Source organism: Achromobacter sp. NFACC18-2, assembly GCF_900108985.1.
In the GTDB taxonomy this organism is placed as follows: Bacteria; Pseudomonadota; Gammaproteobacteria; order Burkholderiales; family Burkholderiaceae_B; genus Achromobacter.
The window spans coordinates 54053-167149 of record NZ_FNYM01000007.1 but is presented as its reverse complement, the minus strand read 5'-3'; the positions used below and the strand labels follow the sequence as shown (position 1 = coordinate 167149).

The following is a 113097-nucleotide window of genomic DNA, read 5'->3' as shown; positions in this document are numbered from 1 at the left end:
TCGCGTGCATCCAGGCGCGGGCAATCAGCGCCGCGCCGAACAGCGTGAACACGATTTCGAGAAGGAAGCGGAAGATTTCACCGAGCATGGACGCGTTCACCCCAAAAAAGAGGAATCAATTGTCGCACGGCCAGACGTAAAAATTGCGCGCGTCCCTAGTACGGGATGCCTGGTGCAGGACTCCGCCTTTTGGATGGGACGAAGCGGGGGAAGACAAAAAAGCCGCCCGGCAAATACCAGGCGGCTCTGAGGAAGCTAATGCTTCGGCGTGTCCGGATTAGGGACGACCGCCCGTCGGGAACGGCCACGACGCGGCGGGGTTCAGCGCGGTCTTCGCGCCCGGGGCGGCAGCCGTGGTGGGCGGCGTGGCGGGCTTCTTCGGAGCGGCCTTCTTTGCAGCAGGCTTCTTCGCGGCGGCAGGCTTCTTGGCGGCAACAGCCGGCTTGGCAGCGGGAGCCTTCTTGGCAGCCGGGGCCTTCTTGGCGACGGCCTTCTTGGCAACCGCCTTCTTGGCGGCCGGGGCCTTCTTGGCTACGGCTTTCTTGGCAACGGCCTTCTTGGCAGCCGGGGCCTTCTTGGCGACGGCCTTCTTGGCTACCGCTTTCTTGGCAACGGCCTTCTTGGCGACGGCCTTCTTGGCAACCGCTTTCTTGGCGACGGCCTTCTTGGCTACGGCCTTCTTGGCGACAGCTTTCTTGGCGACGACCTTCTTGGCGACTGCCTTCTTGGCAACGGCCTTCTTGGCGGCCGGGGCCTTCTTGGCGACGGCCTTCTTGGCTACCGCTTTCTTGGCGACGACCTTCTTGGCGGCCGGCTTCTTGGCGGCAACCTTCTTCACGGCCGGCTTCTTGGCGGCTGCGACTTTCTTCACGGCGACTTTCTTGACGGCAGCTTTCTTGGCCGGTGCGGCCTTCTTCGCTACTGCCTTCTTCGCGGCGGGTTTCTTGGCCGCTGCTTTCTTTACGGCTTTCTTGGCTGTTGCCATGGTCATGCTCCTTAGGTTCAGGGGTCCCAGAACTTAAACCCGTGCCCCGACCCGCCCGACAAGGCGGATCGTGCCCGGGCTATTCATCGGCGCATGCCGCTGTTCTGTGCGAGCAACAGCTACGACGGTTTGCGCTAATGAATTCGGCACAGCCATTTGATATGGCCCCCGCTCCTTTGGCGCGAGCCATTTCAAATGGCGCCGATCGGCGCCTGATCACAGGCAGCCGACCGCTTGTTCTACGTGTTCGAAGACACCCTGACCAAGGAGATTGCCATCAAGCCTGTCGCGAACGCGACGTCCATCCTGTGGGGATTGGACGTGCCCGCGCCGGGCTCGATGGCGAACTGCATTACTCCCAGCTCAGCGTGCCACCGGTTTGGTATTCGATCACGCGAGTTTCAAAAAAGTTGCGTTCCTTTTTAAGGTCGATCATTTCCGCCATCCACGGGAAGGGATTTTCTTCCTGCGGGTACAGCGGTTCGATACCGATTTGCTGGCAACGACGGTTCGCGATGAAGCGCAGGTAGGATTTGAACATGGGTGCGTTCAAGCCCAACACGCCGCGCGGCATCGTGTCTTCGGCGTAAGCGTATTCGAGTTCGACCGCTTTGCGGAAGAGTTCTCGAATTTCTTCGCGGAATTCCGGCGTCCACAGATGCGGATTTTCCAGTTTGACGGTGTTGATGAGATCGATGCCGAAGTTGCAGTGCATGGATTCATCGCGAAGGATGTACATGTACTGCTCGGCTGCGCCGGTCATCTTGTTCTGGCGGCCAAGCGCCAGGATCTGCGTGAAGCCAACGTAGAAGAACAGGCCTTCCATCAGGCAAGCGAAGACGATCAGGGACTTGAGCAGCGTCTGGTCGGCTTCGGGCGTGCCCGTCTTGAAGTTGGGATCCGCGATCGCGTCGATGAACGGGATCAGGAACTCGTCTTTGGCGCGGATGGACGGCACTTCGTTGTAAGCGTTGAAGATCTCGGCTTCGTCCAGGTCCAGGCTTTCGACGATGTATTGATAGGCGTGCGTGTGGATGGCTTCCTCGAAGGCCTGGCGCAGCAGGAACTGGCGGCATTCGGGAGCCGTGATGTGGCGGTAGGTGCCCAGCACGATGTTGTTGGCGGCCAGCGAGTCGGCGGTCACGAAGAAGCCGAGGTTGCGCTTGACGATGCGGCGCTCGTCCTCGGTGAGCCCGTTGGGGTTCTTCCAGAGGGCGATGTCGCGCGACATGTTGATCTCTTGCGGCATCCAGTGGTTGGCGCAAGTGGCCAGGTACTTTTCCCACGCCCACTTGTACTTGAAGGGCACAAGCTGGTTGACGTCGGTCTGGCCATTGATGATGCGCTTGTCGGCAACCTTGACGCGCTGCGAGGTTGCCGCGCCGCTGGCGGCCAGCCCGGCCGCGTGTTCAGGCGCGGCGGGTGTGGGCATGGCGGAGTCGCCGAACACACCCGTCGCCGCCCGGACTTCGGGCGCAGCCTGACCGCCCGCCGCGGGCGCGGCAGGTTGTGCAGGTTGCGTGGCGATGGTGTCGTCGTCCCAATTAATCATGATTCATTCTCCGGAGGCGGTTATTGGCAGGCTTCGCACTCTTCGAAGCCGGGGTCGCCCGGCCGCATGGTGCAAACCGCCCCGAGAACTTCGGGTTCCGGCAAAACAGGTGCTGCGGCAACGGCGGAGGCAGTGGACACGCCACCGGCGCTGACGGCGTTCAGTTCGCCGCCGCGTCCCGTGGACTTCTCGGCGCTGGTGGCGCCCAGGGTGCGCAGGTAGTACGTGGTCTTCAGGCCACGCGTCCATGCCAGCTTGTAGGTGTCGTCCAGTTTCTTGCCCGATGCGCCAGCCATGTAGATGTTCAACGACTGGGCTTGATCGATCCACTTCTGGCGGCGCGACGCGCATTCAACCAGCCAGCTCGGTTCGACTTCGAACGCGGTGGCGTAGAGTTCGCGGAGTTCGGAAGGTACGCGATCGATGCGGGACAGGCTGCCGTCGAAGTACTTGAGGTCGGCGACCATGACTTCGTCCCAGAGACCGAGTTTCTTCAGGTCACGCACGAGGTAATCGTTAACGACCGTGAACTCGCCGGAGAGATTCGATTTGACGTACAAGTTCTGGAAAGTGGGTTCGATGCACGCAGATACGCCAATGATATTGGAAATAGTGGCGGTTGGGGCGATTGCGATGCAATTGGAGTTGCGCATGCCATGTTCTTTGATGCGCGCGCGCAACGTATCCCAATCGAGCGTGCTCGATTCATCGACGTCGACGTGACCACCACGTTCATCACGCAGCATCTTCAACGTGTCTTGCGGCAAGATGCCGCGCGACCACAGCGAGCCTTCGTACGATTGATAGCGGCCGCGTTCTTCGGCGAGCAGGCTCGATGCGTAGTACGCGTGATAGCACACGGCTTCCATCGAACGATCGGCGAATTCGACGGCGGCTTGCGATGCGTAAGGCACGCGCATCATCTGCAGGCAGTCCTGGAAGCCCATGATGCCCATGCCCACCGGACGATGGCGCGCGTTGGAATTGCGGGCCTTGTCGACGGCGTAGTAGTTGATGTCGATCACGTTGTCGAGCATGCGCATGGCGATGCTCACGGTGCGCTTGATCTTGTCGTGGTCGAGTTCGAAACCGCCGCCGGCAGCCGGCTTCATGTGTGCGACCAGGTTCACGGAACCCAGATTGCAAACCGCGATTTCAGATTCGTTGGTGTTCAGCGTGATCTCGGTGCACAGGTTCGAGCTGTGGACGACGCCCACGTGCTGCTGCGGCGAACGGATGTTGCACGGATCCTTGAACGTGATCCACGGGTGGCCGGTTTCGAACAGCATCGACAGCATCTTGCGCCACAGCGTCAGCGCCGGCATCTTCTTGAAGAGCTTCAGTTCGCCGCTGGCGACGCGGGCTTCGTAGCCCACGTAGGCTTCTTCGAAGGCGCGGCCAACCTTGTCGTGCAGGTCGGGGCAGTCGGACGGCGAGAACAGCGTCCATTCACCGCCTTCCATGACGCGCTTCATGAACAGGTCGGGAATCCAGTTCGCCGTGTTCATGTCGTGCGTGCGGCGGCGTTCGTCGCCGGTGTTCTTGCGCAGTTCCAGGAATTCTTCGATGTCCAGGTGCCACGTTTCGAGGTACGTGCAGACCGCACCCTTGCGCTTGCCACCCTGGTTCACCGCGACGGCGGTGTCGTTGACGACCTTCAGGAACGGGACGACGCCCTGGCTTTCGCCGTTGGTGCCCTTGATGTGGCTGCGCAGCGCGCGGACCGGGGTCCAGTCGTTGCCCAGGCCGCCGGCGTACTTGGCCAGCAGCGCGTTTTCCTTGATGGCGTCGTAGATGCCTTCCAGGTCGTCGGAGACGGTGGTCAGGTAGCACGACGACAGCTGCGAGTGCAGCGTGCCCGAGTTGAACAGCGTGGGCGTGGAGCTCATGAAGTCGAACGAGGACAGGATCTCGTAGAACTCGATGGCGCGCGCTTCGCGGTCGGTCTCGCGCAGCGCCAGGCCCATGGCCACGCGCATGAAGAAGACCTGCGGCAGTTCGATGCGAGTGCCGCGGATGTGCAGGAAGTAGCGGTCGTACAGGGTCTGCAGGCCGAGGTAGCCGAATTGCAGGTCGCGCTTGGCGTTCAGCGCCTTGCCCAGCTTGGTCAGGTCATAGTTGGCCAGTTCGGGCGACAGCAGGCCGCCTTCGATGCCGCGGGCGATGAACGTGGGGAAGTATTCGGCATAGCGCGTGGCCATGCCGTCCTGCGAGACTTCTTCGCCCAGGACTTCCTTGCGGATCGTGTGCAGCAGCAGGCGAGCGGTGACCTGGCTGTAGGCCGGGTCCTTTTCCACCTGGGCGCGCGCCGACAGGATGGCCGACTTGTAGACTTCGTCGACGGGGATGCCGTCGTACAGGTTCTTGACCGTTTCCTTCAGGATGGCTTCGGCGTCGATGAATTCCGACAGGCCTTCGCCGGCCGCCACGATGGTGGCGCGCAGTTCGGCCACGTCCAGCGGGCGGCGCACGCCGCCATCGGTGACGTTCAACACGTGTTCCTGCGGCGCGGCGGTCTTCTGCTGGCCTTCGGCGGCCGCGGCGGCGGCGCGCTCCTGGGTGCGCTTTTCGCGGTACAGGACATAGGCGCGCGCGACGTCATGCTCGCCCGAGCGCATCAGCGCCAGTTCGACCTGGTCCTGGATGTCTTCGATGTGGAAGGTGCCGCCGTTCGGGCGGTTGCGCACCAGCGCGTTGACGGCCTGGGCGGTCAGCGTTTCGACCAGCTCACGCACGCGGGCGGAGGCAGCGCCTTGTCCGCCATTGACGGCCAGGAAGGCCTTGGTCATGGCGATGGCGATCTTGCTGGGCTCAAAGCCGACCACCGAGCCATTGCGGCGGATGATGTTGTAGCTGGCCCATTGCCCGCCATTGGCGTCGGCAGGGGAATCGGATTGAGAGGGCGGCACGGCCGAAGGCCGGGTCACAGAGGCGATCGTAGTCTGCATGGAAGCTCCTGTGCGAAAAAGCGCGTAGATAGCGACATGACGACGTCATGTCAGGTACGAAATGGGAATCTTGTAATGGGGGTCGCAACGTCCGGACAGGCTAGTCCGTAAGGCGTGGCCGGCGGGAATCAGCGCTTAGGCGACCACAATATGTAGTGTAGCACCCCTCGTTGGCCACTAATTCTAGTGATCGAGGTTTACAGGGACAAGAAGAAGATAAGACGGATCCCACAAAAGATTGTAACCAAATGCACTAGGCGCGCCCCGCAAGGCGCGCCCAGGTCAGTGACCACTCAGACCGGCTGTTTATGCGGTTTTCCGCAGGGGGATGGCGTGCGGGGCCGGTGCTGTATAGCTCTGCATGAGCCGGGCCAAATCGGTCCGGTACTTCTCGACGTTCGCGGCCTTGATGTGGCCGAAACCGCGAATGTTTTCTGCCAGGGCGGCGATTGTAGCCGCTTGCGCGAGCTTGTCCTGGGTCAGCCCCGCAAGCAGTTGTTCAATGGTCTGGCGGTACTCCCGCACCAGCGCGCGCTCCATCCTGCGTTCGGCGGTGTGGCCGAACGGATCGAACCAGGTGCCGCGCAAGCCCTTCAGCCGCGTCAGCACTTTCAATGCCGACATCGTGCGCGGGCCCAGCGTCATCTTGCGCGGCACGCCGGTGCGCGGGTCCTTGCGGGCGAAGATGGGCGGCGCCATGTGAAAGCGCAGGCTGTAGTCGCCCTCGAACTGGCCCTGAAGCTGGGCCTTGAACGCGTCGCCGGTATAGAGGCGCGCCACCTCGTATTCGTCCTTGTAGGCCATCAGCTTGTACAGGCCGCGCGCCACCGCCATCGCCAGCCTCGGCGTCTTGGCGTCGGGGGCGAGCTCCCGTTCGCGGGCGGCGACGGCCTCGACCACGTCCTGGTATGCGCGGGCGTAGGCCGCGTCCTGATAGGCCGTGAGGTCCTCGATGCGGCGGGCCACGGCGCGTTCGAAGGTTTCGGGGACGTGCAGCTGCACGACCTGCGCGCGCGGGCGCAACGCGCCTTCCAGCGCCTCGGGGCGATGTGCGGCGAGCCGGCCGCTGTCGAAGGCGGCGCGGTTGGCCGCGACCGCCACGCCGTTCAGCTCGATGGCGCGGTAGATGGCGGCCTGCGAGAGCGGCACGCCGCCGCGCTGCCAGGCGTAGCCGAGCATGAACATGTTGGACAGGATGCTGTCGCCGAACAGCGCGAGTGCAGCTTCATGCGCGTCGATCGCGGCCGTGTGCGCCTCGCCGGCCGCATGCCGGATCTTGGCCAGCAGCGCCTCGGGGCGCATCGCGGCGTCGGGGTTGCGGGTGAACTCCGACACCGGCGCGACGTAGGTGTTGACCGTGACCTTGGTGTGGCCGTGGCGCAGGGCGCCCAGCGAGTCGGGCGCCACGGCGGCCACCGGATCGCACAGGATGGCGGCGTCGGCCTGCTGCCAGTCCAGGCGTACGGGGCCGGGGGACGCGCCCGCAGGGGCGAGGCGGATGTGGCTGACGACCGTGCCGCCCTTCTGCGCCAGGCCGGTCAGGTCCAGTACCGCGGCCGACAGGCCTTCCAGGTGCGCGGCCATGGACACGATGGCGCCGATGGTGATGACGCCGGTGCCGCCCATGCCGGCGACCAGGAGGCGGTAGGAATGGTCGGGCGAGGGCGTGTCTGGCTGCGGCAGCTCGCCGATCAGTCGCTGCAGGCGTTCCTGGTCGGCCTTGGGCGCCGCGCTCTTTCTGGGCTTGCCGCCCATCACCGACACGAAGCTGGGGCAGAAGCCCTCCGCGCACGAGTAGTCCTTGTTGCAGCTGGATTGATCGATCGCGCGCTTGCGGCCGTAAGGCGTTTCCAGCGGCACGACGGACAGGCAGTTGGACTGCACGCCGCAATCGCCGCAGCCCTCGCAGACGGCGCTATTGATCAGCATGCGGCGCGCCGGGTCCGGAAACTGGTTCTTCTTGCGGCGGCGGCGCTTCTCGGCGGCGCAGGTCTGGTCGTGGATCAGCACCGTCACGCCGGGGATCTCGCGCAGTTCGCGCTGCAGCGCGTCCAGCTCGCGGCGGTGGTGGACCTTGATGCCGGGGCCCAGGTCCACGCCCTGGTATTTCTCGGGCTCGTCGGTCGTGACCACGATGCGCGCCACGTTCTCGCCGCGCAATTGCTGGCAGATCTGCGGCACGGAGATCGGGCCGTCGACCGGCTGGCCGCCCGTCATCGCGACCGCATCGTTGAAGAGGATCTTGTACGTGATGTTGGCACGCGCCGCGACAGCCTGGCGGATGGCGAGGTACCCGGAGTGGTAGTACGTGCCTTCGCCCATGTTCTGGAAGATGTGCGGCATTTTCGTGTAGCGGGACAGGCCGATCCAGTCGACGCCTTCGCCGCCCATCTGCGTGAGGCCGCCCGTGTCGCGGTCCATCCACGCCGCCATGTAGTGGCACCCCACGCCGGACAGCGCCTGGCTGCCTTCGGGCACCTTGGTCGACGTGCTGTGCGGACAGCCCGAACAGAAGTAGGGACGGCGGCGCATGCCGTCCGCGTCGTTGGATAGCGGGGCTTGGCATGCGAAGGCCGACAGGTCGCGCCCGACGGGCAGGCCGGCGGCGCGCGAGAGCCAGCCGGCCAGCGGCGCGGCCAGCAGCGACGGACGCAACTGGCCGGCCGACGGCACCATCGGCTCGCCGTCCAGTCCCTTCTTGCCCACGACCGTCGGCCGGTCCGGCAGGTTGAACAGCATGTCCTTGATCTGGCTTTCGACCACCGCGCCTTTTTCTTCGACGACCAGGATGTGCGACAGCCCGCGCGCGAATTCCAGCAGGCGGCCGGTGTCCATCGGCCAGGTCAGGCCCGGCTTGTAGATCCGGACCGGCGCATTCGCCGTGACGGTGTCCACGCCCAGGCGCGCCAGCGCTTCCATGGTGTCCAGGTGCGCCTTGCCCACCGTGACGATGCCCACCGTCGCCTTGGGCGCCGGACAGATCAGCTTGTCGATGCTGTGGCGGCGCGCGAAGGCGGCGACCGCCTGCAGGCGCAGGTTCATGCGCGTCTCGACGGCCAGCGACAGGAAGTCGCGCGCCGAATACTCCAGCGACTCGGGCGGCAGGTCCGGGTCCGCGGGCATGGTGTAGGACTGAATCGGGGCGGGTGTGAACGAGTGGCCGCTTTCGATGGTCTCGGATACGGCCTTGAACGCGACCCACGCGCCCGAATGGCGCGATAGCGCCCAGCCCCACAGGGCGAAGGTTTCGTATTCGTCGATGGAGGTCGGATGCACGATGGGCATCTGCCAGCCGATCAGCGAAGCTTCGCTGGCGTGCGGAATCGAGGAGGACACCGCGGTGTGGTCGTCGCCCACCACCACCAGCACCCCGCCGTTGCGCGAGGCGCCGGCGGCATTGCCGTGATGCAGCGCGTCGCCGGCGCGGTCCACGCCGGGGCCCTTGCCGTACCACATGGCGAATACGCCATCGACGTTGCGGTCGGCGCGCACGCCGGCCTGCTGCGTGCCCATGACGGCGGTGGCCGCCATGTCTTCATTGATGCCGGGCAGGAAGGTGATCTGGTTGGCGTCCAGCGCCTTCTGCGCCTTCCACATGGCCATGTCCACCCCGCCCAGCGGCGACCCGCGATAGCCCGACACGAAGCCGGCGGTGTTCAGGCCGCGTTCGCGGTCCACCCGGCGCTGCGTGAGCATGATGCGCACCAGGGCCTGGGTGCCGGTCAGGAAGATGCGGCCGGACTCCCGGGTGAGGTTGTCGGCAAGCTGGTACTCAAGGTCGAGCTGGGGGGCGGCGGCGGGGGTACCGTCCATGGCGAATCTCCTGGTGGTTGGCACCATGATAGGTTCGCGAGGGATCAGGTTTATTGCGTTATTGGATCGTGCTATCCCTATAATTCGCAATGAACATTTCGTTTTTCATAAAAATCAGGAGACAGACAGATGGACAAGACCGATATCGGCATCCTCAAGGCCCTGCAGGAGGACGGACGGGCCTCGGCGCAACAGCTTTCCGAGAAGGTCGGGCTGTCGGCCGCACCGGTGTGGCGGCGGGTGAAGGCCATGGAGGCGAGCGGCGTGATCCAGGGCTACAGCGCCCAGGTCGACCGCAGCAAGGTGGGGCTGGGCTGCATGTTTGCGCAGATCAGCCTGGAGCGGCATTCGGCCAACACCGTCGAGAACTTCGAGCGGTCGGTGCGCGACGCGCCCGAGATCCTGGAGTGCTATGCGGTGACCGGCGACTCGGATTTCCTGCTGAAGATCCTGGTGGAGAGCCCGGAAGCCTATGACCGCTTCCTGCACCGGTTCCTGTTCAACATGCCCGGCATCCGCCAGACGCGCACCATCGTGGCGCTGCGCGAGATCAAGCACGAGCAGCGGCTGCCGCTGTAAGGCGGGGCGCACGCGGCATCTATATATATAGACACCCCGCGCGCGCGGCACGGGCGGACGGTCCTGCTGCGCGCCTGGCTGTCGCTTGAAACCAACGCATTTTTGCGCTTTCCGCACCGATGCCGGGCGCGCTCGCGGGAACACTGTTGCGCAAATGCACACGGCGCGGATCCTCGTTGATTCTTCGCAGGCGGCTATTTAGAGTGCGTGAAGTTCGTTGCGCCTGGTACGCGCCGGTGTGATCGGCGCGGCGCGTCGGCGGACGTGTTGAGGAAGTCATGAGCAGTGTGTTTTTGCGTACGGCAGGCGTCGCCTGCGCCATTGTGATCCTGGCCGGCTGCGCTGCCCGCAAGCCAGCCGCCATCACCGAAGCCTCGCCCGAGGAACCGGCCAAGCCGGTGGCCTGTGTGCCCGCCAAGGCGGGCGATCCGATGATCGGCACCTGGTTGTCCAATTCGCGCCCGCGCGACGTGGCCGGTGACATGCAATCGCTGATCGTGCTGTCGGCCGACGGCACCATGTCCTACGAATCCCTGCTCAAGATCGGCCGCAAGACGCGTCCCGCGCTGCGCGAGACGGGCTGCTGGAGCGTAGCCGAGGGCATCACCACGATGCGCACCACCAAATCGGCCGGCGAACCGGTCGATCCCGATGATCCGATCTACGTGAATCGCTACCGCGTCGAGAAGGTCGAGCCGACCAAGCTGGCGCTGCGCGAAATCCGGAAGGGCGGCGCCTTGCTGACCGCCCGCCGCATGCCCGCGGGCTATCGACTCGCCTACTGACCGTTGCGCCGGGCGGACAATTCGCCCGGCGGTCGCGCCACGATGGCCGCGCTGCGGTAAGGTGCGGGCTTCGACATTCGCCCCGCCGCCGGTTACCCATGCCCGCCATGTCCTCCGAAGCACGCGCGATCGCGCTGCTTGCCCTGGCCGCCTTCGTCAGCGCCAGCGCTTTCCGTATCTGTGATCCCATGCTGCCGCAATTGGCGGCGGAATTCGGCACCACCACCGGACAGGCCGCCCGCGCGGTCACGGCGTTTGCCGTGGCCTATGGCGTGCTGCAGATGTTCTTCGGTCCGGTGGGGGACCGCTATGGCAAGTACCGCGTCGTCAGCGTCGCGACGGTGGCCTGCGCGCTGGGCAGCGCGGGCGCGGTCATGGCCGGGTCGCTCGATGTGCTGGTGTTCTGCCGCGCGCTGTCGGGCGCGGCGGGCGCGGGTATCGTGCCCCTGTCCATGGCCTGGATCGGCGACAACGTGCCTTACGAACGCCGGCAGGCGACGCTGGCGCGCTTTCTGACCGGGACCATTCTGGGCATGTCCGCCGGCCAGTTGGCGGGCGGCCTGTTCGCCGACACGGTGGGCTGGCGCTGGGCGTTCGCGGCGCTAGTGGCCGGCTACCTCATCGTGGGCGTGCTGCTGCACCTGGAAGTGCGGCGTCAGCGCGCGGCGGGCTTTGCCCAGGTCGATCCCGGCGCGGTGCGTCAGGGTTTCATCGCCCAGGCGCGGCTGGTGCTGGGCGCGCCGTGGGCGCGGGTCGTGCTGGCGACGGTGTTCGTCGAAGGGCTGCTGGTGTTTGGCGCGCTGGCTTTCGCGCCCTCGTACCTGCATGCGCGTTTCGACATCTCGCTGACCGCCGCCGGCGCGCTGGTCGCGGTCTACGCCGTGGGCGGGCTGATCTACACGGTCGTCGCCGGCCGCATCCTCAAGCGTCTCGGCGAGCGCGGCCTGGCCATCGCGGGCGGGCTGGTGCTGGGCGTGGCGTTCCTGTCGTACCTGCTGGGACCGGTCTGGATGTGGAGCCTGTTGGCCAGCGTGCTGGCCGGCTTTGGCTACTACCTGCTGCACGCCACGCTGCAGACGAACGCGACGCAGATGGTGCCGTCCGCGCGCGGCACGGCGGTGGCGTGGTTCGCGTCCTGCCTCTTCATGGGGCAGGCGGCCGGCGTGGCGCTGGCGGGGGCGGTGGTGGACGAGATCGGCGCCGGCGCGCTGTTCGGCGGCTCGGCCGTGCTGCTGCCGCTGCTGGGCGCGTTCTTTGCGCGGGCGCTGAAGGCGAAGGCGGCGCTGCAGCGATCCTGAGCGGTCCCGCCTACCTGAAAACAGAAAGGGCCTTGATCATCCGCGGATGATCAAGGCCCTTTGTCTTAGGCGTCAGAGGCCGGGGGGCAGGCTATTGCTGCAGGGGCCGTCGCTCGCAGGTGTCAGACACCTTGGGTTCAGATGGCGGCCAGGCGCTTGAGCACGGTTTCCTTGCCCAGCAGCGCCAGCACCGCGTCCACGGCCGGCGTCTGCGTCTGGCCGGTGACCGCCACGCGCAGCGGGATGGCCAGTTGCGGCATCTTCAGGCCACGGTCGGCCAGCACAGCCTTGATGAGCGCGGACAGGGCCTCGCGGGTCCAGTCGGCATCCTGGGCTCGCTGCGCGAAGTCGGCCAGGGCCTCGCGGGCGGGCGCGGTCAGGTGCTGCTCGGCCAGGTCGGCCGGCGCGCCCTTGAACTCACCGCAGAAAAGCATGGCGCCGTCGGCCAACTGCTCCAGGGTTTCGGCGCGGTCTTTCAGGAGGCCCATGACGCCCGGCAGGTCGATCTTCTCGGGGTAACCGCCGCGCGCCGCGATGCGCGTCGCCACGCGCTTGGCCAGCTCGGCGTTGTCCATCTGCTTGATGTAGTGGGCGTTGACCCAGTTCAGCTTCTTGGGATCCCACTGCGAGGCGGACTTGGACAGGTGCTTGGTGTCGAACCAGGACACCAGCTGTTCGCGCGAGAAGATCTCGTCGTCGCCGTGGCTCCAGCCCAGGCGGGCCAGGTAGTTGATCATGGCCTCGGGCAGGTAGCCCTCGTTGTCGTACTCCATGACGTTGACCGCGCCGTGGCGCTTGGACAGCTTTTCGCCGTCCGGGCCCAGGATCATGGGCACGTGGCCGTATTCGGGCAGGGTGGCGCCCAGCGCGCGCAGGATGTTGATCTGGCGGGGCGTGTTGTTGACGTGGTCGTCGCCGCGTAGGACGTGGGTGATGCCCATGTCCCAGTCGTCGACCACCACGCAGAAGTTGTAGGTGGGCGTGCCGTCGGGGCGCGCGATGATCAGGTCGTCCAGCTCGGTGTTGTCGAAGCTGATGGTGCCTTTGACCATGTCGTTCCAGGACGTGGCGCCTTCCTGCGGATTCTTGAAGCGCACGACGGGCTTTCTGCCTTCGGGGATGGCGGGCAGGGTCTTGCCGGGTTCCGGGCGCCAGGTGCCGTCATAGCGCGGCTTGTCGCCGCGGGCGCGGGCGGCCTCGCGCATGGCCTCGACTTCCTCGGGCGAGCTGTAGCAGTGGTAGGCGGTGCCGGCGGCCAGCATCTGGGCCACGACTTCGCGGTACCGGTCCATGCGCTGCATCTGGTAGAACGGGCCCTCGTCGGGCTGCATGCCCAGCCAGTCCATGCTGTCCAGGATGGCCTGCACCGCTTCCGGCGTGGAGCGCTCGACGTCCGTGTCCTCGATGCGCAGCACGAAGGTGCCCTTGTGATGGCGCGCGAAGGCCCAGGAGAACAGCGCGGTGCGCGCGCCGCCCAGGTGCAGGAAACCCGTGGGCGAAGGCGCGAAGCGGGTACGAATGGGAGTAGGGGCGTTGGAGGTCATAGGTGGCAATGTTAGCGGCTGCGGCGCCACAAAACGGCGTCGGGCAGTGTCCTCATCAAGCGGACAGCGGGCTTGTCTTGATACGATGAACGGTATTTTAGATTAGTGTGAACAGGCCGCCCTCCCTATGCTGAGACACGCTCTTGCGCCCATGTTCGAACCCGGCTCGCTGGTCATCGTGGCCGACAGGCCCCTGCCCGCGGCAAGTTCCCTGTCTCCCGCCCTGAAGGCGAAGACCACGGTCCTGGCCGTCGAGCCCGGCGCGGCGCCCGATCTGCCGGAGAGCCTGCAGGGGCTGGCCGCGGGTGAACGGCCCGACCTGGCCCTGGTTTGCGTATCGCCCGCCGTCCTGCCGGAAACACTGCGCCGCCTGTCGCCGCTTTCGCCCCGCGCGGTGATCCTGCTGCCCCACGAATTGCCCGACCCGTACCCGCGCGGCACGCTGGCGCTGTGCCGGGCCTGGGCCGAGGAAAACCGCTGCGAACTGCTGGGCCCGCGCTCCTTCGGCGCGCAGCGGCCGCACGCCGGCCTGAACTTCAGCCAGCACCCGGTGCTGGCGCGCGCCGGCCGCGTGGCGCTGGTGGCGCAGTCGCGCTCCATCATGGCTGCCGTCATGGACTGGGCCGAAGACGTGCACATCGGCTTTTCCACCGCCGTGTCGCTGGGCGACGAGGCCGTGGTGGGGCTGCCCAAGCTGCTGGACTACCTGGCGAGCGATCCGCGCACGGACAGCATCGTCCTCTACCTCGAAGACGTCGGGCCCGCCCGCGAGTTCATGAGCACGCTGCGGGCCGCGGCCAGCATCAAGCCCGTCATCGTGCTCAAGGCGGGCCGATCCGATGCCGACAGCAGCGACGCCATTTTCGACGCGGCGCTGCGCCGGGCCGGCGCGGTGCGCGTGCGCTACTTCGTGCAGCTCTTCTCGGCCGTGAAGGTGCTGGGCTACACGCGCCGTCCCAAGGGCCGCCGCGTGGCGCTGATCTCCAATGGCAGCGGACCTCCGCAGCTCGCCATGGACCTGATCGGCCCCGACGCCGCCGTGCTGCGCGCGGACCTGGCGCCCGCCACGCAGCGTGCGCTGGCCGGGATGCTGGAGCCCGACGCCGCCACCGCCAATCCCGTCATCACCTACCTGCCCATGACGCCCGAGCGCATCCGCGCCATGCTGGAGGCCGTGCTGGACGATGCCGGCGTGGACGGGGTGCTGGTGCTGCTGGCGCCCGATGCGCTGGCGGACATGCCCGCCGTGGCGCGCGAACTGGCGCAGATCGCCCCGTCGGCCAAGAAGCCCGTGGTGACCTGTTTCATGGGCGATGCCGGCATGCGTCCGCTGCGGCGCATGCTGGACGACGCGGGCACGTCCGCGTTCCGTACGCCGGAGTCGGCCGCCGACGCCTTTGGCGTGCTGGCGTCCCATCACTACAACCAGCAGTTGCTGCTGCAGACGCAGCCGCCCGAGCCCGCGGGCCACGTGCCGGACCTGGCGGCCGCGCGCGAGATCGTCGCGCGCGCGCGCGCCGACGGCCGGCGCGAACTGAACACCTCCGAAATCCGCACCCTGCTTGCCCTGTTCTATGTGCCGCTGAGCGATGCGCCGGCCAGCGTGGCGCCCATCGAACCCGAGTCCCGGCCCATGGCGATCCGCGTGCGGCGCGATCCGAAATTCGGCCCGGTGATCCGCTTCGGCGCGGGCGGGCCGGACGCCGTGCTGTCGCTGGCGGAGCGCGCCATGGACCTGCCGCCGCTCAACGGCTACCTGGCGCGCCAGCTCATCGAGCGCAGCCGGCTGTGGCGCCGCGTGCTGGCGCCGCGGGTCGGCCACATGGCCGCCGAGGCGCTGCAGCAGGCGCTGGTGCTGGTGTCCGAGCTGGTCTCGGAACTGCCCGACATCGAATCCCTGGACATCGATCCGCTCTACGCGGGCGAAACCCATCTGCGCGCCGGCGGCCTGCGCATGACGCTGACCGAGACCCCCGGCTGCGAATCGCCGCAGACCGCCGGTTATCCGCACATGGCGATCCACCCGTATCCGGCGCGGCTGGTGCAGGTGCGCCGCTTCGCCGACGGCATCCCCTGGGTGCTGCGGCCCATCCGCCCCGAAGATGGCGAAGCCCTGCAGGAGTTCATCCGGGGCCTGTCGGAGCGGTCGCGCTACATGCGCTTCGTGTCCATGATGCGCGAGCTCACGCCGCGCATGGTGTCGCGCTACACGCAGGTGGACTATCACCGGGAACTTGCCCTGGTGGCGGCCACCCAGGTGCCCAACCCGGCCAATCGCGGCCATCCGCGCGAGGTCCTGGTCGGGTTCGCCCACTACCTGCGCAATCCGGACGGCCGCGGCGCGGAATACGCGCTCGTGATCGGCGACGACTGGCAGCGGCGCGGCCTTGGCCGCCAGCTCATGACGGCGCTGATCGACGCCGCGCGCGAGCAGGGCCTGGAATACATCGACGGACTGGTGCTGTCGACCAACCGGCCGATGCTGGCGCTGATGACCCGCCTGGGCTTCACCAACGACCCGGACCCCGAGGATCCAACGATGCGCCGGGTCTGGCTGAACCTGGCCTGATCGCCGGTCAGGCCAGAAGATTCAGGCGGTCTTGCGCGACGGCTGCGCGGGCTTGAGCCGCGCGGCCGCCTCTTCCACCGTCAGCACGTCGCCAAAGAACAGCATCCAGCCGTGCAGGGCGTGTTCGTGCTCGGCCGGCGTCACCGCGGCCAGCGCGTCGTCGACCATGATGGTGCGGAAATCCCGCATCATCGCGTCGCGCGCCGTGGATTCGCAGCACACGTTGGTGACGGTCCCGGCGACGAGCAGCGTGTCCACGCCCAGGCCGCGCAAGACCGGCTCCAGTTCCGACGACCCCGGCGCCATTGCGCTGTAGAAACGCTTGACGACGCGCAGGTCGCCGGCCTGCGCCTGCAGGTCCGGATGCAGCGCAAAGCCCGGCGAGTCGCGGCGCAGCGTCTCCAGGCGGCGGGCGCTGCGCTCGGGCGTCAGCATCACGCCGTGATGGTGCGACCAGAACACGTCCGCGTTGTCGGAGGCCGTCTGCACCCACACCACGACCCCGCCCGCGTCGCGCACGGCGGCGCACAGCCGATTGATGGGGTCGATGATCTCGCGCGCCGGGGCGCATTCGCCCTGGTAGCCCGGAAACGTGAAGTACTGCTGCATGTCGATCACCACCACCGCGGTGCGGGCGCCGGGCAGTTCGTCGTAGGGATGCAGGCAGCCCTGGCGGGCCACGACGCGATCCTTCACCCACTGGGGAAATTCCATGCTGCCTCCTTAGCCGTAGCGCCGCGCCACGGCGGACTCGACGCGGTAGATGATCAGGTACATGACGCTGGAGATCAGCGCCAGCATCACGATGGCCGTCATGACGATGTTCAGCTTGAACACCTGGCTGCCGTTCATGATGAGAAAGCCCAGCCCCGAATCCGCCGACTGGAACTCGCCCACGATGACGCCCACCAGCGCCAGGCCGATGTTCATCTTGACGGCGGCGATCAGCGTGGGGACGCTGCCCGGCAGCACCACCTTGGTCAGCACCTGCCAGCGGCTCGCGCCAAAGGTGTGGGCGAGCTTCACCTTGTTCAGGTCGATGCCGCGAAAGCCCGCGTAAATCACCATGATGGTCACGAACACGGCAATCGCCACCGCCATGCCGTACACCGCGTAATCCGAGCCCAGCCAGAGGTAGAAGATGGGCACGAAGGCGATCTTGGGCATGGCGTTGGCCACCACCAGGAACGGGTCCAGCACCTTGTAGAGGAAGTCGGACCACCACAGCGCCGCCGCCACGACGATGCCGATCGCCATGCTGAGCGCAAAGCCCACCAGCGTGGCGGACAACGTCGTCATGATGTGCTTGCCCAGGCTGCCGTGGTTCCACAGTTCGATGAATGTGGGCCACAGCGCGCTCGGGTAGCTGGTCAGCAGCGGGTTCAGGACGTGCATGCGCGGCAGGATTTCCCAGGCGCACAGAAACACCGCCAGCAGCAATGCTTGGGCCACCCGGATATTGCGGCGGCGCGCGCGGTCGCGGCGCAGGTAGTCGAGGTATTTTTCGCTGGGGCCGGGCACGGCGCGCAGCGGGACGGTATTGGCAATCGGCGCGTTCATGGCTCAGCCCTCCACGTGGACGTCCAGCTCGTCCCAGAGCTGTTTGAAATAGGTGTTGAACTCCGGCCGCGAGCGCGCCTGGAAGGGCGTGGGCCGGACCTGGCCGTCGCCGTAGTGGATGCGGTACTGGCTCTTGAGCCGCCCGGGCCGGCGCGACAGCACGATCACGCGGTCCGTCATGGCGATGGCCTCGCCGATGTCGTGCGTGACCAGCACCACGGTCTTGCCTTCGCGGCGCAGGATGTCCACGACTTCGTCGGAGATCGCTAGCCGCGTCTGCGAATCCAGCGCCGAGAACGGTTCGTCCAGCAGGATCACGTCGGGCTCGGTCACGAGCGTGCGCGCCAGCGCCGCGCGCTGCCGCATCCCGCCGGAAAGCTGGCGCGGCGTGTGCGACAGGAACGCGCCCAGGCCGCACTTTTCAAGCAGATGCACGGCGCGGGCCTCGCTGCGCGCGTCGCGCCGTCCCTGGATCTCCGCGCCCAGCATCACGTTGTCCAGGATGGTGCGCCATTCGAAGAGGTAGTCCTGCTGCAGCATGTAGCCGATGCGCGCATTCGGCTTGGTCACCGCCTGCCCGTCGACCAGCACCGCGCCCGAGGTGGGCGGAATCAGGCCGGCGATCAGGGACAGCAGGGTGCTCTTGCCGCAGCCGCTTTGTCCGATCAGGCTGACGAATTCGCCCGGCGCCAGGCTGAAGGACACGTTCGACAGCGCCTCGGTCTCGCCGTCGGGCGTGAAGTACGACAGACAGACGTCGCGCAGTTCGATCTTGGCCGTGGCGGCCGCCGGCTTGAGGTTGTGGATGGCGGCTCCCATCATTGCGCCTTCTTGGCAAAGTCGGCGATCACCACGTCCTCGTACTTCACGCGGGCGCTGTCCTTCATGACCGCGCTGGCGATCAGCATGTCCTGCAACTGCGTCATCGCTTGCGCCGTCACCAGCGGCGTGGTCTTCCAGATCTGGTATTGCTTGTAGCGCTCGATGGCCTCGGTCACCGCGGCCTGGTCCATGCCGGGAAAGAAGGTCATGATCTGCGGCGCCAGCGTGGCGGCGGGCGTGTCCTTCACGTATTTTTCCGCGCGCGCCACCACGTCGGTCCAGGCCTGGATCACCTTGGGGTTGTCGCGGATGTACTTGTCCGTGGCGGTAAAGACCGTGTAGTCCACCTGGCCGACTTCATGGCCCACGGAGGCCACGATGTGCCCCTTGCCGTTGCGCACCAGTTCGCCGGCCTCGGGCTCAAGGAAGATGCCGTATTCGCCCTGGCCCGCCATCCAGGCGCCGGCGCGCGCCGGGATGCCGATGTTGTTCAGCAGCTTCACGTCCTTCTGGGGATCCAGTCCATGCTTGCGCAGCGCCGTCTCCAGGAACACGATCGGATTGGAGCCGGGACGAAAGCCGATGACTTCCTTGCCCTTGAGCATGGACCAGTCGAACTTGTCGACCGGCTTGCGCGACAGGAGGAAAAAGCCGTCGGTGGCGGTCAGCCCGGCAAAGATTTTGGGCTTGACCGGGGATTCGCTGTTCTGGACATAGATGGACGCTTCCGGCCCGATGAGCACGATGTCCGCGCTGCCCGACAGCAGGGCGGTCATGCCTTTGTCGGTGCCTTGCGAGGTCTTCATGGACACGTCCAGGCCGGCGTCCTTGAAGTAGCCCTGCGACAGCGCGACGTATTTGGGCACGTACAGGATGGAGCGCACCACCTCTTCGTAGCGCACCTTGACGGGGGGATTCAGGGCTTCGGCCTGGGCGGCCACGGGGGCAAGCAGCGCGAGCAGCGCCGCGCCTGCCAGGCGGGGCAAGGGCAAGGTCTTCACGGGACTTTCTCCTGCGTCTTGAATGCCACGCCGGACAATCGGCGCAACATGGCCAATGGGGGATCGACTGCAACTCGACTGCGATTCGACTGCAACGTGACAGCAAAAACAGGGGAAGCCCGAACGGGGAGGTCCCAGGCCGGTAAGGCTTGGATCGAATACTATATTCAAGACAAGCGGGCGACAAGCATTTTGCGATTGGCGTTTTTCTCTATGGACGCGCGTCGCCGATGCCTAGAAAATTCAAGGTTGGAATACCGTCTGGTATACAAAATAAGGTTTTGAGCGTTTCTGGGTGCGCCTCCCATCGTAGGCGCGGAAGGGCCCCGCGCCCATCGGCCAGGAACACGGGCCGCGCCTTGCGCGCCGCCCGCCATCGTCCCTAGGCCGTGTCCTGCATCCCGCGTGCCGCGTCAGGCCAGCACGTCATTCAGGAATGCCGAAATGTCCGCCACTTCCTCGGCGCAGACCGAGTGGGGCATCGGGTACGTGCGCCAGCGCACGTCGTAGCCCAGGCGCTTCAATTCGGCCAAGGACGCCTCGGCGCGCGCGGGCGACACCACCGGGTCGTACTGGCCGTGCGCCATGAAGATGGGCGTCGCATCGTTCGCGTGCTGGCGTTCGGCTTCGACGCTGTCCACCAGGGGCAGGTAGCCCGACAGCGCCATCATGCCCGCCAGCTTCTCGGTCAGGCGCAAGCCGGTGTGCAGCGTCATGGCGCTGCCTTGCGAAAAACCGGCCAGCACGATGTTCGACGTGGGGATGCCGCGGGCGTTTTCACGCGCGATCAGCTTGTGGATGGCGGCTTCCGAGGCGCGGATGCCTTGGGCGTCTTCGACGCGCACCAGATCCATCACCAGGATGTCGTACCACGAGCGCATCGCCATGCCGTTGTTGATGGTCACGCGCTGCACCGGGGCGTTCGGGAACACGAAGCGCACCCCCAGTCCGGCGGGCAGGCGCAGTTCCGGCACGATGGGCGCGAAATCGTTGCCGTCCGCACCCAGGCCGTGCAGCCAGATCACGGCGTGCGTGGGATTGGGGGCGGTTTCGATTTCGATGCAGTCGAGCAGGTCGGTCGGTGCGGTCATGGACGGGCGGCGGTGGATATCAGAGGGTGAGGGTCTTGAGCGCCTGGAACAGGGCGCGGTAGTGCTTTTTCTGCGGTTCCTGGCCTTGCAGCAGCGACGCGTTGGCGAGCTTTTCCTTGCGGGCGGCCCGGATCAGCGTGCGCAATTGCTGCACGTCGGCCTGCGGATTGTTGCTCAAGAGGCGGGTAAGGGCGTCGTCGTCATCCAGGAGGCGGTCGCGTAGCGCTTCCAGCCGGTGCATGGCGGCGGTTTCCTCGCGCGAACCGTTTTCCCAGATGTCGAGCTGCCGGCGGATGTCGTCGGCCGGCGCATCGCGCATCAGCTTGCCCACGAAGTGGACCTGGCGGCGCAGGCCTTCGCGGCCGGTGGTGCGCTGCGCCATGCGGATCGCTTCGTACAGGCGTTCTTCAAGGGGCAACTGTTTCAGACGTTCGGGCGACAGGGCGATCAATTGCTTGCCCAGGTCCAGCAGGGCGTGCATTTCACGCTTGACCTGGGACTTGCTGGGACGGTCGTAGCCGTTTTCGTCGTAGCCGTCGTCGACGGAATCTTCTTGGGGATGGGAATTCATGGAAAACTGCGCAATGACAGACTTGGCTATGATAACCGTCTCTGCAAATTGGACTGCAATGGTTAAAACCTCCTCATCCTTGCCGCTGGCGGCGAATCACGCGCGTTTTTCCGAACTCGTCGAGCAAACCCTGGCCTACGCGCGCCAGATCGGCGCCTCCGACGCCGCGGCGGAAGTATCCGAAAGCCTGGGACTGTCCGTCTCGGTACGCAAGAACGACATCGAAACCGTAGAGCAGACGCGCGACCGCTCGCTGGACCTGACGGTCTACGCGGGCCAGAGCCGCGGCTCCGCTTCGACCTCCGACTTCTCCGAGGCCGCGCTGCGCCAGACGGTCGAAGCCGCCTGGCACATCGCCCGCCATACCGCCGCCGATCCGGCCGCCGGCCTGCCCGACGCCGACCAGCTGGCCACCGAATTCCCCGACCTGGACCTGCACCGCGCCTGGACCGTCACCACCGAGGAAGCCGCCGAGCTGGCGCTGCGGGCCGAGCGCGCCGCACGCGAGGTCGATCCGCGCATCACCAATACCGACGGCGCCAGCGTCGGCACCTACGAAGGCCAGTTCGTGATGGGCAACACGCGCGGCTTCCTGGGCGGCTATCCGTATTCGCGCCACAGCCTGTCCGTGGCGCCCATCGCCGGGCGTGGCAACGGCATGCAGCGCGACTACTGGTATTCGTCGGAACGCGATCCCGCCAAGCTGGCCTCGCCCGAGGCCATCGGCCGCTATGCCGCCGAACGCACGCTGTCGCGCCTGTCGGCCCGCCGCGTGCGCACCGGCAAGTTCCCCGTCCTGTTCGAGGCGCCGCTGGCGCTGGGCCTGGTCGGCGCGCTGACGCAGGCCGTCAACGGCGGCGCCCTGTACCGCAAGGCGAGCTTCCTGGTTGATTCGCTGGGCAAGCCCATCTTCCCCAAGCACATCAACCTGGTCGAAGACCCGCACATCCGCGGCGCCATGGGCAGTTCGCCCTTCGACGACGAAGGCGTGCGCACGCGCCGCCGCAACGTGGTGTCGGCGGGCGTCCTGGAAGGCTATTTCCTGTCGTCCTACACGGCACGCAAGCTGGGCATGGCCACCACCGGCAACGCCGGCGGCTCGCACAACCTGGTCTTCAGCTCGACGCAGACGCGCCGCGGCGACGATTTCGAAGCCATGCTCAAGAAGCTGGGCACGGGTTTTCTCGTCACCGAGCTGATCGGGCAGGGCGTCAACTACGTCACGGGCGACTACTCGCGCGGCGCGTTCGGCTACTGGGTCGAAAACGGCCAGATCCAGCACGCGGTCCAGGAAGTCACCATCGCCGGCAACCTGGCCGACATGTTCCAGCAGATCGTCGCGGTGGGCGCGGACACCATCTCGCGCGGCACCAAGACCACCGGCTCCATCCTCATCGAGCAGATGGCCATCGCCGGGACCTGATCCCGTGCGTGGGCGGCGCGCAATGCGCCGCCCACGGGCTTTGCAGTCCGCCCGGCCATCCACTTTGCACTCCCCCTTGCAATCCCTTACCGGCTCGGGATTTCCTCTAGCCGTCCCGGCCATGGCCAGCGTGTAATATCCGGCGGGTATTGCTCGAAGTCCCAGTTGTCGGTGTAAAGGAGCAAAGTGATGCAACGACGTTCATTCTTGAAGCGCGCCGGCCTGGGCGCCGTCGCCGGCGCCGCCGTCAGCACGCCCGCGCTGGCGCAGGACATGCCGTCGGTGAGCTGGCGCCTTTCCTCCGGGTTTCCCGCTGCCCTCGATCTGCGCGTGGGGGCGGCCGAGAATTTCTGCAAGTTCGTCGCCGAAACCACGGGCGGCAGATTCAATATCCGCCATTTCCCCGACGGCGAGGTCGTCGCCGCGGCCGACCTGATGCAGGCCGTCTCCACCGGCAAGGTGGAATGCGGCCATGTGTCCTCGCGCCGCTATTACGCCAAGAATGCCGCCTTCTGCTTCGATGCGGCCGTACCCTTCGGGCTGAATGCGCGCCAGATGAACGCCTGGATGAGCGATGGCGAGGGCCTGCGGCTAACGCGCGAGCTCTTCAAACCCGAAAAAATCATCAATTTCCCCTTGGGCAACACCGGCGCGCAGATGGGCGGCTGGTACACCCGGGAAATCAAACGCACCGGCGACCTGAAAGACCTGAAGATGCAGGTCGACGGCCTGGCCGCCGACGTGCTGGCCCGCCTGGGCGTCGCGCCGCAGCAGGCGGATGCGGCCAAGCTGGCCGAGGCGTTTGAAAAAGACGGCCTGCAGGCCGTGGCGGGGGCGGGCGCTTACGACGACGCCAAACTCGGTTTGAATAAGGTAGCTAAGTATTACTACGCACCCGGCTGGTGGGCGGGCGGTGAACAGCTATCGCTCTATATCAATGAAACGGCCTGGAACGAGCTTCCCAAGCATTACCAGGCCGTGGTGCAGGCCGCGGCCCTGGCCGCGCACGCGGCAGCGACCGCCCGGTACGACGCGCTGAACCCGCCGGCGCTGGCCCAATTGACGGCAAGTGGCGCCCAGGTGCGCGCTTTTCCGCGTTCGATCATGGACGCGGCGTTCGAGGCCACGCAGCAGGTGTACAAGGATTTGGGCGCCAAAGACCCCGGATTCAAGGCAATGCACGATAGTTACATGGGCTTTCGCGACAGCGAGATGCCGTGGTTTCGCCTGACCGAGAACGCTTATGGCCAGTATCTGGGCGTGGCGCTGTCGGCCAGGAGTTAGGAGGAAGCCGGTGCCGAATGGCATTCGGTGAGCAATAGGGTTTTTGCTAGTAACCACACGTTTTTTACAAAAAAATGGGCGGTTTATAGGCTTTTGTTGAACGGCATTCGAGTTTCGGCCTGATACAAAGGAGTAATATCCCGGGTCTTGACGCGCAAACTTGCGGCCTTTAGGCGGCATAGACGTCAATCCGGCAGGATTACATCAGCCCGGATTACCAATATTCCGAGACAGACTTTAAGGTGGTAACAACCATGCAATCCAAGACCAAAAAGCTGCTGGCCGCGCTGATCGCTGCCGGTGTCATCCCGGCTGCCCACGCTGCCGACATCAAGCTGGGCGTGGCGGAAGCCCTGTCCGGCGGCGCTGCCCAGTACGGCGTCTCGATCCGCAACGGCTTCCAGCTCGCGGCCGACGAGATCAACGCCGCCGGCGGCATCAACGGCAACAAGATCGTGCTCGTGGTCGAGGACGAACAAGGCAAGAAAGAAGAAGCCATCAACGTCTTCAAGAAGCTGATCTTCAAGGATCAGGTCCTGATGGTCTTCGGTCCCACGCTGTCGAACTCGGCCCAGGCCGCCGATCCGATCGCGCAGGCCGCCAAGACGGTCGTCTTCGGCACCTCCAACACCGCCGACGGCATCACCTCCATCGGCAACTTCGTGTTCCGCAACTCGGTCACCGAAGCCGACGTGCTGCCCGCCACCATCTCCACCGTCAAGGCCAAGACCGGTCTGAAGAACGTGGCCGTGCTGTACGGCAACGACGACGTGTTCACCAAGAGCGGCTACGACAACTTCAAGAAGGCCCTGGCAGACCAGAAGATCCCGGTCACCACGACTGAAACGTTCGCTAAGGGCGACGTGGACTTCAAGGCCCAGCTCACCAAGATCAAGGGCACCAACCCCGACGCCATCGTGCTGTCCGCACTGCTGGCCGAAGGCGCCCCGATCATGGTCCAGGCCCGCCAGCTCGGCCTGAACGTGCCGGTCATCGGCGGCAACGGCATGAACTCGGTCAAGATCTTCGACCTGGCCCCCGGCGGCGCGTCGAACAATCTGTGGATCGGCAGCCCGTGGTCGATCGAGAACAAGGCCCCCGAGAACGTCAAGTTCATCGACGCCTACAAGGCCAAGTTCACCAACGCTCCCGACCAGTTCGCGGCGCAGTCCTATGACGCCATGTACATCGTCGCCCAGGCGCTGAAGAACACCAAGATCTCCGGCGAACTGACCAAGGACCGCGCAGCCCTGCGCGACGCCCTGCCGTCCGTGACCTGGACCGGCGCCACCGGCCCGTTCAAGTTCCGCCAGGCCACCGACCGCGCCGGCAAGCCCGCCGGCTACGACGCCGACCAGGCGCCGATCGTCAGCGTGACCAAAGACGGCAAGTACGTCATCGAGAAGTAAGCAGTACGCATCCCCGCGCGGGGGGATGCGCCTTGCGGACGGCCTCCCGGCCGCCTGCAAGGCGCTTTTTATCGCAGGGCCGTCGCAAGTAAACAGCTTCCCCGAAAGCAGAAAGACCTCGCTGTGGGCACGGCGAGGGGGCCCTATCAGATCTGGAAAGTCCCATCATGTTCGAACAACAATTCGTCAATGCCTTGTCGCTGGGCTGTGTGTATGCACTGTTCGCGCTCGGCTTCACGCTGATCTTCGGCGTGCTCGGGGTGATCAACCTGGCGCATGGCGCCGTGTTCATGGTTGGCGCCTACGCAGCACTGGTCGTGGTCGAGCAGTTCAGCCTGCCGCTGTGGGCTGCGCTGATGGTCGCGTTCTTCGTCGCCGGCTTTACCGGGGTCATCATCGACTACCTGGTGCTCAAGCCGCTGCGCAAGCGCAACGCGCCCCACCTGATTCCCATGATCGCCACCATTGGCGTGGGCATCATCCTGAATAACGGCGCCCAAGGCATCTTCGGCGCGAGCAACCTGCGCTTCCCGCATGGCACCGTGCCCGAGGAAGTCATCGAGGTCGCGGGCCTGCACCTGACCGTCATCGAGCTGGGGATCATCTTCCTGTCGTTCGCGCTGATGGCCGTGCTGATGTATGTCATGCGCCGCACGCAATTCGGCCGCGCCCTGCGCGCCATCGCTGAATCGCCCAAGGCCGCCTGGCTGCTGGGCATCAACGTCGAAAAGCTCTTCATCACCACCTCGTTTGCCGCGGCCGCCCTGGGCGGCGTGGCCGGCGTGCTGATCGGGCTGTACTCGAACGCGCTCTTCCCCCTGATGGGCCAGCCGATGCTGCACAAGGGCATCGCGGTCATCATCCTGGGCGGCATGGGAGACATCCGCGGCGCCATGCTGGGCGGTCTGTTCCTGGGCTTTGCCGAGGTGCTCTCCGTGGCTTACATCGGCTCCACCATGCGCGACGCGGTGGCTTTCGGCCTGCTGTTCCTGATCCTGCTGGTGCGCCCGCAAGGTCTGTTCGGCAAAGTGGTTCAACGCAAGGCTTAAGGTATGAGCGGATTCGAAAATTTCTGGGCCATTTACGGCAACCTGGTGCTCACCCTCGGCACCAACGCACTGCTGGCCCTCTCCATCTGGCTGACGCTGGCCTGCGGCATGCTGGCCATGGCCAATGCCGCCTTCATGGGCATCGGGGCGTACGCCGCCGCGCTGCTCACCATGAACTACGACGCGCCGTTCGCGGTGGCGCTGGCCGGCGGCATGGCCGCGCCCGCGCTGGTGGCGGCCCTGATCGGCCTGCCGACCCTGCGGCTATCCGGTGTCTATCTGGCCATGGCGACGCTGGGCTTCGGTGAAGTGGTCCGCGTGACCATTCTGAACACCGAGTCCATCACCGGCGGCGCGCTGGGCTTGAACGGCATTCCGCAGTTGACGCAGTGGTGGCATGTGCTGCTGGCCGTGATCATCGTGCTGTTCGTGCTGTGGCGCGTGCGCGCGTCCAAGATCGGCCGTTCCTTTGACGCCATCCGTGGCGACGAAACGGCAGCCGGCATGATGGGCATCGACGTGCGCGCCAACAAGATGCTGGCCTTCGTGGCCGGCGCGATGATCGCCGGCCTGGCCGGCGCGCTGAATGCGCACCTGACTTTCTTTATTGGTCCCAACGAATACGGATTCGACCGCGGCGTCGAAATCCTGACGATGGCGATCCTGGGCGGCATCGGCGGCCTGGCCGGCCCCGTGCTGGGCAGCTTCATCATTACGGTGCTGCCCGAATTGCTGCGCGGATTCGCGGATCTGCGCCTGGTCGCGAATGGAGTGATCCTGGTGGTGATTGTGTTGTTCCTGCCGCAAGGCATCTGGGATCCGGCGCGTTTCAAGCGCTGGACGCGTCAAGGACGCCAGGGAGGGAAGCGCCATGCTTGAGCTGTCTTCCGTTTCCAAGAGCTTTGGCGGTCTGCATGTGCTGCATGACGTCAGCCTGTCCGTGCCCGAAGGCGCGATCTTCGGCCTGATCGGCCCCAACGGCGCCGGCAAGACCACGGTGTTCAACCTGATCACCGGGCTGTTGCCGCCCAGCGGCGGCACCATCACGTTCCAGGGCGAAAGCGTGCTGCGCAAGAAGCCGCACAGCATCACGCGCATGGGCATTGCCCGCACCTTCCAGAACATCCGTCTCTTCAAGGAGATGACGCTGCTGGAAAACGTCGTCGTGGGCGCCTACCGCCACATGAACTACGGTTTCCCCAGCCTGCTGCTGGGCCTGCCCGGCTTTCGCGAGCACGAGCAGCGCGCCCGCGAGCGCGCCCACGAGCTGCTGACGTGGATGCGCCTGGATCACAAGGCCAACGACTTGGCGGACAACCTGTCCTACGGCGAACAGCGCCGCCTGGAGCTGGCGCGCGCGCTGGCCACCGAGCCCAAGCTGCTGCTGCTGGACGAGCCCGTCGCCGGCATGAACACCGGCGAACGCGCCGAACTCATGCGCGAAATCCTGGCGATCCGCGACCGCGGCTACACGATCCTCATGATCGAACACGACATGCGCTTCGTCATGGGCTTGTGCGAACGCATCGCGGTGCTGAACTTCGGCAAGATCATCGCCTGCGGCGGTCCCGAGGACATCCGCAACAATGAGCAGGTCATCGAGGCCTACCTGGGCCGCGAAGACGACGAAGACACCGAACAAGCGGAGGCCGCAAAATGAGCGCCATGCTGGAAGTCCGCGGGCTCGAGGTCAACTACGGCCATATCGAAGCCGTGCGCGGCATCGACCTGGACCTGAACGCCAACGAAATCACCGCCCTGGTCGGCGCCAACGGCGCCGGCAAGTCGACCACGCTGCTCGCGCTGTCGGGCCTGCTGCCCAAGGCGCGCGGCCGCATCCTCTTCGAGGGCGAAGACGTCACCAACCTGGCGCCGAACCAACTGGTCGCGCGCGGCATCGTGCAGGTGCCCGAGGGCCGGGCGATCCTCACCACCATGACGGTGCTGGAAAACCTGGAACTGGGCGCCTACCGCCGCGGCCTGAAAAACGTCGCCACCGACCTGGAATACGTGTTCAACCTGTTCCCGCGCCTGAAAGAGCGCATCAACGGCATGGCCGGCAACCTGTCGGGCGGCGAACAGCAGATGCTGGCCATCGGCCGCGCCCTGATGGCCAAGCCGCGCCTCTTGCTGCTGGACGAACCGTCGATGGGCCTGGCGCCGATCGTCGTCCAGGAAATCTTCCGCTCGCTGCGCGCCATCAACGCCGACGGCCTCACGCTGTTCCTGGTCGAGCAGAACGTGCGCCAGGCGCTCAAGATCGCGCAACATGGCTACGTGCTGGAAAACGGCGCCATGGCGCTGACCGGCACCGGCCGCGAGCTGCTGGGACACCCCCGCGTCCTGGAAGCCTACCTGGGCGCGTGACGGGCAGGGGGCCTTGTGTCCCCCTATCAACTTCGCGGTGGCCGCCCGGCGGCGGTCACCCGCAAGCCGCTTGGATTCTTTCCGCTTGCCCAATTTTTGAGCAACCGTGTTAGAATTTCAGGCTTTCCCTCATTTTGACCTTTGCACGGGCGGATTCATAACGCTTAGGCGGGGGGCGATTAAGGGCTGGCATTGCATTTGTATATGCGCATTTGTATATGCAGCCTAGTTTGGGAAAGAACACTGGCAGGATGTTCCGGCCAGAGCACATTTTTATTCTTAGGAACCATCATGAAGACCTTTGTGGCCAAGCCGCATGAAGTCCAACGTGACTGGTTTGTGATCGACGCCAAGGGCAAAGTCCTCGGTCGTGTGGCCAGCGAAGTCGCACGTCGTCTGCGTGGCAAGCACAAACCTGAATTCACGCCTCACGTTGATACCGGTGACTACATCGTCATCATCAACGCGTCCGATATCGTCGTTACCGGCGCCAAGGCGAAGGACAAGAAGTACTTCCGCCACACGACGTACCCGGGCGGTATCCGTGAAACGAACTTCGAGAAAATGCAAGAGCGTTTTCCCGGCCGTGCCATTCAGAAGGCCGTCAAGGGCATGCTGCCCAAGGGTCCTCTGGGCTACGCCATGATCAAGAAGCTGAAGGTCTATGCTGGTGCCGAGCACCCGCACACCGCCCAGCAGCCCAAGACGCTGGATATCTAAGGAAACGCCATGATCGGTAACTGGAATTACGGAACCGGCCGTCGCAAAACTTCGGTGGCTCGCGTTTTCATCAAGAAGGGCACTGGCAAGATCGTCGTCAACGGCAAGCCCGTCGACGAGTTCTTCGCTCGTGAAACCGGCCGCATGGTCGTGCGCCAGCCGCTGGAACTGACCGGCCATCTGGAATCGTTCGACATCAAGGTCAACGTGCACGGCGGCGGTGAAACCGGCCAGGCCGGCGCGATCCGTCACGGCATCACGCGTGCCCTGATCGATTACGACGCCACGCTGAAGCCGTCGCTGTCGCAAGCTGGCTTCGTGACCCGCGATGCCCGTGAAGTCGAACGTAAGAAGGTCGGCTTCCGCAAGGCGCGTCGTCGCAAGCAGTTCAGCAAGCGTTAATGCCCTGCAAAAAGCCCGCTTCGGCGGGCTTTTTGTTTTTGGGCCGGCCATGTCCTGTCGCTGCCGGCCCTGCGCGGAACTCCGCGCGACCCGCCCGGTCGGAAAAATGGATTGCAGTGCCAATTCAGGCACGCCGGTGCAATACCCTGTTTCCCGAGCGATACAATCGTTATTCGTTCTCCGAAGAGCATTCATCATGGCCCAAGCATCGAACACCCGCATCAAGGTTGGCATCGTCGGCGGCACCGGCTATACCGGCGTCGAACTGCTGCGTTTGCTGTCGCAGCATCCCAACGTGGAACTGACTGCCATCACGTCCCGCAAGGAAGACGGCCTGCCCGTCGCCGACATGTATCCCAACCTGCGCGGCCGTGTGAAGCTTGCCTTCTCCGCCCCGGAAAAGGCCTCGTTGACCGACTGCGATGTCGTATTCTTCGCCACGCCTCACGGGGTGGCCATGGCGCAAGCCCAGGAACTGATCGCCGCGGGCACCCGCGTCATCGACCTGGCTGCCGACTTCCGCCTGCAGGACATTCCCACGTTCGAACGCTGGTACAAGATCCCCCACACCTGCCCTGACATCCTGGCCGAATCGCAATATGGCCTGGTCGAGCTGAACCGCGAAGCCATCTCCAAGGCGCGCGTCATCGGCAACCCCGGCTGCTACCCGACCACGGTGCTCCTGGGTCTGGCGCCCTTGCTCGAAGGCGGCAAGGCGCTCGTCGATGCGCAAACCCTCATCGCCGACTGCAAGTCGGGTGTCTCGGGCGCCGGCCGCAAGGCAGAGGTCGGTTCGCTGTTCTCCGAAGCGTCCGACAACTTCAAGGCCTACGGCGTGGCTGGCCATCGCCACCACCCCGAAATCACCGCGCAGCTTGAAAAGCTGGCCGGCGGCAAGGTGGGGCTGACGTTCGTGCCGCATCTGGTGCCGATGATCCGCGGCATGTTTTCCACCATCTATGCCCGCATCCAGCCTGAAGCCCGCGATACCGACTTCCAGGCCTTGTTCGAGGCCCGCTATGCGGATGAACCTTTCGTCGACGTCATGCCTGCCGGCAGCCACCCCGAAACGCGTTCGGTGCGCGGCTCGAACAACCTGCGCATCGCGCTCAGCCGCCCGGGCAACGGCGACCTGCTGATCGTCATGGTGGTGCAGGACAACCTGGTCAAGGGCGCCGCCGGCCAGGCCGTGCAGAACATGAACCTGATGTTCGGCATCCCCGAAACAGTCGGCCTGGACCAGGTCGCCATCCTGCCGTAAGGCCCCGGCGGCCGGCGTGGCTGGCCGCCTTCTTTGCGCTTCATGTCCGTAGATCCTTCCGCCCGTCCCCAGCCGCGTACCACGCATGGCGCCTTTGCGCGCCTGGTCGCGATGCTGCTGCTGGGCGCGTTGCTGGGAGGCGCCGCGGGATTCTTCCATGCGCGAGCGCTCTATCGTCCGCAGGACGCCATCGTCATCAGCGCCCAGCAGGCCGAGGCGCAGGACGAAGCCATGCGCCAACAGGCCACGCAGCTGCGCTACATCCGGGGGCAGCTGGATACCGCCGATGGCGAACTCGTCATCGAGCGGTCGGCCCGCCAAGAGCTCGAAACCCAGCTCCGCGCTGCGCAGGCCGAGGTCGGCCGCGTGCGTGACCAGCTTGCGTTCTACGAGCAACTGCTGCCGCCCGGCCCTGAGGGCTCCGTGGACATCCGCGGCGTGCAGATCGATCGCGAGGGCGGTGGCCTGCGCTACAAAGTGCTGCTGATGCGCAGCGGCCGCAATGGCGCCACGCCTTTCGCGGGCGCGTTGCGGTTCCAGGCAACCGGTGTGCTCAAGGGCGAAACCGTCACGGTGGATTTGGCGCCCATGCAGGTCAGGGCCGAGACAGGGCCCGTCGCCTCGACGGGCGAGAACCTCGCGGCGGCGTCGCTGGCCCTGCAGTTCGACCAATATCAGCGCAGCCAGGGTCTCCTGGCCGTGCCCGACGGATTTGTCCCCGAAAGCGTCACCGTCAGCGTCCTCGAGGGCGAAACCGTCCGCGCCACCCGCAGCGTCAAACTGGAACTTTGAGTCTGGTCAAGCCCTGCGCTATAGTGACACTATACGAGCGGCGACGCCGCTCACTGAAATATGGCCGTATCGGCCAGGAGTGAACCATGAATGCAGTGACCGAAACCGTCGACCTGCAGGCCGCGCCGCCTGTGCCCCTGGTGTTTACCGACTCGGCTGCCGCCAAAGTGAAAGACCTGTTGGCCGAAGAAGGCAACCCCGAGCTCAAGCTGCGCGTGTTCGTGCAGGGTGGGGGCTGTTCCGGCTTCCAGTACGGTTTCACGTTCGACGAAGTCGTGAACGAAGACGACACCGTGCTGGACAAGGCTGGCGTCCAGTTGCTCGTTGACCCGATGAGCTTCCAATACCTGGTCGGCGCCGAGATCGATTACAAGGAAGACCTGGAAGGCGCGCAGTTCGTCATCCGCAATCCCAACGCCAGCACCACCTGCGGCTGCGGTTCTTCGTTTTCGGTGTAATCGCCGGGCACGAAAGACAAAAACCCTTCGGCTTGCCGAAGGGTTTTTTGTTTGAGGCGCGGCATTGCCGCCGGTGGCGGAGTGTCAGGCGGGATACAGCGCGCCCAGCAGCCTCGCACCGCGCGCGCCCGTCACGCTGGGCAGGCCCGCGGGCTGGCCCGTGACGAACGCCTGCGCCAGCCACGCGAACGCCAGCGCTTCCACCTGCTGGGCCGGCACGCCCAGGGCGTCGGTCGCCTGCACCGGGCGTTGCAGGCAGTAAGCCAGTTCCTGCATCAGTCCCGCGTTGTAGGCCCCGCCGCCGCACACGAACACTTCCTGCGTGCCTGCGGCGGCCGCGTCGATGGCATTGGCGACTGTCCTCGCGGTCAGGCGCTGCAAGGTGGCCTGGACGTCCTGAGGGGCGGGAGCCGGCCCGTCGAACGCAGCCAGGCGTGCGTCCAGCCATTTCATATTGAAGAGATCCCGGCCTGTGGACTTGGGCGGGGGCAGGGCGAACCAGGGCTCGCTCGCGATGAGCTGCTCGAGCAGGGGCGCCACCACCTGGCCCCTCGCGGCCCAGCGGCCGCCCGCGTCATAGGGCCGACCCAGGTGGCGCTGGCACCAGCCATCCAGGAACACGTTGGCAGGGCCGGTATCGAAGCCGCGCGGGGGTTGTCCGGGCACCAGCAGCGTGACGTTGGCAATGCCCCCCAGGTTCAGCACGGCGCGCCCGTGGTCGCTGCCGAACACGGCCGCGTGAAAGGGCGGGACCAGGGGCGCGCCTTGGCCGCCCGCGGCCAGGTCGCGGCTGCGGAAGTCCGCCACCACGTCGATGCCGGTCAACTCGGCCAGCAGCGCTGGCGCGTTGAGCTGCAGCGTGTAGCCGAGGTCGGGGCGATGCCGGACGGTCTGGCCGTGCGCGCCGATGGCGGTCACGTCGTGCGCGGCGACATTCGCATCCTTGAGCAGGGCCGACACCGCCTGCGCGTACACCCGGACCAGCGCATTGGCCGCGAGCGCGGCGCGGGCCAGCTCGTCGTCCCCGGAAGTATTGAGAACCAGCAACTCGCGGCGCAGATTCTCGGGCATGGGCAGGCTGGCGCTGGCCAGCACCTGCGGCGGCCCTCCCTGCGTCAGTCGGGCCAGCACGCCGTCGACGCCGTCGACGCTGGTTCCCGACATCAATCCGATGAAGAGCGTGCCGGTGTCGTGCTGCAAAGGCTTGATGTCTTTCACGGGCGCCTCGAAATAAAAAAGGCGGCCAGCGCATGTCGCGCCGCCGCCGCGCCCGTCGCGCGGGCCTGGTGCCCGTCAAGGGCTTGACTGCTTGAACGGTCCGCCCTGCAACGTGCGGACCGCCCTGTGCTGGATTGCTGCCTGGGCCAGCCTTAGCGGCTGGCCACGTTGGTCAATGCGTCGGGCAGCGTCTGCTGGAATTGCGTCAGCAACAGGATCTGCTGCTTGTACGGCCCCACGGCGTCGTTGAACGCGCGGACTTCCGCGGGTTCGAGTGCGCGGGCTACCGGCAGGTCCACGGACAGCGGATCGATGGGCTGATTGTCCACGCGGAATTCGTAGTGCAGGTGCGGCCCCGTGGCCCAGCCGGTGGATCCGACATAACCCAGCAACTGACCCTGCGAGACCTTCGCGCCCTTGGTGATGCCCTGGGCGATGCGGCTCTGGTGCGCGTACAGCGTCGAATACTTGCCGTGGTGCTTGATGATGACCACGTTGCCGTAGCCGTTCTGCCAGCCCGAGAATTCGACCGTGCCGTCGGCGGTGGAGTGGATCGGGGTGCCGGAGGGGGCGGCGTAATCCACGCCCTTGTGTCCCGTCCAGGTCTTGTGGATGGGATGCATGCGCATGCCGAAGGTCGAGCTGATCCGGCTGAACTTCAGGGCGGTGCGCAGGAACGCGCCACGCAGGCTGGTGCCGTCGAAGTCGTAGTAGGAACCGGTCTTGTCGTCTGGGCTGAACCAGACGGCGTTGTAGGTCTTGCCGCCGTTGATGAACTCCAGGGCCAGCACGCGGCCCGCGCCGGCGTAGCGGCCGTCATGGGAACGCACTTCATAGACGACGCGGAACTGGTCGCCCTGGCGCAGGTCGCGCAGGAAGTCGATCTTGGCGCTCAGGATGTCGGCCATCTGCATGGTGACCGAGTCCGGGATGCCGGCCGAGTCCGTGGCGCCGAAGAGCGAGGACTTGATGGTGCCGACGGCCACGCGGGTCTGGCGATCGGTGCTTTCCGTGATTTCCTCGGCCTTGTAGCTGTCGCCGGCCGGCGCGACGTGCAGCATGCGCGTCACGACCTGCCCGTCGGATTCATTGCCGGGCGTGTGGATGTAGCGCAGCCAGATCAGGTTGCCCTGTTCGTCCGTGGCAGCCTGCACCGAGCGGCCCGGATACAGCTTGTAGATGCTGCGGGCGCTGGCGTCGTGCGTCAGGAAGGACTGCAGGTTGGGCGCGTCCAGCTCCAGGCGCTGCAGCACGGCCGACAGCGTGTCGCCCGGACGGATGCGGGTTTCGCTGATGTAGGGGGCGGCGCTGGGGCTGCTGACTTCGACTTGCTCGGCGGTCAGCGGCAGAATGCTCTGGATGACGCGCGAGGGAGGGAGTTCGGTGCGGTCGGGATGCTGCACCATGCCGAGAGCGGCGGCGCCAGCGAAAAGACCAATTGCGGTGACGAGAAGAGTGCGGCGGAAAAGTCCCGAGCGATGGGGCTTGGGCTCGACGGGCGCAAATACGGCAGCGACTTTGCGCTTGAGGCCACTCGCCAGTTCGTGGAGGCCACGATTCATCGTGAAAATACCCTCTCAGGTGGCTTGAGCTCGCAGGGTGCGTGACACGAACGGCCCTGGCGTGCAACGGATTCCGGAGCAAGGGCTGGCGCGGATGCGCATCTTGTGAACAATAGATGGTAGAGCGAACGCAACTGCGTATATATGACAGTTGCGTATGATTAGGCCGGTATCCTAGCCGATTCGGCTAGAATTTTCGATAGTTTTCGTCACTTTTTACACCTTTTTGTCGGCTGAAGCCGCATTGGTCCCCCTGTCATGTCACCCACCGAAGCCCCCATCACTCCTGAAGTCGAAGCCGATCTGCGTATAGCCAAGCGCGGCTGCGATGAACTGCTGGTCGAGTCCGAGTTTGCGCGCAAGCTGGCCAAGAGCCGCGCCACGGGCGTGCCCCTGCGCATCAAGCTCGGGCTGGACCCCACCGCGCCGGACATCCACCTGGGACACACGGTGGTGCTGAACAAGATGCGCCAGCTCCAGGACCTGGGGCATAACGTCATCTTCCTGATCGGCGATTTCACCTCCACCATCGGCGACCCCAGTGGCCGCAACAGCACGCGCCCGCCGCTCACGCGCGAGCAGATCGAAGAAAACGCCAAGACCTATTACGCGCAGGCCAGCCTGGTGCTGGATCCGGCCCGCACCGAGATCCGATACAACTCCGAGTGGTGCGATCCCCTGGGCGCGCGCGGGCTGATCCAGCTCGCCTCCCGCTATACGGTGGCCCGCATGATGGAGCGCGAGGACTTCACCAAGCGGTTCAAGGGCGGCATCCCCATTTCGGTGCATGAATTCCTGTATCCGCTGATGCAGGGCTATGACTCGGTCGCGCTGAAGTCCGATCTGGAGCTGGGGGGCACCGATCAGAAGTTCAACCTGCTGGTGGGCCGGGAACTGCAAAAAGAATATGGACAGGAGCCGCAGTGCATCCTGACGATGCCGCTGCTCGTCGGCACGGACGGCGTAGAGAAAATGTCCAAGTCCAAGGGCAACTACATCGGCATTTCGGAGTCGCCCGATTCCATGTTCGGCAAGCTCATGTCGATTTCCGACACGCTGATGTGGCGTTACTTCGAACTGTTGTCCTTCCGCTCGCTGGAGGACATCGCCGCGCTCAAGCAGGAAATCGACGGCGGCCGCAATCCGCGCGATGCGAAGGTCATGCTGGCGCAGGAGATCATCGCGCGCTTTCATTCCGCCAAGGCGGCGGACGATGCGCTGGCCTCGTTCGAGGCGCGTTTCCGGGACGGCGCCATCCCCGAGGACATCCCCGAGGTCAACCTCGGCGGCGCGCCGGTGGGCATTCTGAAGCTGCTGCGCGAGGCCGGCCTGGTCGCATCCGGCTCGGAGGCCCAGCGCAACGTGGAGCAGGGCGGGGTCCGCGTCAATGGCGATCGCGTGGAAGACAAATCGTTGCAATTGCCGGCCGGGACTTACGTCGTTCAGGTGGGCAAGCGCAAGTTCGCGCGTGTTAAGTTGAACCCGTAATAGCGAAGTTTTGATACGCTGAAGGTACACACAGGGCCTGGGCGCCCTTTGCGGCACTTATAGGAGCACGACATGGAACTTTCGAGTTTGTCATTTTCCGATCACGAGTCGATTCCCGAGCGCTATGCATTCGGCAGGATCGATGCGCAATCGCACGTCGCGCTGGCAGACAACTTCAATCCGCAGTTTTCCTGGGACAACGTTCCGGACGGCACGCAGTCGTTTGCCTTGCTCTGCCATGATCCCGACGTGCCTTCGCGCCCCGACGACGTCAACCAGGAAGGCCGCGAAGTGCCTGCCGACCTGCCCCGCGTCGATTTCTTCCACTGGGTGCTGGTGGACCTGCCCGCCGACCTGCGCGAGATCGACGAAGGCGCGTTCTCCAACGGCATCACCCCGCGCGGCAAGGGCGGCCCCCTGGCGCCCATGGACGCGCGGCAGGGCATCAACTCCTATTCGTCATGGTTCGCCAACGACCACGACATGAGCGGCGAGTATTTCGGCTATGACGGCCCATGCCCGCCCTGGAACGACGCCCTGGTCCATCGCTACATCTTCACGCTGTATGCGCTGGACGTGCCCAGCCTGAACCTGCAGGGTTCCTTCACCGGCGAAGACGCGCTGCGCGCCATCCAGAAGCACATGCTGGCGCAGGCGTCGCTGACGGGGACCTATACGCTCAATCCCCGGCTGGCGCCCAAGCAAATCGGGGCCACGTCGGCGTGACATCGACGGGCATGTACGCAGGGCCGCCTGGTGCGGCCCTTTTTCATTTCCGGCGTCCGCGGCGCGGGGCAAGGCCGGCGCGGGCAGCCTTTGCATGAAACTTTCTCAAGTCGTCATGAGGGGCGTTTCCGGGCCTGCCGGGATGGCGTGGTTTTCGCGCCCGTCCGGGGCAATTTGGCCAAGATCCCGCAATTTTGGCGGCATTTGATTCCGCGCGACGGGGTAAACTACACAGCAATCTCCGGGTTTACCCACCCGACGCCGTTTTCTCATTTCATACCGCCTCAGGAAACCCCCGTCATGTTTGACCGCAACCTCACCTTGTCCAAGGCTGACCCGGACGTTTGGGCCGCCATCCAGAAGGAAGACCAGCGCCAGGAACAGCACATCGAGCTGATCGCTTCGGAGAACTACGCCAGCCCGGCCGTCATGGAAGCCCAGGGCACGCAGCTCACGAACAAGTACGCCGAAGGCTACCCGGGCAAGCGCTACTACGGGGGTTGCGAATACGTGGACGTGGTCGAACAGCTGGCCATCGACCGCCTGAAGCAGATCTTCGGCGCCGAAGCCGCCAACGTGCAGCCCAACTCGGGTTCGCAGGCGAACCAGGGCGTGTACATGGCCGTCCTCAAGCCGGGCGACACCGTGCTGGGCATGAGCCTGGCCGAAGGTGGTCACCTGACGCACGGCGCGTCGGTCAACGCCTCGGGCAAGCTGTACAACTTCATCTCGTACGGCCTGGACGAAAACGAAGTCCTGAACTACGACCAGGTCGAGCAACTGGCCAAGGAACACAAGCCCAAGCTGATCGTGGCGGGCGCGTCGGCCTATGCCCTGCACATCGACTTCGAGCGCATGGCGCGCATCGCCCGTGAAAACGGCGCGCTGTTCATGGTCGACATCGCCCACTACGCGGGCCTGGTCGCCGGCGGCGCCTACCCCAACCCGGTTCCGCACGCCGATTTCGTCACCTCGACCACGCACAAGTCGCTGCGCGGCCCGCGCGGCGGCGTCATCATGATGAAGGCCGAACACGAGAAGATCATCAATTCGGCGATCTTCCCGGGCATCCAGGGCGGTCCGCTGATGCACGTCATCGCCGGCAAGGCCGTGGCGTTCAAGGAAGCGCTGGAACCCGAGTTCAAGGACTACGCGCAGCAAGTCGTCAAGAACGCCAAGGTGCTGGCCGACACGCTGGTCAAGCGCGGCCTGCGCATCGTCTCCGGCCGCACGGAAAGCCACGTCATGCTGGTGGACCTGCGTTCCAAGGGCATCACGGGCAAGGAAGCCGAAGCGGTGCTGGGCCAGGCCCACATCACGGTCAACAAGAACGCCATCCCGAACGACCCGGAAAAGCCCTTCGTGACCAGCGGCATCCGCCTGGGCACGCCGGCCATGACCACCCGCGGCTTCACCGAAGCCGATGCCGAGCTGACCGCCAACCTGATCGCCGACGTGCTGGACAACCCGCGCGACGAGGCCAACATCGCTGCCGTGCGCGTCAAGGTCAATGAACTGACCTCGCGCCTGCCGGTGTACGGCAAGAAGTAATCCGCGGGCGCGGGCGGCGCTCGCACACCCCGGGTTACAGAAGGAAGAGGGACGGCCCCGCAAGGCGCCGTCCCTTGGTTTTTTTGGGCGGGAGCGACGCGTCCGCAGTGACAAAATCGTCCATCCGGGCGCTTTGCCTGGCCCCATCGTTACAATATGCTCAATTATTGCCTCCGGCGCTTCCAGCGCCGCCAGCGCCACCAGCGTCTTTAGGGATCACACATGCGGTGTCCATTTTGTGGCCATGCCGAAACGCAGGTCGTCGACAGCCGGGTCTCGGAAGAGGGCGACGCCATCCGCCGCCGTCGCCGCTGCCTGTCCTGTGACAAGCGGTTCACCACCTACGAGCGGGTGGAGCTTGCCATGCCTTCGATCGTCAAGCGCAACGGCAGCCGCAGCGAATACGATCCCGTGAAGCTGCGCGCCAGCCTGAGCCTCGCGCTGCGCAAGCGCCCGGTCAGCACCGAGGACGTGGATGCGGCCGTCGCGCGGATCGAAGAGCAACTGCTTGCCAGCGGCCAGCGCGAAGTCCCGTCCGAGCATATCGGCGAGCTCGTCATGAACGAATTGCGCAAGCTCGACAAGGTCGCCTACGTGCGGTTTGCCTCGGTCTACAAAAGCTTCGAAGACATCGGCGAATTCGTCGAGGCCATCCGCGAGATGCAGGGCCCGCTGCTGCCGGGCAAGCTGCGCAAGGAATAGCGCGCGGGGCGCCGATCGCAACGGCGCCCCGCGCGGCTGCTATTGCAGCGCCGCCCCGCGCATCGAGCCGGGCGTCAGCGGCTGGAATTTGCGCCACACGCGGCGCATGTGCTGCGCCGAGCCAAATCCCGATTTCTCCGCCACGCGCTCCAGATCCAGCCGGGTGTCGCGCAGCAGGTCGCGCGCCAGCGCGACCCGGATCTGATACAGATAGTCCATGGGCGTGCAGCCCGCGTGCTCGCGGAACAGGCGGGTCAGGTGGCGCGGGCTGGTGTGCGCCTGGTCCGCCAGGGTCCGGGCCGACCACGGCGCGGCGGGGTCGCGGATGACCGCGTCCTGGACCCGGTGGACGCCGGGATGCATATGGCTGCGATGGTCCAGCCAGGGCGACAGCGCCGAATCGGAACCGGCGCGACGCTGGTAGACGACCATGTCGCGCGCCGCCTCGCTGGCGACGCGCGGACCGCAATGGCGGGCCACCATGTGCAGCGCCAGGTCGATGCCGGCCGTGATGCCCGCGCTGCTGACCAGGTTGCCGTCCTCGACGAAGATGCGGTTGTCCAGCACGCGCGCGGTCGGGTCGATGGCGGCAAGCTGCGCCAGGCAGGTGTGGTGCGTGGTGCATTCGCGCTGCCGCGTCAGGCCGGCGGCCGCGGCGAACAGCGCGCCCGCGCAGACCGTCATCAGGGTGAACCCGTCGGCCGGGTGGCGCACCGCCAACCAGTCCACGATCGCGCGTGCGTCGTCGTCGTCCAGCCGCGTGTGCTTGCCCACCACGCCGGAAAGAATCACCAGCGCGTTGCGGGGCAGGCGGGCGGGCAGGGCCTGAACGTGCGCCAGGTGCAGGCCCGGAATGCCGCTCTCGACGTCGCGGGAGGGACCGCAGAAATGCTGTTCGAACGTGCCCGGACACAGCTTGTTGGCGACGCGGAACGCCTCGGCCGGCCCGGCCAGGTCCAGCAGGACGATGCCGCGCGGCACCACGAAATGCACCGGGATCATCGGCGCCTCCCGCCCGGCAGCTATGCCGCCAGCGCGTCGGCGGCGCGCGCGATGCGGGCGAAGCGGCCTTGCAGGACCAATTCGGTCCGGTCGCGGATCTCGGCCGGCGTGTAGTGCCGGCCGGACGGGCTTTGCATGGCGAAGGTCAGCGTGGCGTCGGTGGGGAACGTCACCTTGAAACCGGCGTCGCTGGCGTGGCGCGACGTGGTTTCGCAGCACTGTTCGGTGCGGATGCCAGCCACGATGACGCCTTCGATCCCGTGCTTGACCAGCCAGTCGTGCAGCGAGGCGCCAGCTTCGTCCTTGGCGTACAGCGCGGAATGGACCGTTTTGTGGAACACGGCCGAGGGCGAAATCCGCAATTCCTGAAGCGTCCTGACGTGGCCGGACGCCAGGGAAAACGGATTGGCGGGATCGTCGGACGGGCTGGTATGGAACACCTGCAGCACCGGCATATCCTGCGCGGCAGCCCCATCGATCAGGGACTGGATTTGCGAAACAAAGGCCGGATACTCGGATGCGTCCCAAAACGGACGGTGACGGAAGGATTCCTGTACGTCGATGACGATCAATGCCTGTTTCATTTCCGGGCCTCCTGGCCTAGGTTTTCAAGGGGTATGGCGCTATTTTTACTCTGATCCCGCGCCGGCGCGAGCGCGATCCAAGACGGCTGGCGGCCCAAAACGGACATCGCCATGCGGCCACGCCGGCTCGTGCGTCCCCAATGACCGGGGGCGCGCACCGCGGACATACAATCCCTGGCATGGACATTTCCCCCGACACCGACGACCTCTACTGGATGCGGCGCGCCCTGGCGCTGGCGCAGACCGTCATGGCCACCACGGCCCCCAACCCCCGGGTCGGCTGCGTCATCGTGCGCGACGGCCGCGTGCTTGGCGAAGGCGCGACCCAGCCGCCGGGCGGTCCGCACGCCGAAATCTGCGCGCTGCGCGACGCGCAGGCGCGCGGCGAATCGGTTGCCGGTTCCACGCTGTACGTCACGCTGGAGCCCTGCAGCCATTTCGGCCGCACCCCGCCCTGCGTGGACGCGGTGCTGGCGGCGCGGCCGGCCCGCGTGGTGGTCGCCATGGGAGACCCGAATCCGCTGGTCAACGGACAGGGTCTGGCGCGCCTGCGCGACGCCGGAATCGGGGTGACGACGGGAATCTGCCGCGAAGAGGCGCTTGCCGTGAATGCCGGATTCATCTCACGCATGAGCCGGGGGCTGCCTTGGGTGTGGATGAAGATGGCCGCGTCGCTGGACGGCCGCAGCGCGCTGCATAACGGCATGTCGCAATGGATCACGGGCCCCGAGGCCCGGGCCGACGGCCACCGCTGGCGGGCGCGCAGTTGCGTCGTCCTGACCGGCATGGGCACCGTCCTGAAGGACGATCCCCGGCTGAACGTGCGCGACGTCGATACGCCGCGGCAGCCGCGCAAGGCCGTGGTGGACGGCCGTTTCGAGATCCCCGAGACCGCCCGGCTGTTCGATGGCGGGCCCGTCATCGTGTTCACCGCCCGCGAGGATGCCGCAAAGGCCGCGCGCCTGGCGGACAGGAACGCGCGGGTGGTCTGCCTGCCGGGCGTGGAGCCTGGCCGGGTCGACCTGCCCGCGATGATGCGCTGGATGGCCCAGGAACAGTTCAACGAGGTGCACGTCGAGGCCGGTGCGGGCCTGAGCGGCGCGCTGGTGTCCGCCGGGTGCGTGGACGAACTGCTGTTGTACCTGGCGCCGGTGCTGCTGGGCGACGCGGCGGGCATGGTGCGCCTGCCGATGCTCGAACACCTGGACGCCGCGCGACGCTACGAATTTACCGATATTGCGCGCGTGGGCGCTGATTTGTGCGTGCGCGCGCGCGTGGCCGGTACGTGGCGCCAGTTGATGGATAGCGTCGCGCTGCCTGCGCTGTCGTAGCGGTTCGGTTGCGACGCGCCGCCTGCATTGCGCGCGCTGCTTCACGCACACGAATTAATTCTTCATGCGCATGCGGCCTTTGCGCATCGCCCGCGCGCGTTGCCAAGATGGCTGTTAGCACTCCGCAAGCACGGCTGCCAATGCTTCGCAAGCCGCGTGCAGCCTGCGTCTACGCGTCGCGCGCGGTTCGTGACGGCATGCATGATGTGCGCCAACCGCAGACGCGCGCACGCCATCCGCGGTGGTACGCGGCGCTGCGCTGAAACGCGAGCGCGCAAATGAATTGCCACAAAACGGTCAATTGGGCTTAGCATAGGCGCATGACTTGGCGCTACGCGCTCACGGACCACCGCACAGCCGCCGCGCGCCCTCGTCACCACGGATTCCCGTGCCGCGATCGGCGCAGTTCATCACCGACAGGCACGCTACTGAACGAAGACGCAAAGCGCCGTTCAGGCCGTCCGCCGCGATCGCATGGCGGGCGTAGCCGGGTTTGTTCCCGGCCCATAAGAATCCACCGGATATCGCTCATTTCGTCGTTTCATTGCCGACCATTTCATGTGCGGCTGCGTCAGGCACGCTATATGCGGCCTTATGCTGAAGACGAACGAGTGAACTTGCTCACGTTGGTTGCAATCCTGGCGGAACTTGTATCCGTAGGCGGCAGCCTAAACAGAAAGGGTCCGATCCTGCTTATGGTTGATGTGTGGCGAAAGCAACATAAAAACCCGCTGAAAATGCTTGTCGCAAGATTGTCTAGGAAAGCGCAGGCGCTGAGGCACAATGGGCATGTAGGGACGTATTGAATTTTTCGCGTGTTGTAGGAGGTTTCCGTGCAAAACATCGTCGAAGGCTTCAAGTCGCAGTATGCAAGAGAGCAGGAATCAGAGCTCTCGCTCGAAGAGTATCTGAACCTCGCCAAGCGCGATCCCATGGCCTACGCCAGCCCTGCTGAGCGCATGCTGGCCGCGATCGGCGAACCTGAGATCGTGGATACGCGCAACGACCCACGTCTTTCCCGTTTGTTTTCCAACCGGACCATCCGGCGCTATCCCGCGTTCCAGGAGTTCTACGGCATGGAGGACGTGATCGGACAGATCGTCGCGTTCTTCAAGCACGCCGCTCAGGGGCTGGAAGAACGCAAGCAGATCCTGTATCTGCTCGGACCGGTCGGGGGCGGCAAGTCCTCCATTGCGGAGCGGCTCAAGGCGCTGATGGAGAAGTTTCCGATCTATGCCTTGAAAGGATCGCCGGTGAACGAATCGCCGCTCGGGCTGTTCCATCCCGAACGGTTCGGCGACATGCTCGAAAAGGAATACGGCATTCCTCGGCGCTACCTGACCGGCATCATGTCGCCGTGGGCGGTCAAGCGGCTCAAGGAATTCGACGGCGACATCTCCAAGTTCCGCGTCGTGCGCCTGAATCCTTCCGTGCTGCGCCAGATCGCCATCGCCAAGACGGAACCGGGCGACGAGAACAACCAGGACATCTCCTCGCTGGTCGGCAAGGTCGACATCCGCAAGCTCGACCGCCATTCGCAGGACGACCCGGACGCCTACAGCTATTCCGGCGGCCTGTGCCTGGCCAACCAGGGCCTGCTTGAGTTCGTGGAAATGTTCAAGGCCCCGATCAAGATGCTGCATCCGCTGCTGACGGCCACCCAGGAAGGCAACTTCAAGGGCACGGAAGGCTTTTCGGCCATCCCGTTCAACGGCACGATCCTGGCCCACTCCAACGAATCGGAATGGCAGACCTTCCGCAACAACAAGCACAACGAGGCGTTCCTTGACCGTATCTATATCGTCAAGGTGCCTTACTGCCTGCAGGTGTCCGAAGAGGTCCGCATCTACGAGAAGCTGCTGCATCACAGCTCGCTGTCCGAAGCGCCGTGCGCGCCCGGAACGCTGGACATGATGGCGCAGTTCTCGGTGCTGACCCGGTTGAAGGAACCCGAGAATTCCAGCATCTACTCCAAGCTGCGGGTCTACGACGGCGAAAGCCTGAAGGACGTCGACCCCAAGGCCAAGGCGCTGCAGGAATACAAGGATTACGCCGGCACCGATGAAGGCATGACCGGGGTCTCGACGCGCTTCGCGTACAAGATCCTGTCCAGCGTCTTCAACTACGACCAGACGGAAGTGGCCGCCAACCCCGTGCACCTGATGTACGTGCTGGAGCAACGGATCGGCCGCGAAGACTATCCCGACGAAATCCGCCGGCGCTACCTGGAGTTCATCAAGGGCTTCCTCGCGCCGCGCTACGCGGAATTCATCGGCAAGGAAATCCAGACGGCCTACCTGGAGTCCTACTCCGAATACGGCCAGAACATCTTCGACCGCTACGTGACGTTTGCCGACTGCTGGATCCAGGACGAGGAATTCCGCGATCCCGAAACCGGCGAAAGCTTCGACCGCAGCGCGCTGAACGACGAACTGGAAAAGATCGAGAAGCCCGCGGGCATCGCCAACCCCAAGGACTTCCGCAACGAGATCGTGAACTTCGTGCTGCGGGCGCGCGCCAACAACAACGGGCGCAATCCCAACTGGACCAGCTATGAAAAGCTGCGCGAAGTGATCGAGAAGAAGATGTTCTCGAACACGGAAGACCTGCTGCCGGTGATTTCGTTCAATGCCAAGGCCTCGGCCGAGGACAAGTCGAAACACCAGAGCTTCGTCGACCGGATGGTGGAGAAGGGCTACACGGAAAAGCAGGTCAGGCTGCTGTGCGAGTGGTATCTCCGTGTGAGGAAGTCATCCTGAGCGAGGTGAATCATGAATTCACTGATCGATCGGCGTCTTAACGGCCGCAACAAAAGCGCCGTTAACCGGGAACGCTTTTTACGGCGTTACAAGGACCAGATCCGCAAGGCGGTGCACGGGATGATCCGTGACCGCTCGATCCAGGACATGGATCAAGGCGGTGAAATCAACCTGCCTGCCCGCGATATCTCCGAGCCGACCTTCCGGCACGGCGCGGGCGGCGACCGCGAGCTGGTGCATCCCGGCAACCGCGAGTTCGCCAAGGGCGACACCTTCGACCGGCCGCAGGGCGGGCAGGGCGATGGCGGGTCCGAACCCGGAGAGGGCGAATCGGTGGATCAGTTCACCTTCAGCCTGTCGCGGGCCGAATTCCTGAACCTCTTTTTCGAGGATCTGGAACTGCCTCACCTGGCGCGCAACCAGCTTGGCGAAGTCAGCCAGAAGAAGTGGCAGCGCGCCGGCTACACCACGACCGGGTCGCCCAGCACGCTGAGCATCAGCCGCACGCTCAAGTCGTCCCTGGCGCGGCGGGTGTCGCTCAGCGTGAAGGCGCGGGCCGACCTGGAAGACGCCGAACACGCCCTGCAAGAGGCCCGGGCCGCGGGGGCGTCCGCCGCCCGGATCCAGGAGCTCGAACAGGAAGTCGAGGATTGCCGCGAGCGGCTCGCCCGCGTCCCGTTCCTGGATGACCTGGACCTGCGCTATCGCAACCGGGTATCGGTGGCCATCCCCATGGCGCGCGCGGTCATGTTCTGCCTGATGGACGTGTCCGGCTCCATGGACGAGGGCAAGAAAGACCTGGCCAAGCGCTTCTTCACGCTGCTGTACCTGTTCCTGTCGCGCAAGTACGAACACGTGGACCTGGTCTTCATCCGCCATACCGACAACGCCGAGGAAGTGGACGAGCACACCTTCTTCTACGACCCCAAGAGCGGCGGCACCATCGTGCTGTCCGCGCTGGAGTTGATGCGCGAGATCCTGGAAAAGCGGTATCCGCCGGCGGCGTGGAACGTGTACGCGGCCCAGGCCAGCGACGGCGACTCGTTCGGCGCCGACGCGGGCAAGAGCGCGCGCTTTCTGGCCGAACACCTGCTGCCGTCCACGCGCTACTTTGCCTATATTGAAATCCCCGACTCGCAGGAGGCGCGCAAGAGCAGCCTGTGGGCGGAATATGAACAGAAGCTGGAGCCGCATTTCGTCATGCGGCGCATCTGCGATCGCGGCGAGATCTTTCCCGTGTTCCACGACCTGTTCAAGAAGGAGGCCGCATGAATTCCAACATGGGTGCTCTCGTAGAGCCGGAATCGGCCGGCGGCGCCCGGCCGATCTCCCAAGGGTCCGAATGGACGTTCGAACTGATCCAGTCCTATGACGACGCGATCTCCCAGATCGCGCGCGAGTACGGGCTGGACACCTATCCGAACCAGATCGAGGTGATCACCTCGGAGCAGATGCTGGACGCCTATGCGTCGGCCGGCCTGCCCATCGGCTATCCGCACTGGTCCTACGGCAAGGAATTCATCCGCAACGAGCAGTTCTACCGCCGCGGCATGCAGGGGCTGGCCTACGAAATCGTCATCAACTCCAACCCTTGCATCGCCTATCTCATGGAAGAGAACTCCATGGCGATGCAGGCGCTGGTGATTGCGCATGCCTGCTACGGGCACAACTCGTTCTTCAAGGGCAATTACCTCTTCCGGCAATGGACCGACGCCGATGGCGTGCTGGACTACCTGGTGTTCGCGCGCAAATACGTGATGGCCTGCGAAGACCGTTACGGCATCGATGCCGTGGAAGCGCTGCTGGACTCCTGCCATGCGCTGTCGCATCACGGCGTGGACCGCTACAAGCGTCCCGCGCCGGTCTCGTACAAGGAAGAAGCCGCGCGCCAGGCCGAGCGCGAGGAGCATGCGCGCCTGCAATACAACGACCTGTGGCGCACGCTCCCCCGGATGGAAGCGGACAAGGACATGCGCACCGAGGCGTCGGTGTTTCCGCCGGAGCCCGAAGAGAACCTGCTGTACTTCATCGAAAAGTACTCGCCCAAGCTTGCGCCGTGGCAGAAGGAACTGGTGCGCATCGTCCGCAAGGTCGCGCAGTATTTCTACCCGCAGACTCAGACCAAGGTCATGAACGAAGGCTGGGCCACGTTCTGGCACTACACCATCCTGAACCGCCTGCATGAAAAAGGCCTGGTGAACGACGGCTTCATGATGGAGTTCCTGCAAAGCCACACCAACGTCGTCAGCCAGCGCGGCTTCGACGAGCGCGGCTATGGCGGCATCAACCCCTACGCGCTGGGTTTCGCGATGATGTCCGACATCCGCCGCATCTGCGAGGCCCCCACGCCGGAAGACCAGAAGTGGTTCCCGGACATCGCGGGCGGGGATTGGCTGAAGACGCTGGACTTCGCCATGCGCAACTTCAAGGACGAGTCCTTCATCTCGCAGTACCTGTCCCCGCGCCTCATCCGGGAATTCCGCTTCTTCGCCATCTCGGACCACCAGGCCAACCCAAAGCTCGAAGTGGCCGCGATCCACGACGACGAAGGCTACCGCGACATCCGCCGCCTGCTCGCCGCGCAGCACAACCGCGACAACCAGGTGCCGGACATCCAGGTCGTCCGCTTCAACCGCGACACCGACCGCTCGCTGGTGCTGCGTCACCTGAAAAGTCGCGGCCGGCCGCTGGCGGGCGAGGATGCCGAACAGGTCATGAAGCATCTTGCCCGCCTGTGGGGATTCCGCGTCCGGCTGGAAGAAACCGAACCGGACGGCACGATCAGCTCCTACCGGGAGCAGGACCCGCCCGCGTCGAAGTAAGGCGCAGGCAGGGGAAGGGACGCGGGTAGTGCGTCCCTTTTTCTTTGCCCGCTTGCTGAGGGCGCGCGGCTTCTGCTAGAATCGCGGATTCGCATTTTCTGCAGCGCCGAAATAGTGCTCGAAAATGCAGTAGGACAGGTGGCCGAGTGGTTGAAGGCGCACGCCTGGAAAGCGTGTATACGTCAAAAGCGTATCGGGGGTTCGAATCCCCCTCTGTCCGCCAAGGATGCAAGCCCCTGAATTCGTAGAGAATTCAGGGGCTTTTTTGTTGATGCGCGGTGGGCGTACGCTTTGCGTCGCCGAACATCGACAAGGCTTGGCCCACCTCAGTCCGGGTCGGTAAAACGCGCAAAAAAACCGTGCCGGATTTCAGTGCGTTCGATCCGGGCTCCTGGGCCGATGTACACGTCTATGCGGCTGAATGGTTCGGTGACTTCAAGTACATCTCGGCTGGCCACTGGAAACGAGAGCGTGACCCACATGTCGGAAGGCGGATTCATGGCGGTCGTGATGAATGTAGAGTCGCCCGGCGTCAGGACGCGCTTCGTAATGCTTGACTCGGTATCCAAAAAGTAGCCGATGGGCTCTGTGGCTTCCACGGAATAGTGCAACGCCACGACGGGGCTGCAGAGCCACATGAACAGGATCCAGACAAGAAAACAAACCCAGATTGCACGGCTTGCCCACTTCAGGTAGCGAATCATTTTCTACCTGGCCCCTGTGCAGGTATGCACGCGTTTTGCAGGCTTTGCATTTGTGCCCCAGGGCAGAGGGACCAAGGCAATGCGATGAAGCAGCGTTTCAACCGTCAAAGCGTGAGGCGTACCACCATATCCAAGAAGGCCGCAGCACGAGGCAACACGGTTAAGTTTCCATGCCACAAAGGTGCCAGCGGCACAGGCCACTTATCGGAAAATATGATGACAATATTCTTGCGTGGAGCCGCTGCTGCTTCTGAAGGCCCGCTTTATGACGCACTTCTACATTTCGACGTCACAAGCCCGAGCAGCGACAAGGTCGCAAATTCCTTCTTTGTTGATGCCTCGAGCAACAGCACTCAGCGGGAAGCAAACAAAGGGTGGTGGGATGTCCATTGGAACAAGCTTAAAAAATGGGGGGCTACGTGAGTGGGCCATTTGCCACGCTGACGAGACAGCCGCATTCGTTGCTGCTTTCGAGGCCACGGTGACGATGACAGCCCGTCGAATTGTTCCCTGATTTACGGTGGGTTTCGCGCATGTAATCAGGCCTTCAGTCAAGCTGCCAGAACATGGGCTGCTTCTGGGGTAACCAAGCTTGGTTTAAGTACCAGCAATTCAACGCCCGTTCGTTTAACTTGGGCGTAGTAGGTTAGACGCTTCGTTGTCGTCGGGAGCCCTGCGTAAAGGGCTCTTATCTCTGGTGCGTCGTCATACGTCAACATCCAAGGCCGCCGGAGCTTGCGAATCGTCTGCGCAAGACTCTTGTGATCTTCATGCTCATAAAAGCTGCAATACAATTCGGGGCCCTTTTTGTAGTATGGCGGATCAATGTTGATGAGCGATTGCTTGGGTAATTTCTTAACGGTCGAGGAGAGATATCTGTTGGCATCGTCTCGCGTCAAATTAATCTGGTCTTTATAGAGCGCGATACGGCGAATCTTGTCTATCAAATCCTGTTTCTTAAAGCGGCAGTCGAGCTTCCAGTCGCCAGCCTGTGCTAGTCCACCGATTACGCCTGCTTTCAAAATGCCCGAGCGATTGGTGCGGTTCAGAAAGAATGTGGAAAACCCTAGTTTGAGAGATTGTCCGCTCGCAGATGAGTGCAAGCTGCGCTGTCTATGCCATTCTTCTATCGTAACGTCAGTGGTCGCAATCTTGTCGCACAACTCGTCCGTGCGGTTCAATACGCAATGCCAGAAGGCATGGATCGCAGGGTCGATGTCGTTGATCCAGACTTCCGACGCATATCCATCAAATAGCAGCTTCCAGGCGACACCAGCCCCACCAGCGAAGGGCTCCACATAAGTGCCTCCCAACAGATCGTTGGCCCGCATGAGCTCGATAACGAACGGCGTAAGCTGGGACTTGCCTCCCGGGTAGCGGAGAGGGGTATGGTTGACAGGCATATGAACAGGATCTGTGAGAGGCTGAGACTTTAGCCAAAATGTACGCGCTTGGCCAGCTTGTCAGCGGATGGCGTCCAGCATCAGTGTGAAACCTTCTTCCAGATCCGTCCAGCCTCTGCGCAACTCGGTTAGAACAGGTGTCGTGCCACCATGGATGTAGGTGCCGAGCGTGCCTGGTGATAAGTAGTGCTGAGCGTTGCTCGATAGAGTACGCCAAATCTGGAAGACGCTTTTTGAAGCACCCGCCTTGTGTTCCATGTGAGTCGCACAGCGTCCGATAACAGGAGCCAGATCTCCAATGTCCCCAAGGCCGTGCTTCTTTGCATAAGCCCTGCACACACGCTCCATCAGCAAACGCAAGAGGGCAGCCGCCGCGAACGTGTATTTTGAAGCGTCTATGTCACGCAGCTCGTCAAAGACTCGCTTGGTCGTGTGATTGCTGATGTGGACCGCATAACCAGTACGAACGACCCGCGTGCCAAGATCTGGGCTTCTGTTGTTCCGTCTAGGCGAGGGGTTGTCGTCAGTCACCGCGGTTAAGTCCGGATTCGTTTTCGCGGGGGAGGCGATCTTTTCCGATGGGGAGTAAGCGTCCGGGAGCTTAGTGGCTGGCGAGTGGCCTGAGGCAATGAGGCTTCGCCCGTAATCCGCCCGTTCTGTGGCTTTCGAGCGTGAATGCACCTCGCCAGACAGAACATCCTCCAAGAAACGAGATAGAGCGAGATCGAACTCGGATTTCTCTACGTTGACAAGAAATTCGCTTGGACTGGTCAAGCCAAGAGCACTTCTAACGACTGGGTTGGTAAGGTATCGAGTAACCGTCGTTAGCGCAATGCTGGTTCTCTGTTCGTTTGTGATGATTTCAGTGTCTACGGCGTAGTCCAGGACAGCCAGCGCTAATGAGTTAGGTCTGGCAATGTTTGTAAGACTGTTCTTAAATCGACTGGATTGAGATGAGTTCCAGTTCTTTGTGCCAATGCCGTTCTGTTGGCCACCATGCTTGAGAGCAATCCACTGGTTGGCGAGGTCACGGCTGGGGAAGACAGCTACTTCGAGGCTTCGAGGTAGCGCGGGCTTACGGTCAGCTAGCTTCTTGAATACTTTCCGGTCAGTCGTGGGGGCTTTGGCTGGATCCCTGAGCAGTTTCAGGGAGCATAGGCGGCGATTGCCCTCAACCATCACGAAATGGCCCTCTAGGACGGGGTGACGGATCGCGGCTAGGCGCTCTAGTGGACTCAAGCCTCGTTCGCAGATATCGGTTGCAAGCGGCAAGATCTGTTCGCCTCTTACAAGTTGCTCAATGATCAAGGGTTCGTCCTCAGTCACATCGTGCCTAGGGTTGTGCGAGTCGAGGTGTAAGCGAGACAAAAGTACTGTCTGCTGTATAAACGGTTTCGAAGCCACGATTTCTCCTGAGCAAGATAAGTGTAACTATAAGTGAATCTTGGCGTTGAGGTGGCGATATAAACCAATATCGTGACGATGATGCTTGTGCGCTCGTAACGCTGAGCCACCACGTTGCAGAACAGATTTTCCTACTCACACCCAAGTGGCAAATAGCCAATCTTGGGACCACCAGTAGTCTTGGCCCGATAATGGCGCGTCAACGGCCGTTCGCGCCTAGCGAGCGCGGTCGTCAGGACGCATCAACTTGCGCTTCAGCCGTTCCCACGCGCTTTTCGGCCGGGGCTTCGGAATGGGAAGCCGAAACTCGCTTATTTGAATCTTCATGAGCTTGCCGTCTGAGGCGAGTCCAAGCGCCAGTGTGGGCGAGATGATGCGCCAATGGTCTGCGGGGCCCCAACTCAGACAGACGATGCCTTGTTGCGGGTCGTATTGTTCCCCTCGTGTAGGCTGGCATTTGGCATGACCACCTTCGTCAAACAGGGCTTCAAGATATGGCTCCGCGACGTCGCCTTGTGCCGGCGCTATTGGCTGCAAAGTCCAGGTGGCAGGACTGGCCAGCAAGTAGACTTCAACGAGTCGTTTGCGATCATCGAGATCCAGCGTCAGCGGCCCCGCATCAACGATCCAAATGGGTTCGGGCTCCGGCCACTGGCGGTCAAGGAAGTCTCGAAGCGGGTACGCGGGCTTATCCGCTTGATCCGCCACGACGGGATATTTAATCGTGCAGCTCAGAATGCCGCCTTCAGGGTCCCAGGATGCCTGCGATAGCGCGAGGGCTGTCGCAGGTTTTGGGTCAATTCGGATCATCTGCAACATGATCGTCAATCAAAATATTTAAAGTGAGCAATGATGTAATCGCGCTCATTGAGTAAAACTTCGAGTGTGTACGGGTTGCCGCGGAAGTGGACCTTGATCGTATACATAAAGTAGCCAATTTCCTTCCGTGGGTCCGGCATTCGTTTTCCATGCAGAATGGCCAAGCGAAGTATATGCACTGGAACGAAGCGGCCTTTCTCTCGCATTCTGTCTAAAGCCTTGGCCGTAAAGCGAAAGTTTTTTGTTTGAGCCAGCGCATGGAACTTTGCTCGCAGGCGAAACAGAACCGTTTGGCTAACGGTTACCCCAGCTCGCGCAAGAACGGCGCCCCGCACCAGCCTGGACCCCAGCTTCCACGCCGTTCCCGCTAGAAAAACCGCATCCAAGGGGTCTATCAGCGGCGCTTCTAGGGGCAATTCATCGATGGATTGCAGTTCACCCGAAAGATCATAGGTCCGAAAGACCCCACTAGAGCCTGCTTGATAGCCAATGATCGCATCCGACGCTTCATCGTGAATGGGTCTTGCGCCTTCAGGTACACCAGGCGGCAGAAATTCAAAAAGCGCGGGTGATAGCGGCGGCGTACCTTCCCATATATAGGAGGGCTCGGCGTTCACTGCGGTCGACTGTTCCGGCATAGGGTGACAGAGAGAGGACGATTCACCCTATGATTCAAATATTGCCGCCACCGGTCTATCAGCGAAGTCCTATGACACTAGCTACGGCAGCAAAAGAGGGCCCGCAATCTCGAAACATCCGCTGGCCGGGCACCGCTCCTGATCCGGAGCTGTCCAGGGCGTCTTCCACCATAGCCCTTTCCGTCAATTGCCACCTCAAAACGGCATCATGACCTTCACCGAAGCCCGATGACTTTGTGTCCGGGACGCGAACTCGCCGTCGTACTGCAAGCGGAAATCGATGCCGCCTGCATTCGATACTTGCAGGCCAGCGCCCAGACGGCCGATGACGTTGTCCATGGGCAGCGAGGTCTCGAACGAACCGCTCCCGGCGGGCGCGCCCTGCAGCGCGGCTTTCACGGTGTATTCGTCCTTGGACAGCAGCGTGACGCCGCCGTACACATAGGGCCGCATGATGGCGCCGTTCTCCAGCGGAACCTTGCCGCCGAATTCCAGCGTGGGCGACAGGCCCATGACGAACTGGTCGCTGCTTTCCACATCCAGGTGCATGGCGTTGTCCGATTCGGAATACCCGGGTGAACGGGAATAAAGCGCATCGACGTCGACGAAGGGCTTCAGGTAGTACTGCGACGACGCGAAGGTGCGCGCCACGCGCAGCCGCAGCCCGGCGCCGTATACGTCCACGTCCGCGTTGGCCCGGCTTTCCAGGCCCGGAATGCGGATGCTGCGATCGATGTCGTATTGGCCGTAGCCGCCTCCGAGCGCCGCGGAGAAGGTCCAGGGGCCGGCTTCGCGCTTGACGACTACGCCGAGGTAGCCGCTGTCGCCGTTGCCGCTGACGCGGCCGTCATCGCCCCGCATGCGGGTGTTTTCATACGCTGCCGAACCGCCCACGAACCAGCCCGGGCGGACCTGCCGCTGGCCGCCGAACTGGTAGGTGACCCCGTCGAACGAGAAGCCCGACACGCCGTTGCCGCTGTCCTGGTTGGTGTTGATGCCAGAGATCTGGCCCCACAGGCAGTCCTGTTCGCCGGTCAGCGCATCGACGCCCTGGAATGCCGGGCACGACATCATGCCGCCGGCAAAGCGTGCCATGCCCACTTGCATGTGGGCCGCAGGGGCGACGGCGACGCCGGGCGACAAATCCGACAACTGGCCGGAATAGGCTGACGCGCTCTGGCGCGATGCCATGTCCAGTGCTGCGAACAAGGTCGCCATGGCGCTGTTGCCGCCCAGGTCCCATGCGCGTTGCATATGGTTGGCTACGGAGCGCGGGTTGGACGACAGGTTCATCGACGGCGAGGCGAAGTTTGCGTTGGCTGCGCGGATGCGAACGTTCCGGTCGGCAAGCGTGGCCTCGTAGTCGATCACGGGGCTGTCGAAAGCTCGCGGCGTGCCCTGGATGTCGCCCGCCAGCGTGGCGACCGTGACTTCATGGTTGGGCAGCAGGGTGATGGGACGTGCGTTGATCTGGCCGTCCAGGCGTGTGTCGCCTTGCACGATCATGCGGGGCGCTTGCAGCTTATCGAAGTCCACGTCGGCCAGCAGAAAGCCGCTGGATTGCAGATCGAAGTGGCCGCTGACGGTGAGCGTGTCGAACGCGCCCGGCGTGCCGATGACCACGGCGCCGGCGTTGTTGATGTTGGCCTGGTACTGCGTGGCATGGCTCAGTGTGCCGCTGGCGGCGTTATCGACGTCGCACGCAATGCCGCCAGCGCCGTTGTCGCATTCGATGTTGCCGAATACCGTGCCGGCGTTGCGGACGGTCAGGCGGCCGCCCGTGGCGATGCTGGCAACGCGCGCGTTGTCGCCGTATTGGTTCAGGGTGGCGCCATCGTAGCGGATGGCCGCATTGCCGGTGGCCCCGCCGGCAGTCGAGATGACGCCGAATTCATTGATGGTCAGGCTGTTCTGGTTGTCGCCGACGATCCATACGCCATAGGCATTGGATCCCGAGCCCCCCGTCACCGTGCCGTTGACGGTGACCGATACCTGGCCCGCGCCTTGCGGCCCGGCGCTCTGCGCGAATATGCCGGTCGAGCCGCTGCCGGTAGCGGCTATCGTGCCATTCTGCGTCACCGTGACCGTGCTGCCGACGCCCGTGCCGTCGCTGGCGCTGGTGCTGCCGGCAAAGCCGCCGCTGGCATCGCCCCCCAGCCCGCCGCCACCGCCGATGGATTGCGCCACCACGCCGAAGGCATTGGCCCCGCTGGTGGAGATAGTGCCGTTGGTGGTGACGTTGACCACGCCGCCGCTGCCATTGCTGCTGGTTTCGTTGCCGCCCGAGGCGGACCAACCGGAAGTCCCCAGCTGAATGCCTCGTGAGGTATCCCCAGCAATGCCGCCGCCGCCGCCGATGGACTGCGCCACGATCGCATGGGACCCCGCGCCGGTCGTGCCGATGTGGCTTTCGCTGTCGTTGATGTTGACGGTGACCGCTACACCGTCACCGGCCGCGCCGCCGCGCCCGCCCAGCAGGACGCTGGTCAGGTTGTCGGCGTCGCCTGCGCCGCCCACGCCACCGCCGCCGCCGATCGACTGCGCCAGCACGCCATAAGAGCGGTCGCCAGCGGTATTGGCGTTGATGCCCAGGGTCGCGTTGACGGTTCCGCCATGGCCGGACGCCCCCGCGGTGCCCCCGACCGACAGGGACACGGCATGGCTGCCGTCTTCCAGGTCTTCCGAGTCGCTGTTGCCTGCGCCGCCGGTGCCGCCACCGCCGCCAATCGACTGCATGGCCAGGGCGGGCGCTTCGTCGCCCGTCGTCGACACGTTCAGCCAGCCCTGCAACTGCGAGGGCTGAATATCGCCGCCATTGCCGCTGGCGCCGCCGGAGCCGCCGAAGGCACCGCCGATCGTGATGCTGCCCTTGGCCTGGTCGGAGCCGTCGCCGCCCTGGCCGCCGCCGCCGCCAATGGATTGCAGCAACATGCCATAGGCTTGGTAGCCCGCGGTGACGATGCTGTTGCCGTGCGAGCCGGGCAGGTAGTAGTTCACCGTTCCCCCGTCGCCTGCCGCGCCGCCACGGCCTCCGACGCCCAGCGTGATGTTGGCCTGGACGTCGCTGCCCGAGGCGCTCGATGAGCCCCCGGAGCCGCCGCCCCCGCCGATCGACTGGGCCACGATGCCATCGGCCCAGTCGCCGCTGGTCTGGATCTTGCCGCCGAAACTCAGGTCGACTTCGCCGCCATTGCCGCCCGTTCCGCCCGAGGCGCCCACGCCAACCGTGAATGCATAGCTGTGGCCTTCGTCACTGCCGGACGATTCGCCGTCGTCGGACTCGCCCAGGCGTTCCAGAATGGGATTGGACGATGCGTCCGCACCCACCGACCCGCCCAAGCCACCGCCGCCGCCAACGGACTGCAGCAACATGCCGTCGGCATCGCCGCCTTCTGTGCGAATCGCGCCGTTCATGACCGCCGTCACTTTGCTGCCCACCGCACCCGACCCGCCCGTGGCGCCCAGGTTGATCTGCACTTTTGCATCTGCGTCGCCCGGGTCGTCCCCGGCATCCTCGTCGCCCGATCTGCCCGCCGACAGGCCGATGGTGCCACCCTGCGATACCCCGCCGCCACCGCCGATGGACTGTGCGACGACGCCGCGCGATCCGGATCCCAGGGTGCGGATCACAAAGTTCGGGTTGACCGTCACATCCACTGCGCCGCCCTGGCCGCCGCCACCGCCTGAGCCGCCCAGCGACATGGTCAGGTCCACATTGGTCATGCCGCCATTCGAGAAGGCGTTGCTGCTGCCTACGCCGCCATTGCCGCCGCCGCCGCCGATGGATTGCGCCACCACGCCATTGGCATAGTGACCATACGTGATGAGGGTCGATTGCAGCGACGGGTTGGCGGGAGGCGGCAGCGTAAGCGAGGAGGGCATGGCCGCGGCGGCGCTGTTGGCGTCCCCGAGGCTGACGCTGACCGCGCCGCCGGCGCCGCCTCCCGCGCCGGTCCCTCCCAAGGCCATGCCGACCGTGGCCGAGATGGAGTCGCCGTCGCCCAGCGTGGCCGCCAGCGAGGACGAATCGCCGCCATTGCCGCCGCCGCCGCCAATGGACTGCGCCACCACGGCATGCGAGCCGTCGCCGAGGGTGGCCACCGAAGACTTTTCGTTCAGCACGACTTGAGTCACGCAGCCGCTGTTGTCCGACCTGCATGCGTTGCTGCCGGTGCCGCCGCCGCCGCCAACGGTGGCCTCGAGATTCAGGGCTACCGACGATCCTTCTCCCGTGGGCACGGCCAGCACCAGATCCTTGGCGCTCACACTGCCGCCGTTGCCGCCGCCACCGCCGATGGTCTGCGCCAGCACGCCGAACGAATCATTCGGGGCATAGGTGGCGGCGTCGATGCTGGCGCTGTCGTAGGCCATGCCGGTGCCAATGTAGGAATTGCTCAACGTGATGGTCGTCGAATTGCCGCCGCCTCCGCCGCCGCCGCTGCCGCCCATCACCAGCGCGGCATTGACCCCCAGGGTGGCATCGGCATAGCTGGAGTCCCCGCCGTTGCCGCCGCCGCCACCAATGGACTGCGCCAGTACGCCGATGGCATGTGCGCCGGCCGTGCTGACTTGCAGGTCGTGGTAGTTGACCTCGACCGTGCCGGCGTCGCTTCCTTTGCTGCCGCTGCCGCCCAGTTGCAGGGCGGCGACAGAGGCGAAGCTGACATTCTTGACGCTGCCGCCATTGCCGCCGCCGCCCCCGATGCTTTGCGCCACCAGGCCGGACGCGTAGTCGCCCTGGCTCATGATGCTGGCGGCATTGGATGAGCTCCAGCCGTCGCAAGCGCCGTTGTTGGTCAGGCACACCGAACCGCCGTCTCCGCCACCGCTGCCGCTGCCGCCGATCGCCACGGAAACGCCCACGGACGCGGTGAACGTGTCTCCGCCATTGCCGCCGCCGCCGCCAATCGACTGTGCCAGCACGCCCAGGCCGAAATTGCCCGAGGTTCGGATCGTGCCCAGATCGCGCACGTTGACGCTGCCGCCGGTGCCGCCGCCCGCGCCGCTGCCGCCGACGCCAAGCACGCCGATGCTGTCGCCGCCACTGCCGCCGCCGCCGCCGATGGACTGCGCCACGAGGCCGATGGCCGCATTGCTCGCCGTGGTAATGGCGCCGGTGTTGCTCACGACGACGCTGCCGCCCGCGGATCCGGTGGCGCCCGCCGAGTCGCCTCCTACGCTGAGCAGACCCGTCGCGCTACCCGACGCCCCGCCGCCGCCGCCGATGGATTGCGCCACCATGCCGTGCGAGTTGTAGCCCGAGGTGGTGATCGAGCCGTTATTGGTCATGGTCACCGTGCCGGCCGTGCCGCCGCCGGCCCCGTCGCCGCCCAGCGCCACCAGGCTCGACGTGTCCGCGCCGCCCGCGCCGCCGCTGCCGGCAATGGATTGCCCCAGCACGCCGTAAGCATGATCGCCTGTCGTTGTGATGGCGCCCGCGGTGGTGGCCGTGACGGAGGCCGCGTCGCCACCGTTGCCGCCGTTGCCGCCCTGGCCCCCCAGCACGGACACGAAGTCGCTGCCCGTGCCACCGCCGCCGCCGATGGACTGGGCGATGATGCCCGAGGAATACATGCCTGACGTCGAGATGACGCTGCTGCCTTGCGTGGTCAAGGTAACGGTGCCGGCGTCACCGCCGAATCCGCCGCCGCCGCCTTGTCCGGCCAGGGCCGATCCATTGCCGCCGTCTCCGCCTTGGCCGCCCAGGCTTTGCGCGGCAATCGCGGGCAGGCTGTCGCCGCGGGTGGTCACGCTGGCACCGGAGTACAGGTTTACCGTCACGGCGCCGCCTTTGCCGCCGTTGCCGCCCGAGTGGTCTTTGGTGGGGCCCTTGCCGCCCTTGCCGCCCACGGCCCGCGCGGCAATGCCCGCGCCTTCGACCGCCACGCTGGCGTTGGAGCCGGCTACGTCCACCAGCACGCTGCCGTAGGCGTCCACGGTAACCTTCTGGGTCCACGTGTCGCCATCGCCGCCGCCGTTGCCGCCATTGTCACTGTTGTCGGGGTCATTGGGGTTCGCGCTGACGCCGGCGCCGCCAACGCTTTCCGCGTTGATGCCGAAGATCTTGCTGCCCTGGTCCACCTGCCAATAACTGCTGGTCGTGCCGTGATGGGTCACCTGCACGGTTCCGCCGGTGCCGGCGTTGCCGTTGTAGTCGCCTCCGGTCGCGCCGATGGAACGTGCGGAAAGCGCCGCGCCGTTGCCGTAGGTCTTGAGACGCGAGTCGCTGCTGCCCAGATTGACGGTGCCGCTGTCGGTGATGGTGACGGTGCTGGCATTGCCGCCGTCTCCACCGACCTGGTCGCCGTAGTTCAAGGCGGGGTCGTTCTGATCGCCGCCCATGCCGCCCACGGCCACGGCGTTGATGCCGTAAAGACCCCGCGCATCCGCGATGGGTACCGTGCCGTACACGGTGAGCACGCCGGAGTTCGTCACCGACACCGCCTCTCCCAAGCCGCCGTGACCGCCGTTTGAATCGTTGTTGTCGTTGTACTGGTCGCCCAAGCCCCCCTGGGACATTGCGGTGATCAGGCTGTTGAAAGAACCCTTGCCTGTGCCGCTGAGCGTGATGTTGGCGCTATTCCAGACGATGATCTGGCCACTGTTGCCCGCCGTGCCTTCGTCGATGCCCTGGCCGCCGACCGATACCCCCGTCACGACACCTTGTTTGAACTCTTCATCGAAGATGGGGTACTGCCACACTTGCGTGGCGGAATCGACGCCGAAGTTGCCCGCCGCCGTGATCGAGACGGTCGGTCCGCTGTCGCCGTCCTTTTCGCCGCTCTTATCCTCGCCCGCGTCGCCTTCGCACACCGAATAGGCGTAGCCGTAATTGCCAGCTGGAATGTTCTGGGTCGGATTGCCCAGGCATTGATAGCCGGCCTGAGCGCCACCGGGCAGACCCAGCGCACAAGCCCCCAGCGCAGACAGGATTGCAAGCCTCAAACTACCCTGGTGGGAAAGCATGGCGGGCGTAACGCGTCGTCGCGCGGGAGTCTGGGTCATGTTGCTTGTCTCGCTCTTTTTGTGTCGTCGCGCTGTCCAAGGAAGAACAATCCGCGGACAGGGCCATCAAAAGAAAACGATTTTCTTGTTTCAACTAGCAACACCCAAGCGGTTTTCGACGAAATGGCGGATTTGATCGACGAGATTGCCCGTTTCGGACTAGTACTGCTTACTTATGCCACTGGTCATGGAAGCGCGGGGGCGGAGAAACGGGCAAAAAAGGCGTGCCGGATTTCGGTCCTTTCGATTCGGGCTCCGAGGCCGATGTACACGTCCATCCGGCTGAATGGTTCAGTGAAGTGAAGGACGTCTCTGCTGGCGACGGGGAAGGAGAGCGTGACCCACATGTCGGAAGGCGGATTCATGGCGGTGGGAATGAATGCCGACTCTCCCGGCGACAAGTCGCGCTTCGTAATGCTTGATTCAGTATCCAAAAAAAAGCCGATGGTTTCAGTGGCAGTGGCGGAATAATGCAACGCCACGACGGGACTGCAAAGCCACATGAACAAGAACCAAGCGAGGAAATACACCCAGACAGTGCGGCATATAAATTTCAGATAGCGCATTGTTAGCTCGACTCGGCTATTGTGCGGCGCAGCGATGTTCGCGTTTCGCCTGCCGTCTGTGGGTGCCCCAAGGCAGCGGTTCTGCGTCGATCATTTGAAGCAGTCTTTCAACAGTCAATGCGTGAGGCACAGCGGCATGGTGGAGTTCCGCGCCAAGTGGGCACGACGGTGTCGGTGTGCTGGCAAACGCGGTGTAGTATCTCGCCCGCGCCTGGCTGTGCGGCACCCGCATCCAGGATCCGCTTGCCCGCCCCAACCATCTCTTCTGCTCGCATTTTCCCCTCCTGCAATCCTGCCGCCTGAGTCTACGGAGCACGCGGAAACCCGCCATCAGCGAAGTCTGAAATTTGCTTGGGCGGAAATACGCGCCGCTGCCCACCGGTGGGGAATGCAAGCAAGGTGCCCCTCCAGACGCCATCCGCCGCGATGGGAACGGCGGGCCCTTTCCTGTTACTAAGCACGAACGATCGTGTTTTGTTGACAGAGAAACCGCCATGCCCGCCCACTACCCCCCTGTTCCGAGCCGCCCAGCCGCGTGCCGCCGCGCCGGAGCGGGCCGATGATCGCGCGCGCCGGGCAGACGCTGGGCCTGGAGATGGAGATGGCGGTTGCGCGGCGGGATACGGGCGCGAGTCATGCGGTGTCCGGCTATTTCGCCCGGCTGGCGGCGATCAAGGCGATGCGGGATGAATCGCCGGGTCTGTCGCAACTGGCGGGGCGAGACGTGGGCGTGTCGGTGGCGGCGGGCGAAAGCGGGTTGGACAACGGGTTCAATCTGTTGGAGACCGCGTTCGCGCCGGTGTCCGAGCGCGAGGGCGGGCTGGCCGAGCTGGGGCGCCGCGTGCGGCGCGAGCTGGACGATGCGCAGGCGGCGCTGGAGGCGGAGGGCGCGACGGTGTTGAACGTGTCCGAGCATCCCGCCTGCACGCTGGACCCCGCCTGGTATGCGTCGGTGCAGGTGCCGCGCCCCATTTATCGCGAGCTGGTGGGGCACCGTGAATGGCTGCATCGTGTGGGCATCGATGCCAAGGCGCAGAACAGTCCGTGTACGTCCGTGGATGTGCGGCAGGCGGCGCGCGCGCTGAACGTGGTGCTGGCGCTGGCGCCGGCCAGCGTGGCGATCTTCGCGAACAGTCCGCTGGAAAACGGGCGCGAGACGGGATTCAAGGAAAACCGGCTGACGGTGTGGGACCGCATGTTCCGCCATTCGCGCTACGCGGGCGATCATTATCTGCAGCGTCTCCCGGAACGTCCCTTCGCCGACCTGGGCGATTACTTCCGCTGGATGTTCGGCCCGGAGACGGCAAGCCGTTGTCTGCCCCTTGCGTTCGAGGACGGGTACAAGTCGGCCGTGGGTGTGTATCTGCAGGGCAGTCCGTCGCTGTCGCGCTTTATCGCGTCGGAGGGCTGGCCCGGGCTGCGCACCGATACCGGCGCGTCGGTGACCGTGGCGCCGCACGGTGGACATTTCGAGTATTCGCAGTTCGCGCATTTTCTGGATGCGCGCTGGCGCTATCGCCTGGCGTCGCCGCCGCCGCTGCCCGCGCTGCGCGAAGCATGGCGGCGGCCGGGCGGCATCGAGGAACTCTATGCCGGTCTTGGCGTGGTCGGCTATATCGAAGGCCGCGCACCCGGTGCGTGCTTTGCCGACGAGCAGCTGGTGCGCGAGGCTGGCCAGGCGGTGGCTGCCACCACGGTCATGGCGCCGTCCGCGTTGCAGCTTGGTTTGATGCGCAATCTGGATGCGGCCGAGGACCTGATGCGCGAGTGGGGTTGGCTGCGCCTGCGCGGCTTGCGCGCGGTGGCCATGCGCGATGCGCTGGATGACGATGCCGTGTGCGCGCTGGCGCGCGACACGTTGGCGGTGGCGCAGGCGAGCCTGGACGCCGGCGAGCGTCGCTGGCTGGACTATGCCCGCTACGTGGTCGACAGCCGCAGCACCGGCGCCGACCGCCTGTTGCGCTTGTGGCGCGGGCACGCGGCGGACACGCGGCGGCTTGCCGCGGTGTGCCGGGCCAGGGCGGTGCTGCCGCTCTGACCCGGGCGCCACCCGGCCAGCGCTAGACCTGCAGCATCGTCAGCGGGGGCGGCGCGCTGTTGCCCAGGCCGTTGATGAGCGCCAGCAGCCGCGCCTGCTGCGCATCCGGATTGGACAGCGATTGCAGGGCAAGCTTCTCGTCCGGGTTGAGCAGGGCCGCCACCTCTTCCAGCGAGTCGCATCGCGTGGAGTAGGCCTGCTGCGTGCGCGCATCGATCTGCTCGAGCGCCTTCCACGCGCTCAGCATGTGCGCCTGGTGCTGCGTCTGGTCGCTGATGTTGGACGTGAGCGTGCTGATCTCCCCATGGAAGACCGGCAGGGCATTCGGGCCGGCGTTCCACACCTTCTTCTGGTCTTTCAGGTTGGCGCCCGCCTGGTCGGGATGGCTGGTGATCAGGTTGACGAAGAAGGCTTTGACCTTGTCGAGCACGCCCTGCGGCTTGGCTTCCGGCTTGCCGCCGTGCATGATCTGGTAGCCCTTGCCGTTCTCGTCGAAGGTGAGCAGCAGGGTACGCGCCTGCATCTGGCCCTTGGCGTCCGCGTCCAGTTGCACCCGCGCGCCGGTGGCGTCGGTGGGCTTGAGGAAGACTTCGGATGGCATGTTGCTGCCGATGCCGCCGTCGGCGAAGACCTTTTTCCCGCCGTCCATATCAATCGACACGGCCTTGAAGGCAATGGGGAAGGCCATCGACATGCGCGCGGCGTAGGCGACGGGCATGTCGGGCGCGGTCTTCGCGTCGAAGTAAACCTCCTTCTGGTCGGTCTTGTTCCAGCCGGTCAAGGTCAGGTTCTTGAACTTCTCGGGCGCCAACTCGTGCAGGGCCTTCAGGTCGCCGAACGTCACCATCTTGCCCTGGCGGTTGTCGTCGAAATTCTGCGGCTGGCGCAGTTCGTCCAGGCGCACCTGGACCACGGGATCGAGCTGCTGGAGCTTGGCCTGGAACGCGGCGTCGTTCCACGCGCTGTTCAGGTAGGTCGACACGCTGTTCGCGCTGGTCTGGTCCACGACCTTCAACGAGGCCACCGCGGGGGCCAGACCGCCTTCCATCTGCAGGTCGGGGTACAGGCGGGTCAGATCGGCGCCGCCCTTGAGCGCGTCCAGGACGCCCGGACGAAAGAGCGCGTCGGCAGGACCGTTTTCGAATTCCGAGGCCGACAGGCCGCAGGCCAGGCATGTGGCGGTCAGCGCGCCGGCCGACGAACCAGCCAGGTTCTTCAGGCCGGCCATCATGCCGGACTTTTCCATCTGGTCGAGCGCCGCGCTGTAGCCGATGCCCTTGGCGCCGCCGCCGCGCAGCACCAGGTTTTCCAATTGCGGCGCCGGCCGGATGACCACGAAGCCGCCCTTGTGCGGAATGATCTGCGGACTCGTGTCCGCGGGCCGCAGATTGGCCAGCAGTTCGTTGCGGGCGGCGTCCACTTTCAGGCGGTCGAGCGCCTGCGCGGCCTGCGAGCCGGCCGTCTTCATGGCGGTGGCGAAGTCCTTGCCGCCGACCGAGCCGTCTTCCTTGCGCGGCAGGGCATCGAACGTGCGCTGCACGATGGATTCGAATTTCGCCTGCACGTCGCCCGCGAAGTTCTCGATGCCCTTGGGGCCCATCATGCCGGCCAGCGCGCTGGTTTCCTGCAGGAAATACTGTTCGAAAGAGTCCTTGGCCGCCTGCACGTGGGTGGCGCCGCTGTCGGGCGTGACGAACAGGCCTTTGAGCTGGCCCAGCAGCGACGTGGGCGTCTGTACCGGCGCCTGCCAGGCGGGTGCGCTGGCGCTGTTCTGGATGTGGCTGGAAATGTTCGTCATGCCAGTTCTCCCGGTGCGACCGTGGCCGCGCCGCCGGCGCCGCCAAACGAGATGTCCGCGTTTTGCAGCGACAGGCTCTTGACGAGCCCGCGCGTCTCCAGCGCCTGCGTCACCTGGTATTGCAGCCAGCGCGGCCAGATGTCGTCGTCCAGGCGCTCCAGGGCGATGCGGCCCGTGGTGGTTACGAAGTCGCGGCTGTCCAGGCCGACGACAAAGGCGTGGCCGCGCAGCGCATTCTGGTTGATCAGCAGCGCGCTTTTGATCACGGCGCGGCGCAGGCTGCCTTGCAGCGCGACGGCGTCGTGCACGAAGAAGTCGACGATCAGCAAACGGTTCGACGGGTGCAGCGTGACGCGGCCCGGCAGGTCATCGAACAGCACGTCGAAATGGCGGGCGCCGGCGGGCAGCGCATCGACGCCGCAGCTTTGCGCCAAGCGCGCGAGGTCGCGCTCGGCGCGCAGCGCGTCGCCCAGCACGGCGCGGGCATCGGCCGGCACGACGGGCAGGGGGGCGGCGTCGTCGGCGGGCGCGCTTTCCATGCGGTCCAGTTCGCGCAGCAGCGCGTCCGCCGCGGCCTGCAGGGGCGGGGCGTCGCAGGCGGCGTAGAGGGGCAGGCTCAGGCTGGCGCCCAGTTCGGGGGCGATGCCGCCGATGAGCCCCGCGCCCAGGCGCGTGTCGAAGCTCGTACGCAGCAACGCCTCGCCCGCGAGGTCGTCGGTGTCGGGCGCATCGTTGAAGCCGCGCCGCCAGGCCGTCAGGACGACGCTGCCGTCATTCGGGTTGATCGCCATGCCCAGCCGATGCTGGTCATCCAGCGGCGCAGCCCATTGCGCGGGGGGCGCGCCGTCGGCGGGCGAGTTGAAGGCCGCGTGCGTGTATTCAGCGGCGGCCTGCGCGATGTCGGATATCGGATTGTGTGCCATGGGGCCTCACGGAGTGGAACCTGAACCGTGAGTAACGGGAGGTCCCCCATGAGTTCCCCCGATTGGCCGATGCGCTGAACGCGGGTAAGATGGGCGGCTCTTTTCTCCCGCTCCCGCGCCTGCGACGCCGCTTCGATCGCGCGGCCCCGGCCCCAACGCTACCGTGTCAGATCCCCTATTCGCCCGGATACTCTCCGAACTCGGCCAGGCCTTGGGCATTCCCGCCCTGGCGCCCGCAGAAGGCGGCCTGTGCCAGCTTGCATTCGATGGCCGGCACCTGGTGCAGCTCATGGATCACGGGGCGCGCGCGCAGATCCTGCTGTCGTGCGGGGTAGGCGGCAAGATGGATAACGCGCTGGCCATGCTGGCCGCGCAAAGCAACTTCATGCAGGCGGGCGGCGGCGTGGTCGCCTGCGCCGCGCCGGACGGGCGCATGCACCTGCAATTGGGCGTGCCGCGCGCGGAGTGCCGCGCGGACACCCTGCTGGCCGCCATCGACGCCTTGCTCGGCCAGGTCGAGGCCTGGGAAAAGCGCAGCGCGCACGCGCAACCCGACGTGGATGCGCTGCGGCGCAATCCCGCCTTCATGATGCAGTCGGTGTAAGGGGCGGCGCGCCGCCCGGCTTACGTCAGCTCGACTTCTGGATCACGCCCTTCAGCGAGTCCGCGATCTGCTTGGTGATCGTGCTCTGGATGTCGATCATCATCGTCCACTGCTGGATCTGCTGCTGCATCTGCAGCATCTGGGCCTGCGACACGCTGCCGTCGGCATTGGTCTGCATGTTCGCCAGCGTCGATTGCAGGTTCGTTTCCTGCGTGCGGATGCTGTCGTAGATGGTGCTGTTGACGGAATTGAAGTTCAGCCCGGACGAGCCGGTGAGGCCGTTGAGTGCCATGCGAAGTCTCCTTAGCGGGACAGGGAAGTGAATCCGGACGGCGGCATCGGGGCGCCGGCATCCGTTGAGGATAGGGAGGGATGTTGCGCCAGGACCTCGTGGGCCGCCTGGGCGGCATTTGCCACCGCCAGGCAGTCCTGGAAGGCCGCGGGCGGCAGGCCCGCGTCCATCCTGTTGCGGGCCGCGTGTTCCAGCCGCGCCAGCTGGGCGATCAGGGCAGCGCCCAGCTCCGCGCCGCCGGGGGCGGCCAGGCGTTGTTCCAGTTCGGTGAGGGCGGTGGGCGTGTTCATGGGCAACGGTTTCCGATAGGCAACGATAGCGGCCGGGGCGTTCAGCGCGTCACGATGGCGCTGCGCGGGCCCTCGAAGATGATGCGGGTGTTCTCCACGGCGACCAGCCGGTACTTGCGGTAGACGCCGCCGACGAGCAGCTTGCTGCCGTCTTCCAGCACCACGAACGGCTGGGGGCCGCCGACCACGCTGCGGATCACGAAGGGCACGCTGTCGGCTGGGGTCGTCGGGCCGGCAGCCGCGATCCTGGCCACGCCGAAATACTGCTTGTTGAAATCGTCCACCAGTTCCTGCAGGCGTTGCCGCTGGTCGTCGTCCAGCGCGCCGGGCGCGATGTCCAGATGATCGGCCTTCCAGGCGAGCGTGATGCCGGAAAGCCCCGCATCCACCACCTGGCTGGAGAACGTGTCGCTCACCTGCTGCGTCAGCACGATGTCGTTGCCCAGCACGGTCATGCCGGGCAACTGCGCGCGCAGCGCGTCCATGGCGGACGCGCGTTCACGCGCGCTGGTGGCGATGCCGGCGATGTTCAGGCGGCCATCGCCCTGGTAACGCGGCTCGTATTTGACGTTGAAGGCGCGCAGCGCCTCGCGGGCCGTGCGCACCGCGTCGTCTTCGTTGCTGATGCGCAGGGCGGGCATCGGCCAGATCTGCGACAGGGCGGCGGCCACGGCGTCCTGTTCGGCGGCGTTGCGCACCCAGCCCGACACGGTGACCGTGCCGTCGCGCGACAGCGCCACGTGCAGCCGGGACGCCAATCCCATGCGTTCGAACACCGCGGATATCTGGCCCAGGGATTTCTCGGCCGCGGCCAGACGTGGATCGGGCGTGGGCGCACGGTTGGCCGTGGAGGGCGGAATGAGCGCCAGCGAGATCGCCACGATGATCGTCAGCAGCACCGCGCCCAGGCCCAGCGCCATCGGCCAGGAATCGCGCTTGCGCCGGCGTCCTTGCGCGGGCGGCAGGGGCAGTCGGCGCTCGAGCTGGCTGTCCTCGTCGGCCGTAGGCAGAGGCGCGGCGTCCAGGGTTTCGGGGGTGTCCGCCTTGAGGATGCCGGCCGCGACGGGCGCCGCGGCCGCGGGCGTTTCCCCAGTTCCCGGCGCGGCGTTGGCCGCGTCGGGAACGCGCGGCCAGGGAAAGTCGCGGCGCGCCACCGTGATCCAGACCGGTCCCAGCGGCGTGGGCCGGTTCCACGGCGTGGCGCAGGGGACGTCGGCCTGGCCGTCGTCCAGCGCGAGATCCCAGCCATTCGTGCCGAGGCGCACGCGCGCGGCGCGGGGACCCAGTCCGTCATCGGCCAGGACGATGTCGCAGGCCGGGTCGGCGCCGAGCACCGCGCCATCCTCCACCAGGCAACGGGCGTCGCGGTGCAGGCCGCTCAGCACGCGCAGTTCGACCGCGTCACTCATGCCGGGCCTCCGATGGCGCGCGCGTTCACAGGTCCACCCTGGCCAGCGGCTGCACGTTGATCTCCTGGGTAAGTTCCTGATAGGACAGGACCGGCAGCTCGTACAGATCCTGTTCGATCATCTTGCGCAGGTAGCGGCGGATGTCCATGGACGTGAGCAGCACGGGCTTTTGCGCGGTGGCGCTCAGGTCGCCGGTGGCGCGCTTGATGTTGTCGACGAGCTTCTTGGACGCGTTGGGGTCCAGCGCCAGATAGCTGCCCGCCGAGGTCTGGCGGATCGCGCCGCGCACGGTTTCCTCGACGTTCGGGGCAAGCAGGTAAGCGGGCAGGATGTTCTGGCCCGTCGAATACTTGTAGCTGATATGCCGCTTGAGCGAGACGCGGACGTACTCGGTGAGCAGCACGGTGTCCTTTTCCTTCTGGCCCCATTCGATCAGCGCTTCCAGCACCGCGCGCAGGTTGCGCACGGATATGTCTTCCGACACGAGCCGCTGCATGATCTCGGCGATCTTCTGCACCGGCATCACGCGCAGCGCCTCCTTGACCAGGTCGGGGAAGCGGTCTTCCATCGCTGTCAAAAGAAAGCGGGTCTCCTGGATGCCGATAAAGTCGGATGAGTATTTCTTCAGCACGAAGGCCAGGTGCCAGGTGAGCACCTGGTGCGGGTCCAGGAACGGGATGCCGGCCGCGGTCAGCGTGGGTGACAGGTCGGCGGATGCCCAGATGGTGGGAATGTTGGGCAGGAAGCGCTTGTCGGTTTCGTACGGCACCTGCAGCGCCTGCAGGTTCTGTTCCGTGTCGCGCACCAGGACCGCGCCGGGGCGCAGCTTGCCCTGCGACACCGGCACCTCGGACAGCAGGATGTTGTAGGTGTCCTGCGGCAGCGCGTCGTTGAAACGCAGCTGGATGCCGGGAAACGGCACGCCCAGGTCGAAGTACAGGGCGCGGCGGATCTTGAGCAGTTCCTCGTTCAGCTCGTCGGCGTCGAAGCTGCGTTGCAGATGCGCCGCGACGTCGATCATCAGCGGCAGCGTGGGCGCGAACTCCGCGCTGCCGTCGCTGCGCGGCTTGGCCGCCGGCTTCTGGCCGTCGGCGGCCAGCGCGGGGATCTCGGTGATCTCGCCCGTCTTTTCATCCACGACCTTGCGCGTGCCCCGCAGCAGCACGAAACCGATGGTGCCGACCACGGCCGCCAGGGCCAGGAAGGTCAATGTCGGCATGCCCGGGATCAGGCCCATGCCGACCGCGATGGCGGCGGCGATCAGCAGCGCGCGCGGCTGCGCCAGCACCTGCGCGCCGATGTCCTTGCCGACGTTGGAGGGACCGTCGCCCGTCTGCACGCGCGTGACGATGATGCCGGCGCAGATGGCGATGAACAGCGCGGGAATCTGCGCGATGAGGCCGTCGCCGATGGTCAGGATGGAATAGACCTGCACCGCCTCGCCGGCGGAAAGCCCGCGCTGCATCGTCCCGATGAGGATGCCGCCCAGCAGGTTGACCGCCACGATGATCAGGCCGGCGATCGCATCGCCCTTGACGAACTTCATCGCGCCGTCCATGGCGCCGTAGAGCTGGCTTTCCTTTTCCACGACGGAGCGGCGCTTGCGGGCTTCGTCCATGTCGATGGTGCCGGCGCGCAGGTCCGCGTCGATCGACATCTGCTTGCCGGGCATGGCGTCCAGCGAAAAACGCGCGGCCACTTCGGCCACGCGCTCGGCGCCCTTGGTGATCACGACGAACTGCACGATGGTGAGGATCAGGAACACCACCAGGCCCACGATCAGGTTGCCGCCCACCACGAAGTTCCCGAAGGTCTCGATGATGTGGCCGGCATCGCCCTGCAGCAGGATCAGGCGGGTGGTGGCGATGGAGATGCCCAGGCGGAACAGCGTGGTGACCAGCAGCACCGACGGAAAGGACGAGAACGCCAGCGGCGACGGCAGGTACATGGCGACCATCAGCAGGATGGCCGACAGCGTCATGTTGGCGCCGATCAGCACGTCGACCAGCGTGGTGGGCAGCGGCAGGATCATCATGAAGATGATCGAGACGATCAGTACCGCCAGGACGATATCGTTGCGGCTGGTGGCGACGGCGACGGCGCGGTTGAGGGCTTGCATGGTGCGGCTCAGGATGGCTCTGTTTCGGTGGGCAAGGCGTTGGCGGGGCGCATCGCGACATAGGCGCGCATGGCCGCGGCGGCCTCGTCCCGCCGCTCCAGGGCCAGCAGGGTCTGGGCGCGGATGAGGTGAAAGGGGGCGTCGATGCCGCCCTGCATGGCCAGGCCGTCCAGCGTGGACAGCGCGGTCTCGGGCTTGCCGGCGCGCAATTGCGCCAACGCCAGGGCGGCGAGCTGGCGCGGCTCGGCCTGGCCCAGCACGCGCAGGGCGTTCAGCAGCACGGCCGTCTTCTCCGGTCGGTTGTTCTCGAGGTAGACATAGGCCAGCAGGCTGAGCAGCTCACGGGCCTCGTGGTTCAACGGCATTCCGTTCTCATCCCTGATACAGCGCGCTGCGGTACATGGCGACCAGGTCGCGCAGGCCGGCCTCGTCCTTGAGCAGCCGCAGGGCGCGGTTGAGCGTGCGCGCGGCGTCCTCGTTCTTGTTCTGCGTCTGTTCCGCCGCCGCGGCAAGGCCGTCCAGCGCCGATTGCAGGGCGTGCTGGAACTTGCCGGGCATCAGCAGGTCGCGGTTCTCCAGCGCGGGCCGGAGCTGTTCGTCCAGGTAGCGGGCCGTATTGGGCTTGTCCAGGATCTGCGCAAGCTGCGCGCGCACGCCGTCGGCGGGCGGCGTGAGCTCGTGGCGTTCGGGCAGGTGCTGGCCGCCGGTCTCGCGGCCCGCATAGGAAATGCTGTCGATGCCCCGGTCGAAGGCCAGGCCGTTGATGCGCATGTCGGACATATCGGGTCTCCGTGTCCTGAGGTCAATCGTCGCGCGCGGCGTCGAGCCAGCGTGACAGGTAATCGACGGCCTGCCGGAGCCGGTCGCCGCTGGCGTCCGCGCCGGGCAGGCGCGTCAAGGCAAGCAGCCTGGGCACGCCATCCTGCTCGCGCAGCGCGGCCTGCACCGCCCAGTCGTCCTGCCGCGAGTAATGCGCGCGGCGCCAGGCGCGGACCAGGCGATCGGGCGCGTCGTAGGGCACGGGTTCCGACACGTAGACCAGCACCTCCTCGCCCGAGGGTTCGATGGCGACGCGCCGGCCCGATTCCAGTTGCAGGGCCAGGTTGCCGCCCGCGCCCAGCGTGAGGTCCGGCAGGCCGATGTCTTCGCCGAAGGCGCGCAGCGCGCGGTCCAGGCTGTTCATTCGTATTCCTCGTCGATGGCGGTGTCCAGGGCCTGTTGCGCGGCGTTCAGCACGGATTGGCGCGTGTCCGCGTCGGCGTAGACCTGCACGGGCAGGTCCTTGAGCACGGCGCGCACGCCGCCCAGGAAGGCGATGCGGCCTTCCACCGTGGCGACCCCGTGGGAGCCGGCCAGGCCGGAGAAGCGGGCTTCGGATACCCATTTTTCGTTGCTGACGTTCACCAGGTCCTGCATCAGGCGCTCGGATTCGATGGCGGCGCCATGGTCGCGTTTCAGCTTGGCGCCCAGTTCGGCGCAGCCGTCCAGCACGGTGACCGCGGTGCCGAGCTGATACAGGTCCTGCACCAGCGATTGCAGGCGGTCCGGACTGCTGGACGGGCGGGCGGCGGCCAGATCCTGGCCCAGCGCCAGGATCAGCTGCTGCAGGCCGCGGCCCACGTCCTTGCCGCCAAAGCGCTCCAGCGCCAGCGCCAGCGTCTTGGCCAGCGACGACTCGCCCAGCACCACGTCGCGATAGGTGCGCTGGAAGTCGGCCACGCCCTGGCTGTCCGGGGCATAGGCGCGGGCGGCGCCCACGGTGTTCAGCCCGGCGCGGATCTGCGGGCCGCTCTCCAGTTCCAGGTCGGCCAGCGCCTCGCGCAATCCGTCCAGCACGTCCTCGGGCGCACCCTCGCTTTCGCCATGGCGCAGCGCGTACTGCAGCGCCAGGTACTGCTGGGACACGTCGCCGAACGCCTTGCCCGCCGCCTGGCGCGGGTCGCCCTTGCCGTCCAGCAGGGAGCGCGCCAGTTCGATCAGCTTTTCCTGGGCGTCCGCATCGTGCGTCTCGGCCATGTAGGCCAGGATGGCCTCCGTGCTCATCAACTGCAACGGCGCCTCGCCGCGCATCTTGCGCTCGGAATGATGCTTGTCCTCGGTCTTCTCGGCCATGTGCAAGCTGAGTTCCTCCGCGGAGTCAGCCAGCGAAAACTCGCCCGCCACGGCGACCGCGGTTTGGCCGAGCATCGTCCCGACCTGCTGCTGGCCGTGCGAAACGTCGGCGTGCGAGGTCGTCGAGGAAAAGGCGGAAGAAGGGAGTCCAGCTTCGATACGGTTCATAGGGGGCGTGGGGGCGGCCTGCACAGGCCGCGCGTAGTCAGGGGGTAGTAACGGGACGGCGGAAAAAGTTCCATCCGCGGCGCGTGGAACCAAGGCACGGCAACCGTTACGAACACGGGGTGGCGACGGCGGGCGATTGCGCGGCGGCCAGGTAGATCGAGTGCAGGGTTAACCCTTGCTCCGGGGGAGGTCATCCGCCGGTGACGTAATCAATTCAAGGAGAAGGCAATGTCGTCGGTAACGGGAATGGGTGTGGGCGGTCTCGCGGGGCTGGATCTGTCCAGCATGGATCTGGAAACGGCGCTCATGGCGGTTCAGACGCAACGCAGCCAGTTGCTGGAAGACGCGCTGCGCTCGCAGCTCGACTCCGTGAACGCACGCAACGCGGAAATGGCGAGCCTGAATGAATCCATGACGGCCAAGTCGGCGGACAACCTGAAGCTGGAAGCCTCGAACGTGTCCATGCAGGCCCAGATCGCCGAGCTCAAGGACCTGCAGGGCCGCCTCGCAGCCAGCAAGTGCCCGAATCCCGAAGGCTGGTACGGCCTGTCCTGGGGCCAGGGCGACGACCACGCCTTGTCCCACGCGACGCTGAAACAGATCCAGGACGCCGGCCTGGCGATCCCGGCCGGTGACGACGCGCCGCGCGACGTGGACCAGAACGGCACGATGGACGCCAAGGGCCGGGTGGTGCAGGGCTGGGTGGACCAGATTGGCACGAAGGTCGCCGATCTGGAAGCCAAGATCAAGGAAAACGCCGCCACGGTCGAGACCAACAAGAGCGACATCGCCGCGGCCAAGAACCAGGTGGACGCGCTGGGCAATACCCAGCAGATGGAAATGATGCGTCTGCAAAGCATGACCGGCAAGCGCAACGAGGCCTTCGACGTGATGAGCAATTTCATCAAGAAGATGCAGGACAGCCGCTCCAGCATCATCGGCAACATGCGTTGATTCCCCGGCGCGGGCAGGCGCGCCCGCCCGCGCCGCGCGGAAAGGGACAAAAAGTCCCGGACGGCGTGGAACTCCCGGCAGGGGCCGGTTACTCACACGGTGAGCGGGGGCTGGCCGGCACGGCCCCCCGGTGCGGTCCCCCGGGATCGCGGCGGATGGCGAGAAATCTTGGAGATGAGCGAATGACCACGGTAAACGGTGCTAACGGCGCGGCGGGTATTGGACAGATCGACCTGTCCGGCATGGATATCGAGACCGCGTTGATGATGGTGCAGGGTGAGCGCGTCAAGCTGCTGGACGCGCAGTTGCAGAACCAGATCAGCGAAGTGCAGAAGCGCAACGAGCAGATCGGCAAGCTGAACGACGCCATGAACAGCCTGAACGCGTTGGCGGGCCTGTTCAAGTCCGGCAAGGACGGCAACACGAAGATGGAAGACGGCGGCATTCCGGACTGGAACAAGACCGGCTCGGAAAACGACAACCGCTACAACCAGATGCGCGACGCCATGTTCAAGGCCATGGATGCGGCCGGCATGGACCTGAACACCGACAAGTACAAGCTGCAGATCGACGGCGGCATCAGCAAGGTCACCAAGGGCAGCATCGATACCGCCATCCAGGCCATCAAGAACCAGGTCGACGCCCTGTCGAACACGCAGCAGATGGACATGTCCCGTCTTCAGAGCATGTCGAACAAGCGTAATGAAGCGTTCGACGTCATGACGAACTTCGTCAAGAAAATGCAGGACAGCCGTTCGTCCATCATCGGCAACATGCGCTGATCCCATTCCTCCACATTCCGAATCGCGACCAAGAAATGAGCCAGAAAAAGACCCCCGAACAGATCCACGCCGAAGCCGAACGCGTGCTGGGCGATGCCCGCCGCGCGCTGGAGCAGTCCGACGACTTTTACCGCGAGCAGGGGCTCGATCCGGAAAAGGTCCGCGCCGTGACGGCCGAGCGCCTGGGCCCGAAGGAAAAAGCCGAGGCAGAGGCGCTGTTCCGCCAGGACATGGAAGCCATCGAGAGCGAAGTCGCCCAGGAAATGGCGCGCCTGAGCTTTGCCGCCGCGCCGACCGGCGGCGTGAAGAAAATGCGTCCGATGGTGTGATGACGCCAGGGCGCAGGGGAACGAGGAGAGCGACATGAGTCTGGACGCCAAAGAAAACGCGGCGCTGGCCGAGAACGTGGCCGCGGCCATGGAAGAGGCCACGGGCGGCCTGGCCAGCTACCTGCGCGAGGGCGGCAAGCTTGGCGACGTGCTGGGCCTGACGCCCGCCGAACTGGAGGCGATGTACGCGCTGGGCTATTCGCTGTATGAACAGCAGCGCTACAGCGAAGCCTTCAAGGTGTTTTCGGCGCTGGTGTCCTACGACCACACGCAGCCGCGATTCGGCCTGGCGCTTGCCGCGGCCAGCAAGATGCTGGGACGGCACGAGGACGCCATGCGCCAGTACCTGCCGGCCATCGCCACCAATCCGCTGGACCCCGCGCCGCTGTACCACAGCGCCGAGTCGCTGGTCGAGATGGGGCGGCGCGATGAGGCCATCGAGGCGCTGGATGCCGTCGCCGAAATGTGCGACGGCGATGCGCAGCACGCGACGCTGGCCGCCCGCGCGGAGGTCTTGCGCCGCGCCTTGGCAAATCCGCAAGCCTGAACTTTGTCGGCGCCCGAAGGCGCCGGACGCTGAAACTGGAGCCATTCCATGACGAGCATTCCCCCAGGCGGCGGTGGCGCCTTGCCGCCGCGCAATCTTGAAGACCTGACCAAGTCGGCGCCGTCCGACCTGATCAAGAACCTCGGCGGCAACGCCAAGCAGCTCAACGCGGAAACCGACGCGATCAAGCAGAAGCTGATGGCCGAGCTCGCGGCGCTCCAGGGGCCGGGCGACACGGCCGCCCTGGCCGCGCAGCTCGCGGCCATGTCGGACACGCTGCTGCAAGGATCCAACGGCGCGACGCGGGACCTTCCGGCGCCCGAGGGCAAGCTTGGCGCCGATGTGTCGGCCACGCTGAGCCAGCTCTCCGCGTTCGGCGAGCAGGACGTGCAGATGGATCTGTATGCCTTCATGGCGCTGTTCCAGCAATTGGCGCAAACCATGCGGACCTCGGCGCGCGAAGTCCGCCAGGCCGAAATGACGGCCCAGGTCAACACGCTCAAGAGCGCCGCCCAGGAAATCCGCAACGCCGCGCAGGACCGCATGATCGGCGCCATGACGGCCGGGGCGTTCCAGATTGCGGGCGGCCTGGCGCAGGTGGGCTCGGGCATCATGCAGGGCCGCACGCTGGCCGCCGGGGGGCAGTTCGCCGAGTCGCAGGCGAAGAAGCAGTCCGACATGGGCGGCGGCCTCTCGGGCATCGCAAGCGGCATCGGCTCCATGGTGAACGCGAGCCAGGAGCGCAAGGCCGCCGAGCACGATGCGAAGAAGGCCGAGTTGGAAGCGCAGGCCAAGGTGCACGAATCCGGCACCCAGCAGGCCTCGGAATTGGCCCAGCAGATGATGGACGTGATCCGCGACGTGCGCGAAAAGCTCGGCGCGATCGAGCAGTCCCGCATGGAAACCAACCGCGGCATCGCCCGCAACATCTGAGCCTGCGCGCCGTAGAGGATTTCGACATGAGCTCCATCTCTTCCAATTCGCCCAACGTCGGCGCCGGCATCCCGCTGCCCGCCGGCGACGCAATGCCGGGCACGGACGCGTCCGGGCTCCAGGGCGCCGCGGGGGCCACCAAGGTCCGCGAGCTGCTCGATGCCTTCGTGGGCATGGCGGGCACGCTGCCCGGCGCCAAGAGCGCGTCCGCTGGCGGCGGCGATGGCGTGTTCAACGCGAACGGCGCGCCCGCGCTGCAGCCGCCGCCGCAGTCGTTCTCGGCCAACGACATGATCGACCTGCTGCGCAGCATCCGCTCCAAGTCCGACGAGGCCCAGGTGGCGAGCGCCAAGGAGAGCCTGTCGGTTGCGCGCACCAAGATGGAAAAGAACAACGAGGCGCAGCTTCAGAAGATCCAGGACTACGTCAAGAAGTGCGAGGAAGCCGACCGCAAGGGCGTGCTGGGCAAGATCTTCGGCTGGATCGGCAAGATCGCGGCGCTGGTGTTCTCGGCAATCGCGGTGGGCGTGCTGGCGGCAGGCACCGTGGCGTCCGGCGGCGCGGGCGCACCGCTGCTGGCCCTGGCGGTGATGGCGTTGATCGGTTCCACCGTGGCGCTTGCGGACCAGGTGTCGAAGGAGTGCGGCGGGCCTGAGATCAGCCTGGGCAACCTGATGACCACGATTGCCAGCAAGTTCCTGCAAGCCTGCGGCGTCAGCGAAGAGACGGCCCAGCGCATCGGCAAGGTCGTCGCCGGCCTGGTGGGGATTTCGTCTCCCGCCATGCTGCTTATCGAACCCTCGCTGATCGGCGGGCTGGCGGGCGGCATTGCCGAGCTGGCGGGCGCGAACGAGAAGACGTCGATGGCGATCACGATGGCTTTCGCCATGGCCGCGACCATCGCCGTGGGCGTGGTCACCATCGCCGTGACCGCCGGCGCCAGTTCGGTCAGCACGGCGGCGCGCATCGTGGGCGCCGTGGGCCAGATCACGCAAGGGGCCACGCAAATCGCGCAGGGCTCCATCAAGATGGACGTGGCCAAGACCCAGAACCAGGCGGACAACATCCAGGCCGACAAGAAGGAGCTGGATGCCATCACCCGCAAGCTGCAGGCCCGCATGGAAGAGTCGCGCGAGGAGATCACCAAGGTGATCCAGCAGATGGAAGAGGGCTTGCGCACGGTGTCGCAGATGATCAACGGGACGGCGGACAGCATGTCCCAGATCACGGCGAACATCGGCAAGCGGATGGCCGTCTGATGAACCACGCACCGATAGTCGCACCCGGCGCCGGCCGGCAATCGAATACGCAGCAAGGACTGGAAATGGCTGACACCGCATTTGAACGCAGTGAGTTTGGCGAGGCGCTGTATCGCGGCATGGAATCGCTGCCGTCCAGCCGCCGGCTGACTTCCGAGCAACTCGAAGTCGTGTACGCGCTGGCCTACGCCCACGTGGCGCAGGAACAGTATGCCCAGGCGCTGCCGATGTTTGCCTTTCTGGCTCAGTATGGTCCGACCCGCAAGCACTACCTGGTCGGGTTGGGCGTGTGCCTGCAGATGCTGGGCCGGGCCGACGAGGCGATCAACATCTATTCGCTGGTCCTGACCTTGCATCCCGACGCGTTGCCGTCCGCCCTGCGCATCGCGGAATGCCACCTGGCGATGCGCCAGATGGACCGGGCGCGGCGCACGCTGGAATTGCTGTGCACGCCGAACACGCCGGAGGACGTCCGGGTGCGGGCGACGGCGCTTCTACAACTTGTCACGCGCGAGGCCGCGTCATGAACCATGAACGATAGCGCCACCCCGCCGGCCCGCGCCGGCGCGGCCCAAGCCGTCTCTCCGGAGACGGCTTTTGTGCTTGCGGCGGACGATGCCAGACTGCTGACCGAGGTCGGCTTCCTGGCCGCGGGCGCGGGCGACGCAGCCCGCGCCGAGACCATATTCAAGGCCCTGCGCCGCCTTCGGCCCGCAGTCGCCTATCCGCTCATCGGCCTGGCGGTCGCGTGGATGAACGCCGCGCGTGCGCCGGAAGCCGTCGCGCTGCTGGAGTCGGCCGTGCTTGCCGATCCGGGCGAGCGCGCGCTGCTCGATGCCTGGCGCGGCTTCGCGTTGCAACTTGCGGGCCGCAACGGCGAAAGCCGGCGCCTGCTGGAAGCCGTGGCGCAAGGCGAGGGCGAGGGCGCCACGCTGGCGCGCGGCCTGCTCGGCCTGCCGCGGGAGGGCGCCTGACATGTGCGCCGCTGCCGCTCGTCAACTTGATCACTGGAGTTAGGGAACATGGAAATCGCCGCGCTTTCGGCCGCCTTGCCGCCCGTGTTGAACACGCCGGCCACGACACCGGCGCAACTGGCCACCGAACGGTTCAACGCCGTCATGAACGCGCCGGCCGTCGATGAGCCGGGCGCCGCGCCGCCGCTGTCCGGGCTGCAGGCCGCGTTGCAGACGGCGTTCGCGCCGCCCGTGGACGCCGCGCCGCAGACGCTGGGCAACCAGATCCTGTCCAGCCTGCGCACCACCACCACGGAGTACGCCGACAAGTGGCAGGGCATCTCCGGCCGCCTGGACGCCATGGGCAGCCAGCCCAACGTGGCCGACATGATGCGCCTGCAGGCGGATCTGCTGCAGGTGTCGGTGAACTACGAGATGGTCAGCAAGGCTGTGTCGCGCACCACGCAGAACATCGATTCGCTCGTCAGGATGTCGTAATGCCATACGTTGCAAGCATGTCTTCCGGCGCCGTCGCGCGCGGGCCGGTCCTGGCGGCGTTGGGCCGCCTGCGCTTTCTGGCGCTGGCGCTGCTGTTTGTGCTGGCCGCGTGCGGCTCGCGCGTCGAGTTGTTTTCCGCCGCCAACGAAAGCGAGGCGAACGAGGTCCTGTCCGTGCTGCTGGACGCGGGACTGTCGGCGCAAAAGACGACCACCAAGGCCGGCGTGGCAATTTCCGTCGACGGGCAGCAGGTGGCGCGCGCGCTCGACATCCTGCGCGCGCGCGGGCTGCCCCGCGAACGGTTTGACGGCATGGGCCAGATTTTCCGCAAGGAAGGCCTGGTGTCCTCGCCGATGGAAGAGCGCGCGCGCTATATCTATGCGCTGTCGCAGGAATTGACCAACACGCTGTCCCAGATGGACGGCGTGCTGGCGGCCCGGGTGCACGTGGTGCTGCCGGAGCGCGGCGGCGTGGGCGAGAACACCACGCCGTCCACCGCCGCGGTGTTCATCAAGCACCAGGCCGGCTATACGCTGGACGCCCTGCAGCCCCAGATCCGCAAGCTCGTGACCCACGCCATCCCGGGCCTGACCGAGGACCGGGTATCCATCGCGCTGGTGTCGGCGCAGCCGTCGGCCGCCGCCGCGGCCGGCGCCGCGGCCACGCGCCAGGTGCTGGGCTTCGAGGTCGCGGAAGGGTCGGCCACGTCGCTGACCGTGCTGCTGGTCGCGCTGGCGCTGTTGGTGCTGGGGCTGGCCGGCGCGATCGGCGCGCTGCTGTGGCGCTATGGGCGTCCGGCGGCGGGCGTGCGCGTGCGCCGCGAACCCGCGGCCGAGGCGCGCGGGTCATGACGCTGGCGGCAAGCGGGCTGGATCGCAGGCTGGTTGCGTTCAACCTGCTGCCCAGCCGTACCCTGCATCCGAGCCGCCACGCCGCGTTCGGCGCGCCGGCCGCGCTGCAGGCGCTGCACGCCGCGCCCGCGCTCGCCGCGTCGTGGCACCGGCATTGGTCGCGCGACATCCTGCGCACGCTGGGCCTGGCGGATCGCCCTGCGGCCGACCCCGGCCGGCCGGAGCTGGCGCTGGCGCTGCTGCCGCCCGACGCGCTGGCGCAATGCGCCCGGCGCATGGGCGCCGCGCTGTGCGGACCGCGCCTGCGACGCGCCATCGCGGGCGACGAGGTCCGGCTGCTGATCGAACGCCTGGGCGACGACCTGATGGCGTTCACGCGCCGCACGGCGGGCGGGCTGCATGCCGGCATTGCGGAAAGCGCCGCGTGGCCGGTCGAACGGGCGGCCGACGCCGTGGAAACGCTGGGACAGGCGGCGCTACGCGCCGCGCTGAGCGGCGCGGGCCCGCAGGTGGTGCTGCGCGCCGAGTTGAAACTGCCGGAGCTGCCGCAAGCGGACGCTCCCCTGCCTGCCCCTGAAGCGCTGTCGCTCGGGCTGGCGATACTGAAGAATACGGACCCTGTATGGCATTCCTCATTCCCCGCGCTGCGCTGACGCCCCGCGCCCTGGCCGGACGGATCGACCCCGGCGCGCGCGTGCTGCGTGCGGCGGACCAGGCCGCATGGGCCGACGCCGAGGCGCTGTTGGCGCAGGCGCGCGAGCAGGCGGACGCCATCCTCAGCGGCGCGCAGGCCGCCTTCGATGCCGAAAGCCGGCGCGGCTACGAAGAGGGGCGCGAATCGGCCCTGCTGGACCAGGCCGAGAAGATGATCGAAACCGTCGGCCGCACCGTGGAGTACTTCGCCGGCGTCGAGAATGAAATGGTGGAGCTGGTGATGGCCGCGGTGCGCAAGGTCGTGGACGGCTTCGATGACCGCGAGAAGGTCATGGTGGTGGTGCGCAACGCGCTGGCCGTGGTGCGCAACCAGAAGCAGATGACGCTGCGGCTGAACCCCGCGGAAGTCGACACCGTGCGCGAGCAGATCAACGATCTGCTGGCCGCCTATCCGGGGGTGGGCTACCTGGACATCCTGGCCGACGGACGCCTGGCGCGGGGCGCCTGCATCCTCGAAAGCGAGATCGGGATGGTCGAGGCCAGCCTGGAAGGCCAGATCCAGGCGCTGCGGCAGGCCTTCCAGCGCACGCTGGGCAGCCGGATCTAGCCATGCGCCAGTTCGACTACATCGCCGAAATGATGGGGCTGGCGCTGCAGGACACGCCGACCCTGCGCATCAAGGGCCGGGTCACGCAGGTGATCGGCACCATCATCAAGGCCGTGGTGCCCACCGTGAAGGTGGGCGAGGTCTGCATCCTGCGCAATCCCGGCGAGAACTTCGAAATGAAGGGCGAGGTGGTGGGCTTTGCGCGCGATGCGGCGCTGCTCACGCCCATCGGCGACATGTACGGAATTTCGACGGCCACCGAGGTCATTCCCACCGGTCGCGCGCACATGGTGCCGGTCGGGCCGGGCCTGCTGGGCCGCGTGCTGGACGGGCTGGGCCGCCCGCTGGACGAGGCCGAACTGGGACCGCTGGAGGCCAGCAAGTTCTATCCCGTTTTCGCCGAGGCGCCGGACCCGCTCAAGCGCCGCATCATCTCCGAGCCGCTGGCGCTGGGCGTGCGTGCGCTGGACGGCGTGCTGACTTGCGGCGAAGGCCAGCGCATGGGGATCTTCGCCGCGGCCGGCGGCGGCAAGTCCACGCTCATGGGCATGCTGGTCAAGGGCGCGGACGTGGACGTGACGGTGGTGGCGCTGATCGGCGAACGCGGGCGCGAGGTGCGTGAGTTCCTGGAGCATGAACTGGGCCGCGAAGGCCGCCGCAAGAGCGTGATCGTGTGCGCGACCAGCGACAAGTCGTCGATGGAGCGGGCCAAGGCCGCCTATGTGGCCACGGCCATCGCCGAATACTTCCGCGACCAGGGCAAGCGCGTGCTGTTCCTGATGGATTCGGTGACCCGCTTTGCGCGCGCGCAGCGCGAGATCGGCCTGGCGGCGGGCGAGCCCCCGACGCGCCGCGGCTATCCGCCGTCGGTATTCGCGACCTTGCCCAAGCTGATGGAGCGCGCCGGCATGAACGAGCATGGCTCCATCACGGCGCTGTACACCGTGCTGGTCGAAGGCGACGACATGACCGAGCCCATCGCGGACGAAACGCGCTCCATCCTGGACGGCCACATCGTGCTGTCGCGCAAGCTGGGCGCGGCGAACCACTATCCCGCGATCGACGTGCTGGCGTCCGCCAGCCGCGTGATGAACGCCGTGATCACGCCCGAGCACAAGCGGGCGGCGGGACGGCTGCGCGAGCTGATGGCCAAGTACCAGGAAGTGGAACTGCTGGTGAAGATCGGGGAATACAAGCGCGGCGGCGACGCCGTCACGGACGAGGCCATCGACAAGATCGGCGCGATCAACAGCTTCCTGAAGCAGCGCACGGACGAACGCACGGCCTTGCCCGAGGCGCTGGCGCGCATGACCGAGATTGTGGGGGCAGGATGAGCGTCTTCGATGAACTCCTGGCCATCAAGCGTTTTCGCGAAGGGCAGGCCGAGATCGCCGTGTCGCGGCAGCGCCTGCGCCACGCGGAGGCGGACGCCGCCCGGCGCGGCTCGCAAGCCGCGCTCGCGACCTTCCGGGTCGAGGCCGAACGGCGCGAGCGGGCCCTGTACGGCGACCTCTGCAGCCGCGTGGTGCGCGTGCGGGACATCGAAAGCGTGTTGCAGGACGTGGCCGCGCTGCGCGAGGAAGAGCGCCAGCGGCAGCAGGCGCTGGAGGCTGCCGAACGGCTGCTCGAACAGGAAAGCGAGGCGCTGGCCGCCAGCCGCCAGCAGCATCAGCAGGCAGTGCGGCTCACGGGCAAGTTCGTGGAGTTGGCGCGCATCCATCTGGACGAGCATCTGAAGGCGCTGGAGCAGAAAGAAGACCTGGAAATGGAAGAGGCCGCATCCGTCTCGCGCGACCGCGAGGATTGGGAGCAGCACGAGGAGTTCGAGCCGGCATGAGCATCGACCGACGCATCGGCCTGGAAACGGCCATTTCACAGGGCACGCGCAACGCGGCGCATTCGGACGGCCAGGCGGCCGGACGGCAGGCGAGCGACGCCGACCGCCAGGCGTTCGAGCAGGCCATGTCGCAGGGCGACGCCGACGCGCCGCCCGCGCCTGCCGCGGCGGCATCCCCGTTCTCGCTGTTCGGCGCTGGCGCGGCTGCCGCCGCCGCGGGCGCGGACGGCGCATCCGACGCGCTGGTCCAGGCGCTGGGCGAGACCGCCGGCCAATTGCTGGTGGCCGATGGCAGCCAGGGCCGCCGCCAAGTCCGCGTGGAGCTGAAAGACGATGTGCTGCCGGGCGTCAGCGTGTCGGTGTATGAGGACGAAGGGCGCGTGGTGGCCGATTTCGTCTGCGCCAATGAACGCTCGCGCGAGCGGGCCTGCGCGATGGCGCCCGAGCTGGCGGCGCAGCTTGCCCAGAGCCTGGACCGGCCGACCCGCGTGCGCGTGAGCACGGACGACCCGGAAGACCCCCGCCTCGCAGAGACCGAGGCCCCCGGGCCGCGCTGCTGACTATTGCTGATTTCCCATGACCCCCAGTTTGCATTCCGCTTTTTCCTCCCTTCCGCTGCCGCGCCTGAGCGCCAATGAGGCGCGCGCTCGCACGCTCATCGCCCGTCACGGCGCCGACCTGCGCGTCGTGCTGGCGCCGCCGGAGGGGACGCAGGCCGAGCCCGCCGCCTGGCGCCTGGGCTTCACGCCTGGCGTGCCGGACGCCGTGCGCCAGTCCGCAACCCTGTCCGCCGACCTGGAATGGGCCGGCGCGCGCCTGCGCGTGGGGCTGCCGCCCACGGCCGCGCAGGCCTGGCTCGCGGCCCGCTTTCCGGATCTGGACACGGGTCCCTTGCCGCCCGCGCTGGCCGCGACCGCCATCGAAGGCCTGCTGGCGGAAGCCATGGCGGCGTTGAGCGCCGCATCGCCGGGCGGACCGGCGCGCGTCGTCGCGCTGCAAGCCGGTCCGGCGCCGCTGCCGCAGGCGTGGACGCTCACCGCGCGCAACCCCGCCAATGGCGACACCGTGTACGCCTGCCTGGAAGCGGACGGCCTGGGCCTCATGCTGCTGGCCGGGCTGGTCAGCGCCGCCGCGCCGGCCGACAACGGCATGGCGGTGGACGCGGTGCCCGTGCGCGTGAGCGCCAGGCTTGGCTGGACCGACATGCCCGCCGCCGAGCTGCGCGGCCTGCAAGCGCGCGACACGATCTTCCTGGACCAATACCTGGTGACGCCGGAAGGCGAACTGTGGCTCGCGGTCGGCGCGCAAGGCCTGCGCGTGCGCCCCGAACAATCCTCCTATCTCGTTACCCAAGCCTGGACTTCCCTTATGACCGAGACGCCGCAATCGCCGGCCGACGCCGAGACCGGCGCGCAGACGCCTTTCGATATCGACGCCATTCCCGTGCGCTTGACGTTCGAACTGGGCGAGCGCCTTCTCACGCTGGGCGAGCTGCGCCAGCTCCAGCCCGGCGAGACCTTCGACCTGGAACGCCCGCTGGCCGACGGCCCCGTGATCGTGCGCGCCAACGGCGCGTTGCTGGGCACGGCCGAGCTGGTCGAGATCGACGGCCGGATCGGCGTGACGCTGCGCAGCGTGGGCAAGGCGGGCGCATGAGCAGCGGTGTGGACCCGATCAGCCTTGCGGTCGTCCTGGCGCTGCTGGCGCTGGTGCCGCTGGCCGCGGTGATGACGACCTCGTTCCTGAAGATCGCGGTGGTGCTCACGCTCGTGCGCAATGCGCTGGGCGTGCAGCAGGTGCCGCCGAACATGGCGCTGTACGGGCTGGCGCTGATCCTGTCCGCGTACGTGATGGGGCCGGTGGTCATGCAGATCGGCGACGAGCTGCGCGCGCCGCCCGCCATGACGACGCCCGGCGCCGCGACGCCCGGCGCCGCGACGCCCGACCGTCTGGAAGGCATCATGGAGGCGGTCGCGCGCGGCGCGGAACCCATGCGCGCCTTCATGATGAAGAACAGCCGCCCGGACCAGCGCGATTTCTTCGTGCGCACCGCGCGCCAGTTGTGGGGCGAGCAGGCCGCGCGCAACCTGAAGGAAGACGACCTGCTGGTGCTGATCCCGTCCTTCCTGGTCTCCGAGCTGACGGCGGCCTTCCAGATCGGGTTCCTGCTGTATCTGCCGTTCGTCATCATCGACCTCATCGTGTCCAACATCCTGCTGGCGATGGGGATGATGATGGTTTCGCCCGTCACGATCTCCATGCCCCTGAAGCTCTTCCTGTTCGTCATGGTCGACGGCTGGACGCGCCTGATCCAGGGTCTGGTCCTTTCCTACGGTTGAGCGCGACATGGGCACCGTCGACCTCGTTTCCTACATGACCCAGGCGCTGTACCTGGTGCTGTGGCTGTCGCTGCCGCCGATCGCGGTGGCGGCCATCGTCGGCACGCTGTTCTCGCTGTTCCAGGCGCTGACGCAGATCCAGGAGCAGACGCTGTCGTTCGCCGTGAAGCTGATCGCGGTGTTCGCCACGATCCTGCTGACGGCGCGCTGGCTCAGCGCCGAGCTGTACAACTTCACGATCTCCGTGTTCGACCTCTTCTACAAGATCCACTAGGGGCGACGCAGACCGATGATCTCCGGCATCACCTACGCTGAAGCAAAGGTTTTCCTGGGCACGCTCGCGATGACGCAGCCCCGGATCCTGGCGCTGTGCGCGATGCTGCCGCTCTTTAACCGGCAGCTCCTGCCCGGCATGCTGCGCTACGCGCTGGGCGCGGCGATCGGCATCGTGCTGGTGCCCGCGCTCGCGCCCCGCTACGCGGCGATGGACCTGGGCACGGTGGAGATCGCGCTGATCGTGGTCAAGGAAGTGTTCGTCGGCATGGTCATGGGCTTTCTGGTGGCCATACCGTTCTGGATATTCGAGGCGGTCGGCTTCGTGGTGGACAACCAGCGGGGCGCGAGCCTGGGCGCCACGATCAATCCGGCCACCGGCAACGATTCCTCGCCCATGGGCATCCTCTTTAACCAGGCGTTCATGGTGTTCTTCCTGGTGGGCGGCGGCTTCACCCTGATGCTCACGATGCTCTACGACAGCTTCCGGCTGTGGGACCTGTGGGACTGGACGCCCACGCTGCGCCAGGAAAGCATTCCGCTGATGCTGGACCAGCTTGGCCGCTTCCTGCGCCTGACGCTGCTGTTCGCCGCGCCCGCCATCGTGGCGATGTTCCTGGCGGAAGTGGGCCTGGCGCTGGTGAGCCGCTTCGCGCCGCAGCTGCAGGTGTTCTTCCTGGCCATGCCGATCAAGAGCGCGCTCGCCCTGCTGGTGCTGGTGCTCTACATGAGCACGCTGTTCGAGTACGCCGGCGAGGCTACCGGCCAGATCGGATCGGCCCTGCCGTTTCTGGACAACCAGTGGCGGGCGCCATGAGCGGCGAAAAGACAGAACAGCCAACCAGCAAAAAGCTGCGCGACGCGCGCCAGAAGGGCGATGTCGCGCACAGCAAGGACTTCACGCAGACGCTGCTGGTGCTGGCGCTCTTCGGTTACATGCTGGGCAATGCGCATGGCATCGTCGAATCGCTGGGGCGCCTGATCCTGATTCCTTCGACCCTTGTCGGCTTGCCCTTCGAGCAGGCGCTGCCGGTCGCCCTGGACGCCGCGCTGCGCGAGGCCGTGGCGCTGGTGCTGCCGTTCGTGCTGATCGTGCTGATCGTGGGGATGTTCTCGGAATTCCTGCAGGTCGGCGTGGTGTTCGCCTTCGAAAAGCTCAAGCCCTCGGGCAAGAAGCTGAACGTGATGGAGAACCTGAAGAACATTTTCTCCAAGAAGAATCTGGTCGAGCTGCTGAAATCCATCATCAAGATCGCGTTTCTCTCCGTATTGGTGACCCTGGTTGTGCGCGATGCTCTTCCGGAGCTGATGGCGGTGCCGCATAGCGGCCTGGCCGGCCTGGAAGCGGGCGTGGGAGGGATGATGCGCACGCTGGTGGTGAACATCGCGTTTGCCTACGTGGTGATCTCGCTGGCCGATTTCGTCTGGCAACGCATGCAGTACCGCAAGGGGCTGATGATGAGCAAGGAAGACATCAAGCAGGAATTCAAGGAGATGGAGGGCGACCCCCACATCAAGCACAAGCGCAAGCATCTGCACCAGGAAATGGTGATGCACGGCGCGGTCTCGAGCGCGCGCAAGGCCTCGGTGGTGGTGACCAACCCCACGCACCTGGCGATAGCGCTCTACTACGAGCCCGACAAGACGCCGCTGCCGATGGTGCTGGCCAAGGGCGAGGGCGCGCTGGCCGAACAGATGATGAAGGCCGCGCGCGAAGCGGGCGTGCCCGTCATGCAGAACATTCCGTTGGCGCGCGCCCTGATGGCCACCGCGCACGCCGACCAGTACATCCCCAGCGAGCTGATCGAGCCCGTCGCCGAAGTGTTGCGGCTGGTGCGCAAGTTGGCCGCCAATCCGGAATCACAGCCATGAGTCCCGTCCATCCCCTGATTTCCGCCTATGTCGGCCGCCACGGCCTGCCGTTGCCCACTCGTGCCGACGGCCGGTTCACGATGGTGGTCGACGATACGTTCCGCATCCACCTGCACCCCGCGCCGAACGGCTGGCTGGCGATGACCTCGCGCTTGTGCGCCATGCCCGAGCAGGGCCCCGCACGCGACGAACTGGTGCGCGAGATCGGCACGCTGGCGGCGGGCATGCTGAGCCGCCATGCGGCCGCGTGCGTGATCGACCCGCAGGGGCGCACCCTGTGGCTGCAGCAGACATTGAGCCCGGACAGCAGCCCTTTGGCGCTGGACGAAGCGGTCGGCGCGTTCGCCAATGCCCTGTCCTTCTGGGCGGGCGCGGTGCGGCGGCTGGCATGAAGAAGCAGACGGGGACTTTTACCCGAGGAGAGAGTGTGTTCAAGCGGATGATTCTGGCGACGGCGCTGTCGCTGGGTGTAAGCGGCGCAGCCATGCCCGCGCCGAACTGGGCCAACGTGCCTTACAGCTACTACGCGCGCGACGAAAGCCTGCAGTCGCTGCTGCGCGAGTTCGCGGGCGGGTTCAGCCTGTCGCTGCAGATGGGCCCCAATGTCACGGGCACCGTCAACGGCAAGTTCAACGCGAACTCGCCCACCGAGTTCCTGGACCGCCTGGGCGGCGTGTATGGCTTTAACTGGTTCGTCTACGCAGGCACCCTGTTCGTCAGCCGCACCAACGACATGAAGACGCGCTCGGTCAGCGCGATGGGCAGCTCCATCAGCGCCTTGCGCCAGGCCCTGCAGCAGTTGGGCATCCTGGACCCGCGGTTTGGCTGGGGCGAACTGCCGGATCAGGGCATTGCCCTGGTGTCCGGCCCGCCCGGCTATGTCGACCTGGTGGAACGCACCGTGGCGGCCCTGCCCATGGGCGCGGGCGGCCAGCAGGTGGCGGTGTTCCGGCTGAAGCACGCCTCGGTGAACGACCGCACCATCAGCTACCGCGATCAGAAGGTGGTGACGCCGGGCCTGTCGACGGTGCTGCGCAATCTCATCACGGGCGGGGGCGGCGGCAACAACAATGAAACGCTCGCCGCCATTGCCGCGCCGCTGCGCGACAGCCCGCCGTTGTTCCCGCAGGTCGACGGCGGTCCGGCCGCCGACAGCGCGCCCACGGTCGCGGCGGCCAATGGCCAGCCGGCCCCGGCGGGCAAGCCCGGCCTGCGCCTGCGCGAGCCGACGGTGCAGGCCGATGCACGGCTCAATGCCATCATCGTGCAGGACATCCCGGATCGCATCCCGATCTACCGCAGCCTGATCGAACAGCTCGACCTGCCGAGCACGCTGGTCGAGATCGAGGCGATGATCGTGGACGTGAACTCGGATCTGGTCAACGAGTTGGGCGTGAACTGGGGCGCGCGCGCCGGCACCACGAGCTTCGGCTATGGCAACCTGGCGCTTGCACCCAGCGGCGGGCTGCCCGTGGACAGCGCGGCGGGCCTGTCGCCAGGCACGATCGGCGTCAGCGTGGGATCGAACCTGGTGGCGCGGCTGCGCGCGTTGCAGACCAAGGGGCAGGCCAACATCCTGTCGCAGCCCTCGATCCTGACGGCGGACAACCTGGGCGCCATGATCGACCTGTCGGACACGTTCTACATCCAGACGCGCGGCGAGCGCGTGGCGACGGTGACGCCCATCACGGTGGGCACGTCCCTGCGCGTGACGCCGCGCTATATCGAATCGCGCGAAGGCGCGCGCGTCGAGCTGACGGTCGATATCGAAGACGGCCGCATCCAGGAGGAACGCCAGATCGACGGCCTGCCCACCGTGCGCAAGAGCAACATCAGCACGCTGGCCGTGGTGGGCGACGACCAGACGCTGCTGATCGGCGGCTACAACAGCAGCCAGGATTCAGAGCAGGTCGACAAGGTGCCATTCCTGGGCGACATCCCCGGGCTGGGCATCTTCTTTTCGAACAAGTCCAAGACGGTTCAGCGCCGCGAGCGCCTGTTCCTCATCCGGCCGAAGGTCGTCGCCGTCAATGGCGAGGCCATGGCGCAGCCCGGCCTGGCGCCCACGCCGCCGATGCTGGACGCGACGTGGGGCGCGGGGGCGGGCATGACGCCGGGCCAGTATCTGGATCTGGTGCAGGGCCAGCGCACGCGGGTGCGTTTCGGGCCGGCGCCGGAGGTGCACGGCAAGCTCAGCGGGCCGCTGCGCGTGTCGGAATGGATGTTGAACGCGCCCGTGGCGCAGCCCGTCCTGCAGGGGCAGTCCAAGGCGATGCAAGGGCCGGTGATCCAGGTGGAACCGGTGGCCGCGCCGGGCACGGGCAGGGCGCCGTAACGCGGGGCGCCTGCGACGACGGTTTCAGTCGTCCAGGCGCAGGCCCTTCTGGGCCATCTTCTCGCGCAGCGCCGAGCGCGCGCGCGACAGTCGGCTGCGCACCGTGCCGATGGGCACGGTCAGCAGCGCGGCCGCTTCTTCATACGAGATGTCGTCCAGCCCCACCATGAGCAGGATGTCGCGCATGTTCTCGGGCAATTCGTCCAGCGATTCCTGCAGCAGCGCCATGGTCTGGTTCTGCTCGAGCACGCGGTCGGGCGACAGCTCGGTGGACGCCTGGTCCTGCAGCACGCTGTCGCTGACGAAATCGTGGCGGCGCTCCGGGGCGCGCGACAGGTGGTTGCGCACGAGGTTCAGCGCAATGCCGTACAGCCAGGAGGAAAGTTGCGATTCGCCGCGGAAGCTGCGCAGGGAGCGGGCCGCCTCGACAAATGCCTGCTGGGCCAGGTCCTCGGCCTCGGTGGTGTTGCCGATGTGCTTGATGATGAAGCGCTGCAGGCGGTTGGAGTGCTCACGCACCAGGTCGCGCAGCAGATATTCGTCGCCCGAATCCCAGCCCGCGCCTTCGCCGTCTGGGCGAAGATGCGTCATGTCCGCTTCCGGAGAAGCCGGCGTGCAATCGCTCGGATTGGTCATGGATGAAGGAGGGAAACGAGCCGAAGCTACAAATTACTACTTGTGTGGCGAATTATCGCAGCTTAGTGACGTCACAATATTTCGAAACTTGAAATATTGAGGCAAAAGTCCGGTTTTTCGGCCCGGAAATGTAAACACACGTAAATGGTCGGGAGAATATTCCGGCAGGCGAAAACTAGCCGGCCTTGAGCAGCTCGCGCAGCCAGCCAGCTGCGGTGGGAAGGGAAACGGGGCTCTCGCCCGAGCGGGCGGCCGCCTCGAAGCGCGCCTGCATGGCGTCGTCCAACGCGCTGCGGCGGGCGGCATCCAGGCTGGCCGGCGAGACGCCCGCATCGCCGCAGGCCTGCTGGAAGACGGGCGTGTTGCCCGTGGCCGAGGTCGCCAGACGCGTCATGAAATCCACGCCGGACAGGGCGTGGCTGGAGGTTTCTGCCATGTCCAGCGCAGCCGCGACGGTGCGGGACGACAGCGGCTTGCCGGGGTTCGAATCCAGGCCGAGTTCGCGCGAGACCGCGCTGGCGATGCCTTGGCCGTAGCTCTGGGCCAGGGCCTGGGCGAACATCGCTGTCGTGTCGACGTCCTGCGCCACCCAGGCCACGCTGCGGCCGCTGGGCGTCGTGCCCATACCCAGCACCTGCAGCTTTTCGCCGGAGATATCGACGTAGATGTCCGGGGCGCTTTCCGCGGCTTTGGCGAAGGCGTCCAGGGAGACGAATGGCGACGAAGGGGTAACCGATGAAATTGTCATGCAGCCAAAAAATCCGGCGTGTCCTGTATCGGGCCCGAGAGAGGTCTGGTAGCTCCTGAGCTTGAGTAACCCAGGCGCCGCTTTAGTTCCACGGCCGTGATGCGTTCCCCATTTTATTCCATCCCACCGTCGCGCCGTGGCGAGGCGGTGGGCGATACATGGCGTTACCTCAAACAGTTACTGACTATTGCGTGACGACTGCGCCTCGTAGACCTCGTCGGCCGCCAGCAGGATGTCCACGGGCGGATCAAAACCAATGACGCGCGCGGTCTCCAGGTTGAGCGCGATCTTGGCCGGGTCGATCCACACCTGCGAGAGCTCGCGCGGCTTGGCGCCGTTGAAGATCCGCGCCATCGTCTCGGCGTAGAACAAGCCTACGTAAGAATAATCCGCCTGGGCCAAACTGAGGAGCAGGCCGTGCTTGACCTCCTCCGACCCCAGCATCGAGAAGCTGGGCACGCGGGCCTGGCGCAGGATCTCGGCGATCGTGTCGACGGACGCCGGCGTCACGCCGCGGTGCACGGTGACGTATACGGCGTCGACCTGCGGCGCGAGCTTCGCATAGCACTCGACCGCGTTGCGGGTGGCGGCTTCGGCGGCGATGCCGTTGGACGGGGCGTTGCAGGTCAGCACCTCGAAGCCCTGCTCGCGCGCAACTTGCTCCACGGCCTCGACCGCGCTGTAGGTGCGGCCCTCCGGACTGTCTTCATAGACGAGCCCCAGTCGCTTGAACGGCACGATTTCATGGAATAGCCGCACCTGCCGCTGATAGCGTTCCGGCTGTACGCGCGCGTGCAGGTTGTCCAGTCCGCTGTCCTGCGCCGAGCGCGTGATGCGTGCGCCGATGGCGTCGCTGGTCGAGCCCACGACGGTCGGCACGGGCGCGCCCATGCTGGCCATGTCCTGCCCCGCCCAGGTGCCCATCGCGATGATGAGGTCCAGGTCGTGCTTGTCGGCCAGGCGCTGCCGGATGGCTTCGCGCACCGCGGGCCGGCGGGCCGCGTCGAAATTGCCCGGCTGCCACCAGGCGTCGCGCACGAACTCCAGCGTGTCGCTGCGGGCGTTTTCCGCCAGGAAGGCCCACATCTGTTCGCCGTTCAGGCCCTCGGGAATGGCGGGCACGGTGATCCAGCCCAGCTTCTGCAGGCCCTCGACGGTCACGCGCAGGGTGCGGGGGTATTCGCTGTAGTCGCCGCTCTCGAAATAGCCGATGCGCCACTTCTTGCCGTCGGGGCGCGGCGTGGGCTTGGTGGGAAATACCTGGGCCGCGGCCGGCGCCGCGGAGGAGGCAGTGGCCGGGGCCGCCTGCGCCGTGCCCGTGGCGGGCGCCACGAGGGCCGCGCAGAGCATCAGGGTGGACAACGAGTTCTTCATGGGCGGCGGATCACAATCAATGTGATGTCATCGGATTGTTCCGCGCCATCGGCAAAGGCCTGGACGTCTTCAAGCAGACGCTTGGCCAGGCTGGCCGCGGCAACGGGCGGATTGGACAGCACGGCCAGCAGGCGCGGATCGCCATACTGGTCGTCGTTCGGGTTCACGGCTTCGGTGACGCCGTCGGTGTAGCCCACCAGCATCTCGCCGGGCGCGATGACGGCGGACAGGCTGCGGTATTCGAGGTCCTCCTGCACGCCGCAGGCCGGACCGCTGCGTCCCTCCAGCAGCCGCACCACGCCGTCCGCGCCCACCACGACGGGCGCCAGATGGCCCGCGTTGGCCCATTGGAGTTCGCCCGTGTCCAGATCCAGCACGCCCAGCAGCAGCGTGACGAACATCATGTTGGGATTGTTTTCGGACAGGCGGTTGTTGATCTTCTGCATCATCAGCGCCGGGTCCGACTCGTCCTCGGCGGTCGCGCGGATCAGCGTGCGCGTGACGGCCATGAAGAGAGCCGCCGGCACGCCCTTGTCGGACACGTCGCCGATCGCCAGGCACAGCCGGCCGTCCGCCAATGTGAAGTAATCGTAGAGGTCGCCGCCCACTTCCTTGGCGGGCAGCATCACGGCGTTCAGGTCGACCTGCTCGCGGATCGCGTTGGACAGCGGCACCGGCAACAGGCCCAGCTGGATGGCGCGGGCGATGTTCAGCTCGCTTTCGAAACGTTCGCGCGCCGTGGTCTCGCGCATCAGGCGCGCGACGTTTTCGCGCAGCTTGTGGTCCATGAAAAGAAACGAGGCGGCCAGGCGGCCGACTTCATCCTTGTGGCGGCCGGGCAGGGCGGCGATGTTCGCCGGCACGCTGGAAGCGGCGGTCAGGTCTTGCTCGGGCAGCAGGCGCGCATAGCGGGTCAGCGTTTCCAAGGGCCGCACGATGCGCGCCGCCATCAGCCATGCGCAGACCAGCGCGACCAGCAGCATGCCGACGAAGATCAGGGCCTGCCGGTTCAGGAGTTCCCGCGCGGGCGCGGTCAGGTCGCTTTCGGGCACGGCCGCCACCAGCGTCCAGCCCAGCGGCGCGAAGCGCGCGCTATCAATCCGCCACGGCCCCCCGCCGCCATCGAACGACAGGCTCTGCAGCGCGTCGCTGCCTTTCTGCGCCGCCAGCAGGTCGCGCAGCGTCTGGCCCTGCGGATCCTTTGCGTCCAGCAGGCCGGCCTGTTTTTCCGGCAGCGGCACGATCATCCTGCCGTCGTCCGATGCGATGAAGATGAACCCGGACTGCGCCAGCGTCAGCCGCGACAGCGTGCCGCGCACGGAGCTTTCCATCTGCTCGCGCCGCGTCTGGATCTGCTCGATGACGTCGTGCGCGCTGTCGGTGATGGCGAACACCCAGTTCCAAGGACGGAAGTAGCCAAAGTAGGCGTAGCGCGTTTCGGTGTCTTCGCGCTGCGCGGTGGGCGGCCAGCGATAGATGGCAAAGCCGTAGCCGGAGGTGCGGCTTTCTTCATAGAGCGCCTGGGCCAGCGGGCGGTTCTTGAAGTCCGACACGTCGGATAGGTCGCGGTCGATCATCTCGGAATTGCCGCTGGCCAGCACCTGGAAATCGGCATCGTAGACGAAGGCGTAGCGGCGGTCGTCGAGCTTGAGCCGGTTGATCCACGCGCGCGCCATGCCTTTGGCCGCGCCCGGCGTCATCAGGCCGCGCTCGGCCATGTCGGCGTAGGAACTGAGCGCGGCCGCCACCACGGTGCCGGTCTGCATCAGTTGCCTGCGCCCGTTGCGCACGGTGGAAATCTTGTCGGTCAGCAGCGCGCCCCAGCGCGCCTCGGCGTCGTGCAGGACCAGCTCCATCACGTTGCTGACGGCGTGGCGTTCGCTGTTCATCACCGTGCGCGTTACGTTGCGCTGCGTGGTGAGCATGACGAACGCGGCTATCGCCACGAGTAGCGCCACGACCAATAAAAAAATCTTGCTACGCAGCGACCGGAACGGCATGGAGGCGGTGGTGGGCGGTGTGGGAGACGGTGTGAAAAAAGATGCAATTTGCATTAATTGTAAATACCATTGGTGCCCGTGTGTAAATACTTTGCGGTGCTCCGGTCCCATGCGTAGCGAACCAATTCAATTCGTGCTGGAGGGTTTGAAACGCCGCCCGGTGCTGGAAGTCACGTTGGCCTGCCTGGCCGTGCTGCTGCTGGCGCAGGCGCTCATCGGCGCACTGAGCCTGTCGGCGCTGAACCGGCTGGTGGTGGACACCACCGCCGACCGCGTCGAAGTCATCGCCCGCCGCGCGGCGGGCAACATCGAAATTGGATTGCGGCTGGGCAAGCCCCTCGAGCAGTATTTCGGCCTGCGCGATGCGCTGCGCGACAGCGTGTCGGGCTCGCGCGATCTGCGCGGCGCGGCGGTGCTGCTGGCCGATGGCCAGACGCTTGCGATGCAGGGCGATCTGCCCGAGGACGCCGTGGGGCTCGCCAAGGCCCTGGAAGCGGGCGGCGGTCGCGACGCGGGCGCAACGCGCCGCCCCTCCGGCGCATTGATGGCCGTGGGCGACAACGCGGTGACGCTGGCCGTGCCGCTGGCTGGCCCCGCGGGCAAGACCGTCGGCGCCGTGGTGTTGTCCGTGGCAAAGGATGCCGCCGCGAGCCGCCGCCTGATTCTCGACAACCTGCAGGTGCTGCTGGGCGTCACGTTGGCGGTGGGCCTGGGCCTGGCCGCCGTCTTCAAATACCTGGTGCCGCTCACCTCGCTCGCGGCGGGCGGTCGCGCGCGCTTCGTGGTGCCGCTGCTGGCGCTGATGCTTGCGCAGGGTGTGTACGCGGCCTATACGATTTCCACGTTCCGCAGCGGTTGGGTCGATGTCACGCGCAACAATGTCGGCCTGCTCGCCGAAGGCCTGCAGCGCGACCTGAACCGCGTGCTGGGATATGGGCTGACGTTGGACAGGCTGCGCGGCGTCGATGCGCCGTTCTCGCGCTTGGCGGCGACCTTTCCCGCCGTGGACCAGATCGAACTCGTCGACAGCGCCGGCCGCGTGCTCGCCCGTGCGGATGCGCGCGGGCCGCTCGATGTCGCGGGGTTGCCGGTCGCGCGCCCGCAGGCCAACGACCTGACGCTGGTGTTGCCGCTGGGCCAGTCCCGTCCCGATCCGATGGCGCATGGCGACCTGGTGCTGCGCCTGTCCGGCGACGTCATCGCGGCCGGTGTGCGCAGCCGCGCGCTGGACGCGGTGACCGTCGTGGCCGTCGCGCTGGTCGCGGCCATCGAAATGCTGTTGCTGCTGGCCTTGCTGATGAACCGGGCCTTCGCGGCGCGCGCGGTGCTGCCGGACGGCACGCGCATCGGACCCGACGACGTGTCCGAAGTCGGCCGCATCGCGCGTCCGGTGATGTTCGGATTCCTGTTCGCGTGGGCCTTGCCGTTGGGCTTTCTGCCGCTGTATGCGCGCAGCCTGCCGGCGGGCGGACTGGACCTGCCCGCCAATCTTTTGCTGGCGTTGCCCATCTCGGTCGAGATGGGCTGCGGCCTTCTGACGTCGCTGCTCGCCGGCCGGTTGACCGACCGCAGGGGGTGGCAGGTGCCGGTGCTGGCCGGGCTGGGCGTGTCGTGCGCGGGCATGCTGGCTTGCGCGGCCGCCACCAATCTGCTGATGTTCAGCGCGGCGCGGGGCTTGGTGGGCCTGGGCTATGGGCTGACCTGGATGGGTTTGCAGGGATTTATCGTCACGCGCAGCCCGGCGGCCTATCGCGGCCGCAACATGACGGGCGTGATCGCGGGCCTGTTCGCGGGCCACCTCTCGGGCGCGGCGGTGGGCGCGATGCTGATGGAACAGGTGGGCTTTCGCGCCGTGTTCGGCGTGGGGGCGGCGATGCTGGCGTTGCCGTTGGCCGGCGTGCTGGTGCTGATGCGTCCGTACATGGAAGCCGGCCGCGCCAAGGTGGGCGTGGCGGCCGCGCGCGTGCAGGCCAGCCTGGCGGACACCTTGCGTCTGCTCTGCACGCGCGACTTCGGCCTGCTGCTGCTGGGCAGCGTCATTCCGTTTTCGATTGCGCAGGTGGGCCTCCTGTCGTTCGCGTTGCCGCTGTACCTCGAGGCCGAAGGCGTGGCCGCGTCCAGTATCGGCCGTGTGCTGATGATCTACGGCCTGTGCGTGATCTACGTGGGACCGCTGATGGGCCGCGTCGTCGACCGCAGCCGCATCAAGAAAAGCTGGATCGTGCTGGGGGGGCTGGTGGGCAGCGTCGGCATGCTGGGCCTGTACTTCAATAGCGGCCTGCTGGCCGCGGCCGCCGCCGTGCTGCTGCTGGCGTTGGCAAGCTGCTTTGCCGGCGCATCGCAATCGCCTTACATGCTGGCCTTGCCCGATGTGCAGCGCTATGGCGCCGCGGGCGCCACCAGCGTCATGCGGGCCGCCGACAAGCTGGGCCAGATGGCGGGTCCGCTGGTGGTGGGGGCGATGTTCGGCGCAGCGGGCATGGGAGCGGGCCTGGCCGCGACCGGCGTCATCTACCTGTGCGCCACGGTGTTGTTCCTGCTCTTCGCGCCCGCCCGGCCGCGCGGCGAAGCCGCCTGAACGCGCGCCCGCGCGGGGATGCGCGGCGCGCGTGGCGAAGGCTGAGGCGGGCGCCATTCAGCGTGCGAACGCCGCCGTGGCAAGCTGCGCCGGCACGCGCGCGCTCACGCCCGTCAGCAGATCGGCGGCGATCGTGCCGGCCGACGCCGCGACTTCCTCCACCGCCAGGCCGCCCGCGCCCCACAGGGTGACCGGCGCGCCGATGCCGGCGCGAGGAACGGGGCCCAGGTCCACCGCCATCATGTCCATCGATACCCGGCCCAACAGGCGCGTGCGCACACCGTCGACGATCACCGGCGTGCCGGTGGGCGCTGCGCGCGGATAGCCGTCGGCATAGCCGCAGGTGACGATGCCGACGTCCATGGCGCGCGGGGCGGAGAACGCGCCGCCATAGCCCACGCCCGCGCCGGCGCTCACGCGCTGTATGCCGACGACCTGCGAGTGCAGCGACATGGCCGGTCGCAGATCCAGCGCCGCGGCGCTCGTGTCCGCAAAGGGACTGGCTCCGTATAACGCCAGGCCGGGGCGCACCCATTGCGTGTCGACGGCGCGCGCGGCGTGCTTGAGCAACGCGGCGGAATTGCTGGTCGACACCGGGCCCGGCAGGCCTTCGATCAGGCGGCGGAATACGGCGTCGGCGTCGTCCACGCCGTCCGGTTCATCGGCGCGCGCGTAATGGTTCAGATGACCGACGTCGGCGGCCAACCCGCGCCGGCGAAGGTCGCTGGCGATGCCGTAGGCGGCGCGGTAGGCGTCCGCTGCAAAACCGGTGTGATGGATGTCGCCCGCAAAACGCAGCCAGATCGACGGCGGATGCGCGAGCGGCGCCCGCGCCAGCCATTCCAGTTGCGCGGCATGGGTGATCACCAGATGCAGGCCGGGTGTGTCCACGAGGAGCACGTCCGCAGGCGAATACAGACCGCCATATACCAGGATGGGACCGTGCCAGTTCAGGCGCCGGCATGCGCGCGCTTCGTCCAGATGCAGCACGGCCAGGCCGTCCGCATGGCGCAAGGCCGGCAGGATGCGCGCAAGGCCGTGCCCATACGCATCCGCCTTGACCGTGGCCCACAGGCGCGGCGTGCCACGCCCCGCGGGCAGCGCCGCGCGCAGCCGGGCAAGGTTGTGGGCCACGGCGTCCGGATGGATGCGGGCGTGCAGCGGTCGGGCGGTCAGTCCTTCTGGTCGATAGGGGGCGTTCACGGGCGGCATCGATACTCAAGCGGCGCACAAGAGGCGCGCCGTGCCAGCATGAGTGACGGATGGCCGGATTTTGTTCGGTACTTTCTGCCTATGAGAATGGCGGTCTTGATAGGCGCGGCGCCTTGCGCGCCATGCCGATGCGGGTCAGCCGGCGCGCGCGATCAGCGTGAGACGGTTGCGGCCGTCGCTGCGCGCGTAGCGCAGTTCATGCAGATAGTGCTGCATCAGGCGCACGCCATGTCCGCCGATCTCGGCGTCGTCGAGCGTCGCGGCCAGGGGAGGCGGGGGCGCGGTGGTCGGATCGTAGGGCCGGCCGTTGTCGACAATGTCGAGGGCGATCCACTCATCGCCGCATTGGCAGGAAAGCGCGACGCGCGGCGGGGAGCCGGCCTGCGCGGGATCGTCGAAGGCGTAGGACACGATGTTGGTCAGCGCCTCGTCCAGGCTCAGCGACAGTCCGAAGTTCAGCTTGGGCGGCCATGCCTCGCGTTCGGCGATGCCTTCCAGCCACTGCATGGCGGCGGCAACGGCGTGCTGGTCGGGAGCGAGGTCAAGCGTATCGGGCTGAGAGGGCATGCGTCGCCTTGCGTTCAGGGGTACACGTGAGGCGCAAGTATGCACGATTGCACGACGCGCGCGAACAGCGCGCGCGAGGCTCGCGTATCATCTCGGCATCGCGCCGCCGGCCCCATCAGCAGGCGCCGGGCGCCCGTCATTCACCGGGAAACCCTATGAGTCTCGCAATAGAGAAAGTCGGAGAAGTGCTGGTTGTCGCGCCCGAAGGCCAGATCAACAGCGGCAACGCCGCCGGCATCGAAGCCGACCTGCTGGCCCATGTGGAAAAGGGCGAAAGCCGTTTCGTGCTGGACCTGTCCCATCTGAATTACATCTCCAGCGCGGGCTTGCGCGTGGTGCTCGTGCTGGCCAAGCGGCTCAAGCAGGCGGGCGGCGCATTGGTGCTGTGCGCCATGCAGCCGCACGTGCGCGAGGTCTTTGACATCAGTGGATTTCTCGCCATCCTGACGGTGGTGGACACGCGTCAGGAGGCGGTGGCGAAAGTCGCGTAGCGGGGTGCGCGGTGCGCGTTATGGCTTGCGGTTTTCGTAGGACGTATCGAGCACATCGTCCTCGGGCGTAATGACGCCGGGTTCACCGGGTTCGGCGACGGCGCGGCCGCGCCGCGGCATGCCGGCGACGACTTCGCTCTGGTCCGGCATGGGCAGGATTTCGGTGCCCTTGCGCGGATCGGCGCTGGGTTTTTCAGCGTCGGCAGGCTTGGGCGCAAGATTGGGGTCTGGGGCAGTTTTCAGCATGGCGATCCCTCCGTCTGCGGGGCGTCCCGGGATGGCGACGCGCCTCGTTTCAGTTCCATCTTAGGTCGGGCGCAGGGCCGCGTGTCCGTCAGGCCTGTCACGTTTGCAAGGGGCTGTTGCAGGCAGCCCTCCTTATAATTTCCTGCGCCACGCGGTGCGCAAGCCGGCATTGCAATCCCTGCCTAGCGAGTCGGCGTCCATCGACGCCGTGTGTCTCCTCTTCCCGTTCCTATTTACGCGCCTACCTTGACCGAATCCGTCGAACGCTCCGTCCATGCTGAACTCGTTGCCGTCCTGGTCGCCGTGACCCACGGTGAACCGCGCGTGTTGACGACGGATGATGCGCGGGCCTTGCCGGCTGGCCCGTTCGAACTTTCCCACCGCTCGCTGCAGGCGGGCCTGCGCGCATGGGTCGAAGCGCAGACGCATCATCCGCTGGGCTATGTAGAGCAGCTCTACACGTTCGCCGACGGCGACCGCTCCGACGAATCCGGCGTGCGCGTCATCTCGGTCAGCTACCTGGGCCTCACGCGTGAGGCCGGCGAGACCGGCGTGGCGCAGGTGGGATGGCAGGACTGGTACCGCTACTTTCCCTGGGAAGACCGGCGCGCCGGCACGCCCGCACTGGTCGAAGACGTGATCGTGCCGCGCTTGCACGCCTGGTGCGAAGACAGCGCCGACCCCACCGTGCGCGCGCGCCGGCTGCAACGCGCCGCCATCACCTTCGGGCTGGACGGCGCGTCCTGGAACGAAGACATGGTGCTGCAGCGCTACGAGCTGCTGTTCGAGGCCGGGCTGGTGCCCGAAGCCAAGCGCCGCAGCGGCGGCGAGGCCGCGCTGCCGGGCCAGCCGATGCGCCATGACCATCGCCGCATTCTTGCCACCGGCATCGCCCGCCTGCGGGCCAAGATCAAGTACCGGCCGGTGGTGTTCGAATTGATGCCCGAGGAATTCACGCTCTTGCAGTTGCAGATGGCGGTGGAAGCCTTGGCGGGCCGCGGCCTGCACAAGCAGAATTTCCGCCGCTTCATCGAGCAGCAGGATCTGGTGGAGGAGACCGGCGCCATGGCGACCGGCACGGCCGGGCGTCCCGCCAAGCTGTTCCGCTTCCGGCGCGACGTGCTGCTGGAACGCGCCATCGCGGGCAGCAAACTGCCGTTGTCGCGCGCGCTTTGACGCTTGACAAGGCTTATGCTCGTCTTTAGCATAAGTGTTGCGCAATGTTTGCGCGCCTTTTTTTAACTTCAAAATACTCAAAATGAGCATTAAAGCCGCCACGCCCGCCGCGATCGACCGCCTGCCTGTTCCGCCGCTACCGGACGTCATGCTGGAGCCGCTGGTGCGCGCGGCGCTGCTGGAAGACCTGGGCCGCGCCGGCGACCTGACGACGGACGCCATCGTGCCGGCCGACGCCCCCGCCGAGACGCGACTGGTCGCACGCCAGGAAGGGGTGCTCGCCGGTCTGGATCTGGCCCGCCTGGCGTTTCGCGCGATGGACCCGCGCATCGAATTCACGGTGTCGCGCCGAGACGGCAGCGACCTGGCGCCGGGCATGGAGATCGCGCGCATCCACGGCAACGCCCGCGCCATGCTCAGCGCCGAGCGCGTCGCGCTCAACTTCCTGTGTCACCTGAGCGGCGTGGCGACCGCGACGGCTTCCATCGCGCGCGCCATCGCCGGTCATGGCGCGCGGGTCACGTGCACGCGCAAGACCATGCCGGGCCTGCGCGCCGTGCAGAAGTACGCGGTGCGGGTGGGCGGCGGCAGCAATCACCGCTACGGGCTGGATGACGCCGTGCTCATCAAGGACAACCACATCGCGCTGGCCGGGGGCGTGGCGACGGCCGTCGAGCGCGCGCGCGCCGGCGTCGGGCACATGGTCAAGATCGAGCTGGAGGTGGACACGCTGGAGCAGCTTGAAGTGGCCCTGGCGCTGGGCGTGGACGTGGTGCTGCTGGACAACATGAGCCTGGACGACCTGCGCCGCGCCGTCGCCATGGCGCGTGGCCGGGCCATCACCGAAGCGTCGGGCCGCATTACGCCGGAAACCGCGGCCGCGGTGGCCGCCACCGGCGTGGACCAGATCGCCGTGGGCTGGCTGACCCATAGCGCCAAGGTGCTCGACATCGGCCTGGACGCCTGAGTCCGTCCGCCGGCCATGCCGGCTTCGCTCAATCTGCGGCAAGGGCCAGCGCCCGCGCCGCGACTTCATCGGTTGGCATCATGAAACGTCTGCTGCTCACGTCCCTTACCCTGCTTGCGCTGTCGTTGACCGCCTGCGGCAATCCCCCGTCGGGCGAAGCGCCGGCTGATGCCGCGTTTCCGTCGCATCCGATCACCATCGTGGTGACGTTCCCGCCTGGCGGCGGCACCGACCTGCTGGCCCGCCGCATCGGCGCCAGCCTGCAGGAATCGCTGGGCCAGCCGGTGATCGTGGAGAACCGCCCGGGCGCCAGCGGCAACATCGGCGCGCGCATCGTCGCCGAGTCGCCGCCCGACGGCTACACGCTGCTGATGGTGAACAGTTCGTTTGCGATCAATCCGGGCGTCTACCGCAATCTGGGCTTTTCGCCCAAGCAGGATTTTTCCGCAGTCATCAATGTGGCCTTCGTGCCGTCGGTGTTCGTCGTGCCGGCGGCGTCGCCGCTGCGCAATCTCGATGACGCGCTGGCGGCGGCCGCGCCTGGCGCGCCGCTGCCCTTCGCCTCTTGCGGCAACGGCACGCCGCAGCATCTGGCGGGCGAGATGCTGGCCCGGGCAACGGGCGCGGTGCTTCAGCATGTGCCGTACAAAGGGTGCGGTCCCGCCCTGACGGACGTGGCGGCCGGGCAGGTGGGCATGGGCGTGGTGACGGCATCGAGCGCCGCGCCGCTCATCGCGGCGGGCAAGTTGCGTGCGCTGGCGGTGACTTCGCCCGCGCGGTCGCCGCTGCTGCCGACCGTGCCGACGGTGGCCGAGCAGGGCGTCTCCGGCTATGCGCTGGACCAGTGGCACGGTCTGCTGACGCCAGCGGCGACGCCGCCCGCGGTGGTCGACAAGCTCAACGCGGCGGTGGCAAAAATCGTGCGGCGGCCGGACATGCAAGCGTCCCTGCGCGAGCAGGGCTTCACGCCCGCCAGCAGCACGCCGCGCGAATTCCAGCAGATGATCGCGGCGGACATCGACCGCTACACCGCGCTGACGGAGGCGATCGGCCTGCGGGCGGACTGAGGCGGCATTGCCGCGGCGGGGGGGCAGGCCGCGGCGCGGCGGCTCGGTCCGGCCGGCTTCAGGCAGCCGCCTTGGCGTGCGACTCCAGTTTCTCTTTCAGGCCCGGTTCCAGCTTGAGCTGGCGCGCCAGTTCATCGAGGTAGGCGCGTTCCATGTAGCTTTCCTCGTCCACGACGAGCAGGCTGGCCAGGTACATTTCGGCCGCCATCTCGGGCGTCTTGGCCGACTGCGCAATCACGCCGGGATCCAGCGGACGCGACAGCTCCGCCTCGAGCCAGCGGCGGTCTTGGGCGTCGGACGACAGCTTGGCCAGTTCGGTTTCCAGGAGGGCTTTCTCCTCGGGGCCGATGTGGCCGTCGGCCTTGGCCGCGCCGATCATGGCGGTAAGGACCGCATTGCTGTGTTGTTCGGCTTCGGGCGCCGGCAGGCGGTCCAGCGTCTGGGGCGGGGCAGCGGGCGCGCCGGCCTGGCTGCGTTGCCAGTCGCCGTAGGCGCGATAGGCCAGCGCGCCCAGCGCGGCCATGCCGCCGTACATCGCGACCTTGCCGCCGATCTTGCGGGCCTTCTTGCTGCCCAGCAGCAGGCCGAGCGCGCCGGCGCCCAGGGCGCCGCCGCCCAGTCCGGTCAGGAAGGACGACCCCTTGCCGCCGGTGGCGTTCTGCACGCGGTTCGTGGTGTCGGAAAGCAGGCCTTGTCCGGACTGCAGCAGTTGATCGAGTAATTGCCGGGCGCTCATGCGGCCTCCTGTAAACGTTCAGTCAGCCTTATCGGACCGGGCCGGCGGCGTTAAGTTCAGCTTTTCGTCAGCGGGCGGATCCGGCCCCGCAACGCCGCGCGCAAATGCTACAACCGTCTTCTGGTGCCGGTCGTCCGGTCTTGCGGCCGACCATGGCAACCCCCATCACAGGAGAACAGCCCCATGAGCATCCGCGTGCGCCAGAATGCGCCCCAGACCCTGCAATTCACCGCGACGGCCGAAGGCCACGACCTGCCGCTGGACATGCCGCAGCCCCAGGGCGAGGGTCCCGATCCGCACGATTACTTCGACACCGCGCTGGGCGGCTGCAAGGCGATGACGGTGATGGTCTACGCGCAGCGCAAGGGTCTGCCGCTGGAGTCGATCGGGGTGGAGGTGGTGCGAGACGCCAGCGAGGAGCGTCGCGGCGTGTACAGGCTGACCGCGAAGCTGACGCTGCACGGTGAGCTGTCCGACGCCCAGATCGACGAGTTGCTGGCCGTGGCGGAGAAGTGTCCGATCCACAAGCTGATGACGGCGGTGGACGTGCAGGTGTCCACGCTGATCGTGCGGCAGGATTGACAGGGCGGGTGGACGGCCCGGCTGAAACGCGGCGGGCGATCCCCGCGGTTCGGGGGCAGATCGCCCGCGGCGGGGCGGCGCGCCGCCCCTTGCGTGCTTACTCTTCCATGCCCGGGACGATGGTCGAGAACCCGCCGTCCACGTGGGTGATTTCGCCCGTGACGCCGGCGGCCAGGTCCGACAGCATGAAGGCGGCGACGTTGCCGACGTCTTCGATGGTGATATTGCGGCGCAGTGGGGCCTGGCTTTCCACGAACTTCAGGATGGCCGAGAAGTCCTTGATGCCGCTGGCGGCCAGGGTCTTGATCGGGCCGGCGGAGATGCCGTTGGCGCGGATGCCGCGTGGGCCCAGCGCCGAGGCCAGGTAACGCACGCTGGCTTCGAGGGATGCCTTGGCCAGGCCCATCGTGTTGTAGTTGGGGACCACGCGCTCGGCGCCCAGGTACGTCAGCGTCAGCACGGAGCCGTTGCGGCCTTCCATGAGGGGCAGGGCGGCCTTGGCCATGGCGGCGAAGCTGTAGGCGGAGATGTCGTGGGCGATGCGAAAGCCCTCGCGCGACAGGCCGTCCAGGAAATTGCCGGCGATGGCTTCGCGCGGGGCGAAGCCGATGGAATGGACCAGGCCGTCCAGGCCGTCCCAATGCTTGCCGAGTTCGGCGAAGGCGCCTTCGATCTGGCTGTCTTCGGCCACGTCGCAGGGCAGCACGATGTTGCTGCCGAAGTCGGCGGCGAATTCGCTCACGCGGTCCTTGAAGCGGTCACCCACATAGGTGAACGCCAGTTCGGCGCCCTGCTGGTGACAGGCGCGCGCGATGCCGTAGGCGATGGAACGGTTGGAAAGCACCCCGGTGACCAGGATGCGCTTGCCGGCAAGAAAGCCCATAGATGTGTCCTTTGATTTTTTCCCTTCTGGAGACCGCCTATTTTAGGGAATTTGGCGGTCCAGCGGGCGTACCGGCGCGGCGCCGGTCTGGGGCGCCGCGCCATCCCGGGCGGGGTGTCAGCCGCGGGCGTTCGTGCCCGGCACGCGAAGCTGCGTGCCGATCTTCAGGGCGCTGCCCTTGATGTTGTTGAGCGCGCGCAGCGCGTCGACGGTGGTGCCGTACTGCTTGGCCAGCGAGAACAGGGTGTCGCCCTGGCGGACCTTGTGGCTGCGCACGTTGGGACGGGCGCTGGCGACGCGGGCGGCGGGCGCCTGCGCCACGCGGCCGCGCGGCGCGGCGGCCTTGTTGTCCTGCGGGGCCGAATCCAGCGCGCCCACCGGGGCGGCCAGGGAGGCGATCTGCACGCCGCCCGTGCCGGGGTCGCCCGGCACCAGCAGCGCCTGGCCATTGGCCGATTTCTGGCGCCGGCTGATGTCGTTGGTCTCGCGCAGCGTGGCCTCGGACACGCCGAAACGCTTGGCGATGGACGCGTAGGACTCGCCGCGGCGCGTGTGGTAGACCTTCCAGGCGGTCAGGTCGCCCTTGTAGTTGGTGAGATTCGCGTTGAAGATCTCGACGCGGTCGGCCGGCAGCAGCAGGGTGGGGCCGTGGTCGCCGCGGATGACCGGGCGGTTGAAGGACGGGTTCAGGGCCTTGAATTCGTCCAGCGGCATTTCGGCGAGCTTGGCGGCGATTTCCAGGTCGATGTCGCTGTTCTTCTGCACCGTCACGAAGTAGGGCGTATTGCCCACGGGCGGCAGCGCCACCGCATACTTTTGCGGGTCGGCGATGATGTTCTTGATGGCCTGCAGCTTGGGCACGTAGTTGCGGGTCTCGTCCGGCATGTTCAGCGACAGGTAGTCGGTGTTCAGGCCGGCGGCCTCGTTCTTGGCCATGGCGCGCTGCACCGAGCCTTCGCCCCAGTTGTAGGAGGCCAGGGCCAGGTACCAGTCGCCCTGCATTTCAAACAGCTTTTCCAGGTAGTCCAGCGCCGCGTTGGTCGAGGCGATGGGATCGCGGCGCTCGTCGCGCCACCAGTCCTGCTTCAGGTTGAAATGCTGGCCGGTGGCCGGCACGAACTGCCACAGCCCCGACGCCTGCGCGCGCGACAGCGCGGTCGGGTTGTACGCGCTTTCCACGAAGGGCAGCAGCGCCAGTTCTGTGGGCAGGCCGCGGCGATTGATCTCGTCGACGATGAAATACAGGTATTTTCCGGCGCGTTCGGCCATGCGCTGCACCGACTCGGGGTGGGACGCGTAGTAGTCGGTCCACTGCTGCGAGAGGTCGGTGTTCAGGTTGGGGATGGCGAAACCGCGGCGGATGCGGTCCCAGGCGTCGACCGGCGGGTTGGTCAGGTCGACCGTCCGGGACGTGTCCCGGGCGATATAACGGCCTTGGGAATTGGTGGTGAGGTTCTTGCTATCGGGGGCTTTGGTTCCTGCGCAACCGGCGAGGACTGCCAGCATGAGCGGCAGAAGGAGTCGGGATAGATTCATCAGGTTGTCACTTGAAATCGTTCTTCCATTCACGAAGGGAGGCAAAGACCTCTACCGGCGTATTCTGGGTGCGTCCGGCCCGGCTTGCGGCGGCCTGGACGACGTCGGGCTGCTGCGTGCGCAGGAACGGATTGGTCGCGCGTTCCTGCCCAATGGTCGAAGGAAGCGTGGGGTGACCATCCGCGCGTAGTTGCTGGGCCCGCAGGTGCCACGATTGCAGGTCGCGGTTGGCCGGTTCGACGGCCAACGCCCAGCGAAGGTTCGCTAGAGTGTACTCGTGTGCGCAAAAAACTTTTGTATCCGCCGGTAAAGCGGAAAATTTTTCCAAGGAATCAAACATTTGCGAGGGAGTGCCCTCGAAAAGCCGACCACAGCCGCCGGCAAACAGCGTGTCGCCACAGAACAGCGCGGGCTCGACGCCGGCCGCGCGGCCGACATAGGCGATGTGCCCGGCCGTGTGGCCCGGAACGTCCAACACCCGCAGGTCCAGGTCCAGTTCCGGCAGGGTCACGCGGTCGCCTTCGACGAGGGCAACATCGCAGCGCGGGAGCTTTTCGCGTGCGGGCCCATATACGGTGATGCCCTCGATGCGGGACAATTCCGGTACACCGCCCACATGGTCGCCATGGTGGTGCGTGAGTAGAATGGCGCGCAGCTTCAAGCCTTGCTGATCCAGGAACCGCAGCACCGGGCCGGCATCGCCGGGGTCCACGACTGCCGCCAGGCCGTCGCGGACGATGGCCCAGATGTAGTTGTCGGAGAAGGCTGGCAAAGGCAAGACCGCGGCGTTGCGCTCGCGGCCGCCTGCGGGGGCGGTCAAGGCTTGCATGGGATTCGAAGGAATAAACGTGGCAGAAGAAACTCCGCCGATTGTAGAACTGGCCGAATGGTTCCAGACGCCGCCGGGCCAGTACGTGCTGGCCTGGGAGCGCGCCCAGTTCGACGCGGCCGTCGCGGACGTCTTCGGATATTACGCCTGGCAGGTCGGCCTGGCCGACATGAACCTGCTGCGCGCCAACCGGATGCCGTTCAAGGGCTACGTGGGCACCGAAGCCCCCCAGCAGGAAAGCATGGCCGGCTGGCAGTCGCGCGCGGTCGTCGCCCAGCCCGAGGCCCTGCCGTTCGAATCGCAGAGCGTGGACCTGCTGATCCTGCCGCACACCTTCGAATGCACGTCCGAGCCCCACAACGTGCTGCGGGAGGTCGAGCGCGTGCTGGTGCCGGAGGGCCGCGTGGTCATTTCCGGGTTCAATCCCTGGAGCATGTGGGGCGCGCGCACCCGGATGCCGGGCATGGAGCCCTGGCTGCCGCAGCCGCCGTCGTCCCAGGTATCGCCGGCGCGGCTGAAAGACTGGTTCAAGCTGCTGTCGCTGGAGGTCGATCAGAGCCAGTTCGGCTGCTACGCGCCCGCCTGCCGCAGCGAAAAATGGCTGCAGCGCTGGAGCTTCCTGGAATCGGCCGGCGCCCGCTGGTGGAGCCTGGGCGGGGCGGTGTACATGGTGTCGGCGGTCAAGCGCGTGGCCGGCATGCGTATCATCGGGCCGGCCTGGAAGACCAAACCCAAGCGCGCGCGCGCCGCGTCGGTGGTGGTCAACCGCCACGCGGACGACGGCTTCGACCCCTCTTGAGCGGTCAAGCCCGCATCACATTGCAAGCACAAGCATAAGCACAAGCCCAAGCACAAGGACAAGCACGCAGCACCATGCAGGACAGCAAATCGAACGAGCAGAAAGTGGAAATGTGGACCGACGGCGCCTGCAAGGGCAATCCCGGTCCTGGCGGATGGGGCGTGCTGATGCGCGCCGGGGCGCACGAAAAAACGCTGCACGGCGGCGAACTCCAGACCACCAATAACCGGATGGAGCTGCTGGCGGTCATCGAGGGCCTGCGCGCGCTCAAGCGCCCCTGCGCCGTCACGATCCACACCGACTCCCAATATGTCATGAAAGGCATGACCGAGTGGTTGGCGAACTGGAAGCGGCGCGGCTGGATCACTTCCGACAAAAAGCCGGTGAAGAACGCCGAGCTCTGGCAGGCGCTGGACGAGCAGGTGCAGCGCCACCAGGTGGCCTGGCGCTGGGTCCGCGGCCACGCGGGCGATCCCGGCAACGAGCGCGCCGACGAACTCGCCAATCTGGGCGTCCTGGCCGCCCGACGCGGCTGAGCGCGGGCGGCCCCGCCCCGCAGGCATCAGGACATACCCTCGAATCGGCCCCCCGGGCGGATTTAGTTCTTTCATCGGGCTTCAGGATTGTTCCAGTATGTAAATTCGGGTGCTAAAGTGCCAACCCTCAATCCAGTTCCTGCGGCGTCGTCCGAGTGGGGTATGCCCGGCCCGCGCCGCATCACCGCCACATTCGCGCATGAAAAAAGCAGTACTGCTGGCCGCGGTTGCGGCAGGGTTGGCCGCGGGGGCCGCGCTCGGCGTTTTTGTGCCGCGCTGGCTGGCGCCGCCCGCCCCGACCGCCCAGGCCGTCTCCAAACCCGCTCCCGCCGCTCCGGCCCGGGTGGCCGTTGCCGCCGTCCAGGAAGTCCCCTTCGCGCGCGGGCTGTCGGCCGTCGGCAGCCTGCGTTCCGATGAGTCGGTCGTCCTGCGGCCGGAAGTGGCCGGGCGTATCCAGTCCATCGAATTCAAGGAAGGCCAGCCCGTCAAGCAGGGCCAGCTCCTGATACGCCTGGATGACTCCGTGCCGCGCGCGGAACTGGCGCAGGCGCGCGCCAACCTGACGCTGGCGCAAAGCCATTACCGCCGCGCCGTGGAACTGCAGGGCAAGGGCTTCGTCAGCCAGCAGGCGCGCGACGAGTCGGCCAGCACGCTCAAGGTCCAGGAAGCCGCCGTGGCGCTGGCGCAGGCGCGGCTGGACAAGATGACCATCTCCGCCCCGTTCGCGGGCATCGTCGGCCTGCGCAGCGTGTCGGTCGGCGATTACGTGAACCAGGGCCAGGACCTGGCGCCGCTCGAAGCGATCGACCCCCTGAAGGTGGACTTTCGCGTGCCCGAGATGTATCTGAGCAAAGTGGGCGTGGGCCAGCAGTTGACCCTGCGCCTGGACGCGCTGCCCGGGCAGGAACGCCGGGGGCTGGTGTACGCCGTGAGCCCGCTGGTCGACGCGGGCGGCAGGTCCATCCTGCTGCGCGCCACCGTGGCAAACCAGGACGGCGTGCTGCGGCCCGGCATGTTCGCCCGGGTGCAACTGCTCTTTAGCGAGGACAAGGCGCTGGTCGCGCCCGAGGCCGCGCTATCGCCGTCGGGCGAAACGCAGTACGTTTATCGGGTCGAGAACGGGGTGGCAAAGCGGCGCGAAGTGACGATCGGCGAACGGCGCGAGGGCCGCGTCGAGATCCTGACCGGCGTGGCCGCCAATGACATGCTGGTGGTCTCGGGCCTGCAGCGCGTGACGGATGGCGCGTCCGTCACCATCGTGGGCAACGGCTCGTAGCGCCGGCCCCTCCACACTTTCAGCGGTAGCGCCATGCGTATCTCGGAAACCTGTATCAAGCGGCCGGTGTTCGCGTCGGTCCTGTCGCTGGTCATCGTGCTGATCGGCCTGATCTCGTATTCGCGCCTGACCGTGCGCGAATACCCCAAGATCGACGAGCCCATCGTGTCGGTGGACACCACCTACAAGGGCGCGTCGCCCGAGGTGATCGAATCGCAGGTGACCAAGCCGCTGGAAGACCAGTTGGCGGGCATCGAGGGCGTGGACGTCATGACCTCGCGCAGCCGTTCCGAACGCAGCCTCATCAACATCAAGTTCAACCTGTCGCGCGATCCGGATGCCGCGGCGGCCGAAGTGCGCGACAAGGTGTCGCGCGCGCGGCGCTTCCTGCCCGACGAAATCGACGAGCCCATCATCGGCAAGGTCGAGGCGGACTCCCAGCCCATCATCTACATCGCGGTGGAGTCGGGTTCTTTTTCGGCGATCCAGACGTCCGACTACATCAACCGCTATATCAAGACGCGCCTGTCGGTGTTGCCGGGCGCGGCGGAAGTGCGTGTCTTTGGCGAGCGCCTGCCGTCCATGCGCATCTACGTGGACCGCGACAAGCTGGCGGCCTACGGCCTGACGGTGCAGGACGTGGAGGCCGCGCTGCGCAGCCAGAACGTGGAAATTCCGGCGGGCCGCATCGAATCGCGTGCCCGGGAATTCTCGGTGGTCTCGGCGACCGACTTGCAGACCCCCGCCCAGTTCGAGGACGTGATCGTCGCCAACGTGAAGGGATACCCGGTGCGGCTGCGGGACGTGTCCAAGGTGGAGATCGCCGCCGCCAATGACCGGATCCTGTCGCGCTTCAACGGCAAGCCGGCCATCAATATCGGGGTCACGCGGCAGTCGACCGCCAACCCGCTCGAACTCTCCAAGGCGGCGCGCGAGGAAGTGGCGCGGCTGAATGAAACCCTGCCCGCGGGCATGAAGCTGAACATTGCCTACGACTCGTCGGTGTTCATCGAGCGTTCCATCGATTCCGTGTTCCACACCATTCTCGAAGCCATTGTCCTGGTGGTGCTGGTGATCTTCTTTTTCCTGCGCAATCTGCGCGCCAGCATCATTCCCATCGTCACCATTCCGGTGTCGCTGGTGGGCGCCTGCGCGCTGATGTACCTGTTCGGCTTTTCGATCAACACGCTGACGCTGCTGGCCATGGTGCTGGCGATCGGGCTGGTGGTGGACGACGCCATCGTGGTGCTGGAGAACATCTACCGCCACATCGAGGACGGCATGCCGCGCAAGGAAGCGGCGCTGCGGGGGTCGAAGGAAATCGGCTTCGCGGTGGTCGCCATGACTATGACGCTGGTCACCGTGTATGCGCCGCTGGCCTTCGCCACGGGGCGCACGGGCCGGCTGTTCATCGAATTCGCGCTGGCGCTGGCGGGCGCGGTGCTGGTGTCCGGCTTCGTGGCGCTGACGCTCACGCCCATGATGTGTTCGGTGCTGCTGCGGCACGAAAGCAGCCACAGCCGCTGGTACAACCTGATCGAAGGCTGGCTCAACGCCATGAGCAATGGCTACCGGCGCATGCTGGGCGCGTCGCTGCGGCATCGCTGGGTGGTGGTGGTGATCGGGCTGGCCGTGGCGGCGGGCAGTGGCGTGCTGTTCAAGGTGGTCAAGAGCGAACTGGCGCCGGTCGAGGACCGCGGCGTGGTGTTCGGCATCGTCAATTCCCCCGAGGGCGCCACGCTGAACTACACGCTGGACAGCATGCTGGGCATCGAAAAATTCTATGCCGACATCCCCGAGGCCAGCGGCAGCCAGGTCACCGTGGGCTTTCCGACGGTCACGGACGGCACCGCGATCCTGCGCCTCAAGCCCTGGGAAGCGCGCGAGCGCAAGCAGCAGGCCATCACCCAGCAATTGCAGCCGCAATTCGCGTCGCTGCCGGGCGTGCGCGCCTTCCCGACCAATCCGCCGTCGCTGGGCCAGTCGGCGCGCTCCAAGCCGGTGGAATTCATCATCATGAGCCAGGCCTCGTATGAAGAGCTGTCGCGGCTGACCGGCATCTTCCTGGCCGAACTGCGCAAGTATCCGGGGCTCCTGAACCTGGACACCGACCTGCGCCTGAACACGCCCGAGCTGCGCGTGCGGGTGGACCGCGACAAGATGGCCGACGTGGGCGCCAACGTGGACGTCGTGGGCCGCACGCTCGAATCCATGCTGGGCGGCCGCCAGGTCACCCGCTACAAGGACGAGGGCGAACAATACGATGTGATCGTGCAGGTGACTCCGCGCGACCGCGCCAATCCCACCGATATCTCGGGCATCTACGTGCGCGCGCGCGACGGCAGCATGGTCCAGCTGGACAACCTGCTGGGCGTGCACGAAGGCGTGTCGCCGCAGTCGCTCAATCACTTCAACCGCCTGCGCGCCGTGAAGATCGACGCGGCGGTCGCGCCCGGCTACGCGCTGGGCGAAGTCCTGGAACACATGCACCAGGTGGCGCGCGAGGTCCTGCCCAACACCATCATCACGGACCTGGACGGCCAATCGCGCGAGTTCCGCGATTCGTCGGGCAGCATCTACCTGGTCTTCGCGATGGCGCTGGCCTTCATCTACCTGGTGCTGGCCGCGCAGTTCGAGAGCTGGCGCAATCCTTTCATCATCATGCTGTCCGTGCCGCTGTCCATGACCGGCGCGCTGCTGGCGCTGTGGCTGACGGGCGGCACGCTGTCGATCTATAGCCAGATCGGCCTCATCACGCTGGTCGGGCTGATCACCAAGCACGGCATCCTCATCGTGGAATTCACGAACCAGCTCCGCGACGAGGGCAGGGAACTGTACGAAGCCGTGGTCGAAGCCAGCGTGCTGCGCCTGCGCCCCATCCTGATGACGACCGGCGCCATGGTGCTGGGCACGGTGCCGCTGGCGCTGTCGACCGGGGCGGGGGCCGAATCGCGCCAGCAGATCGGCTGGGTTCTGGTCGGCGGGCTGATGCTGGGTACACTACTGACCTTGTTCGTCGTGCCGGTGGCCTACACGCTGATTGCCGCCGCACGCAAGAAGCCAGGCAAGACCGGCAGCGAAGCGCCTCATGCGCACACGCCGCCCGCCTCGCAGCCCCAAGCGTCGGAATAGTGAGTTATGCGCCAGATCATCTTTGACACGGAAACCACCGGACTGGACCCTGCCCAGGGCCATCGCATCGTCGAAATCGGTTGCGTGGAGATCGTCAACCGCACGGCGACGGGCAACAACCTGCACATCTACCTGAACCCAGACCGCGACAGCGATCCCGAGGCGCTGGCGGTGCACGGCCTGACCACCGAATTCCTGTCGGACAAGCCGCGCTTTGCCGAGATCGCCGACGAATTCGTCACCTTCATCCAGGGCGCCGAACTGATCGCGCACAACGCCGCGTTCGACGTCAAGTTCTTCAACGCCGAACTCGCGAAGATCGGCCGCGGCCCGATCACCGAGTTCTGCGAAACCGTCACCGATTCGCTGCTGCACGCGCGCTC

The 113097-nt window shown here is 66.2% G+C and carries 104 protein-coding genes and 1 tRNA gene (2 of these 105 only partly in view); 61 read left to right on the top strand and 44 right to left on the bottom strand.

The annotated features are described in order from the left end of the window. The 5 genes from BMW75_RS13010 to BMW75_RS12990 form a co-directional block, all read right to left on the bottom strand. A protein-coding gene (locus BMW75_RS13010; protein WP_076521923.1) for a YggT family protein crosses the window boundary here: on the bottom strand, window positions 1-88 show its beginning. It extends 473 nt beyond the left edge of the window; 88 of the gene's 561 nt are visible here — the first part of the coding sequence; it begins with the start codon at window positions 86-88; the stop codon falls past the left edge of the window. 189 nt (window positions 89-277) lie between these two features. Further along, window positions 278-985, bottom strand: a complete 708-nt coding sequence (locus BMW75_RS13005) for a histone H1-like DNA-binding protein (protein ID WP_092579804.1) — start codon at window positions 983-985, stop codon at window positions 278-280. A 352-nt stretch (window positions 986-1337) separates the two neighbouring features. Beyond that, entirely contained in the window at window positions 1338-2537 is a 1200-nt protein-coding gene (locus BMW75_RS13000) for a ribonucleotide-diphosphate reductase subunit beta (protein ID WP_076518742.1), read from the bottom strand. Window positions 2538-2557: 20 nt separating this feature from the next. Then, window positions 2558-5485, bottom strand: coding sequence for a ribonucleoside-diphosphate reductase subunit alpha (locus BMW75_RS12995; RefSeq protein ID WP_092579802.1), 2928 nt, complete (start codon window positions 5483-5485; stop codon window positions 2558-2560). A 306-nt stretch (window positions 5486-5791) separates the two neighbouring features. Continuing rightward, on the bottom strand, window positions 5792-9298 hold the full coding sequence (locus tag BMW75_RS12990; RefSeq protein ID WP_092579800.1) for an indolepyruvate ferredoxin oxidoreductase family protein: 3507 nt from the start codon (window positions 9296-9298) through the stop codon (window positions 5792-5794). A gap of 129 nt (window positions 9299-9427) precedes the next feature. On the opposite strand from BMW75_RS12990, the gene BMW75_RS12985 reads away from it, so the two are divergent. The 3 genes from BMW75_RS12985 (at window position 9428) to BMW75_RS12975 (ending at window position 11960) form a co-directional block, all read left to right on the top strand. Beyond that, on the top strand, window positions 9428-9877 hold the full coding sequence (locus tag BMW75_RS12985) for an Lrp/AsnC family transcriptional regulator (protein WP_008159001.1): 450 nt from the start codon (window positions 9428-9430) through the stop codon (window positions 9875-9877). A 278-nt stretch (window positions 9878-10155) separates the two neighbouring features. After that, window positions 10156-10662: a hypothetical protein gene (locus BMW75_RS12980; RefSeq protein ID WP_076518748.1), complete on the top strand. Its 507-nt coding sequence runs from the start codon at window positions 10156-10158 to the stop codon at window positions 10660-10662. A gap of 98 nt (window positions 10663-10760) precedes the next feature. Next, on the top strand, window positions 10761-11960 hold the full coding sequence (locus BMW75_RS12975; protein ID WP_092579798.1) for an MFS transporter: 1200 nt from the start codon (window positions 10761-10763) through the stop codon (window positions 11958-11960). Between the two features lie 137 nt (window positions 11961-12097). Here the strand turns inward: BMW75_RS12975 and gltX are convergent, their stop codons facing one another. Then, window positions 12098-13504 (bottom strand): glutamate--tRNA ligase, encoded by a 1407-nt coding sequence (gene gltX / locus BMW75_RS12970; RefSeq protein WP_092579796.1) that lies wholly within the window; start codon window positions 13502-13504, stop codon window positions 12098-12100. Between the two features lie 127 nt (window positions 13505-13631). Here gltX and BMW75_RS12965 point away from each other — a divergent pair, with 127 nt between their 5' ends. Continuing rightward, on the top strand, window positions 13632-16073 hold the full coding sequence (locus BMW75_RS12965; RefSeq protein WP_092579794.1) for a bifunctional acetate--CoA ligase family protein/GNAT family N-acetyltransferase: 2442 nt from the start codon (window positions 13632-13634) through the stop codon (window positions 16071-16073). A gap of 21 nt (window positions 16074-16094) precedes the next feature. Here BMW75_RS12965 and BMW75_RS12960 read toward each other — a convergent pair whose 3' ends face one another. The 6 genes from BMW75_RS12960 to yjgA form a co-directional block, all read right to left on the bottom strand. Continuing rightward, window positions 16095-16787, bottom strand: a complete 693-nt coding sequence (locus BMW75_RS12960; protein WP_092579792.1) for a cysteine hydrolase family protein — start codon at window positions 16785-16787, stop codon at window positions 16095-16097. A gap of 9 nt (window positions 16788-16796) precedes the next feature. Continuing rightward, complete coding sequence (locus tag BMW75_RS12955) at window positions 16797-17633, bottom strand: ABC transporter permease (RefSeq protein WP_076518753.1); 837 nt, start codon at window positions 17631-17633, stop codon at window positions 16797-16799. Window positions 17634-17636: 3 nt separating this feature from the next. Continuing rightward, window positions 17637-18452: an ABC transporter ATP-binding protein gene (locus BMW75_RS12950; RefSeq protein ID WP_076518754.1), complete on the bottom strand. Its 816-nt coding sequence runs from the start codon at window positions 18450-18452 to the stop codon at window positions 17637-17639. Beyond that, window positions 18452-19456 carry an ABC transporter substrate-binding protein gene (locus BMW75_RS12945; RefSeq protein WP_092579790.1) on the bottom strand — a complete coding sequence of 335 codons (1005 nt, stop codon included), beginning with the start codon at window positions 19454-19456 and terminating at the stop codon, window positions 18452-18454. The genes BMW75_RS12950 and BMW75_RS12945 overlap by 1 nt, the downstream gene beginning before the upstream one ends. Before the next feature lie 413 nt (window positions 19457-19869). Further along, a complete protein-coding gene (locus BMW75_RS12940) occupies window positions 19870-20547 on the bottom strand; it encodes an alpha/beta hydrolase (protein ID WP_092579788.1) in 678 nt (225 codons plus the stop codon). 19 nt (window positions 20548-20566) lie between these two features. After that, the gene (yjgA, locus tag BMW75_RS12935; protein ID WP_092579786.1) at window positions 20567-21118 is read right to left on the bottom strand and encodes a ribosome biogenesis factor YjgA; all 552 of its coding nucleotides are present in this window, start codon (window positions 21116-21118) and stop codon (window positions 20567-20569) included. A 58-nt stretch (window positions 21119-21176) separates the two neighbouring features. Between yjgA and pmbA the strand changes: the two genes are divergently transcribed. From pmbA to erpA, 12 genes are all read left to right on the top strand, one after another. Next, the gene (gene pmbA / locus BMW75_RS12930) at window positions 21177-22541 is read left to right on the top strand and encodes a metalloprotease PmbA (RefSeq protein WP_092579784.1); all 1365 of its coding nucleotides are present in this window, start codon (window positions 21177-21179) and stop codon (window positions 22539-22541) included. Between the two features lie 189 nt (window positions 22542-22730). After that, on the top strand, window positions 22731-23825 hold the full coding sequence (locus BMW75_RS12925) for a type 2 periplasmic-binding domain-containing protein (protein ID WP_092579782.1): 1095 nt from the start codon (window positions 22731-22733) through the stop codon (window positions 23823-23825). Between the two features lie 254 nt (window positions 23826-24079). Then, the gene (locus BMW75_RS12920) at window positions 24080-25234 is read left to right on the top strand and encodes an ABC transporter substrate-binding protein (RefSeq protein WP_076518760.1); all 1155 of its coding nucleotides are present in this window, start codon (window positions 24080-24082) and stop codon (window positions 25232-25234) included. A gap of 167 nt (window positions 25235-25401) precedes the next feature. Next, complete coding sequence (locus BMW75_RS12915) at window positions 25402-26283, top strand: branched-chain amino acid ABC transporter permease (protein WP_076518761.1); 882 nt, start codon at window positions 25402-25404, stop codon at window positions 26281-26283. Window positions 26284-26286: 3 nt separating this feature from the next. Beyond that, complete coding sequence (locus tag BMW75_RS12910; RefSeq protein ID WP_092579780.1) at window positions 26287-27162, top strand: branched-chain amino acid ABC transporter permease; 876 nt, start codon at window positions 26287-26289, stop codon at window positions 27160-27162. After that, window positions 27155-27943, top strand: coding sequence for an ABC transporter ATP-binding protein (locus tag BMW75_RS12905; protein WP_092579778.1), 789 nt, complete (start codon window positions 27155-27157; stop codon window positions 27941-27943). Before BMW75_RS12910 ends, BMW75_RS12905 begins: the two co-directional genes overlap by 8 nt. Continuing rightward, on the top strand, window positions 27940-28650 hold the full coding sequence (locus tag BMW75_RS12900) for an ABC transporter ATP-binding protein (protein ID WP_076518764.1): 711 nt from the start codon (window positions 27940-27942) through the stop codon (window positions 28648-28650). Before BMW75_RS12905 ends, BMW75_RS12900 begins: the two co-directional genes overlap by 4 nt. A gap of 291 nt (window positions 28651-28941) precedes the next feature. Next, complete coding sequence (rplM, locus tag BMW75_RS12895) at window positions 28942-29370, top strand: 50S ribosomal protein L13 (RefSeq protein WP_008163100.1); 429 nt, start codon at window positions 28942-28944, stop codon at window positions 29368-29370. A 9-nt stretch (window positions 29371-29379) separates the two neighbouring features. After that, a complete protein-coding gene (gene rpsI / locus BMW75_RS12890; protein ID WP_008163098.1) occupies window positions 29380-29772 on the top strand; it encodes a 30S ribosomal protein S9 in 393 nt (130 codons plus the stop codon). Window positions 29773-29968: 196 nt separating this feature from the next. Further along, window positions 29969-31033, top strand: a complete 1065-nt coding sequence (gene argC, locus BMW75_RS12885; protein ID WP_076518766.1) for an N-acetyl-gamma-glutamyl-phosphate reductase — start codon at window positions 29969-29971, stop codon at window positions 31031-31033. A 42-nt stretch (window positions 31034-31075) separates the two neighbouring features. After that, window positions 31076-31825, top strand: coding sequence for a DUF6776 family protein (locus BMW75_RS12880; protein WP_092580026.1), 750 nt, complete (start codon window positions 31076-31078; stop codon window positions 31823-31825). An 86-nt stretch (window positions 31826-31911) separates the two neighbouring features. Further along, window positions 31912-32283 carry an iron-sulfur cluster insertion protein ErpA gene (erpA, locus tag BMW75_RS12875; RefSeq protein WP_006226695.1) on the top strand — a complete coding sequence of 124 codons (372 nt, stop codon included), beginning with the start codon at window positions 31912-31914 and terminating at the stop codon, window positions 32281-32283. 84 nt (window positions 32284-32367) lie between these two features. Here erpA and BMW75_RS12870 read toward each other — a convergent pair whose 3' ends face one another. Next, a complete protein-coding gene (locus BMW75_RS12870) occupies window positions 32368-33501 on the bottom strand; it encodes an anhydro-N-acetylmuramic acid kinase (RefSeq protein WP_256381722.1) in 1134 nt (377 codons plus the stop codon). Between the two features lie 152 nt (window positions 33502-33653). Further along, complete coding sequence (locus BMW75_RS12865) at window positions 33654-35063, bottom strand: M23 family metallopeptidase (RefSeq protein WP_092579776.1); 1410 nt, start codon at window positions 35061-35063, stop codon at window positions 33654-33656. A 258-nt stretch (window positions 35064-35321) separates the two neighbouring features. Here BMW75_RS12865 and tyrS point away from each other — a divergent pair, with 258 nt between their 5' ends. The 4 genes from tyrS (at window position 35322) to nrdR (ending at window position 39530) form a co-directional block, all read left to right on the top strand. Further along, window positions 35322-36551, top strand: a complete 1230-nt coding sequence (gene tyrS, locus BMW75_RS12860; RefSeq protein ID WP_092579774.1) for a tyrosine--tRNA ligase — start codon at window positions 35322-35324, stop codon at window positions 36549-36551. 72 nt (window positions 36552-36623) lie between these two features. Beyond that, window positions 36624-37277, top strand: coding sequence for a YbhB/YbcL family Raf kinase inhibitor-like protein (locus BMW75_RS12855; RefSeq protein ID WP_092579772.1), 654 nt, complete (start codon window positions 36624-36626; stop codon window positions 37275-37277). A gap of 300 nt (window positions 37278-37577) precedes the next feature. Next, window positions 37578-38828, top strand: a complete 1251-nt coding sequence (glyA, locus tag BMW75_RS12850; protein ID WP_092579770.1) for a serine hydroxymethyltransferase — start codon at window positions 37578-37580, stop codon at window positions 38826-38828. 222 nt (window positions 38829-39050) lie between these two features. After that, window positions 39051-39530 (top strand): transcriptional regulator NrdR, encoded by a 480-nt coding sequence (gene nrdR, locus BMW75_RS12845; RefSeq protein WP_076518773.1) that lies wholly within the window; start codon window positions 39051-39053, stop codon window positions 39528-39530. Window positions 39531-39569: 39 nt separating this feature from the next. Here nrdR and BMW75_RS12840 read toward each other — a convergent pair whose 3' ends face one another. Both BMW75_RS12840 and BMW75_RS12835 read right to left on the bottom strand, forming a co-directional pair. After that, entirely contained in the window at window positions 39570-40532 is a 963-nt protein-coding gene (locus tag BMW75_RS12840; protein ID WP_092579768.1) for a GlxA family transcriptional regulator, read from the bottom strand. Window positions 40533-40552: 20 nt separating this feature from the next. Continuing rightward, window positions 40553-41116, bottom strand: coding sequence for a cysteine hydrolase family protein (locus tag BMW75_RS12835; RefSeq protein ID WP_092579766.1), 564 nt, complete (start codon window positions 41114-41116; stop codon window positions 40553-40555). A gap of 179 nt (window positions 41117-41295) precedes the next feature. On the opposite strand from BMW75_RS12835, the gene ribD reads away from it, so the two are divergent. The 5 genes from ribD (at window position 41296) to BMW75_RS12810 (ending at window position 48251) form a co-directional block, all read left to right on the top strand. Beyond that, entirely contained in the window at window positions 41296-42447 is a 1152-nt protein-coding gene (gene ribD / locus BMW75_RS12830) for a bifunctional diaminohydroxyphosphoribosylaminopyrimidine deaminase/5-amino-6-(5-phosphoribosylamino)uracil reductase RibD (protein ID WP_175493161.1), read from the top strand. A gap of 842 nt (window positions 42448-43289) precedes the next feature. Further along, on the top strand, window positions 43290-45206 hold the full coding sequence (locus BMW75_RS12825) for a PrkA family serine protein kinase (protein WP_369825613.1): 1917 nt from the start codon (window positions 43290-43292) through the stop codon (window positions 45204-45206). A gap of 12 nt (window positions 45207-45218) precedes the next feature. Next, window positions 45219-46478 carry a YeaH/YhbH family protein gene (locus tag BMW75_RS12820; RefSeq protein WP_092579764.1) on the top strand — a complete coding sequence of 420 codons (1260 nt, stop codon included), beginning with the start codon at window positions 45219-45221 and terminating at the stop codon, window positions 46476-46478. Continuing rightward, window positions 46475-48028, top strand: a complete 1554-nt coding sequence (locus tag BMW75_RS12815) for a SpoVR family protein (protein WP_175493160.1) — start codon at window positions 46475-46477, stop codon at window positions 48026-48028. Before BMW75_RS12820 ends, BMW75_RS12815 begins: the two co-directional genes overlap by 4 nt. Before the next feature lie 132 nt (window positions 48029-48160). Next, a tRNA-Ser gene (locus BMW75_RS12810) sits at window positions 48161-48251 on the top strand. Window positions 48252-48354: 103 nt separating this feature from the next. Here BMW75_RS12810 and BMW75_RS12805 read toward each other — a convergent pair. After that, complete coding sequence (locus tag BMW75_RS12805) at window positions 48355-48732, bottom strand: hypothetical protein (protein WP_092579762.1); 378 nt, start codon at window positions 48730-48732, stop codon at window positions 48355-48357. Between the two features lie 84 nt (window positions 48733-48816). Between BMW75_RS12805 and BMW75_RS29105 the strand changes: the two genes are divergently transcribed. Further along, window positions 48817-49155 (top strand): hypothetical protein, encoded by a 339-nt coding sequence (locus BMW75_RS29105; protein ID WP_139208528.1) that lies wholly within the window; start codon window positions 48817-48819, stop codon window positions 49153-49155. Window positions 49156-49283: 128 nt separating this feature from the next. Here BMW75_RS29105 and BMW75_RS12800 read toward each other — a convergent pair whose 3' ends face one another. From BMW75_RS12800 to BMW75_RS12780, 6 genes are all read right to left on the bottom strand, one after another. Further along, window positions 49284-50135, bottom strand: a complete 852-nt coding sequence (locus BMW75_RS12800; protein ID WP_092579760.1) for a DNA adenine methylase — start codon at window positions 50133-50135, stop codon at window positions 49284-49286. Window positions 50136-50195: 60 nt separating this feature from the next. Further along, entirely contained in the window at window positions 50196-51443 is a 1248-nt protein-coding gene (locus tag BMW75_RS29100) for a hypothetical protein (protein ID WP_139208527.1), read from the bottom strand. A 312-nt stretch (window positions 51444-51755) separates the two neighbouring features. Then, a complete protein-coding gene (locus tag BMW75_RS29090) occupies window positions 51756-52358 on the bottom strand; it encodes a hypothetical protein (protein WP_139208526.1) in 603 nt (200 codons plus the stop codon). A 5-nt stretch (window positions 52359-52363) separates the two neighbouring features. Then, complete coding sequence (locus BMW75_RS12790) at window positions 52364-52975, bottom strand: hypothetical protein (RefSeq protein ID WP_254792001.1); 612 nt, start codon at window positions 52973-52975, stop codon at window positions 52364-52366. A 216-nt stretch (window positions 52976-53191) separates the two neighbouring features. Next, a complete protein-coding gene (locus BMW75_RS29860) occupies window positions 53192-60001 on the bottom strand; it encodes an autotransporter outer membrane beta-barrel domain-containing protein (protein ID WP_092579756.1) in 6810 nt (2269 codons plus the stop codon). A gap of 185 nt (window positions 60002-60186) precedes the next feature. Beyond that, window positions 60187-60567 (bottom strand): hypothetical protein, encoded by a 381-nt coding sequence (locus BMW75_RS12780; RefSeq protein WP_092579754.1) that lies wholly within the window; start codon window positions 60565-60567, stop codon window positions 60187-60189. A 559-nt stretch (window positions 60568-61126) separates the two neighbouring features. Between BMW75_RS12780 and BMW75_RS12775 the strand changes: the two genes are divergently transcribed. Next, entirely contained in the window at window positions 61127-62605 is a 1479-nt protein-coding gene (locus tag BMW75_RS12775; RefSeq protein WP_092579752.1) for a glutamate-cysteine ligase family protein, read from the top strand. Between the two features lie 22 nt (window positions 62606-62627). Here BMW75_RS12775 and BMW75_RS12770 read toward each other — a convergent pair whose 3' ends face one another. After that, window positions 62628-64403: a patatin-like phospholipase family protein gene (locus BMW75_RS12770; protein WP_092579750.1), complete on the bottom strand. Its 1776-nt coding sequence runs from the start codon at window positions 64401-64403 to the stop codon at window positions 62628-62630. Beyond that, window positions 64400-65326 (bottom strand): hypothetical protein, encoded by a 927-nt coding sequence (locus BMW75_RS12765; protein WP_092579748.1) that lies wholly within the window; start codon window positions 65324-65326, stop codon window positions 64400-64402. The genes BMW75_RS12770 and BMW75_RS12765 overlap by 4 nt, the downstream gene beginning before the upstream one ends. A gap of 163 nt (window positions 65327-65489) precedes the next feature. On the opposite strand from BMW75_RS12765, the gene BMW75_RS12760 reads away from it, so the two are divergent. Continuing rightward, a complete protein-coding gene (locus BMW75_RS12760; RefSeq protein WP_175493159.1) occupies window positions 65490-65930 on the top strand; it encodes a type III secretion system chaperone in 441 nt (146 codons plus the stop codon). A gap of 25 nt (window positions 65931-65955) precedes the next feature. Here BMW75_RS12760 and BMW75_RS12755 read toward each other — a convergent pair whose 3' ends face one another. From BMW75_RS12755 to sctW, 8 genes are read right to left on the bottom strand one after another with little or no spacing between them, the layout of a single operon-like run. Next, complete coding sequence (locus tag BMW75_RS12755) at window positions 65956-66222, bottom strand: EscF/YscF/HrpA family type III secretion system needle major subunit (RefSeq protein WP_092579746.1); 267 nt, start codon at window positions 66220-66222, stop codon at window positions 65956-65958. 11 nt (window positions 66223-66233) lie between these two features. Then, window positions 66234-66512 carry a hypothetical protein gene (locus tag BMW75_RS12750; RefSeq protein WP_092579744.1) on the bottom strand — a complete coding sequence of 93 codons (279 nt, stop codon included), beginning with the start codon at window positions 66510-66512 and terminating at the stop codon, window positions 66234-66236. Between the two features lie 41 nt (window positions 66513-66553). Then, window positions 66554-67921 carry a type III secretion system inner membrane ring subunit SctD gene (gene sctD, locus BMW75_RS12745; protein WP_092579742.1) on the bottom strand — a complete coding sequence of 456 codons (1368 nt, stop codon included), beginning with the start codon at window positions 67919-67921 and terminating at the stop codon, window positions 66554-66556. A 25-nt stretch (window positions 67922-67946) separates the two neighbouring features. Then, window positions 67947-70040: a type III secretion system export apparatus subunit SctV gene (gene sctV, locus BMW75_RS12740; protein WP_092579740.1), complete on the bottom strand. Its 2094-nt coding sequence runs from the start codon at window positions 70038-70040 to the stop codon at window positions 67947-67949. 8 nt (window positions 70041-70048) lie between these two features. Beyond that, complete coding sequence (locus BMW75_RS12735) at window positions 70049-70405, bottom strand: type III secretion apparatus assembly chaperone SctY (protein WP_092579738.1); 357 nt, start codon at window positions 70403-70405, stop codon at window positions 70049-70051. Window positions 70406-70412: 7 nt separating this feature from the next. Next, window positions 70413-70820, bottom strand: a complete 408-nt coding sequence (locus tag BMW75_RS12730; RefSeq protein WP_092579736.1) for a type III secretion apparatus assembly protein SctX — start codon at window positions 70818-70820, stop codon at window positions 70413-70415. Window positions 70821-70842: 22 nt separating this feature from the next. Beyond that, window positions 70843-71223, bottom strand: coding sequence for a type III secretion system chaperone family protein (locus BMW75_RS12725; protein WP_092579734.1), 381 nt, complete (start codon window positions 71221-71223; stop codon window positions 70843-70845). Then, on the bottom strand, window positions 71220-72227 hold the full coding sequence (sctW, locus tag BMW75_RS12720) for a type III secretion system gatekeeper subunit SctW (RefSeq protein WP_254792000.1): 1008 nt from the start codon (window positions 72225-72227) through the stop codon (window positions 71220-71222). The genes BMW75_RS12725 and sctW overlap by 4 nt, the downstream gene beginning before the upstream one ends. A gap of 321 nt (window positions 72228-72548) precedes the next feature. Between sctW and BMW75_RS12715 the strand changes: the two genes are divergently transcribed. The 22 genes from BMW75_RS12715 (at window position 72549) to sctC (ending at window position 89343) form a co-directional block, all read left to right on the top strand. Next, entirely contained in the window at window positions 72549-73274 is a 726-nt protein-coding gene (locus BMW75_RS12715; protein WP_092579730.1) for a hypothetical protein, read from the top strand. A gap of 182 nt (window positions 73275-73456) precedes the next feature. Next, the gene (locus BMW75_RS12710; protein WP_092579728.1) at window positions 73457-74056 is read left to right on the top strand and encodes a hypothetical protein; all 600 of its coding nucleotides are present in this window, start codon (window positions 73457-73459) and stop codon (window positions 74054-74056) included. A gap of 35 nt (window positions 74057-74091) precedes the next feature. Continuing rightward, complete coding sequence (locus BMW75_RS12705) at window positions 74092-74385, top strand: Btc22 family type III secretion system chaperone (protein WP_092579726.1); 294 nt, start codon at window positions 74092-74094, stop codon at window positions 74383-74385. A gap of 34 nt (window positions 74386-74419) precedes the next feature. Next, complete coding sequence (locus tag BMW75_RS12700; RefSeq protein WP_092579724.1) at window positions 74420-74932, top strand: SycD/LcrH family type III secretion system chaperone; 513 nt, start codon at window positions 74420-74422, stop codon at window positions 74930-74932. A 48-nt stretch (window positions 74933-74980) separates the two neighbouring features. Beyond that, a complete protein-coding gene (gene sctB / locus BMW75_RS12695) occupies window positions 74981-75865 on the top strand; it encodes a type III secretion system translocon subunit SctB (RefSeq protein ID WP_092579722.1) in 885 nt (294 codons plus the stop codon). 26 nt (window positions 75866-75891) lie between these two features. Beyond that, a complete protein-coding gene (gene sctE / locus BMW75_RS12690; protein WP_092579720.1) occupies window positions 75892-77124 on the top strand; it encodes a type III secretion system translocon subunit SseC family protein in 1233 nt (410 codons plus the stop codon). A gap of 65 nt (window positions 77125-77189) precedes the next feature. Further along, window positions 77190-77651, top strand: coding sequence for a SycD/LcrH family type III secretion system chaperone (locus BMW75_RS12685; RefSeq protein WP_092579718.1), 462 nt, complete (start codon window positions 77190-77192; stop codon window positions 77649-77651). Between the two features lie 3 nt (window positions 77652-77654). Continuing rightward, window positions 77655-78098, top strand: a complete 444-nt coding sequence (locus BMW75_RS12680) for a tetratricopeptide repeat protein (protein ID WP_092579716.1) — start codon at window positions 77655-77657, stop codon at window positions 78096-78098. A 48-nt stretch (window positions 78099-78146) separates the two neighbouring features. Beyond that, window positions 78147-78575, top strand: a complete 429-nt coding sequence (gene sctI / locus BMW75_RS12675) for a type III secretion system inner rod subunit SctI (RefSeq protein ID WP_092579714.1) — start codon at window positions 78147-78149, stop codon at window positions 78573-78575. Continuing rightward, on the top strand, window positions 78575-79426 hold the full coding sequence (sctJ, locus tag BMW75_RS12670; protein WP_092579712.1) for a type III secretion system inner membrane ring lipoprotein SctJ: 852 nt from the start codon (window positions 78575-78577) through the stop codon (window positions 79424-79426). Before sctI ends, sctJ begins: the two co-directional genes overlap by 1 nt. Beyond that, a complete protein-coding gene (locus BMW75_RS12665; RefSeq protein ID WP_092579710.1) occupies window positions 79423-80079 on the top strand; it encodes a SctK family type III secretion system sorting platform protein in 657 nt (218 codons plus the stop codon). The genes sctJ and BMW75_RS12665 overlap by 4 nt, the downstream gene beginning before the upstream one ends. Further along, window positions 80049-80687 (top strand): HrpE/YscL family type III secretion apparatus protein, encoded by a 639-nt coding sequence (locus BMW75_RS12660; protein ID WP_092579708.1) that lies wholly within the window; start codon window positions 80049-80051, stop codon window positions 80685-80687. The genes BMW75_RS12665 and BMW75_RS12660 overlap by 31 nt, the downstream gene beginning before the upstream one ends. 2 nt (window positions 80688-80689) lie before the next feature. Then, window positions 80690-82021: a type III secretion system ATPase SctN gene (gene sctN / locus BMW75_RS12655; RefSeq protein WP_092579706.1), complete on the top strand. Its 1332-nt coding sequence runs from the start codon at window positions 80690-80692 to the stop codon at window positions 82019-82021. Then, on the top strand, window positions 82018-82524 hold the full coding sequence (locus BMW75_RS12650; RefSeq protein ID WP_092579704.1) for a type III secretion system stalk subunit SctO: 507 nt from the start codon (window positions 82018-82020) through the stop codon (window positions 82522-82524). The genes sctN and BMW75_RS12650 overlap by 4 nt, the downstream gene beginning before the upstream one ends. Then, window positions 82521-83084 carry a hypothetical protein gene (locus BMW75_RS12645; RefSeq protein WP_092579702.1) on the top strand — a complete coding sequence of 188 codons (564 nt, stop codon included), beginning with the start codon at window positions 82521-82523 and terminating at the stop codon, window positions 83082-83084. Before BMW75_RS12650 ends, BMW75_RS12645 begins: the two co-directional genes overlap by 4 nt. A gap of 16 nt (window positions 83085-83100) precedes the next feature. After that, the gene (sctQ, locus tag BMW75_RS12640) at window positions 83101-84180 is read left to right on the top strand and encodes a type III secretion system cytoplasmic ring protein SctQ (RefSeq protein ID WP_092579700.1); all 1080 of its coding nucleotides are present in this window, start codon (window positions 83101-83103) and stop codon (window positions 84178-84180) included. Beyond that, a complete protein-coding gene (sctR, locus tag BMW75_RS12635; protein ID WP_092579698.1) occupies window positions 84177-84863 on the top strand; it encodes a type III secretion system export apparatus subunit SctR in 687 nt (228 codons plus the stop codon). Before sctQ ends, sctR begins: the two co-directional genes overlap by 4 nt. Before the next feature lie 7 nt (window positions 84864-84870). Next, a complete protein-coding gene (sctS, locus tag BMW75_RS12630) occupies window positions 84871-85137 on the top strand; it encodes a type III secretion system export apparatus subunit SctS (protein WP_006392849.1) in 267 nt (88 codons plus the stop codon). A 15-nt stretch (window positions 85138-85152) separates the two neighbouring features. Next, complete coding sequence (gene sctT, locus BMW75_RS12625) at window positions 85153-85953, top strand: type III secretion system export apparatus subunit SctT (RefSeq protein WP_092579696.1); 801 nt, start codon at window positions 85153-85155, stop codon at window positions 85951-85953. Beyond that, window positions 85950-87008, top strand: coding sequence for a type III secretion system export apparatus subunit SctU (gene sctU / locus BMW75_RS12620; RefSeq protein WP_175493158.1), 1059 nt, complete (start codon window positions 85950-85952; stop codon window positions 87006-87008). The genes sctT and sctU overlap by 4 nt, the downstream gene beginning before the upstream one ends. Beyond that, window positions 87005-87400 (top strand): CesT family type III secretion system chaperone, encoded by a 396-nt coding sequence (locus BMW75_RS12615; RefSeq protein ID WP_092579692.1) that lies wholly within the window; start codon window positions 87005-87007, stop codon window positions 87398-87400. The genes sctU and BMW75_RS12615 overlap by 4 nt, the downstream gene beginning before the upstream one ends. A gap of 47 nt (window positions 87401-87447) precedes the next feature. Continuing rightward, window positions 87448-89343 carry a type III secretion system outer membrane ring subunit SctC gene (sctC, locus tag BMW75_RS12610; RefSeq protein WP_092580014.1) on the top strand — a complete coding sequence of 632 codons (1896 nt, stop codon included), beginning with the start codon at window positions 87448-87450 and terminating at the stop codon, window positions 89341-89343. A gap of 24 nt (window positions 89344-89367) precedes the next feature. On the opposite strand, the gene BMW75_RS12605 is transcribed toward sctC, so the two are convergent. The 4 genes from BMW75_RS12605 to BMW75_RS12590 all read right to left on the bottom strand — a co-directional run bounded on the left by BMW75_RS12605 (window position 89368) and on the right by BMW75_RS12590 (window position 94101). Next, the gene (locus BMW75_RS12605) at window positions 89368-89934 is read right to left on the bottom strand and encodes an RNA polymerase sigma factor (RefSeq protein ID WP_254791999.1); all 567 of its coding nucleotides are present in this window, start codon (window positions 89932-89934) and stop codon (window positions 89368-89370) included. Between the two features lie 220 nt (window positions 89935-90154). Continuing rightward, window positions 90155-90727, bottom strand: coding sequence for a BspR family type III secretion system anti-sigma factor (locus tag BMW75_RS12600; protein ID WP_092579688.1), 573 nt, complete (start codon window positions 90725-90727; stop codon window positions 90155-90157). A gap of 177 nt (window positions 90728-90904) precedes the next feature. Then, the gene (locus tag BMW75_RS12595; protein ID WP_092579686.1) at window positions 90905-92101 is read right to left on the bottom strand and encodes an ABC transporter substrate-binding protein; all 1197 of its coding nucleotides are present in this window, start codon (window positions 92099-92101) and stop codon (window positions 90905-90907) included. Further along, on the bottom strand, window positions 92098-94101 hold the full coding sequence (locus BMW75_RS12590; protein WP_092579684.1) for a SpoIIE family protein phosphatase: 2004 nt from the start codon (window positions 94099-94101) through the stop codon (window positions 92098-92100). Before BMW75_RS12590 ends, BMW75_RS12595 begins: the two co-directional genes overlap by 4 nt. A gap of 109 nt (window positions 94102-94210) precedes the next feature. Here BMW75_RS12590 and BMW75_RS12585 point away from each other — a divergent pair, with 109 nt between their 5' ends. Further along, window positions 94211-96679 carry an MFS transporter gene (locus tag BMW75_RS12585; protein WP_175493157.1) on the top strand — a complete coding sequence of 823 codons (2469 nt, stop codon included), beginning with the start codon at window positions 94211-94213 and terminating at the stop codon, window positions 96677-96679. Window positions 96680-96736: 57 nt separating this feature from the next. Here the strand turns inward: BMW75_RS12585 and alr are convergent, their stop codons facing one another. Together alr and BMW75_RS12575 are read right to left on the bottom strand one after the other, a co-directional pair. After that, on the bottom strand, window positions 96737-97891 hold the full coding sequence (alr, locus tag BMW75_RS12580; protein WP_092579680.1) for an alanine racemase: 1155 nt from the start codon (window positions 97889-97891) through the stop codon (window positions 96737-96739). A gap of 135 nt (window positions 97892-98026) precedes the next feature. After that, window positions 98027-98458: an ATP-binding protein gene (locus BMW75_RS12575; RefSeq protein ID WP_092579678.1), complete on the bottom strand. Its 432-nt coding sequence runs from the start codon at window positions 98456-98458 to the stop codon at window positions 98027-98029. Window positions 98459-98613: 155 nt separating this feature from the next. Between BMW75_RS12575 and BMW75_RS12570 the strand changes: the two genes are divergently transcribed. After that, window positions 98614-98949 (top strand): STAS domain-containing protein, encoded by a 336-nt coding sequence (locus tag BMW75_RS12570; RefSeq protein WP_092579676.1) that lies wholly within the window; start codon window positions 98614-98616, stop codon window positions 98947-98949. Between the two features lie 18 nt (window positions 98950-98967). Here BMW75_RS12570 and BMW75_RS12565 read toward each other — a convergent pair whose 3' ends face one another. Then, the gene (locus BMW75_RS12565; protein ID WP_092579674.1) at window positions 98968-99195 is read right to left on the bottom strand and encodes a hypothetical protein; all 228 of its coding nucleotides are present in this window, start codon (window positions 99193-99195) and stop codon (window positions 98968-98970) included. Window positions 99196-99441: 246 nt separating this feature from the next. Between BMW75_RS12565 and BMW75_RS12560 the strand changes: the two genes are divergently transcribed. The 3 genes from BMW75_RS12560 to BMW75_RS12550 all read left to right on the top strand — a co-directional run bounded on the left by BMW75_RS12560 (window position 99442) and on the right by BMW75_RS12550 (window position 102405). Next, complete coding sequence (locus BMW75_RS12560; protein ID WP_175493156.1) at window positions 99442-100371, top strand: NUDIX hydrolase; 930 nt, start codon at window positions 99442-99444, stop codon at window positions 100369-100371. Between the two features lie 82 nt (window positions 100372-100453). Continuing rightward, window positions 100454-101338, top strand: a complete 885-nt coding sequence (gene nadC, locus BMW75_RS12555; protein ID WP_092579670.1) for a carboxylating nicotinate-nucleotide diphosphorylase — start codon at window positions 100454-100456, stop codon at window positions 101336-101338. Window positions 101339-101418: 80 nt separating this feature from the next. Continuing rightward, a complete protein-coding gene (locus BMW75_RS12550) occupies window positions 101419-102405 on the top strand; it encodes a tripartite tricarboxylate transporter substrate binding protein (protein ID WP_092579668.1) in 987 nt (328 codons plus the stop codon). Window positions 102406-102463: 58 nt separating this feature from the next. Here BMW75_RS12550 and BMW75_RS12545 read toward each other — a convergent pair whose 3' ends face one another. Beyond that, window positions 102464-103141, bottom strand: coding sequence for a tellurite resistance TerB family protein (locus tag BMW75_RS12545; protein WP_092579666.1), 678 nt, complete (start codon window positions 103139-103141; stop codon window positions 102464-102466). Between the two features lie 183 nt (window positions 103142-103324). Here BMW75_RS12545 and BMW75_RS12540 point away from each other — a divergent pair, with 183 nt between their 5' ends. After that, on the top strand, window positions 103325-103723 hold the full coding sequence (locus BMW75_RS12540) for an OsmC family protein (protein ID WP_076518787.1): 399 nt from the start codon (window positions 103325-103327) through the stop codon (window positions 103721-103723). Window positions 103724-103820: 97 nt separating this feature from the next. On the opposite strand, the gene fabI is transcribed toward BMW75_RS12540, so the two are convergent. The 3 genes from fabI to gloB all read right to left on the bottom strand — a co-directional run bounded on the left by fabI (window position 103821) and on the right by gloB (window position 106971). After that, window positions 103821-104606: an enoyl-ACP reductase FabI gene (gene fabI, locus BMW75_RS12535; protein ID WP_076518788.1), complete on the bottom strand. Its 786-nt coding sequence runs from the start codon at window positions 104604-104606 to the stop codon at window positions 103821-103823. Between the two features lie 117 nt (window positions 104607-104723). Continuing rightward, on the bottom strand, window positions 104724-106142 hold the full coding sequence (locus BMW75_RS12530; RefSeq protein WP_092579664.1) for a transglycosylase SLT domain-containing protein: 1419 nt from the start codon (window positions 106140-106142) through the stop codon (window positions 104724-104726). Window positions 106143-106149: 7 nt separating this feature from the next. Beyond that, entirely contained in the window at window positions 106150-106971 is an 822-nt protein-coding gene (gene gloB, locus BMW75_RS12525; protein ID WP_092579662.1) for a hydroxyacylglutathione hydrolase, read from the bottom strand. 19 nt (window positions 106972-106990) lie between these two features. On the opposite strand from gloB, the gene BMW75_RS12520 reads away from it, so the two are divergent. From BMW75_RS12520 to dnaQ, 5 genes are all read left to right on the top strand, one after another. Next, on the top strand, window positions 106991-107770 hold the full coding sequence (locus BMW75_RS12520) for a class I SAM-dependent methyltransferase (protein ID WP_092579660.1): 780 nt from the start codon (window positions 106991-106993) through the stop codon (window positions 107768-107770). Window positions 107771-107844: 74 nt separating this feature from the next. Beyond that, window positions 107845-108306, top strand: a complete 462-nt coding sequence (rnhA, locus tag BMW75_RS12515; RefSeq protein WP_092579658.1) for a ribonuclease HI — start codon at window positions 107845-107847, stop codon at window positions 108304-108306. Between the two features lie 199 nt (window positions 108307-108505). Further along, on the top strand, window positions 108506-109582 hold the full coding sequence (locus BMW75_RS12510) for an efflux RND transporter periplasmic adaptor subunit (protein ID WP_092579656.1): 1077 nt from the start codon (window positions 108506-108508) through the stop codon (window positions 109580-109582). 33 nt (window positions 109583-109615) lie between these two features. Next, window positions 109616-112714 (top strand): efflux RND transporter permease subunit, encoded by a 3099-nt coding sequence (locus BMW75_RS12505; RefSeq protein ID WP_092579654.1) that lies wholly within the window; start codon window positions 109616-109618, stop codon window positions 112712-112714. Between the two features lie 6 nt (window positions 112715-112720). Beyond that, on the top strand, window positions 112721-113097 hold the 5' portion of the coding sequence (gene dnaQ, locus BMW75_RS12500) for a DNA polymerase III subunit epsilon (RefSeq protein WP_092579652.1). It continues 349 nt past the right edge of the window; the window shows 377 of its 726 coding nt (coding positions 1-377); its start codon is at window positions 112721-112723; its stop codon lies off the right edge, out of view.

Excerpts from the sequence above, each read along its gene's own strand:
- yjgA (WP_092579786.1), bottom strand. The coding sequence starts at position 21,118 with ATGAATTCCCATCCCCAAGAAGATTCCGTCGACGACGGCTACGACGAA.
- sctI (WP_092579714.1), top strand. The coding sequence starts at position 78,147 with ATGGAAATCGCCGCGCTTTCGGCCGCCTTGCCGCCCGTGTTGAACACG.
- BMW75_RS12900 (WP_076518764.1), top strand. The coding sequence starts at position 27,940 with ATGAGCGCCATGCTGGAAGTCCGCGGGCTCGAGGTCAACTACGGCCAT.
- BMW75_RS12540 (WP_076518787.1), top strand. The coding sequence starts at position 103,325 with ATGAGCATCCGCGTGCGCCAGAATGCGCCCCAGACCCTGCAATTCACC.
- BMW75_RS12510 (WP_092579656.1), top strand. The coding sequence starts at position 108,506 with ATGAAAAAAGCAGTACTGCTGGCCGCGGTTGCGGCAGGGTTGGCCGCG.
- BMW75_RS12980 (WP_076518748.1), top strand. The coding sequence starts at position 10,156 with ATGAGCAGTGTGTTTTTGCGTACGGCAGGCGTCGCCTGCGCCATTGTG.
- BMW75_RS12800 (WP_092579760.1), bottom strand. The coding sequence starts at position 50,135 with ATGCCTGTCAACCATACCCCTCTCCGCTACCCGGGAGGCAAGTCCCAG.
- BMW75_RS12605 (WP_254791999.1), bottom strand. The coding sequence starts at position 89,934 with ATGACGCATCTTCGCCCAGACGGCGAAGGCGCGGGCTGGGATTCGGGC.
- BMW75_RS12995 (WP_092579802.1), bottom strand. The coding sequence starts at position 5,485 with ATGCAGACTACGATCGCCTCTGTGACCCGGCCTTCGGCCGTGCCGCCC.
- BMW75_RS12575 (WP_092579678.1), bottom strand. The coding sequence starts at position 98,458 with ATGCCCTCTCAGCCCGATACGCTTGACCTCGCTCCCGACCAGCACGCC.
- BMW75_RS12985 (WP_008159001.1), top strand. The coding sequence starts at position 9,428 with ATGGACAAGACCGATATCGGCATCCTCAAGGCCCTGCAGGAGGACGGA.
- glyA (WP_092579770.1), top strand. The coding sequence starts at position 37,578 with ATGTTTGACCGCAACCTCACCTTGTCCAAGGCTGACCCGGACGTTTGG.
- BMW75_RS12585 (WP_175493157.1), top strand. The coding sequence starts at position 94,211 with ATGCGTAGCGAACCAATTCAATTCGTGCTGGAGGGTTTGAAACGCCGC.
- BMW75_RS12960 (WP_092579792.1), bottom strand. The coding sequence starts at position 16,787 with ATGGAATTTCCCCAGTGGGTGAAGGATCGCGTCGTGGCCCGCCAGGGC.
- BMW75_RS12815 (WP_175493160.1), top strand. The coding sequence starts at position 46,475 with ATGAATTCCAACATGGGTGCTCTCGTAGAGCCGGAATCGGCCGGCGGC.
- ribD (WP_175493161.1), top strand. The coding sequence starts at position 41,296 with ATGGACATTTCCCCCGACACCGACGACCTCTACTGGATGCGGCGCGCC.
- BMW75_RS29860 (WP_092579756.1), bottom strand. The coding sequence starts at position 60,001 with ATGACCCAGACTCCCGCGCGACGACGCGTTACGCCCGCCATGCTTTCC.
- pmbA (WP_092579784.1), top strand. The coding sequence starts at position 21,177 with ATGGTTAAAACCTCCTCATCCTTGCCGCTGGCGGCGAATCACGCGCGT.
- sctD (WP_092579742.1), bottom strand. The coding sequence starts at position 67,921 with ATGAGTGACGCGGTCGAACTGCGCGTGCTGAGCGGCCTGCACCGCGAC.
- BMW75_RS12880 (WP_092580026.1), top strand. The coding sequence starts at position 31,076 with ATGTCCGTAGATCCTTCCGCCCGTCCCCAGCCGCGTACCACGCATGGC.
- gltX (WP_092579796.1), bottom strand. The coding sequence starts at position 13,504 with ATGACCTCCAACGCCCCTACTCCCATTCGTACCCGCTTCGCGCCTTCG.
- BMW75_RS29090 (WP_139208526.1), bottom strand. The coding sequence starts at position 52,358 with ATGTTGCAGATGATCCGAATTGACCCAAAACCTGCGACAGCCCTCGCG.
- BMW75_RS12570 (WP_092579676.1), top strand. The coding sequence starts at position 98,614 with ATGAGTCTCGCAATAGAGAAAGTCGGAGAAGTGCTGGTTGTCGCGCCC.
- rpsI (WP_008163098.1), top strand. The coding sequence starts at position 29,380 with ATGATCGGTAACTGGAATTACGGAACCGGCCGTCGCAAAACTTCGGTG.
- sctW (WP_254792000.1), bottom strand. The coding sequence starts at position 72,227 with ATGCTCGGCCAAACCGCGGTCGCCGTGGCGGGCGAGTTTTCGCTGGCT.
- BMW75_RS29105 (WP_139208528.1), top strand. The coding sequence starts at position 48,817 with ATGAAGCAGCGTTTCAACCGTCAAAGCGTGAGGCGTACCACCATATCC.
- BMW75_RS12705 (WP_092579726.1), top strand. The coding sequence starts at position 74,092 with ATGAGCCAGAAAAAGACCCCCGAACAGATCCACGCCGAAGCCGAACGC.
- BMW75_RS12780 (WP_092579754.1), bottom strand. The coding sequence starts at position 60,567 with ATGCGCTATCTGAAATTTATATGCCGCACTGTCTGGGTGTATTTCCTC.
- BMW75_RS12650 (WP_092579704.1), top strand. The coding sequence starts at position 82,018 with ATGAGCGTCTTCGATGAACTCCTGGCCATCAAGCGTTTTCGCGAAGGG.
- BMW75_RS12680 (WP_092579716.1), top strand. The coding sequence starts at position 77,655 with ATGAACGATAGCGCCACCCCGCCGGCCCGCGCCGGCGCGGCCCAAGCC.
- sctJ (WP_092579712.1), top strand. The coding sequence starts at position 78,575 with ATGCCATACGTTGCAAGCATGTCTTCCGGCGCCGTCGCGCGCGGGCCG.
- argC (WP_076518766.1), top strand. The coding sequence starts at position 29,969 with ATGGCCCAAGCATCGAACACCCGCATCAAGGTTGGCATCGTCGGCGGC.
- gloB (WP_092579662.1), bottom strand. The coding sequence starts at position 106,971 with ATGCAAGCCTTGACCGCCCCCGCAGGCGGCCGCGAGCGCAACGCCGCG.
- BMW75_RS13000 (WP_076518742.1), bottom strand. The coding sequence starts at position 2,537 with ATGATTAATTGGGACGACGACACCATCGCCACGCAACCTGCACAACCT.
- BMW75_RS12590 (WP_092579684.1), bottom strand. The coding sequence starts at position 94,101 with ATGCCGTTCCGGTCGCTGCGTAGCAAGATTTTTTTATTGGTCGTGGCG.
- rplM (WP_008163100.1), top strand. The coding sequence starts at position 28,942 with ATGAAGACCTTTGTGGCCAAGCCGCATGAAGTCCAACGTGACTGGTTT.
- BMW75_RS12920 (WP_076518760.1), top strand. The coding sequence starts at position 24,080 with ATGCAATCCAAGACCAAAAAGCTGCTGGCCGCGCTGATCGCTGCCGGT.
- BMW75_RS13005 (WP_092579804.1), bottom strand. The coding sequence starts at position 985 with ATGGCAACAGCCAAGAAAGCCGTAAAGAAAGCAGCGGCCAAGAAACCC.
- BMW75_RS12805 (WP_092579762.1), bottom strand. The coding sequence starts at position 48,732 with ATGATTCGCTACCTGAAGTGGGCAAGCCGTGCAATCTGGGTTTGTTTT.
- erpA (WP_006226695.1), top strand. The coding sequence starts at position 31,912 with ATGAATGCAGTGACCGAAACCGTCGACCTGCAGGCCGCGCCGCCTGTG.
- sctC (WP_092580014.1), top strand. The coding sequence starts at position 87,448 with ATGATTCTGGCGACGGCGCTGTCGCTGGGTGTAAGCGGCGCAGCCATG.
- BMW75_RS12735 (WP_092579738.1), bottom strand. The coding sequence starts at position 70,405 with ATGCCGTTGAACCACGAGGCCCGTGAGCTGCTCAGCCTGCTGGCCTAT.
- sctU (WP_175493158.1), top strand. The coding sequence starts at position 85,950 with ATGAGCGGCGAAAAGACAGAACAGCCAACCAGCAAAAAGCTGCGCGAC.
- sctT (WP_092579696.1), top strand. The coding sequence starts at position 85,153 with ATGATCTCCGGCATCACCTACGCTGAAGCAAAGGTTTTCCTGGGCACG.
- sctQ (WP_092579700.1), top strand. The coding sequence starts at position 83,101 with ATGACCCCCAGTTTGCATTCCGCTTTTTCCTCCCTTCCGCTGCCGCGC.
- BMW75_RS12545 (WP_092579666.1), bottom strand. The coding sequence starts at position 103,141 with ATGAGCGCCCGGCAATTACTCGATCAACTGCTGCAGTCCGGACAAGGC.
- BMW75_RS12715 (WP_092579730.1), top strand. The coding sequence starts at position 72,549 with ATGTCGTCGGTAACGGGAATGGGTGTGGGCGGTCTCGCGGGGCTGGAT.
- BMW75_RS12910 (WP_092579780.1), top strand. The coding sequence starts at position 26,287 with ATGAGCGGATTCGAAAATTTCTGGGCCATTTACGGCAACCTGGTGCTC.
- sctR (WP_092579698.1), top strand. The coding sequence starts at position 84,177 with ATGAGCAGCGGTGTGGACCCGATCAGCCTTGCGGTCGTCCTGGCGCTG.
- BMW75_RS12905 (WP_092579778.1), top strand. The coding sequence starts at position 27,155 with ATGCTTGAGCTGTCTTCCGTTTCCAAGAGCTTTGGCGGTCTGCATGTG.
- BMW75_RS12645 (WP_092579702.1), top strand. The coding sequence starts at position 82,521 with ATGAGCATCGACCGACGCATCGGCCTGGAAACGGCCATTTCACAGGGC.
- BMW75_RS12840 (WP_092579768.1), bottom strand. The coding sequence starts at position 40,532 with ATGATCCCGGTGCATTTCGTGGTGCCGCGCGGCATCGTCCTGCTGGAC.
- BMW75_RS12710 (WP_092579728.1), top strand. The coding sequence starts at position 73,457 with ATGACCACGGTAAACGGTGCTAACGGCGCGGCGGGTATTGGACAGATC.
- BMW75_RS12565 (WP_092579674.1), bottom strand. The coding sequence starts at position 99,195 with ATGCTGAAAACTGCCCCAGACCCCAATCTTGCGCCCAAGCCTGCCGAC.
- rnhA (WP_092579658.1), top strand. The coding sequence starts at position 107,845 with ATGCAGGACAGCAAATCGAACGAGCAGAAAGTGGAAATGTGGACCGAC.
- BMW75_RS12855 (WP_092579772.1), top strand. The coding sequence starts at position 36,624 with ATGGAACTTTCGAGTTTGTCATTTTCCGATCACGAGTCGATTCCCGAG.
- BMW75_RS12770 (WP_092579750.1), bottom strand. The coding sequence starts at position 64,403 with ATGACGAACATTTCCAGCCACATCCAGAACAGCGCCAGCGCACCCGCC.
- BMW75_RS12915 (WP_076518761.1), top strand. The coding sequence starts at position 25,402 with ATGTTCGAACAACAATTCGTCAATGCCTTGTCGCTGGGCTGTGTGTAT.
- BMW75_RS12765 (WP_092579748.1), bottom strand. The coding sequence starts at position 65,326 with ATGGCACACAATCCGATATCCGACATCGCGCAGGCCGCCGCTGAATAC.
- sctV (WP_092579740.1), bottom strand. The coding sequence starts at position 70,040 with ATGCAAGCCCTCAACCGCGCCGTCGCCGTCGCCACCAGCCGCAACGAT.
- BMW75_RS12865 (WP_092579776.1), bottom strand. The coding sequence starts at position 35,063 with ATGAATCGTGGCCTCCACGAACTGGCGAGTGGCCTCAAGCGCAAAGTC.
- sctB (WP_092579722.1), top strand. The coding sequence starts at position 74,981 with ATGACGAGCATTCCCCCAGGCGGCGGTGGCGCCTTGCCGCCGCGCAAT.
- BMW75_RS12595 (WP_092579686.1), bottom strand. The coding sequence starts at position 92,101 with ATGAAGAACTCGTTGTCCACCCTGATGCTCTGCGCGGCCCTCGTGGCG.
- BMW75_RS12730 (WP_092579736.1), bottom strand. The coding sequence starts at position 70,820 with ATGTCCGACATGCGCATCAACGGCCTGGCCTTCGACCGGGGCATCGAC.
- BMW75_RS12775 (WP_092579752.1), top strand. The coding sequence starts at position 61,127 with ATGATCGCGCGCGCCGGGCAGACGCTGGGCCTGGAGATGGAGATGGCG.
- BMW75_RS12665 (WP_092579710.1), top strand. The coding sequence starts at position 79,423 with ATGACGCTGGCGGCAAGCGGGCTGGATCGCAGGCTGGTTGCGTTCAAC.
- BMW75_RS12990 (WP_092579800.1), bottom strand. The coding sequence starts at position 9,298 with ATGGACGGTACCCCCGCCGCCGCCCCCCAGCTCGACCTTGAGTACCAG.
- BMW75_RS12725 (WP_092579734.1), bottom strand. The coding sequence starts at position 71,223 with ATGAACAGCCTGGACCGCGCGCTGCGCGCCTTCGGCGAAGACATCGGC.
- BMW75_RS12975 (WP_092579798.1), top strand. The coding sequence starts at position 10,761 with ATGCCCGCCATGTCCTCCGAAGCACGCGCGATCGCGCTGCTTGCCCTG.
- fabI (WP_076518788.1), bottom strand. The coding sequence starts at position 104,606 with ATGGGCTTTCTTGCCGGCAAGCGCATCCTGGTCACCGGGGTGCTTTCC.
- BMW75_RS12600 (WP_092579688.1), bottom strand. The coding sequence starts at position 90,727 with ATGACAATTTCATCGGTTACCCCTTCGTCGCCATTCGTCTCCCTGGAC.
- alr (WP_092579680.1), bottom strand. The coding sequence starts at position 97,891 with ATGCCGCCCGTGAACGCCCCCTATCGACCAGAAGGACTGACCGCCCGA.
- BMW75_RS12940 (WP_092579788.1), bottom strand. The coding sequence starts at position 20,547 with ATGACCGCACCGACCGACCTGCTCGACTGCATCGAAATCGAAACCGCC.
- sctE (WP_092579720.1), top strand. The coding sequence starts at position 75,892 with ATGAGCTCCATCTCTTCCAATTCGCCCAACGTCGGCGCCGGCATCCCG.
- BMW75_RS12820 (WP_092579764.1), top strand. The coding sequence starts at position 45,219 with ATGAATTCACTGATCGATCGGCGTCTTAACGGCCGCAACAAAAGCGCC.
- nrdR (WP_076518773.1), top strand. The coding sequence starts at position 39,051 with ATGCGGTGTCCATTTTGTGGCCATGCCGAAACGCAGGTCGTCGACAGC.
- BMW75_RS12965 (WP_092579794.1), top strand. The coding sequence starts at position 13,632 with ATGCTGAGACACGCTCTTGCGCCCATGTTCGAACCCGGCTCGCTGGTC.
- BMW75_RS12530 (WP_092579664.1), bottom strand. The coding sequence starts at position 106,142 with ATGAATCTATCCCGACTCCTTCTGCCGCTCATGCTGGCAGTCCTCGCC.
- BMW75_RS12925 (WP_092579782.1), top strand. The coding sequence starts at position 22,731 with ATGCAACGACGTTCATTCTTGAAGCGCGCCGGCCTGGGCGCCGTCGCC.
- nadC (WP_092579670.1), top strand. The coding sequence starts at position 100,454 with ATGAGCATTAAAGCCGCCACGCCCGCCGCGATCGACCGCCTGCCTGTT.
- BMW75_RS12660 (WP_092579708.1), top strand. The coding sequence starts at position 80,049 with ATGGCATTCCTCATTCCCCGCGCTGCGCTGACGCCCCGCGCCCTGGCC.
- tyrS (WP_092579774.1), top strand. The coding sequence starts at position 35,322 with ATGTCACCCACCGAAGCCCCCATCACTCCTGAAGTCGAAGCCGATCTG.
- sctS (WP_006392849.1), top strand. The coding sequence starts at position 84,871 with ATGGGCACCGTCGACCTCGTTTCCTACATGACCCAGGCGCTGTACCTG.
- BMW75_RS12550 (WP_092579668.1), top strand. The coding sequence starts at position 101,419 with ATGAAACGTCTGCTGCTCACGTCCCTTACCCTGCTTGCGCTGTCGTTG.
- BMW75_RS12755 (WP_092579746.1), bottom strand. The coding sequence starts at position 66,222 with ATGGCACTCAACGGCCTCACCGGCTCGTCCGGGCTGAACTTCAATTCC.
- BMW75_RS12700 (WP_092579724.1), top strand. The coding sequence starts at position 74,420 with ATGAGTCTGGACGCCAAAGAAAACGCGGCGCTGGCCGAGAACGTGGCC.
- BMW75_RS12750 (WP_092579744.1), bottom strand. The coding sequence starts at position 66,512 with ATGAACACGCCCACCGCCCTCACCGAACTGGAACAACGCCTGGCCGCC.
- BMW75_RS12685 (WP_092579718.1), top strand. The coding sequence starts at position 77,190 with ATGGCTGACACCGCATTTGAACGCAGTGAGTTTGGCGAGGCGCTGTAT.
- BMW75_RS12835 (WP_092579766.1), bottom strand. The coding sequence starts at position 41,116 with ATGAAACAGGCATTGATCGTCATCGACGTACAGGAATCCTTCCGTCAC.
- BMW75_RS12505 (WP_092579654.1), top strand. The coding sequence starts at position 109,616 with ATGCGTATCTCGGAAACCTGTATCAAGCGGCCGGTGTTCGCGTCGGTC.
- BMW75_RS12950 (WP_076518754.1), bottom strand. The coding sequence starts at position 18,452 with ATGGGAGCCGCCATCCACAACCTCAAGCCGGCGGCCGCCACGGCCAAG.
- sctN (WP_092579706.1), top strand. The coding sequence starts at position 80,690 with ATGCGCCAGTTCGACTACATCGCCGAAATGATGGGGCTGGCGCTGCAG.
- BMW75_RS12955 (WP_076518753.1), bottom strand. The coding sequence starts at position 17,633 with ATGAACGCGCCGATTGCCAATACCGTCCCGCTGCGCGCCGTGCCCGGC.
- BMW75_RS12615 (WP_092579692.1), top strand. The coding sequence starts at position 87,005 with ATGAGTCCCGTCCATCCCCTGATTTCCGCCTATGTCGGCCGCCACGGC.